102 protein-coding genes and 1 rRNA gene (1 of these 103 running past the window's edge) are annotated in these 115025 nt (G+C 72.2%); 69 read left to right on the top strand and 34 right to left on the bottom strand.

Going from position 1 to position 115025, the window contains the following annotated elements; genetic code table 11:
- The 10 genes from rrf to ACFY1H_RS37015 all read left to right on the top strand — a co-directional run.
- Positions 1 to 94, top strand: a 5S ribosomal RNA gene (gene rrf / locus ACFY1H_RS36970); the annotation flags it as partial.
- 199 nt (positions 95 to 293) lie between these two features.
- On the top strand, positions 294 to 3239 hold the full coding sequence (locus tag ACFY1H_RS36975) for a hypothetical protein (RefSeq protein ID WP_386954317.1): 2946 nt from the start codon (positions 294 to 296) through the stop codon (positions 3237 to 3239).
- On the top strand, positions 3232 to 4215 hold the full coding sequence (locus ACFY1H_RS36980; RefSeq protein WP_386954320.1) for an HAD-IIA family hydrolase: 984 nt from the start codon (positions 3232 to 3234) through the stop codon (positions 4213 to 4215). The genes ACFY1H_RS36975 and ACFY1H_RS36980 overlap by 8 nt, the downstream gene beginning before the upstream one ends.
- Before the next feature lie 16 nt (positions 4216 to 4231).
- Positions 4232 to 4438: a hypothetical protein gene (locus ACFY1H_RS36985; protein WP_386954323.1), complete on the top strand. Its 207-nt coding sequence runs from the start codon at positions 4232 to 4234 to the stop codon at positions 4436 to 4438.
- 5 nt (positions 4439 to 4443) lie between these two features.
- Positions 4444 to 5289 carry a TlyA family RNA methyltransferase gene (locus tag ACFY1H_RS36990; RefSeq protein ID WP_386954325.1) on the top strand — a complete coding sequence of 282 codons (846 nt, stop codon included), beginning with the start codon at positions 4444 to 4446 and terminating at the stop codon, positions 5287 to 5289.
- Positions 5286 to 6212: an NAD kinase gene (locus tag ACFY1H_RS36995; RefSeq protein WP_366588465.1), complete on the top strand. Its 927-nt coding sequence runs from the start codon at positions 5286 to 5288 to the stop codon at positions 6210 to 6212. Before ACFY1H_RS36990 ends, ACFY1H_RS36995 begins: the two co-directional genes overlap by 4 nt.
- A gap of 134 nt (positions 6213 to 6346) precedes the next feature.
- A complete protein-coding gene (recN, locus tag ACFY1H_RS37000) occupies positions 6347 to 8128 on the top strand; it encodes a DNA repair protein RecN (protein WP_366588467.1) in 1782 nt (593 codons plus the stop codon).
- Between the two features lie 9 nt (positions 8129 to 8137).
- A complete protein-coding gene (locus ACFY1H_RS37005; protein WP_366588469.1) occupies positions 8138 to 9283 on the top strand; it encodes a DUF1266 domain-containing protein in 1146 nt (381 codons plus the stop codon).
- A 96-nt stretch (positions 9284 to 9379) separates the two neighbouring features.
- On the top strand, positions 9380 to 10564 hold the full coding sequence (gene steA, locus ACFY1H_RS37010) for a putative cytokinetic ring protein SteA (RefSeq protein WP_366588472.1): 1185 nt from the start codon (positions 9380 to 9382) through the stop codon (positions 10562 to 10564).
- Positions 10561 to 11511: a copper transporter gene (locus ACFY1H_RS37015; RefSeq protein ID WP_366588474.1), complete on the top strand. Its 951-nt coding sequence runs from the start codon at positions 10561 to 10563 to the stop codon at positions 11509 to 11511. Before steA ends, ACFY1H_RS37015 begins: the two co-directional genes overlap by 4 nt.
- 71 nt (positions 11512 to 11582) lie before the next feature.
- Here ACFY1H_RS37015 and ACFY1H_RS37020 read toward each other — a convergent pair whose 3' ends face one another.
- From ACFY1H_RS37020 to ACFY1H_RS37030, 3 genes are all read right to left on the bottom strand, one after another.
- Positions 11583 to 13511, bottom strand: a complete 1929-nt coding sequence (locus ACFY1H_RS37020) for a glycosyl hydrolase family 18 protein (RefSeq protein WP_386954331.1) — start codon at positions 13509 to 13511, stop codon at positions 11583 to 11585.
- 212 nt (positions 13512 to 13723) lie between these two features.
- On the bottom strand, positions 13724 to 14998 hold the full coding sequence (locus ACFY1H_RS37025; protein ID WP_386954333.1) for an alginate lyase family protein: 1275 nt from the start codon (positions 14996 to 14998) through the stop codon (positions 13724 to 13726).
- Between the two features lie 122 nt (positions 14999 to 15120).
- Positions 15121 to 15738, bottom strand: a complete 618-nt coding sequence (locus ACFY1H_RS37030) for an LUD domain-containing protein (RefSeq protein ID WP_366588481.1) — start codon at positions 15736 to 15738, stop codon at positions 15121 to 15123.
- A 140-nt stretch (positions 15739 to 15878) separates the two neighbouring features.
- Between ACFY1H_RS37030 and sigJ the strand changes: the two genes are divergently transcribed.
- Positions 15879 to 16796: an RNA polymerase sigma factor SigJ gene (sigJ, locus tag ACFY1H_RS37035; protein ID WP_386954336.1), complete on the top strand. Its 918-nt coding sequence runs from the start codon at positions 15879 to 15881 to the stop codon at positions 16794 to 16796.
- A 23-nt stretch (positions 16797 to 16819) separates the two neighbouring features.
- Here sigJ and ACFY1H_RS37040 read toward each other — a convergent pair whose 3' ends face one another.
- Positions 16820 to 17578: a class I SAM-dependent DNA methyltransferase gene (locus ACFY1H_RS37040; RefSeq protein WP_386954339.1), complete on the bottom strand. Its 759-nt coding sequence runs from the start codon at positions 17576 to 17578 to the stop codon at positions 16820 to 16822.
- A gap of 225 nt (positions 17579 to 17803) precedes the next feature.
- Between ACFY1H_RS37040 and ACFY1H_RS37045 the strand changes: the two genes are divergently transcribed.
- Positions 17804 to 18958: an acyltransferase gene (locus tag ACFY1H_RS37045; protein ID WP_386954341.1), complete on the top strand. Its 1155-nt coding sequence runs from the start codon at positions 17804 to 17806 to the stop codon at positions 18956 to 18958.
- Between the two features lie 31 nt (positions 18959 to 18989).
- On the opposite strand, the gene aroA is transcribed toward ACFY1H_RS37045, so the two are convergent.
- A complete protein-coding gene (aroA, locus tag ACFY1H_RS37050; protein ID WP_386954344.1) occupies positions 18990 to 20288 on the bottom strand; it encodes a 3-phosphoshikimate 1-carboxyvinyltransferase in 1299 nt (432 codons plus the stop codon).
- Between the two features lie 96 nt (positions 20289 to 20384).
- Between aroA and ACFY1H_RS37055 the strand changes: the two genes are divergently transcribed.
- The 12 genes from ACFY1H_RS37055 to ACFY1H_RS37110 all read left to right on the top strand — a co-directional run bounded on the left by ACFY1H_RS37055 (position 20385) and on the right by ACFY1H_RS37110 (position 33932).
- Complete coding sequence (locus ACFY1H_RS37055; RefSeq protein WP_366588494.1) at positions 20385 to 22085, top strand: CTP synthase; 1701 nt, start codon at positions 20385 to 20387, stop codon at positions 22083 to 22085.
- A complete protein-coding gene (locus ACFY1H_RS37060; protein ID WP_366588496.1) occupies positions 22082 to 22723 on the top strand; it encodes an NUDIX hydrolase in 642 nt (213 codons plus the stop codon). Before ACFY1H_RS37055 ends, ACFY1H_RS37060 begins: the two co-directional genes overlap by 4 nt.
- A 99-nt stretch (positions 22724 to 22822) precedes the next feature.
- The gene (gene xerD / locus ACFY1H_RS37065) at positions 22823 to 23725 is read left to right on the top strand and encodes a site-specific tyrosine recombinase XerD (protein WP_366588564.1); all 903 of its coding nucleotides are present in this window, start codon (positions 22823 to 22825) and stop codon (positions 23723 to 23725) included.
- Between the two features lie 123 nt (positions 23726 to 23848).
- Positions 23849 to 24853 carry an AAA family ATPase gene (locus ACFY1H_RS37070; RefSeq protein WP_366588498.1) on the top strand — a complete coding sequence of 335 codons (1005 nt, stop codon included), beginning with the start codon at positions 23849 to 23851 and terminating at the stop codon, positions 24851 to 24853.
- Positions 24850 to 25251, top strand: a complete 402-nt coding sequence (locus tag ACFY1H_RS37075) for a cobyrinic acid a,c-diamide synthase (RefSeq protein WP_386954349.1) — start codon at positions 24850 to 24852, stop codon at positions 25249 to 25251. Before ACFY1H_RS37070 ends, ACFY1H_RS37075 begins: the two co-directional genes overlap by 4 nt.
- Positions 25251 to 26315, top strand: a complete 1065-nt coding sequence (locus tag ACFY1H_RS37080; RefSeq protein ID WP_386954352.1) for a segregation/condensation protein A — start codon at positions 25251 to 25253, stop codon at positions 26313 to 26315. The genes ACFY1H_RS37075 and ACFY1H_RS37080 overlap by 1 nt, the downstream gene beginning before the upstream one ends.
- 344 nt (positions 26316 to 26659) lie before the next feature.
- On the top strand, positions 26660 to 27418 hold the full coding sequence (gene scpB, locus ACFY1H_RS37085) for an SMC-Scp complex subunit ScpB (RefSeq protein ID WP_386954689.1): 759 nt from the start codon (positions 26660 to 26662) through the stop codon (positions 27416 to 27418).
- Positions 27408 to 28160, top strand: a complete 753-nt coding sequence (locus ACFY1H_RS37090) for a pseudouridine synthase (protein WP_220241922.1) — start codon at positions 27408 to 27410, stop codon at positions 28158 to 28160. Before scpB ends, ACFY1H_RS37090 begins: the two co-directional genes overlap by 11 nt.
- A gap of 846 nt (positions 28161 to 29006) precedes the next feature.
- A complete protein-coding gene (locus tag ACFY1H_RS37095) occupies positions 29007 to 30203 on the top strand; it encodes a CaiB/BaiF CoA transferase family protein (RefSeq protein WP_386954356.1) in 1197 nt (398 codons plus the stop codon).
- On the top strand, positions 30200 to 31012 hold the full coding sequence (locus ACFY1H_RS37100) for a cyclase family protein (RefSeq protein WP_220241920.1): 813 nt from the start codon (positions 30200 to 30202) through the stop codon (positions 31010 to 31012). Before ACFY1H_RS37095 ends, ACFY1H_RS37100 begins: the two co-directional genes overlap by 4 nt.
- Positions 31009 to 32436: an MmgE/PrpD family protein gene (locus ACFY1H_RS37105; RefSeq protein ID WP_366588507.1), complete on the top strand. Its 1428-nt coding sequence runs from the start codon at positions 31009 to 31011 to the stop codon at positions 32434 to 32436. Before ACFY1H_RS37100 ends, ACFY1H_RS37105 begins: the two co-directional genes overlap by 4 nt.
- Positions 32437 to 32462: 26 nt before the next feature.
- Positions 32463 to 33932 carry a dihydroorotase family protein gene (locus tag ACFY1H_RS37110; protein ID WP_220241918.1) on the top strand — a complete coding sequence of 490 codons (1470 nt, stop codon included), beginning with the start codon at positions 32463 to 32465 and terminating at the stop codon, positions 33930 to 33932.
- 62 nt (positions 33933 to 33994) lie between these two features.
- Here the strand turns inward: ACFY1H_RS37110 and ACFY1H_RS37115 are convergent, their stop codons facing one another.
- The 3 genes from ACFY1H_RS37115 to ACFY1H_RS37125 all read right to left on the bottom strand — a co-directional run bounded on the left by ACFY1H_RS37115 (position 33995) and on the right by ACFY1H_RS37125 (position 37205).
- Complete coding sequence (locus tag ACFY1H_RS37115; RefSeq protein ID WP_366588510.1) at positions 33995 to 34849, bottom strand: aldolase/citrate lyase family protein; 855 nt, start codon at positions 34847 to 34849, stop codon at positions 33995 to 33997.
- Positions 34850 to 34885: 36 nt separating this feature from the next.
- Entirely contained in the window at positions 34886 to 35653 is a 768-nt protein-coding gene (locus ACFY1H_RS37120) for an IclR family transcriptional regulator (RefSeq protein WP_220241916.1), read from the bottom strand.
- A 148-nt stretch (positions 35654 to 35801) separates the two neighbouring features.
- Entirely contained in the window at positions 35802 to 37205 is a 1404-nt protein-coding gene (locus tag ACFY1H_RS37125; protein WP_366588517.1) for an MmgE/PrpD family protein, read from the bottom strand.
- A gap of 335 nt (positions 37206 to 37540) precedes the next feature.
- Here ACFY1H_RS37125 and ACFY1H_RS37130 point away from each other — a divergent pair, with 335 nt between their 5' ends.
- From ACFY1H_RS37130 to ACFY1H_RS37205, 16 genes are all read left to right on the top strand, one after another.
- On the top strand, positions 37541 to 38779 hold the full coding sequence (locus ACFY1H_RS37130) for an ABC transporter substrate-binding protein (RefSeq protein WP_366588520.1): 1239 nt from the start codon (positions 37541 to 37543) through the stop codon (positions 38777 to 38779).
- Positions 38776 to 39810, top strand: coding sequence for a branched-chain amino acid ABC transporter permease (locus ACFY1H_RS37135; RefSeq protein WP_366588523.1), 1035 nt, complete (start codon positions 38776 to 38778; stop codon positions 39808 to 39810). The genes ACFY1H_RS37130 and ACFY1H_RS37135 overlap by 4 nt, the downstream gene beginning before the upstream one ends.
- On the top strand, positions 39807 to 40850 hold the full coding sequence (locus tag ACFY1H_RS37140; protein ID WP_366588525.1) for a branched-chain amino acid ABC transporter permease: 1044 nt from the start codon (positions 39807 to 39809) through the stop codon (positions 40848 to 40850). The genes ACFY1H_RS37135 and ACFY1H_RS37140 overlap by 4 nt, the downstream gene beginning before the upstream one ends.
- The gene (locus ACFY1H_RS37145; protein ID WP_366588527.1) at positions 40847 to 41578 is read left to right on the top strand and encodes an ABC transporter ATP-binding protein; all 732 of its coding nucleotides are present in this window, start codon (positions 40847 to 40849) and stop codon (positions 41576 to 41578) included. The genes ACFY1H_RS37140 and ACFY1H_RS37145 overlap by 4 nt, the downstream gene beginning before the upstream one ends.
- Positions 41571 to 42272: an ABC transporter ATP-binding protein gene (locus ACFY1H_RS37150; protein WP_360587066.1), complete on the top strand. Its 702-nt coding sequence runs from the start codon at positions 41571 to 41573 to the stop codon at positions 42270 to 42272. Before ACFY1H_RS37145 ends, ACFY1H_RS37150 begins: the two co-directional genes overlap by 8 nt.
- A gap of 17 nt (positions 42273 to 42289) precedes the next feature.
- Complete coding sequence (locus ACFY1H_RS37155; RefSeq protein WP_386954366.1) at positions 42290 to 43699, top strand: MmgE/PrpD family protein; 1410 nt, start codon at positions 42290 to 42292, stop codon at positions 43697 to 43699.
- 47 nt (positions 43700 to 43746) lie between these two features.
- Entirely contained in the window at positions 43747 to 44385 is a 639-nt protein-coding gene (locus ACFY1H_RS37160) for an aspartate/glutamate racemase family protein (protein WP_386954369.1), read from the top strand.
- The gene (locus ACFY1H_RS37165) at positions 44382 to 45773 is read left to right on the top strand and encodes an FAD-binding protein (RefSeq protein ID WP_386954371.1); all 1392 of its coding nucleotides are present in this window, start codon (positions 44382 to 44384) and stop codon (positions 45771 to 45773) included. Before ACFY1H_RS37160 ends, ACFY1H_RS37165 begins: the two co-directional genes overlap by 4 nt.
- Positions 45770 to 46300 (top strand): hypothetical protein, encoded by a 531-nt coding sequence (locus tag ACFY1H_RS37170; RefSeq protein ID WP_220241906.1) that lies wholly within the window; start codon positions 45770 to 45772, stop codon positions 46298 to 46300. Before ACFY1H_RS37165 ends, ACFY1H_RS37170 begins: the two co-directional genes overlap by 4 nt.
- On the top strand, positions 46297 to 46656 hold the full coding sequence (locus ACFY1H_RS37175) for an EthD domain-containing protein (protein ID WP_220241905.1): 360 nt from the start codon (positions 46297 to 46299) through the stop codon (positions 46654 to 46656). The genes ACFY1H_RS37170 and ACFY1H_RS37175 overlap by 4 nt, the downstream gene beginning before the upstream one ends.
- On the top strand, positions 46653 to 47393 hold the full coding sequence (locus tag ACFY1H_RS37180; RefSeq protein ID WP_386954375.1) for a hypothetical protein: 741 nt from the start codon (positions 46653 to 46655) through the stop codon (positions 47391 to 47393). Before ACFY1H_RS37175 ends, ACFY1H_RS37180 begins: the two co-directional genes overlap by 4 nt.
- Positions 47390 to 48373, top strand: a complete 984-nt coding sequence (locus ACFY1H_RS37185; RefSeq protein WP_386954378.1) for an LLM class flavin-dependent oxidoreductase — start codon at positions 47390 to 47392, stop codon at positions 48371 to 48373. The genes ACFY1H_RS37180 and ACFY1H_RS37185 overlap by 4 nt, the downstream gene beginning before the upstream one ends.
- 69 nt (positions 48374 to 48442) lie before the next feature.
- Positions 48443 to 49807 carry an MmgE/PrpD family protein gene (locus ACFY1H_RS37190; RefSeq protein WP_386954380.1) on the top strand — a complete coding sequence of 455 codons (1365 nt, stop codon included), beginning with the start codon at positions 48443 to 48445 and terminating at the stop codon, positions 49805 to 49807.
- Positions 49808 to 49848: 41 nt separating this feature from the next.
- A complete protein-coding gene (locus tag ACFY1H_RS37195) occupies positions 49849 to 50394 on the top strand; it encodes an MmgE/PrpD family protein (protein WP_386954383.1) in 546 nt (181 codons plus the stop codon).
- Entirely contained in the window at positions 50391 to 51212 is an 822-nt protein-coding gene (locus ACFY1H_RS37200; RefSeq protein WP_386954386.1) for an MmgE/PrpD family protein, read from the top strand. The genes ACFY1H_RS37195 and ACFY1H_RS37200 overlap by 4 nt, the downstream gene beginning before the upstream one ends.
- The gene (locus tag ACFY1H_RS37205) at positions 51202 to 52599 is read left to right on the top strand and encodes an MmgE/PrpD family protein (protein ID WP_366588540.1); all 1398 of its coding nucleotides are present in this window, start codon (positions 51202 to 51204) and stop codon (positions 52597 to 52599) included. Before ACFY1H_RS37200 ends, ACFY1H_RS37205 begins: the two co-directional genes overlap by 11 nt.
- Before the next feature lie 24 nt (positions 52600 to 52623).
- Here the strand turns inward: ACFY1H_RS37205 and ACFY1H_RS37210 are convergent, their stop codons facing one another.
- Both ACFY1H_RS37210 and ACFY1H_RS37215 read right to left on the bottom strand, forming a co-directional pair.
- Positions 52624 to 53814 carry a cation:proton antiporter gene (locus tag ACFY1H_RS37210; RefSeq protein ID WP_386954389.1) on the bottom strand — a complete coding sequence of 397 codons (1191 nt, stop codon included), beginning with the start codon at positions 53812 to 53814 and terminating at the stop codon, positions 52624 to 52626.
- Positions 53814 to 54296, bottom strand: coding sequence for a cation:proton antiporter regulatory subunit (locus tag ACFY1H_RS37215; RefSeq protein WP_364177619.1), 483 nt, complete (start codon positions 54294 to 54296; stop codon positions 53814 to 53816). Before ACFY1H_RS37215 ends, ACFY1H_RS37210 begins: the two co-directional genes overlap by 1 nt.
- A gap of 171 nt (positions 54297 to 54467) precedes the next feature.
- Here ACFY1H_RS37215 and ACFY1H_RS37220 point away from each other — a divergent pair, with 171 nt between their 5' ends.
- The gene (locus tag ACFY1H_RS37220) at positions 54468 to 55364 is read left to right on the top strand and encodes an alpha/beta fold hydrolase (RefSeq protein WP_386954393.1); all 897 of its coding nucleotides are present in this window, start codon (positions 54468 to 54470) and stop codon (positions 55362 to 55364) included.
- 45 nt (positions 55365 to 55409) lie between these two features.
- Here the strand turns inward: ACFY1H_RS37220 and ACFY1H_RS37225 are convergent, their stop codons facing one another.
- Complete coding sequence (locus ACFY1H_RS37225) at positions 55410 to 55778, bottom strand: DUF4267 domain-containing protein (protein WP_366588548.1); 369 nt, start codon at positions 55776 to 55778, stop codon at positions 55410 to 55412.
- A gap of 311 nt (positions 55779 to 56089) precedes the next feature.
- Here ACFY1H_RS37225 and cmk point away from each other — a divergent pair, with 311 nt between their 5' ends.
- The 7 genes from cmk to ACFY1H_RS37260 all read left to right on the top strand — a co-directional run bounded on the left by cmk (position 56090) and on the right by ACFY1H_RS37260 (position 67282).
- Positions 56090 to 56806: a (d)CMP kinase gene (gene cmk / locus ACFY1H_RS37230; RefSeq protein WP_366588569.1), complete on the top strand. Its 717-nt coding sequence runs from the start codon at positions 56090 to 56092 to the stop codon at positions 56804 to 56806.
- On the top strand, positions 56803 to 57462 hold the full coding sequence (locus ACFY1H_RS37235; protein WP_386954396.1) for a lysophospholipid acyltransferase family protein: 660 nt from the start codon (positions 56803 to 56805) through the stop codon (positions 57460 to 57462). The genes cmk and ACFY1H_RS37235 overlap by 4 nt, the downstream gene beginning before the upstream one ends.
- A 16-nt stretch (positions 57463 to 57478) precedes the next feature.
- Complete coding sequence (gene der, locus ACFY1H_RS37240) at positions 57479 to 58963, top strand: ribosome biogenesis GTPase Der (protein WP_366588553.1); 1485 nt, start codon at positions 57479 to 57481, stop codon at positions 58961 to 58963.
- Positions 58964 to 59347: 384 nt separating this feature from the next.
- Positions 59348 to 63211, top strand: a complete 3864-nt coding sequence (locus tag ACFY1H_RS37245) for a Pls/PosA family non-ribosomal peptide synthetase (RefSeq protein ID WP_386954693.1) — start codon at positions 59348 to 59350, stop codon at positions 63209 to 63211.
- 82 nt (positions 63212 to 63293) lie between these two features.
- Entirely contained in the window at positions 63294 to 64712 is a 1419-nt protein-coding gene (locus ACFY1H_RS37250) for a M1 family metallopeptidase (RefSeq protein ID WP_386954400.1), read from the top strand.
- A gap of 58 nt (positions 64713 to 64770) precedes the next feature.
- Complete coding sequence (locus tag ACFY1H_RS37255; RefSeq protein WP_386954403.1) at positions 64771 to 65646, top strand: peptidylprolyl isomerase; 876 nt, start codon at positions 64771 to 64773, stop codon at positions 65644 to 65646.
- 88 nt (positions 65647 to 65734) lie between these two features.
- Entirely contained in the window at positions 65735 to 67282 is a 1548-nt protein-coding gene (locus tag ACFY1H_RS37260) for a hypothetical protein (RefSeq protein ID WP_386954406.1), read from the top strand.
- 60 nt (positions 67283 to 67342) lie between these two features.
- Here ACFY1H_RS37260 and ACFY1H_RS37265 read toward each other — a convergent pair whose 3' ends face one another.
- The 5 genes from ACFY1H_RS37265 to ACFY1H_RS37285 form a co-directional block, all read right to left on the bottom strand.
- Positions 67343 to 69094: an FAD-dependent oxidoreductase gene (locus ACFY1H_RS37265; protein WP_386954409.1), complete on the bottom strand. Its 1752-nt coding sequence runs from the start codon at positions 69092 to 69094 to the stop codon at positions 67343 to 67345.
- 14 nt (positions 69095 to 69108) lie between these two features.
- Positions 69109 to 71034: a maleylacetate reductase and hydroxyquinol 1,2-dioxygenase domain-containing protein gene (locus ACFY1H_RS37270; RefSeq protein WP_386954412.1), complete on the bottom strand. Its 1926-nt coding sequence runs from the start codon at positions 71032 to 71034 to the stop codon at positions 69109 to 69111.
- 110 nt (positions 71035 to 71144) lie between these two features.
- Entirely contained in the window at positions 71145 to 72029 is an 885-nt protein-coding gene (locus ACFY1H_RS37275) for an AraC family transcriptional regulator (RefSeq protein WP_366583522.1), read from the bottom strand.
- Between the two features lie 454 nt (positions 72030 to 72483).
- Positions 72484 to 73308, bottom strand: a complete 825-nt coding sequence (locus ACFY1H_RS37280) for an NAD(P)-dependent oxidoreductase (protein ID WP_366583523.1) — start codon at positions 73306 to 73308, stop codon at positions 72484 to 72486.
- 43 nt (positions 73309 to 73351) lie between these two features.
- Positions 73352 to 74161, bottom strand: a complete 810-nt coding sequence (locus ACFY1H_RS37285) for an IclR family transcriptional regulator (RefSeq protein WP_220241887.1) — start codon at positions 74159 to 74161, stop codon at positions 73352 to 73354.
- 217 nt (positions 74162 to 74378) lie between these two features.
- Here ACFY1H_RS37285 and ACFY1H_RS37290 point away from each other — a divergent pair, with 217 nt between their 5' ends.
- From ACFY1H_RS37290 to ACFY1H_RS37315, 6 genes are all read left to right on the top strand, one after another.
- Entirely contained in the window at positions 74379 to 75320 is a 942-nt protein-coding gene (locus ACFY1H_RS37290) for a 5-dehydro-4-deoxyglucarate dehydratase (RefSeq protein ID WP_366583524.1), read from the top strand.
- Positions 75317 to 76573 carry a glucarate dehydratase family protein gene (locus ACFY1H_RS37295; RefSeq protein ID WP_386954416.1) on the top strand — a complete coding sequence of 419 codons (1257 nt, stop codon included), beginning with the start codon at positions 75317 to 75319 and terminating at the stop codon, positions 76571 to 76573. Before ACFY1H_RS37290 ends, ACFY1H_RS37295 begins: the two co-directional genes overlap by 4 nt.
- Before the next feature lie 4 nt (positions 76574 to 76577).
- Positions 76578 to 77726: a hypothetical protein gene (locus tag ACFY1H_RS37300; RefSeq protein ID WP_386954419.1), complete on the top strand. Its 1149-nt coding sequence runs from the start codon at positions 76578 to 76580 to the stop codon at positions 77724 to 77726.
- Positions 77727 to 77772: 46 nt separating this feature from the next.
- On the top strand, positions 77773 to 79227 hold the full coding sequence (locus tag ACFY1H_RS37305; protein ID WP_386954422.1) for an aldehyde dehydrogenase (NADP(+)): 1455 nt from the start codon (positions 77773 to 77775) through the stop codon (positions 79225 to 79227).
- A gap of 108 nt (positions 79228 to 79335) precedes the next feature.
- Positions 79336 to 81729, top strand: coding sequence for a polysaccharide lyase 8 family protein (locus tag ACFY1H_RS37310; protein ID WP_386954425.1), 2394 nt, complete (start codon positions 79336 to 79338; stop codon positions 81727 to 81729).
- Between the two features lie 146 nt (positions 81730 to 81875).
- The gene (locus ACFY1H_RS37315) at positions 81876 to 83351 is read left to right on the top strand and encodes a flavin-containing monooxygenase (protein ID WP_386954696.1); all 1476 of its coding nucleotides are present in this window, start codon (positions 81876 to 81878) and stop codon (positions 83349 to 83351) included.
- Positions 83352 to 83418: 67 nt separating this feature from the next.
- Here ACFY1H_RS37315 and rpmJ read toward each other — a convergent pair whose 3' ends face one another.
- From rpmJ to ACFY1H_RS37345, 6 genes are all read right to left on the bottom strand, one after another.
- Positions 83419 to 83541 carry a 50S ribosomal protein L36 gene (rpmJ, locus tag ACFY1H_RS37320; RefSeq protein WP_326836634.1) on the bottom strand — a complete coding sequence of 41 codons (123 nt, stop codon included), beginning with the start codon at positions 83539 to 83541 and terminating at the stop codon, positions 83419 to 83421.
- A gap of 60 nt (positions 83542 to 83601) precedes the next feature.
- The gene (locus ACFY1H_RS37325) at positions 83602 to 84771 is read right to left on the bottom strand and encodes a VWA domain-containing protein (protein WP_366583529.1); all 1170 of its coding nucleotides are present in this window, start codon (positions 84769 to 84771) and stop codon (positions 83602 to 83604) included.
- Complete coding sequence (locus tag ACFY1H_RS37330) at positions 84768 to 86948, bottom strand: DUF5682 family protein (protein ID WP_386954429.1); 2181 nt, start codon at positions 86946 to 86948, stop codon at positions 84768 to 84770. Before ACFY1H_RS37330 ends, ACFY1H_RS37325 begins: the two co-directional genes overlap by 4 nt.
- Positions 86945 to 88030 carry an AAA family ATPase gene (locus ACFY1H_RS37335; protein ID WP_386954432.1) on the bottom strand — a complete coding sequence of 362 codons (1086 nt, stop codon included), beginning with the start codon at positions 88028 to 88030 and terminating at the stop codon, positions 86945 to 86947. Before ACFY1H_RS37335 ends, ACFY1H_RS37330 begins: the two co-directional genes overlap by 4 nt.
- Positions 88027 to 89469 carry a DUF5691 domain-containing protein gene (locus tag ACFY1H_RS37340; RefSeq protein WP_366583532.1) on the bottom strand — a complete coding sequence of 481 codons (1443 nt, stop codon included), beginning with the start codon at positions 89467 to 89469 and terminating at the stop codon, positions 88027 to 88029. The genes ACFY1H_RS37335 and ACFY1H_RS37340 overlap by 4 nt, the downstream gene beginning before the upstream one ends.
- Positions 89470 to 89710: 241 nt before the next feature.
- Positions 89711 to 91051: an SWIM zinc finger family protein gene (locus ACFY1H_RS37345; RefSeq protein WP_386954436.1), complete on the bottom strand. Its 1341-nt coding sequence runs from the start codon at positions 91049 to 91051 to the stop codon at positions 89711 to 89713.
- A gap of 77 nt (positions 91052 to 91128) precedes the next feature.
- On the opposite strand from ACFY1H_RS37345, the gene ACFY1H_RS37350 reads away from it, so the two are divergent.
- On the top strand, positions 91129 to 91782 hold the full coding sequence (locus ACFY1H_RS37350) for a maleylpyruvate isomerase family mycothiol-dependent enzyme (RefSeq protein ID WP_366583534.1): 654 nt from the start codon (positions 91129 to 91131) through the stop codon (positions 91780 to 91782).
- 63 nt (positions 91783 to 91845) lie between these two features.
- Here ACFY1H_RS37350 and ACFY1H_RS37355 read toward each other — a convergent pair whose 3' ends face one another.
- Positions 91846 to 93000 (bottom strand): NAD-dependent epimerase/dehydratase family protein, encoded by a 1155-nt coding sequence (locus ACFY1H_RS37355; protein WP_366583535.1) that lies wholly within the window; start codon positions 92998 to 93000, stop codon positions 91846 to 91848.
- A 181-nt stretch (positions 93001 to 93181) separates the two neighbouring features.
- Between ACFY1H_RS37355 and ACFY1H_RS37360 the strand changes: the two genes are divergently transcribed.
- Positions 93182 to 93688, top strand: a complete 507-nt coding sequence (locus ACFY1H_RS37360) for a GtrA family protein (RefSeq protein WP_366583536.1) — start codon at positions 93182 to 93184, stop codon at positions 93686 to 93688.
- Here ACFY1H_RS37360 and ACFY1H_RS37365 read toward each other — a convergent pair.
- Both ACFY1H_RS37365 and ACFY1H_RS37370 read right to left on the bottom strand, forming a co-directional pair.
- Positions 93618 to 95792 carry a glycosyltransferase family 2 protein gene (locus ACFY1H_RS37365; protein WP_366583537.1) on the bottom strand — a complete coding sequence of 725 codons (2175 nt, stop codon included), beginning with the start codon at positions 95790 to 95792 and terminating at the stop codon, positions 93618 to 93620. The two genes, ACFY1H_RS37360 and ACFY1H_RS37365, sit on opposite strands and share 71 nt — an antisense overlap.
- A complete protein-coding gene (locus tag ACFY1H_RS37370) occupies positions 95789 to 96733 on the bottom strand; it encodes an NAD-dependent epimerase/dehydratase family protein (RefSeq protein ID WP_386954439.1) in 945 nt (314 codons plus the stop codon). The genes ACFY1H_RS37365 and ACFY1H_RS37370 overlap by 4 nt, the downstream gene beginning before the upstream one ends.
- Positions 96734 to 97001: 268 nt before the next feature.
- Between ACFY1H_RS37370 and ACFY1H_RS37375 the strand changes: the two genes are divergently transcribed.
- Genes ACFY1H_RS37375 through ACFY1H_RS37385 form a run of 3 tightly spaced genes read left to right on the top strand, consistent with a single transcriptional unit; the run spans position 97002 to position 99158 of the window.
- Positions 97002 to 97475, top strand: a complete 474-nt coding sequence (locus tag ACFY1H_RS37375) for a helix-turn-helix transcriptional regulator (protein ID WP_366583538.1) — start codon at positions 97002 to 97004, stop codon at positions 97473 to 97475.
- A gap of 2 nt (positions 97476 to 97477) precedes the next feature.
- Positions 97478 to 98062: a hypothetical protein gene (locus ACFY1H_RS37380; RefSeq protein ID WP_386954442.1), complete on the top strand. Its 585-nt coding sequence runs from the start codon at positions 97478 to 97480 to the stop codon at positions 98060 to 98062.
- 7 nt (positions 98063 to 98069) lie between these two features.
- Entirely contained in the window at positions 98070 to 99158 is a 1089-nt protein-coding gene (locus ACFY1H_RS37385; RefSeq protein WP_386954445.1) for a hypothetical protein, read from the top strand.
- Here ACFY1H_RS37385 and ACFY1H_RS37390 read toward each other — a convergent pair.
- The gene (locus tag ACFY1H_RS37390) at positions 99100 to 99621 is read right to left on the bottom strand and encodes a 2'-5' RNA ligase family protein (RefSeq protein WP_386954447.1); all 522 of its coding nucleotides are present in this window, start codon (positions 99619 to 99621) and stop codon (positions 99100 to 99102) included. The two genes, ACFY1H_RS37385 and ACFY1H_RS37390, sit on opposite strands and share 59 nt — an antisense overlap.
- A gap of 133 nt (positions 99622 to 99754) precedes the next feature.
- Here ACFY1H_RS37390 and ACFY1H_RS37395 point away from each other — a divergent pair, with 133 nt between their 5' ends.
- The gene (locus tag ACFY1H_RS37395; RefSeq protein WP_386954450.1) at positions 99755 to 99916 is read left to right on the top strand and encodes a hypothetical protein; all 162 of its coding nucleotides are present in this window, start codon (positions 99755 to 99757) and stop codon (positions 99914 to 99916) included.
- A gap of 29 nt (positions 99917 to 99945) precedes the next feature.
- Here ACFY1H_RS37395 and ACFY1H_RS37400 read toward each other — a convergent pair whose 3' ends face one another.
- Together ACFY1H_RS37400 and ACFY1H_RS37405 are read right to left on the bottom strand one after the other, a co-directional pair.
- Positions 99946 to 100362: a nucleoside deaminase gene (locus tag ACFY1H_RS37400; RefSeq protein ID WP_366583542.1), complete on the bottom strand. Its 417-nt coding sequence runs from the start codon at positions 100360 to 100362 to the stop codon at positions 99946 to 99948.
- On the bottom strand, positions 100359 to 101216 hold the full coding sequence (locus ACFY1H_RS37405) for an LLM class flavin-dependent oxidoreductase (RefSeq protein WP_386954453.1): 858 nt from the start codon (positions 101214 to 101216) through the stop codon (positions 100359 to 100361). Before ACFY1H_RS37405 ends, ACFY1H_RS37400 begins: the two co-directional genes overlap by 4 nt.
- Positions 101217 to 101310: 94 nt before the next feature.
- Between ACFY1H_RS37405 and ACFY1H_RS37410 the strand changes: the two genes are divergently transcribed.
- The 4 genes from ACFY1H_RS37410 to ACFY1H_RS37425 all read left to right on the top strand — a co-directional run bounded on the left by ACFY1H_RS37410 (position 101311) and on the right by ACFY1H_RS37425 (position 105119).
- Positions 101311 to 101760 carry an Lrp/AsnC family transcriptional regulator gene (locus ACFY1H_RS37410; RefSeq protein ID WP_366583544.1) on the top strand — a complete coding sequence of 150 codons (450 nt, stop codon included), beginning with the start codon at positions 101311 to 101313 and terminating at the stop codon, positions 101758 to 101760.
- A 94-nt stretch (positions 101761 to 101854) separates the two neighbouring features.
- A complete protein-coding gene (locus ACFY1H_RS37415) occupies positions 101855 to 102574 on the top strand; it encodes an SRPBCC domain-containing protein (protein ID WP_366583545.1) in 720 nt (239 codons plus the stop codon).
- A 92-nt stretch (positions 102575 to 102666) separates the two neighbouring features.
- On the top strand, positions 102667 to 104190 hold the full coding sequence (locus ACFY1H_RS37420) for a CehA/McbA family metallohydrolase (protein ID WP_366583546.1): 1524 nt from the start codon (positions 102667 to 102669) through the stop codon (positions 104188 to 104190).
- 95 nt (positions 104191 to 104285) lie between these two features.
- Entirely contained in the window at positions 104286 to 105119 is an 834-nt protein-coding gene (locus ACFY1H_RS37425) for a hypothetical protein (protein ID WP_366583547.1), read from the top strand.
- A 152-nt stretch (positions 105120 to 105271) separates the two neighbouring features.
- Here ACFY1H_RS37425 and ACFY1H_RS37430 read toward each other — a convergent pair whose 3' ends face one another.
- Together ACFY1H_RS37430 and ACFY1H_RS37435 are read right to left on the bottom strand one after the other, a co-directional pair.
- On the bottom strand, positions 105272 to 105874 hold the full coding sequence (locus ACFY1H_RS37430) for a hypothetical protein (protein ID WP_366583548.1): 603 nt from the start codon (positions 105872 to 105874) through the stop codon (positions 105272 to 105274).
- An 87-nt stretch (positions 105875 to 105961) separates the two neighbouring features.
- Positions 105962 to 106531, bottom strand: coding sequence for a TIGR03086 family metal-binding protein (locus ACFY1H_RS37435; RefSeq protein WP_386954459.1), 570 nt, complete (start codon positions 106529 to 106531; stop codon positions 105962 to 105964).
- A gap of 63 nt (positions 106532 to 106594) precedes the next feature.
- On the opposite strand from ACFY1H_RS37435, the gene ACFY1H_RS37440 reads away from it, so the two are divergent.
- Positions 106595 to 107338, top strand: a complete 744-nt coding sequence (locus ACFY1H_RS37440) for a helix-turn-helix domain-containing protein (protein ID WP_366583550.1) — start codon at positions 106595 to 106597, stop codon at positions 107336 to 107338.
- A 155-nt stretch (positions 107339 to 107493) separates the two neighbouring features.
- Here ACFY1H_RS37440 and ACFY1H_RS37445 read toward each other — a convergent pair whose 3' ends face one another.
- The 4 genes from ACFY1H_RS37445 to ACFY1H_RS37460 form a co-directional block, all read right to left on the bottom strand.
- A complete protein-coding gene (locus ACFY1H_RS37445) occupies positions 107494 to 108900 on the bottom strand; it encodes an MFS transporter (protein ID WP_386954463.1) in 1407 nt (468 codons plus the stop codon).
- An 80-nt stretch (positions 108901 to 108980) separates the two neighbouring features.
- Positions 108981 to 109781, bottom strand: a complete 801-nt coding sequence (locus ACFY1H_RS37450) for a trypsin-like serine peptidase (RefSeq protein WP_386954465.1) — start codon at positions 109779 to 109781, stop codon at positions 108981 to 108983.
- A 126-nt stretch (positions 109782 to 109907) separates the two neighbouring features.
- Positions 109908 to 110261, bottom strand: coding sequence for a hypothetical protein (locus ACFY1H_RS37455; protein WP_386954468.1), 354 nt, complete (start codon positions 110259 to 110261; stop codon positions 109908 to 109910).
- Between the two features lie 147 nt (positions 110262 to 110408).
- Positions 110409 to 111230 (bottom strand): alpha/beta fold hydrolase, encoded by an 822-nt coding sequence (locus ACFY1H_RS37460; RefSeq protein ID WP_386954472.1) that lies wholly within the window; start codon positions 111228 to 111230, stop codon positions 110409 to 110411.
- A gap of 109 nt (positions 111231 to 111339) precedes the next feature.
- Here ACFY1H_RS37460 and ACFY1H_RS37465 point away from each other — a divergent pair, with 109 nt between their 5' ends.
- The 4 genes from ACFY1H_RS37465 to ACFY1H_RS37480 all read left to right on the top strand — a co-directional run.
- The gene (locus tag ACFY1H_RS37465; RefSeq protein ID WP_366583554.1) at positions 111340 to 112020 is read left to right on the top strand and encodes a GntR family transcriptional regulator; all 681 of its coding nucleotides are present in this window, start codon (positions 111340 to 111342) and stop codon (positions 112018 to 112020) included.
- A gap of 77 nt (positions 112021 to 112097) precedes the next feature.
- Positions 112098 to 113516 (top strand): aldehyde dehydrogenase family protein, encoded by a 1419-nt coding sequence (locus ACFY1H_RS37470; protein ID WP_366583555.1) that lies wholly within the window; start codon positions 112098 to 112100, stop codon positions 113514 to 113516.
- 31 nt (positions 113517 to 113547) lie between these two features.
- Positions 113548 to 114633 carry a Zn-dependent alcohol dehydrogenase gene (locus ACFY1H_RS37475; RefSeq protein WP_386954475.1) on the top strand — a complete coding sequence of 362 codons (1086 nt, stop codon included), beginning with the start codon at positions 113548 to 113550 and terminating at the stop codon, positions 114631 to 114633.
- A protein-coding gene (locus ACFY1H_RS37480) for an acyl-CoA dehydrogenase family protein (RefSeq protein WP_386954478.1) crosses the window boundary here: on the top strand, positions 114633 to 115025 show its 5' end (the start). 759 nt of this gene lie beyond the right edge of the window; the window shows 393 of its 1152 coding nt (coding positions 1-393); its start codon is at positions 114633 to 114635; its stop codon lies beyond the right edge, outside the window. The genes ACFY1H_RS37475 and ACFY1H_RS37480 overlap by 1 nt, the downstream gene beginning before the upstream one ends.

Here is a 115025-nt window from a genome sequence, read left to right on the forward strand (position 1 = left end):
AACGCCCGGTCCCATTCCGAACCCGGAAGCTAAGCCTGGTAGCGCCGATGGTACTGCAACCGAAGGGTTGTGGGAGAGTAGGACGCCGCCGAACTAAAAGTAAGGGTTAGGCCCCGGTTGAGAACGCGAAAGCGGTTCTCCCGGGGCCTATCTCTATGTGGCGTGCTGTGTGGTGCCCGTGACGGAGCGCCATGCGCGCGCGGGGTGCTCCGTACGGCCCCGTAGGATGGTCAGTCGGCCCCCGTAGCGGGTGGCCCGTGAGAACACAAGATTTTTCTATGGCAGGAGGCCAGGTGTCCGAGTTCGGTCGACGTGACTCAGAGGATGATGGGTCCGGCCGGTCGGCTCGCCGCGACCAGGGCTCCCGCGGCAACCGGTCGGACGCGCCCCGGGGAGACCGGCGTGGCGCGCGGCAGGACCGTGGCGGGCGTGACGGCGGCTACCAGGGACGCCCCCGGCGGGACGACCGCGGTGCGCGCGGCGGTGGGTACCAGGGCCGGCCCTCGGGCGGCGACAGCTCCCGTGACCAGCGCAGCGGCGGCTACGCCGGCAACCGCGAGGGCGGCCCGCGCGGCGGTTCCGACGACCGCGGCTCGCGCGGCAGCTACGACAACCGCTCCGGCCGGCCGCAGGGCAAGTCGGCGTCCGGGCGTCGCTGGGAAGACCGCGGTTCGAGCGGCTCGACCGGTGGCTTCCGCAACGACAACCGCTCCGGCGGCGGCTTCCGCGATTCCCGTGGCGCCGGCGCTCCCCGCGACAACCGAGGCGGCTTCCGTGACGACCGGGGTTCCGGCGGATACCGCCCCAACCGCGATTCGGGCGGCGACGACCGCGGTTTCCGCGGCGACCGCGACAATCGCGGCGGCGGTTTCCGCAACGACCGCGACGACCGCAATTCCGGCGGTTTCCGCAAGGACCGCGGCGGCTCCGGCTTCCGTGACGACCGGGGCGGCTCTGGTTATCGGGGCGGCAGTTCGGGTGGCTCGCGCGACGACCGCGGTGGTTACCGCGGCGGCAGCGCTTCGGGCTCGCGTGATGACCGTGGCGGCTCGGGTTACCGGGGCGGCAGCTCCGGTGGGTCGCGTGACGACCGTGGCGGCTCGGGCTACCGCGGCAGCAGCTCCGGTGGGTCCCGCGACGATCGCGGTGGCTCCGGCTTCCGCAGTGGCGGTAGCACCGGTGGTTACCGCGGCGACCGCACTGGTGGCAGCTCGGGTGGGTACCGGAACGACCGCGGCAGCGGCGGCTCCGGCTTCCGCAGCGACCGCGGCGGCAGCAGCTCCGGTGGCTACCGGGGCGACCGCGATGATCGCGGCGGCTCGGGTGGTTACCGGGGTGACCGGGACAACCGCGGCACCTCGGGCGGTTACCGGGGCGACCGCGACGACCGCGGTCCGCGCACCAGTGGGTCGCGCGACGACCGCCGGCCGGGTGGCTTCCAGAAGGACCGTGACGACCGCGGCTTCCGCAGCGGTGGCTCGCGCGACGACCGTGGCGGCTCCGGCTTCCGCAAGGACCGTGACGACCGCGGCGGCTTCCGCAACGACCGCGGCTCCGGCGGCGGCTTCCGTAAGGACGACCGCGGCGGGTACCGGGGCGGCTCCGACCGCCGTGACGACCGGGGCGCTTCGCACGGCTCCGACCGCCGTGACAACGGGCCGCGTGACACCCGCGGCTCCTTCAACCGCGACGACCGCGGAGGCTTCCGCCGCGACTCGGGCGACTCGCGCGGCTTCGACCGAGCCGACACCCACAGCGCCGCCGACGACGACTTCGACATCACCGACGACGGTTTCGTCGCCGGCGACACCGCCGACCGCGACGACTTCTCGAAGCCCGGCGACACCGGCCGCGGCGAGCGCTCGGACGCGACGGCCGACGCCGGCGCGGACGACACCGCCGATCGCGAAGAGCCGGCTTCTCGCGACGCTGCAAGGTCGCAGACCGACTCGGCCGATCCCGACGGCGATCGGTCCACTCGCGACAACCGAGACGACGCCAACGGCGACCGCGACACCCGCGAGGACGCTTCGCGTGAAGACCGTGGCGACAGCGAGGGTAGCGAGCGGTCCGCTCGCGAAGAGCGCGACGGCGACAACTCGGGAGACGACCGCGACGAGCGGTCCTCTCGTGACATCCGCGCGGGCGACGACAGCCGCGATAATGGCGACGGCACCACGCCCGGCGACGGCGACGATGGCGACGAGCGGTCCTCTCGCGGCGACTCTTCCGACGACAGCCGAACCGGTGGCGACGGCGCCGCTGCCGACCGTGGCGAGCGGTCCTCTCGTGACGACCGCGGTGACCGTGGCCGCGACGAGCGTCCCCAGCGGGACCGTGACGACCGCGGTGACCGTGGCAGCGGCAGCGACCGGCCCCGTCGCGACTTCCGCGAAGGCCGGGACAGCAGGGACAGCCGAGACAATCGCCGCGACGACCGGCCCCGTCGGGACGACCGGGACGCGCGCGGTGGCCGCGACTCGCGGCCGCGGCGGGATGACCGTCCGGTGCGCGGCGGCACGCGGGCCGGCGCCGAGGCGCTGGACGACGCGGCGCTGGCGAGGGAGCTGCTCGAAGCGCCGGAGCTGCCGGAGGGTATCGAGTACTCCGATCTGGACGAAGAGGTGCGGCGTGAGCTGCGGACGTTGCCGAAGGGGCTGGCCGAGACCGTCGGCAAGCACCTGGTCGCGGCGGGCGGGCTGATCGACGTCGACCCGGAGGCGGCGCTGGAGCACGCGAAGTACGCGAAGCTGAAGGCCTCGCGCGTGCCGATCGTGCGGGAGGCGATGGGGCTGGCGGCCTACCACGCGGGCAACTGGCAGGAGGCCCTGTCGGAGCTGCGAGCCGTCCGCCGCATGACGCGCAGCGACGAGCACATCGCCATCATCGCCGACTCCGAGCGGGCCCTGGGCCGGCCGGAGCGGGCGCTGGACCTGGCGAAGGAGACCGACACGGCGAAGCTGTCGAAGGCGACGCAGGTCGAGCTCGCGATCGTCGCGGCCGGGGCGCGGCGGGACCTCGGGCAGGTGGACGCTTCGGTCGTCTCGCTGCAGGGGCCGGACCTGGTGCCGAGCAAGCGGGACCCGTGGAGTGCGCGTCTCTTCTACGCGTACGCCGACAACCTGGTGGCCGCCGGTCGCAAGGACGAGGCCGTGCGCTGGTTCCTCAACGCCGCCGAGGCCGACAACGAAGACGACACCGATGCCGCCGAGCGGGCCGCGGAGCTGTCGAATGAGTGACGCGCTCCTCGCGGGCTACGACGCGGTGCTGTTCGACCTGGACGGCACCGTGTACCACGGCTCGCAGGTGATCGAGGGCGCGCCGGAGGCGGTCGCGGCCGTGCGGGAGCACGGGGCGGCCGTCCGGTACGTCACGAACAACGCGTCCAAAGCGCCGGCCGATGTGGTGGCGCACCTCCGTGAGCTGGGTCTCGACGCGGCCGTCGACGAGGTGCACACGAGCGCCCAGGCCGCCGCCGCGGTGCTCGGCGAGCGCCTGCCCGCCGGTGCGCGCGTGCTGGTCGTGGGCACGGACTCGCTGGCCGCCCAGGTGGAAGCGGCCGGGCTGGGCACGACGCGGAAGAACGGCGACGTCCAAGCCGTCGTGCAGGGGCACTCGCCGGAGACCGGGTGGGCCGACCTCGCCGAGGCGGCGCTGGCCATCCGCGCGGGCGCGCTGTGGGTCGCGTGCAACGTCGACGCGACCCTGCCCACCGAGCGAGGCCTGTTGCCGGGCAACGGTTCCATGGTCGCCGCGCTGCGCACAGCCACCGACACCGAACCGGTCGTCGCGGGCAAGCCGCAGCCACTGCTGTTCGAGACGGCCGCGAAGTCGGCCGGCTCGAGCCGGCCGCTCGTCGTGGGCGACCGGCTCGACACGGACATCGCCGGAGCCGTCTCCGCGGGCATGGACGTGCTCGCCGTGCTCTCCGGCGTCGCGACGCCCGCCGGTCTCCTGACCGCGATCCCGGCGGAACGGCCGACGCACCTGGCCGCCGACTTGACCGCGCTCACGCAGCGCGCCGAGGACCTGAAGATCGGTCCCCGGCCGGGCTGGGAGATCGTGCCGGGCGACGTGCTGACCGTCCGCGGCAGCGGCGACGCCCTCGACCTGCTGCGCGCGCTGTGCCACGCGGCGTGGGCGAGCGGCGTGACCGAGGTCCGGGCCGAAGGCGACGCGGCCGAGGCGGCGCTGACCGGGCTGCGCCTGGCCTGACTGGTAGTTTGAGCTCGTGCACCCGAACGTCCCGCGGCCCGTCCCGGGCCCTCCGCCGGTACCCGGACCCGGCCCGCAGCAGATCGACCCCCGCGCGGGGATCGAGGAAGCCGTGGCGGGCCTCGACGACCTGAACTCGGTGCCGCTCTTCGAGCACGTCGACCGGTTCGAAGCCGTGCACACCGAGCTCACCGTGGCCCTGTCCAGCATCGACAGGGTCTGACCGGCGTGCCCAAACGGGCCCGCCTCGACGCGGAGCTGGTCCGCCGCGGCCTCGCCCGCTCGCGGGAACAGGCGTCGGCACTGATCACCGGCGGCAAGGTGTCCGTGCGCGGCATGGTCGCGTCCAAACCCGCCACCGGCGTCGAGTTCGACGCGCCCATCGTGGTGAAGGACGAGGACGACCCCGGCTGGGCTTCGCGCGGCGCGCACAAACTCCTGGGCGCGCTGGAGAAGTTCGGTCCCGAAGGCCTCACGGTCGAGGGCCGCCGCTGCCTCGACGCGGGCGCGTCCACCGGCGGGTTCACCGACGTGCTGCTCCGCAACGGCGCGGCCACCGTGATCGCCGCCGACGTGGGCCGCGGCCTGCTCGACTGGCGGCTGCGGACCGACGAACGCGTGGTCGTGCTCGACCGCACGAACGTGCGCAACCTGACACCGGAGACGCTCGGTGGCCAGGTCGACCTCGTCGTCGGCGACCTGTCCTTCATCTCACTCAAGCTCGTGCTGCCCGCGCTCGCCGAGTGCGCGCGCGAAGGCGCCGACCTCGTGCCCATGGTCAAGCCGCAGTTCGAGGTCGGCAAGGACCGCCTCGGCAGCGGCGGCGTGGTCCGCGACCCGGAGCTGCGCGTGCAGTCCGTTCTCGACGTCATCGCCGAAGCCGCGAAGCTGGGGCTCGCGCTGCGCGGAGTGGTCGCGAGCCCGCTGCCCGGCCCCTCCGGCAACGTCGAGTACTTCGTGTGGCTGCGCCGGGATCTTCGGCGTCAAGATCCGGGCGAGCCCGGGGCCGCCGATGGCACTGTGGACGGTGTCGAGCGGCTCGTGCGGGCCGCCGTCCAGGAAGGACCCCAGTGACCAGCGAACGTGAAGTGCTTCTCGTGGCGCACCCGGACCGGGACCACACGCGGGAGGCCGCACGCGAGGTGTCCGCGCGGTTCACGAAGGCCGGGATCCGGCTGCGCGTGACCGACGAAGACGTGCGTCAGCTCATCGACCCCGACGGCTGCATGGACATGCCCTGCACTGTCGTCGCGCCGCAGGACGACCCCGCGCGCGGGGCCGAGCTCGTGTTCGTGCTCGGCGGTGACGGCACGCTGCTGCGCGCGGCCGAGCTCGCGCGGCCCGCGGGAGTGCCGGTGCTGGGGGTGAACCTGGGCCGCGTCGGCTTCCTGGCCGAGGCCGACTCCGACGCGCTCGCCGACGCCGTGCAGCGCGTGGTCGACCGCGAGTACCAGGTCGAGGAGCGGATGACGATCGACGTCACCGTCACCCACGGCGGCGTCGAGCTCTACCGCACGTGGGCCCTCAACGAGGCCAGCGTCGAGAAGTTCTCGCGTGAACGCGTGCTCGACGCGCTGATCGAGGTCGACGGCCGCCCGGTCTCGTCCTTCGGCTGCGACGGCGTGCTGTGCGCGACACCGACCGGCTCCACCGCGTACGCCTTCTCCGCCGGCGGCCCGATCATGTGGCCCGACGTCGAGGCGCTGCTCGTGGTGCCCAGCAACGCCCACGCCCTGTTCTCGCGCCCGCTCGTGGTCTCACCCGACTCGGTGATCACCGTCGGCATCGACCCGGCGGGCCCGAGCGCCGTCCTGACCTGCGACGGCCTGCGCAGCTTCGACATGCCGCCGGGCTCGCGCGTGCGCGTCGTCTGCGGCCGCCGCCCGGTGCGGCTCGTGCGGCTGTGGGACGGCGTGTTCACCGACCGGCTGGTGCACAAGTTCGGCCTCCCGGTGCGCAGCTGGCGGGAACGGCGCACCGGCGGCCGCTCGGTCTGACCGGGTGTGGGTGCGCGAGGTGACCGGTGACACGCCCGGGCCCATCCGTCCGCACAGGTGTTCGACCAGGGAAAAGAACGTTTAGCACCGGTCGAGCGCACGGAAGGTCGGTGGGGGCGGCTACCGTAGGCGTCGTGCTGGCCGAGATGCGCATCCAGGGCCTCGGAGTCATCGAGGACGCCCTGCTGGAACTGCACCCGGGTTTCACCGTCGTGACCGGTGAGACGGGCGCCGGGAAGACCATGGTCGTGACCGGGCTGCACCTGCTCTCCGGTGGGCGGGCCGAAGCGTCCAAGGTCCGGAACGGAATGCTCAAGGCCTTCGTCGAGGGGCGCTTCACCCTCGACAAGGCCGACACCGCGAGCCGCATCGTCACCGATGCGGGCGCGGACATCGACGAGGACGGCAGCGTGATCGCACTGCGCTCGGTGACCGTCGACGGGCGGTCGAGAGCCCACCTGGGCGGCCGGTCCGTGCCGGTCGGCGTGCTGGCGGACCTGTCCGAGCAGGTGATCGCCGTGCACGGGCAGAACGACCAGCTGCGGCTGCTGCGCCCGAGCGAGCAGCGCGCGGTGATCGACCGGTTCGCGGGCCCCGCGGTCGGCGAGCCGCTCGCCGCCTACCGCGAGGTGCGTGAGGAGTGGCTGGCGGTCATCGGCGAGCTCACCGAGCGGTCCACCCGTTCGCGTGAGATGGCGCAGCAGGCCGACCTGCTCAAGCACGGTCTGACCGAGATCGACGCCGTCGCGCCCCAGCCGGGCGAGGACGTGGAGCTCACCGAGCAGATCAAGCGGCTGATGGCCGTCGACGAGCTGCGCGCTTCGGCGACCGAGGCGCACGTCGCGGTGTCGGGTTCGCAGGACGGCGACCCCGACGCGCCCGGTGCGCTCGGTCTCGTCGGCGAAGCCCTGCGGCGCCTGGCCTCGGCCGAGGACGCGGCGCTGCGGGAGCTCGTGCCGCGGCTGGAAGAAGCGTCGATGCTGCTCACCGACGTCGGCGCGGAGCTGGGCGGGTACATCGAGGGCCTCGACGCCGACCCGGCGCTGCTGGAGCAGGTGCTGGCGCGCCAGGCCGACCTCAAGCGGCTCACGCGCAAGTACGCGGCCGACGTCGACGGCGTGCTGGCCTGGGCCGACGACGCCCGCCGCCGGCTCGAGTCGATGGACACCTCCGAGGAGGCGCTCGCCGAGCTGGCCCGCCGCCGCGACGAGCTCGCCGTGAAACTGGGCGACCACGCCACCGCGGTGTCGGCGGCGCGCGGCAAGGCCGCGGCCGAGCTGGCGTCGGCGATCACCAAGGAGCTGTCCGGCCTCGCGATGGGGCAGGCGGAGCTGGAGATCACCGTCGAGCAGAAGCCGGCCGAGCACGGCGACCGCCAGGCGCTCGCGATCGACGGCCACGCGGTCCACGCGGGCTCCGACGGCATCGACGAGGTCGAGCTGCTCCTGCGCGCCCACAACGGCGCGCCGCCGCTGCCGGTGCACAAGGCGGCCTCCGGCGGTGAGCTCTCGCGCGTGATGCTGGCCATCGAGGTGGTCCTCGCCCACGCCGACACCGTGCAGACCCTGGTGTTCGACGAGGTCGACGCCGGCGTCGGCGGGCGCGCGGCGGTCGAGATCGGCCGCCGGCTGTCCCGGCTCGCGCGCACGCACCAGGTCCTCGTGGTGACGCACCTGCCGCAGGTCGCGGCCTTCGCCGACCAGCACCTCGTGGTGGACAAGGGCACGAGCGGCGGCGTCACGCGAAGCGGTGTGAAGACGCTGAAGCAGCCTGATCGCGTGAAGGAGCTGGCGCGCATGCTCGCCGGCATGGACGGCACGGAGACCGGCCGCGCCCACGCCGAGGAGCTGCTCGCCGTGGCGGAGAAGGACAAGGCCGCCGCCGAGCCGAAACGCAAGCGCGCCAAGAAGGGCTGACCACACTCCATGATCTGGGCCGCGGTGGCCGACGTCGAGGCGGAGCTCGCCCGCGCTCGGCGCGACGGCGATCTCGACCGGTTCCTCGGGCTGCTCGGCGACGAAGAGCTGTTCGTGCCGATGCTCCGGGAAGACGCGGAGAAGCTCGCCGGCGAGCAGGGCTGGTCGTCGGCCAAAGCCTGCTGCCGCGAGCGTTCGCTGCGGTTGTTCACGCGCGGCGCGCTGCCCGACCTCGGCGCCGACGTGGTGTTCCTCAGCGGTGATCTCGACTGGGCGCTGCACGGGGTCGACGCCGACGAGCAGGTGGTGTTCAACGCCGGCACTCTCGGCGAGTGGCGCGTACCCGGTTCGGCCGTGCTGCCGTGGCTCGACGCGAACCCGCACCGCGTCACGGCGGTCGAGCAGCAGGTCGAACGGCTCAACACCGCGCGCTACGGGCACTTCGACGGCCCGCTGGCCCACGCGCTCGCCTGCGGCGCGCACCAGGCCGTGCTCACGGCCGAACCGTGGAACGTGCTCGACGCCCGCTACCACGACTTCGTCGCCGAGGTCCGCGGCCTGCGCGACTGGTGGGGTGTCTCCGACGCGGCCGGCTGGCGCGCGGCGATGAACGACCTCGTCGGCCCCGGGTACACGCTCACGCCGGGCAACCTGGTTCTCGTGCTGCGCGCCCGCTACGGCGCGGGGCTCGACCCGTGGTCCTGGGCCGAGCTCGTGGTGCGCTGGTGCGCGGACAACGGCGCGCAGGACCAAGCGCCCGCCCTCACCGACGTCCTGCGCCGCGTCGTGCGGTACGAACAGCGCTTCCGAGCCGACGGGCTGCTGCCACCCTCCGGCGTCGTCGGCACCACGATCGGGTGGGACGTCGCCCGTGCGGTGGCGATGGCGCGCTGGGGTCTGGCGGTGGGTCACTGCGATCCGCTCACGGCCGAGCTGATGGTGCTCGAGGCGGGCGCGGTGGCGCGTCGCTACCACCAGTCATGGGCCGAGCTGTCGGCGAGCTACGTCATGGGCCGGGCCCTCGCCCTGGACGAGGAGGAGTTCGGCGAGGAGTACACCTCGGCCGTGCGAGTCCATCACCTGCTGCTTCAAGATCCCGCCAGTCCTTGGCTGAACCTCTCGTTCGCCCCGGCGGAACCCACCATCCAACCCTGAACGGACGCTCACGGCGACACGGCTCACCACAATGAGTCACGTCCCCTTCGGCGCGTCGGCGCTCGTCCCACCCACAAATTTGTCACCATCAGCCACATGAAGCTCACCGGTCTGCTCGCGCGAAACCACGAAGCCCTCCCCGGCATCACCGGCGTCGCGCGGGTCGACCGCCGCACCCGGGAGCTGCTGCGCCGCGTCAGCGCCGGCGACGTGGCGGTGCTCGACCAGCTCGACCTCGACCGCGCGACGGCCGACGCGCTGGTGGAGGCCGAGGTCGCCGCCGTGGTGAACGCTTCGCCGTCGATCTCCGGCCGGTTCCCGAACCTGGGCCCGGAGATCCTGCTGGCCGCGGGCATCCCGCTCGTCGACTCGGTCGGCGGCGAGCTGCTGCGCACGGTCAAGGACGGCACGAAGCTGCGCGTGCACGAAGGCGGCGTCTACATCGGGGAGCGGCAGATCGCCTCCGGCGACGAGCAGACGCCCGAGAGCGTCGCCGACCAGATGATCGAGGCCAAGGCCGGGATGTCGACGCAGCTGGAGGCGTTCTCGGCCAACACCATCGAGTTCCTCCGCCGGGAGCGCACGCTGATCCTCGACGGGGTCGGCGTGCCCGAGCTGCGGCTGCCGATGCGCGACCGCCACGTGCTGGTGGTCGCGGGTGGCAACGGCCACGCCGAGGACCTCAAGCGGCTCAAGAAGTACATCGGGGAGCACCGGCCGGTGCTCGTCGGCGTCGACGCGGGGGCCGACACGCTGCGCGCGCAGGGCCACACGCCCGACGTGATCGTGGGCGACCCGACCGGCATCGGCACCGCGACCCTGCGCAGCGGCGCCGAGGTCGTGGTGCCCGCGCAGCCCGACGGCCACGCGCCCGGTGTCGAGCGGATCCAGGACCTGGGCATCGGCGCGGTCACGTTCCCCGCGTCGGGCAACTCCGAGGACCTCGCGCTGCTCCTGGCCGACGCCCACGGCGCGAGCCTCGTGGTCACCGTCGGGTTCCAGGCCACGCTGCGGGAGTTCCTCGACCACGGCCGGTCGGGTTCGAACCCGTCGACGTTCCTCACCCGGCTCAAGCTGGGCACGAAGCTGGTCGACGGCAAGGCCGTCGCGACACTGCACCGCAGCCGGGTGTCCCTGGGCGCCGTCGCGCTGCTCGTCCTCGCCGCCGTCGTCGTGGTGGTCGCCGCGCTGCTGGTCTCCGACGTCGGCTCCGTCTACCTGGACTGGATCCAGCACACCTGGACCACGTTCACCACCTGGGTGAAGGGGCTCTTCACGTGATTTCCCTGCGGTACCACATCGTTTCCATCACCGCGTGCTTCCTCGCGCTGGCCGTCGGCGTGGTCCTGGGTTCCACCGCGCTCAACGGCTCGCTGCTCTCGGGCCTGTCGGACCAGAAGAAGGACCTCGGCACGCAGGTCTCCGACCTCGAGGCGCAGCGCAACGCGCTCAACGCGCGCCTGGCCGACTCCGACGCGTTCGCCGGGTCGATGGGCCCGAAGGTCGTGGCCGGCACGCTCGACAAGCGCACGGTGGTGCTCGTGACCACGGAGGACGCGCGCCCGGCCGACCGCGACGCGATCAAGCAGCTCGTGCAGCAGTCCGGCGCCTCGGTCACGGGGGAGCTTCAGCTCACCGACGCGTTCACCGACCCGGAGAAGGCCGACCAGTTGCGCGACGTCGTCACGCGCCTGCAGCCGGCCGGTTCGCACTTCCCGACCGCGGGTGACTCCGGCACGCTCGCCGGCGCGCTGCTCGGTTCGGTGCTGCTGCTGGACAAGTCCACGGCGAAGCCGCAGTCCACAGGGGACGAACTGGCCGCGGCGCTCGGTGGCCTCACCGACGGCGGTTTCGTGAAGCCCAGCCAGGGTGTGCAGCCGGCGCAGCTGGCGATCGTGCTCACCGGCGCGCAGCAGACGGGCGAGGGCGCGGGCGACCGCGCGGCCACGATCGCGCGGTTCGCGACGCAGCTCGACCGCTCCGGCGCGGGCACGGTGCTCGCCGGCGACCCGGGCTCGGCCGACGGCTCCGGCCCGATCGGCGTGGTGCGCGCCGACACCTCGGCGACTTCGATCCTGTCCACTGTGGACAACGTGGACTCCGCCGCCGGCCGCGTCGCGACGCTGCTGGCCCTGCGCGAGCAGCTCGACGGCGGCTCCGGCCGCTACGGCATCGGCGGCAACGCCCAGGCCCCCGCGCCGGGCGTCGGGTCGTCGGCCGGGAACTAGCACCACGCACGTCGGCGGCGGGCCGGGATCTCTTGGAGGGTGAGAGATCCGGACCCGCCGCCGATTTGCGCTCAGCAGGCGCCGCTGTCGGTCCACACGTTCTGGCTGCCGCCGGGGGTGTCGCCCTGCGTCCACCACTTCGCGGTCCACTTGTGCCCGTTGTAGGACACGGTGGCGCCGCCGCTGTAGGCCTGCGTGGCGCTCCACGCGGCCGGGCAGCTGCCACCCGGTGGCGTGGTGGTGCCGCCTTGCGAGCAGACCCCGTTGTCAGTCCACACGTTCTGGCTGCCGCCGGGGGTATCGCCTTGCGTCCACCACTTGGCCGTCCATTGGTGCCCGTTGTACGAGACGACCGCACCGCCCGTGTAGGCCTGCGTCGCACTCCACGCCGCCGCCGAGCACGAGCCGCCGCCCGGCGTGGTCGGAGTCGCGGTCGGAGTCGTGGGCGGAGTCGTCGGCGTAGTCGGCGTAGTCGGTGCGGTGGGGGTCGTCGGGGTAGTGGGCGTGGTCGGCGGCGTGGTGCCGCAGCCGGCCGTGGAGCTCGCCAGCCCGTTGACGACGTCGTGGAACAGCGTCGCGTTCGGGTCCAGGTCGTAGAGCGAGAACATCATCGCGCCGGCGAGGCCGGTGCAGTGGATGTAATCGGTGCGGGCCTTGATGGACTGCGCCGACGAGCCGCCGTAGAAGTTCGTGCCGTCGTAGAACCAGGCCGACTGCGTGGCCGGGTCGTAGAACGTGTCCGCCGGGTTGTCGACGATGCCGCTCAGTTCCTTGTACATCGCGATGCCGGGCACGTTGCCGCTCAACGTCTTCCCGGCCGAAGGCTCGGACGCCGACTGGTACAGCCCGTGGTTGGCGCCGGCGGGCACGCCCGTCCAGCCGCGGTAGTAGAACGGGATGCCGAGCGTGAGCTTGTTCGCCGGGAAGCCGCCGGGGATGCCGTAGGCCGGGGATCCCTGGGTGTAGGCCTTGATCACCGAGTCGGTCGTGTACTTCTCGGTGCCCGGCGGGATCGTGCCCGACGGGTCGTTCGGCGAACCGTAGAGCGGGTCCTGGAAGTTCGTCGGCCCCGTCGCGTCCCACGCACCGTGCATGTCGTAGGTCATCGCATCGGCGAAGTCCATGTACTGGCCGATTTTGTCGGTCTGCAGCTTCGCGATCTTGTCCTGCCCGCCCGGCAGCGCGGCGGACAGCGAGTAGTGCTTGCCGCCCAGTGCGTCGAGTTCCGTGCGGAACTCCTTCAGCAGCGCGGTGAAGTTGGCCGTGTCGTTCGCGCTGACGTGGTTGCCGAGGTGACCCGTGGTGGAGCCGGGGTACTCCCAGTCGATGTCGAAGCCGTCGAAGATGCCGGCCGCGGTGCCGGGGCCGCCGTAGCCGCCCTGCGAGGGCAGGTTGCCCTTGATGAACATGTCGATGCACGAGCTCACGAGCTTCTTGCGCGACGCGTCGGTGGCCGCGGCGTCGGAGAAGTACTTCGAGTAGGTCCAGCCGCCGAGCGAGAGCACCACCTTGAGGTTCGGGTGGCGCGCCTTGAGCTCCTGCAGCTGGTGGAAGTTGCCGACGATCGGCATGCCGAACGCGTCGGCCGTGCCGTCGACGCTGATGTCCGACCCGAAGGACTTCTGGTAGTCGGCGAAGGCGTCGCCCGCTCCGTCGCCGGCGTTCGGGTCGTTCTCGCCGGCGGGATCGGGGTCGCTCGCCTTCGTGGCCTCGAAGCAGGTGAGGTTCGTCGGATCGATGTTCTCGAAGTCGTAGATCAGGTAGTCGAGGTTGCCCGCGAGCGCGTCGACGTTCTTCGGGTAGTAGGCGTTCTGGTAGATGCTCCACTGGTCGTAGTAGGCGACGCGCAGCCCGCCCGAGGCGGCGGCCTGCCGGCTCGCCGCGGGTGCGACGGCCGCGCCTTCGGCAGGCGGGCCGGCCAGTGTCGTGAGCCCGCCGACGACCACGGCCGCCGCGGCGGCCGAGAGCCACGCGGCTCTTCTGGATACCTTGTGCTGCATGGGTTCTCCCTCGCGCAGGCGAACGGTCCTCCGCGCGCGGGGAGTGCGCGGAGGACCGACGCGACGTGTGGATCACTGCCTGAGCGGTACCGGCCCGTTCCAGAGAATGTGAACCAGTGCACAGGGAGAGTCAATACTTCGGACTAGACCAATTCCGGGCCGTGGGTACTATCGGGTGTTTCGTCCGGAAAAGCCCGCCGAAGGTCGGCCCGTCACTTGAGCGGCGGGTCAAGCGGGAAGCAGGTGACCCGCACCGGCCAGGTGTCGCCGCCTGCGGGCAGCGGCATCTGCTTGAGCGCCTTCGCCGCATCGGTGTCGTGGGCCTCCTCCGCGGCCGCGTGGAAGATGTCCGCGGCGATCGACTGGTCCAGCGGGGCGATCTGCGGGTACGGCCAGGACGAAACGCCGTTCAGCGCCGCCGGGATGAGCCGGTCGACGACCTTGCGCAGCGTCACGCCGTTGCTCGCGCGGTAGCCCCACACGTCGACGCCGACGGTGTGCCCGACCTCCGCCATCCGGCCCCACGCCGTGAGGTTGAAGTTCACGTAGTGCCACGAGATCGTGCGCGTGAGCTCGAGCGGCTGGTTGCCGTCGGCGTCGAACTGGACCGGGAACCGCTTGTGCAGCGCGTCGGTCACGATCTTGCGCGCCTCGGCGGTCTTGCCGAGGTAAGCGGCGATGGTGGCGTTCTGCATGTCGAGGAACGTGCCGTGGTTGTTGGTGGCGGCCAGTTCCAGCTTCGCCTGCGGGCTGGTCTGCATCCAGGCCAGGTACTGGCCGAGCCACGCGCGGATCGCCGAGCGGTCGTGGCCGGTCCAGCCGGGTGCGCCGGAGTCGAGCAGGGCGAACGCGTCGAGCAGCTGGCTGAACGACTGCGTGGAGTCGATGATCCCCGTGCCGCTGATCGTGTTCTTGCACGGCACGATCTGCGAGTAGGTCATGTTCGGGTTCATCCGCGTCGCCGGGTCGAGGAACCACGTGCGGACGTCGAGGGCGGCGCGCTGGGCGTACTTCGCGTCGCCGGTGTAGTACCAGGCGGTGCTGAGGTAGTAGATCGCGTCCCACGCCACCATGCGGTAGGTGTGGTCGGTGATCGCGTCGGCCTCGGGGTTGCGCTCGCCGTCGCGGTTCACGTACGGGCAGCCCTGCGGATTGTCGGGTGTCTTCGGCTGGCTGGCCCACTGGTAGGGCGCCTGGCTCTGGTAGTCGTGCTTGTCGCCGCTCGGCGGGGTGGTCGGCTTGTCCATGACCGACCACGGGCCGGCGGTCAGCGCCTCGTCGGCCTTGCCCAGCACCGTCTTGAGCGCGGCCTTCTGCGCCGGGGTGGCGTGTCCGCCGCGCAGCTCGGCGCGGATCTGCGCCAGCTTCTTGCCGTCCGTCACGATCGTGTGCGGCACCGGCTGCGCTGCCGCCGTGCCGCTCAGCGGGACCACCGCCAGGACCGCGGTGAGCACGGTCGCGCCGAGAACGCGTAACTGCCTTCGCACTGTTTCGCCCTTCGAACTCCCGGGGACGCCAGGGATCCCCACGGCAACCGGGCGGCGGTGCGGCTGTGGCGACGGGAATTCTGCTGGGCGCCCGGTGCCGGTGTCAATCGGGGACCGGCGCGTCAGAACCCGATGGCTTCGCGGAGCAACACGATGGTGCTGCGCCCCGGGAAGGGTTCCGCGTTGAGGACCAGCAGCCGGTTGACGGCGCTGGGCCAGCCGTAGGCGGCGAGGGCGCGTTCGCTTTCCAGCGGGAGGCAGTGGTCTTCGACGCGGCGCAGCGCGGTGTCCAGGTCGGGCACGATCTTCTGCGCGCCGACGATCCAGATCGCGCGGGCGGCGCCGCCGGAGGACGCGGGCAGCTGGCTGCCGCTGCCGGAGGCGATCACGAGCGAGCCGGTTTCGGTGACCGCGGCCGCGCTGCCCACGAGGAAGTCGGGGCTGGCGCGCAGCCGGCGGATGTCGTCGGCGTCGGCGGCGCGGTCCATGGCCAGGGTGCGGGGCTTGATCGCCTCGTACCGCCCGCTGGTGTTGAGGTCGTCGTCGATGCCGGACAAACGCAGCGTTTCGCTGGCCGCGGTGAGTACGCTGGCGCCCTCCGGGACCAGCTCGGCGACGCGGGTGCGGGCCGCGGCGACGTCGTCGAGGATCTCGACGGTGAAGCCGTGCGCGGTCAGCGCGGTGGCCGTGCGCTGCAGGCGCTGCGCGGAAGCGGGGGCGGTGAACAGCGAGGTGGTCATGGTGTCTCCTGCCGGCGGTCGAGGGTCTCACCAGCTCGACAACTCACGCCCCCGAAGTGTGAGGCGGGGTGGCGGCCTCACATTCGGGCGCGCTGTCGTGTCGTACTGCTGAGGACGAGACCGAGGGAGCCGCCGCCGCGATGTCCAACCCGACCACCCCGCCCGAGCCGGGCCTGAGCGCGATCATGAGCGAGCGCCGGCACCTGACCAACCTCGCCTACCGGCTGCTCGGCTCCCTGGCCGAAGCCGAGGACGCCGTGCAGGAGACCTACGCCCGCTGGTACGCGCTGTCGCGGGAGCAGCAGGACGCCGTCGAGTCTCCCGGCGCCTGGCTGACGACGGTCGCCAGCCGCATCTGCCTCAACCTGCTCGGCTCGGCGCGCTCCCGGCGGGAGACCTACGTCGGCGAGTGGATCCCCGAGCCGCTGCCCGGGCCCGCGGAGTGGCCCGGCCGGGCGGGCGGCGCCGACCCGGCCGACCACGTGACGCTGGACGAGTCGGTCGGCATGGCGTTCCTCGTCGTGCTCGAGTCGATGACCCCGGCCGAGCGCGTGGCGTTCATCCTGCACGACGTGTTCCGCTACACGTTCGGCGAAGTCGCCGAGATCGTCGGCCGCACGCCCGCGGCCTGCCGGCAGCTGGCGTCTTCGGCCCGCCGGCGCGTCCGCGCGGCGCAGGTGCCGGCGAGCCCGGCCGCCCGGCACGCGAGCGTCGTGCGGGACTTCAAGCAGGCGTGGGAAGCCAAGGACATCGCCGCCCTGATCGGCCTGCTCGACCCCGACGCCACGGCGACCGCCGACGGCGGCGGCCGCGCCCTGACCTTCCTGCACCCCATCGAAGGCGCCGAGCGGATCGCGCGGGCCTGGGCCGAGCTCGCCCACCGTGCCCTCGGCACCACCACGCTGGCGGAACGCACCGTCAACGGCCAGCCCGGCCTCGTGGCCCAGCGCGACGGGATCACGCAGACGGTGTACGCGTTCGACGTCGCGGACGGCCGGATCAAGCACATCTGGGTGATCCGCAACCCCGAGAAACTCCGGCCCTGGCTGACGGGCTGAAGCTCGGGTGAGCCGGGAGTGCTTCAGGCTTTTTCCCAGACCGACACGTGTTTGGTGCCGGCGGCCGTGAGCTCGGAACGATCCCAGTCCGCCCATCGGAACTTCGGCTTCATCCCGGCGATGCGCGCCATGAGGTCCAGCTCGGCCGGCCAGACGTACCGGAAGGGGATGCGGCGAAACCGCCCCGTTCCGTCCGGTGCCACGGTGAGGTGGTTCGACGTGAACTCCTGCGTCACGACGTCGTACTGGTCGAACCCCACGTAGCCGGCGCCTTCGCGGCCGGGGACCACCGCGAACGGGACGGTGTCCTGCCCGGGCGGCAGGCGCCGCAGATCCGGCAGGCCCACCTCGACGAGGAACAGCCCGCCCGGCCGCAGATGCGCGGCCGCGTTGCGGAAGACGTCGACCTGCCCGTCCTGGGTGGTCACGTTGCCGATCGTGTTGAACACCAGGTACGCCAGCGAGAACTCACCCGCCACCCGCGTCGACGTCATGTCGCCGATCGTGACGTCGACCGCGGCACCGCCCGGCTTGCCCGCGATCCGCGCCGCCATGGCCCGGCTCAGCTCGATTCCGCTCACCCGCACGCCGCGCGCGGCCAGCGGGGCGGCGATCCGCCCGGTCCCGACGGCGAATTCGAGCACGGGGCCGTCGGCCAGCTCCTCGAGGACATCCACCGCCGGCGTCACCACTTCGGGCGCGTTCGCGCCACCCGGCTCGTCGCACCCCGCGGCCACGCTTTCCGGAAACCAGCCGTCGGCCGGATCGTCTCGATCGCCCATGGTCGTCGGACGCTACGCGTGCGGTCGTCGACTCCGCACGCCCATTTCGGAGCGGTATGTACCACCGTGGTGCGGACGCGTTCCCGGTCCGTGGACGGACGTGATTTTCGCTACGCCCGTTTTCCTGCGGTAAAGCGGGTTCTCAGCCACTTCATGGCTGCTTCACAGGCAGTGCGGCAAATGTGGTCGCATGATCCACTCCGCACCCGGGGGCCCGGCCGCACGATGACCACGACCGAGATCGCACCCGCCCCCGTGGCGGCCCCGGCGCGGGCGGCCCACCTCCACCAGCTCGACCTGTACCGCGTGATCACCTTCGCCCTGGTGATCTTCATGCACGTGCTGGGGGCCACGACCTTCCCGCAGGACGTCGTGTCCGACGCGCTGGAGGCGCCGCTGCACCTCACGCGCGAGGCGTTCTTCGCGCTCACGACGTTCGTGCTCGTGTTCTCCTACCGCTCGCGCCCGCCGCGGCCGGTGGCGTTCTGGCGCCGGCGGGTGCCGCTGGTCGCGGTGCCGTACGTGGTCTGGTCGGTGCTGTACTGGGGCTATTCGCTGCTCACCGCCGAGCAGCCTGTCGGCTCCGTCGCCGCGGCCCTGCGCGCGCTCGGCATCGAGATCGCGAACGGCACGGCGTGGTACCACCTGTACTTCCTGCTCGTGACGCTGCAGGTGTACCTGCTGTTCCCGGTGCTGATGAAGCTGGTGCGGACGCTGGAGCGCCGGCCGTGGCTCGTGCTGGGGATCTCCGGTGCGGTGCAGATCGCGGTCACGTGTTTCCTGAGCTACCCGCCCGAAGGCGTGGAGTACTCGACCGTCAGCCGGTTCTTCACGACGCTGCTGCCGTACCAGTTCTACTCGGTGCTCGGCGCCGTCGCGGCCGTGCACTTCGAGGCCGTGCAGGCGTGGGTGCGGCGGCACCGGTGGTTCGTGGCCGGCGGGCTGGTGGTGACGCTCGCCGTGGCCGAGACGGGCTACTTCGTGAGTGTCCACAACGGACTGTGGCCGGAGCTGGCGAGCGACGCGTTCCGGCCCTACCTCGTGCCGTGGTGCGTCGCGGCCATCGCGGGCCTGTTCCTGGCGGGCACGCGCTGGGCGGAGGCGGGCCGGCCCGCCGGCCGTGTGGTGTCGTGGGCGGTGGACCGGTCGTTCGCGATCTTCCTCACGCACCCTCTCGCCCTGGCGCTGCTGAGCCCCTTGATCGCGTTCGTCGGCGACGGCGTGGGGGCGCCGTGGACGACCGTGGTCGTCTACCCGGCCACGGTCGCGCTGACGCTGCTGATCGTCGAACTGCTGCGGAGGCTGCCGTGGAGCAAGGCGCTGACGGGCCGGCCGCCCCTGGGGGTCAAGCGGGCGGCTGCTGCTGCCGCTCAGGCGTAGCGGCCGCCCGCTGGGGACAAGGCCACTCCGACTACTGGCCTGACCCGAGCATCCCGGTCCACGTCTCCACGAACGCCGGGAACGTTTTCCCGACCGTCGCGGGGTTTTCGACGCGGATGCCGGGCACGCGCAGGCCCAGCACGGCCGCGGCCATGACCAGGCGGTGGTCGTCGTAGGTGTGGAAGACGCCGCCGTGCAGCGGGGCCGGGGTGATGCGCAGGCCGTCGTCCGTTTCGGAGACGTCGCCGCCCAGTGCGGACAGCTCCGTGGCGAGCGCGGTGATGCGGTCGGTCTCGTGGCCGCGCAGGTGCGCGACGCCCCTGATCACCGACGGGCCGTCCGCGAAGCAGAGCAGCGCGGCGACCACCGGGGTCAGCTCGCCGACCTCGTGCAGGTCGAGCTCCACGCCCGGGATGTGCGAGCCGCCGGTGACGGCGAGGCCGCCGTCCTCGAGCCGGACCGACGCGCCGAGCGCCGGCAGGAAGGTGCGCAGCCAGTCGCCCGGCTGGGTCGTGGTGCTCGGCCAGCCCGCGACGCGCACGGTGCCGCCCGCGGCCACGGCGGCGGCCACGAAGGGCGCGGCCGTGGACAGGTCCGGCTCCACGACGTACTCGGGGCACGACAGCTTCGCCGGCGCGACGTGGAACTCCGCGCCTTCGCGCTCCACGGTGGCGCCGAAGCGGTGCAGCATGTCGAGCGTCATCGCGATGTGCGGCTCGCTCGGCGGCGCGTCGCCGACCAGGCGCACGGTCACGCCGCGATCGAACGCCGGGCCGGCCAGCAGCAGCGCGGAGAGGAACTGGCTCGAGGCCGACGAGTCGAGGTCGACCGTGCCGCCGCGGACGCCACCGTCGCCGTGGACGGTGAAGGGCGGGGCACCGCGGCCGTCGTCGTCGATGCGCACGCCGAGGCGGCGCAGCGCGGCCAGCAGCGGGCCGATCGGGCGGCGGCGGATGGCCTCGTCGCCGTCGAAGAGCACGGGGGAGTCGCCGAGCGCGGCGAGCGCCGGCGTGAAGCGGGCGACGGTGCCGGCGTTGCCGAGCGTGACCTCGACCGGCTCGCCGTGGCTGCTGCCGGTGGCGCCGAGCGGGTGGACGAGGAACCCGTCGGCGGTCTCCTCCGACCGGGCGCCCAGCGAGGCCAGCGCGCCGAGCATGAGCCGCGTGTCGCGCGAGTCGAGCGGCACGCGCACCCGCGTGGGCGCGCCCGCGAGCGCGGCCAGCACGTAGGCGCGGTTCGTGATCGACTTCGAGCCCGGGACGCGCACCCGCGCGTCGAGTGCCGCCGCCGCGACCGGCGCGGCCCAGTGGTTTTCGTGCGCATCCGTCACGCACCGAAGCCTAGCGTGGTGGTCAGCGTCATCGGCGCCGCGCCGGGAACGGGCGTGAACGAGCGGATCGGCGTGCGTGCGATATGCTGGCGGCCCGTGGGACATCAGTCGCGGGCTACCAAGTTTGTCTTTGTCACCGGAGGCGTCGCCTCCTCTCTCGGTAAGGGATTGACGGCCTCGAGCCTCGGCCAGCTCCTTACCGCACGCGGGCTTCGCGTCACGATGCAGAAGCTCGACCCCTATCTCAACGTCGACCCCGGGACGATGAACCCGTTCCAGCACGGTGAGGTGTTCGTCACCGACGACGGTGCGGAGACGGACCTCGACATCGGGCACTACGAGCGGTTCCTCGACCGGGACCTCGACGGCAAGGCCAACGTCACGACCGGCCAGGTCTACTCGGAGGTCATCGCCAAGGAACGCCGCGGCGAGTACCTCGGCGACACGGTCCAGGTCATCCCGCACATCACGGACGAGATCAAGTCGCGCATCACCGCCGCGGCCGGTCCGGACGAGCACGGGAACACCCCGGACGTGGTCATCACCGAGGTCGGCGGCACGGTCGGCGACATCGAGTCGCTGCCGTTCCTCGAGGCGTGCCGCCAGGTGCGCCACGACGTCGGGCGGGACCACTGCTTCTTCCTGCACGTGTCGCTCGTGCCCTACCTGGCGCCGTCGGGTGAGCTCAAGACCAAGCCGACCCAGCACTCCGTGGCCGCGCTGCGCAACATCGGCATCCAGCCCGACGCGCTGGTCTGCCGGGCCGACCGGGAGATCCCCGAGGACCTCAAGCGCAAGATCGGCCTGATGTGCGACGTCGACTCGGAGGCGGTCATCGCCTGCCCGGACGCGCGCTCGATCTACGACATCCCCAAGGTGCTGCACGGCGAGGCGCTCGACGCCTACGTGGTGCGCCGCCTGGGGCTGCCGTTCCGCGACGTCGACTGGACGGTGTGGGGCGACCTGCTCAACCGGGTGCACAACCCGAGCGAGACCGTGCGGATCGCCGTGGTGGGCAAGTACATCGACCTGCCCGACGCGTACCTGTCGGTCACCGAGGCCCTGCGCGCGGGCGGGTTCGCCCACCGCGCCAAGGTCGAGATCGTGTGGGTCGCCTCGGACGACGCGCAGACCGCGTCGGGCGCCGCTTCGGTGCTGTCCGATGTGGACGGCGTGCTGATCCCCGGCGGGTTCGGCATCCGCGGCATCGAGGGCAAGGTCGGCGCCATCGAGTACGCCCGCACGCGCGGCGTGCCGCTGCTCGGGCTGTGCCTGGGCCTGCAGTGCATGGTCATCGAGGGCGCGCGGCACCTGGCGGGCATCGAGGACGCGAACTCGGCGGAGTTCGACGAGAACACCACGCACCCGGTGATCTCCACGATGGCCGACCAGCGTGACGTGGTCGCGGGCGAGCGGGACATGGGCGGCACGATGCGCCTGGGCGCGTACCCGGCGAAGCTCAAGCCGGGCTCGCAGGTCGCGAAGGCGTACGGCAGCACCGAGGTCTCCGAGCGCCACCGCCACCGCTACGAGGTCAACAACACCTACCGCAAGCAGCTGTCGGACGCCGGGCTCGTCTTCTCCGGCACCTCGCCCGACGACCGCCTGGTCGAGTTCGTGGAGCTGCCGGCCGACGTGCACCCGTTCTTCGTCGGCACGCAGGCGCACCCGGAGCTCAAGAGCCGCCCGACGCGGCCGCACCCGCTCTTCAGCGCGTTCGTGAAGGCCGTGGTGGACCGCAAGGTCGCCGAGCGGCTGCCGGTGGAGCTCGCCGAGGCGCCCGTGGCGGCCCGGTGACCGAGCCCGGCACGCACGAGTTCACGGTCGCCGGCAGCGAGGTCGTCCACATCGGACGCGTCGTCGGCCTGCGGGTCGACGACGTGGTGATGCCCGGCGGCGGCACGGCGAAGCGCGAGGTCGTGGAGCACCTCGGTGCCGTCGCGATCCTGGCGCTCGACGGCAGTGGTGTCGATGCCGCGGTCACGATGGTCCACCAGTACCGGCACCCGCTCGGGCACCGGCTGTGGGAGCTGCCGGCAGGCCTGATCGACAAGCCGGGGGAGGACCCCGTCGACGCGGCGAAGCGCGAGCTCGTGGAGGAGGTCGGGCTGGCGGCGGACGAGTGGTCGACGCTCGTGGACGTGGCCGCCTCGCCCGGGTTCACCGACGAGGTCGTGCGCGTGTTCCTCGCACGCGGTCTGTCCGAAGTGGACCGCGAGGTGCTCGGCGAGGAGGAGGCCGACCTCGTGGTGAAGAAGTTCCCGCTCGCCGAAGCCGTCGCCATGGCGCTCTCGGGTGAGCTGGTGAACGGCGCGACCGTCTCGGGTGTGCTGGCCGCCCACGCGGTGCTCACCGGCGCGGCCAAGGCCCGTCCGGCCGACGCCCCGTGGCGCGACCGGCCCACCCGCTTCGCCCGGCGCCGAGCGGAAGGCTGATCTGCCCGTCCGTGCCCGCCGCGCGTCGGCGGGCACGGACGGCCCGGCGGCCTAGAGTGTGACCCCGTGACGGGCACGGGCAGGACGGCGGTGGGGGACGTGATCGCCGCGTACCTGGACCACCTCGTGGTCGAGCGCGGCACCGCCCGCAACACGCTCGACAGCTACGCCCGCGACCTGCGCCGCTACGCCGCGCACCTCGCCGCCGCGGACGTCACGCGGTTCCCGGACGTGACGCCGGCGCACGTCACGTCGTTCGGCGCGGCCCTGCGCGAAGGCGACGAGGAGCACCGGCCGCTCGCCGCGTCCTCGGCCGCGCGGGCGCTGGTCGCCGTGCGCGGGCTGCACAAGTTCGCCCACGCCGACGGCATCACCGAGCACGACCCCGCACGCGAGGTCCGCCCGCCGGCCGCGGCGAAGCGGCTGCCCAAGGCGCTGCCCGTGACCGACGTCCTCAAGCTGCTCGAGACCCCGCCGCCCGACGGCGAGCGCGCCTTGCGCGACCGGGCGCTGCTCGAACTGCTCTACTCCACCGGCGCCCGGATCTCCGAAGCCGTGGGGCTCGACGTGGACGACGTCGACGACACCGACCGCACCGTGCTGCTCGACGGCAAGGGCGGCAAACAGCGGCTCGTCCCGATCGGCCGCCCCGCGGTGGAGGCGCTGCACGCCTACCTCGTGCGGGCCCGCCCGGTGCTCGCGGCGCACGGGCGCGGCACGTCCGCGATGTTCCTCAACGTGCGCGGCAGCCGGCTTTCCCGGCAGAGCGCGTGGCAGGTCCTCAAGGACACGGCCGAACGCGCGGGCATCACCGCCGACGTCTCGCCCCACACCCTGCGCCACTCGTTCGCCACGCACCTTCTCGAAGGCGGCGCCGACGTGCGCGTGGTGCAGGAGCTGCTGGGCCACGCCTCGGTGACGACGACGCAGGTCTACACGCTCGTGACGGTCAATACGCTGCGCGAGGTGTACGCGACGGCGCACCCGCGCGCACTGGGCTGACCGGTCCTCAGGGCATCAGCCACCAGTGGTGACTTCGCGCGCCCGGCCCGGCGCGGCGCTTTGCCGGGGCTCCGACTCCCCGCATAGGCTGCCTCCGACGCCGAAACAAGGAGCTTTCCCGCCATGTCGACACCGAACCAGCCGGAGCGCCCGGCCGCGTCCGCCGGTTCGGCCGCGGCGAGCCTCTCCCAGGCGCACATCGCCACCCCCGCGAACCACGACGGCGACGAACCGTCCGACAGCCCGCGCCTGAGCCGCGCCGAGAGAGCCCGGGCGCGCGCGAAGGAGCGCGAAGAGAGCGGCATCGGCCCCACCGGCCGGCCGCTGCGCGAGATCCCCGAACCGGCGCCGCTGGACCACCACGGCCCGGCCAAGGTGCTCGCCATGTGCAACCAGAAGGGCGGCGTCGGCAAGACCACGTCGACCATCAACCTGGGTGCGGCGCTCGCCGAGTGCGGGCGTCGCGTGCTGCTCGTGGACTTCGACCCGCAGGGCGCCCTGTCGGTGGGTCTCGGCATCCAGCCGCACGAGCTGGACCAGACGGTCTACAACGTCATCATGGAGCGCTCCGTCGGCATCGAGGACGTGCTCCGCAAAACCCGCGTCGACGGCGTTGACCTGCTGCCGAGCAACATCGACCTGTCCGCGGCGGAGGTCCAGCTCGTCGCAGAGGTAGGGCGCGAACACACGTTGTTACGGGTCCTTCGTCCGGTCATGAACGACTACGACTATGTTCTTGTCGACTGCCAGCCCTCGCTCGGCCTGTTGACGGTGAACGCATTGACCGCCGCGGACGGTGTGATCATCCCCCTGGAGTGCGAGTTCTTCAGTCTGCGAGGCGTCGCGCTCCTGATCGACACGATCGAGAAGGTGCAGGAACGCCTCAACCCCAAACTGGACATCACGGGGATTCTCGCCACGATGTACGACCCGAGAACCCTGCACTCGAAGGAGGTCATGGCTCGCGTGGTGGAGGCATTCGGCGACATCGTGTTCGACACGGTGATCAACCGCACCGTGCGGTTCCCCGAGACGACAGTCGCGGGTGAGCCGATCACGACCTGGGCCCCCAAGTCGGCCGGCGCGGCAGCCTATCGCGCGCTGGCTCGCGAGGTGATCGCTCGGTGAGCAGGCGCGCTTCCCTGCCCGGAGCGTCGGAACTCTTCCGCCTCACCTCCAGTCCCGCCGGCCCGGCACTCGAGCGCCCGGCAGCGCCCGCCCCGGCCGAACCGCTCCCGAAGAAGAGCGCGGACGCCGACCAGCTCAGCCGCGCCGCTGCGCGAAGCGGCTCCGGCCGCACGAAGCACGACGCGAAGATCACCGTGTACGTCTCGGGCGACGAGCTGCTCGCGATGGAGCAGACCCGGCTGAACCTGCGGGCCAAGCACAACCTCGTGGTCGACCGCGGCCGCCTGGTGCGCGAGGCGGTGGCCGTGCTGATCGCGGACTTCGACCAGCGCGGTGAAGAGTCGGTGCTGGTCCAGCGATTGCAGGCGATGGAAGAAGAAGGCGGAACCGAGGGCTGATGGACGAACCGGCATCGGCCGAGCAGCCGGAGCCGGACGCCGCGGCCCCGGGTACCGAGACGCCGATCCAGCACGAGACTCCGCTCCCGGACGACACTTCGGGCCCGGCAGAGACTGAGGGCCCGGCCGAGACCGCGGCCCAGAGTGAGTCGGCGGGCGGGACTCCGCTCCCGGAAGACACGCCGGGTGCGGAGGAGAAGCCCGTCGAGCACGAGACCGTGCACGGCGGGACGATCCCGGCGGGCTACGCCGAGGAGCTCAGCACCTCGAAGTTCAAGGTGCGCCTCAAGAACTTCGAGGGGCCGTTCGACCTGCTGCTGCAGCTGATCTCGCAGCACCAGCTCGACGTCACCGAGGTCGCGCTGCACACGGTCACCGACGACTTCATCGCCTACACACGCGCGCTCGGGTCCGACTGGAACCTCGACGAGACCACGGAGTTCCTGGTCATCGCCGCGACCCTGCTGGACCTCAAGGCCGCGCGGCTGCTGCCGTCGGCCGAGGTGGAGAACGAGGATGACCTCGCACTCCTGGAAGCCCGCGACCTGCTCTTCGCGCGGGTGCTGCAGTACCGCGCGTACAAGCAGGTGGCGGCGCTGTTCGGCGAGCTTGAACAGGGCGCGCTGCGACGCTACCCGCGCTCGGTGGCGCTGGAGGAGCGCTACGTCGGGCTGCTGCCCGAGGTGATGCTCGGCGTGACCCCGCAGAAGTTCGCGGAGATCGCCGTCTCGGTCTTCAAGCCCAAGCCGCCGCCGACGGTGTCGCTGGCGCACCTGCACATGGGCCGCGTGTCCGTGCGCGAGCACGCGGCGCTGCTGCGGGTGAAGCTCGCGGAGGCGGGGCAGGCCACGTTCAAGGAGCTCGTGGAGGACTGCGAGCACACCGTGGAGATCGTCGCGCGGTTCCTCGCGCTGCTGGAGCTGTACCGCGAGTCGACGGTGCAGTTCGAACAGCTCGAGGCGCTCGCCGAGCTCCACGTGCGCTGGACCGGCGGCAGCGTCGCGGAGGCCTCGGTCGCCGCCGAACACGACCGCGCCGCGGCCGACGAAGAGGAGTACGGGTGAGCACCGAAGACGACCGCGCGCCGGCCGTGGAAGCGATCGACCTCGACGAGGTCGTGCCGACGGAGACCTCGGTGTCCGAGCCGCCCGAACACGGTGCCGCGCCGGAAGGTTCGCCGCGGGAGGAGAACTCCGCCGAGGCTTCGCCCGGCGAAGCGGCGGAAAGCGACAGCACCCCGCAGGCGGCCGAGGCGAGCGCGGTGGAGGCCGAGCCGGAGGCGACCGAAGATCAGGCGGAAACCGAGCCGGAACCGGAGGCCGCCGAGGCGACCGAGGTCCGGGCGGACGCCGACACCGAGGCGAGCGAGGCACACCCGGAGCCCGAGTCCACCGAGCCCAGCGCCGAGTTGGAAGCCGAGTCCGGCGAGCCCAGCGCCGAGTTGGAAGCCGAGTCCGGCGAGCCCAGCGCTGAGCCGGAAGCCGAGTCCGCCGAGCGGGAAACCGACTCTGCCACCGAGAGCCCCGAAGCCGAATCGGGCGAGGGCGAGCCGGTCGACCCGGCAGCCGGAGCCGAGCAGCCCGAGCCGGAGGAGGGTGTCGAGCCGGTCAGCGACCTGCCCGACGTGACGTCCGACGAGGCGCTGGAGGCCGCGCTCGAGGCGCTGCTGCTCGTGGTCGACTCGCCGGCGGGGGAGCAGATGCTGGCCGACACCGTGGATCAGCCGGTGGCGCGGGTCACCGTCGCGCTGCGGACGATGGCGCAGCGGCTCACCGAGCGGGGCAGCGGGATCGACCTGCGGCGCGTCGGTGAGGGGTGGCGGTTCTACACTAGGGACACGTACGCCCCGTTCGTGGAGAAGCTCCTGCTCGACGGCCAGCGGTCGAAGCTGACCCGGGCCGCGCTGGAGAGCCTCGCCGTGATCGCGTACCGGCAGCCGGTGACCAGGGCCAGGGTCGCCGCGGTGCGCGGGGTCAACGTCGACGGCGTGATCCGCACCCTGCTGGCCCGCGGCCTCATCGAAGAGATGGGCACCGACCCGGAGACGACGGGCACGCTGTACGTGACGACCGAGCTGTTCCTGGAGCGACTGGGGCTGTCGTCGCTGAACGACCTGCCCCCGATCGCTCCGCTGCTACCCGAAGTGGACACCATCGATGACATCTGACCAGCACCCCGACGGCGTCCGGCTGCAGAAGGTCCTCTCCCAGGCCGGCATCGCCTCGCGGCGCGCGGCCGAGGACCTGATCGTGGAGGGCCGGGTGGAGGTGGACGGCCAGATCGTCACCGAGCTGGGCCGCCGCGTCGACCCGGTCGAGGCCGTGATCCACGTCGACGGCACGCGCGTGAACCTGCGCGACGACCTCGTGTACCTCGCCTTCAACAAGCCCAAGGGCGTGCACTCGACGATGTCGGACGACCGCGGCCGCCCGTGCGTCGGCGACTACCTGCGCGGCCGCTGGGAGGAGACCCCCGGCGTCGTCCACGTGGGCCGGCTCGACGAGAACACCGAAGGCCTGCTGCTGCTCACCAACGACGGCGACCTCGGCCACCGGCTGATGCACCCGTCGTACAACGTGCTCAAGACCTACTTCGCGGAGGTCGAGGGTCTCGTGCCGCGCGGGCTCGGCAAGGAGCTGCGCGCGGGCTGGGAGCTGCCCGACGGCATCGTGAAGGTCGACCAGTTCCGCGTGAAGGACATGCACTCCGGCCGCAGCATGATCGAGCTCGTGATCCACGAGGGCCGCAAGCACATCGTGCGCCGGCTCATGGCCTCGACCGGCCACCCCGTGCGCAAGCTCGTGCGCACGGCGATCGGCGACGTGCAGCTGGGCGCCCAGCGCCCCGGCACGATCCGCAGGCTCAACCGCGGTGAGGTCGGCTCGCTGTACCGAAACGTGGACCTGTAAACACCGGCTTTCCACCCTGGCGACCTGATCGACGCCCCGGGTTCGCCGGCGGCGTCGAGCCGGTCGGGTCGAAGTTGCGGCGACCGGCCGCATCGGTGGATCGCCGTGGCCTAACGGCGGGCTGAACCGAGGTCGGCACGGACGAGGTCACGCCGCGGCTCGACAGCGGGCTTCGTTCAGGAGCCGCCCGTCCCCGCACCTGCCGCGGCACTCAAGCCCCGGACGGGGGAAGGGTGACTCCCGAGCCCGGCCCCGTCCCGCGAGTGCGGCACACCTTCCGATCGTTTCGCGCGACTCCGGCCGTCGCCGGCGACCAGACGCTGGAGCCCGATCATGTAGCCGGCCTCGCTGCGACACGCGCGAGGCTCGGCGTCGCGCTGCGATCGCCCCGTCATCAGCTCTGCCGGGAGCCATGATCCCGTTGTGAGACAAGGCCGCGCCGACGATTTCGTCCCGTTGGGACACCGGATCGCCGAGGCCCGCGCGGCCGTCCTTCTCCTTCCCTCGGGACACCGCCGGACCAGTACGGCTCCGTGGCGCGCCGGCCAGACGAGGCCGGCGCCGTCGAGCCGCCGCACCTCCCGGTCGCCGGCCGCGCAAGTGGTGGGCCTGCCGCTCGATCACCTACCGGCGCCGGGGTGCGCGCCCATCTCCGTTCCGGCAAGCGGAACGTGATCGACAGGGAAGTCATTGATCCGACCGCGGGTGATCACAGCGGTCTGGTCGGGCTTGCATGTGGGGATAGCCTCAATGTCCGCAGATTCGACTCGACCTCTTCAGGTGGACGCCCGTTCCGGCTACAGTCGTCGCCAGATGGAGTGTTTCTTCTGACGGAACGAGGTTCGAGTGGCTTCAGCGGCAGCTCTCGACGGACTACGCGTGCTCGACGTGTCGACGATCCTGGCGGGCCCGTTCTGCTGTCAGATCCTCGGTGACTTCGGTGCCGACGTGATCAAGATCGAGCACCCGCGCAACGGCGACAACATGCGCGGCCACGGCCGGAGCAAGAACGGCGTCCCGCTGTGGTGGAAGGAGATCAGCCGCAACAAGCGGACCGTCGCCCTCGACCTCAAGGACGAGCGCGGCGGCGAGGTGTTCCGTGCTCTGGCGAAGACGGCGGACGTCGTCGTCGAGAACTTCCGTCCGGGGACCCTCGAGCGGTGGGGCATCGGCCCCGACGCGCTGTTCGCCGAGAACCCCGGGCTGGTGCTCGTGCGGCTCACCGGCTTCGGCCAGACCGGTCCCTACGCAGGCCGGGCCGGCTTCGGCACGCTCGTCGAAGCCATGAGCGGCTTCGCTTCGCTGACCGGGCAGCCCGACGGCCCGCCGACTTTGCCGGCCTTCGGCCTGGCCGACAGCATCTGCGGGATCGCCGCTTCGTCGGCCGTGATGATGGCGCTCCGCCACCGCGACCGGACCGGCGAGGGACAGGTCGTCGACATGAGCCTGCTCGAGCCGATCATGGCAGCCGTCGGGCCCGGTCCGACGATCTACCAGCAGCTCGGCGAGGTCGAGCAGCGCCATGGCAACCGGTCGACCAACAACGCGCCGCGCAACACCTACCGGACCTCGGACGGCGGGTGGGTGGCCGTTTCCACCAGCGCCCAGCGGATCGCCGAACGGGTGCTGGAGCTGGTCGGCCATCCCGAGGTGATCAGCGAACCGTGGTTCGCCACCGGCGGCGGCCGGGCGGCGCACGTCGACCTGCTCGACGACTACGTCGGCAGCTGGATCGCGCAGCGCAGCCGTGACGAGGTCATCAGCGCCTTCACCGAGGCCGGTGCCGCCGTCGCCGCCGTCTACGACGCCCGCGACCTGGTCGAGGATCCCCACGTGCGGGAGACGCAGATGCTGCTGGAGGTCGACGACGCCGACTTCGGGCCGCTGCTGCAGCACAACGTGATGTGGCGGATGAGCGCTTCGCCGGGGGCGATCAGGTTCACCGGCCGCGGGCTGGGCGAGAACACCGACGAAGTCTTGACCGAGGCCGGCCTCGAGGCCGGCCGGATCGCCGAGCTCAAGGAGAGTGGGATCATCCGATGACCGATGCATTGCTCAGCGCGGTTCAGGGCGGGCTGGACGTGGTCGACCTGGGACGACAGCTGCGGGTCGGCATGCCCCAGTCCCCGAACCACCCCCAGTTCTGGCACACCCTGCCGCGCCGCCACGGCGACATGACGCGTGCCGACGGGGGCAGCGCCGCCAATGACATGATCACGATGGGCTGCCACGTGGGCACGCACATCGACGCGCTGGCGCACGTCTCGCACGACGGGCTCATGTTCGGCGGCGTCGACGCGATGCAGGCCGGGGTCGGTGGCAAGTACGACGCGCTCGGCGTTCACTCCATCGCGCCGATGATCCGCCGTGGTGTGCTCCTCGACATCGCGGGACTGCACGGAGTCGGCTGCCTCGACGGCGGCTACGAGATCACCGTCGGCGACCTGGAAGCGGCCGCCAAGAACGCGGACGGCGGTGTCGGTGAGGGAGACGTGGTGCTCATCCGCAGCGGCTGGGGCACGAAGTTCGCCGAGGGCGGCGCCTACGTGGGCGGGCCGTCCGGGGTCCCGGGGGTCGGCGAGGCCGGCGCTCAGTGGCTCGCCGAGCGGCGCATCCACGCCGCCGGCGCCGACACCATCGCGTTCGAGCGGCTCGCGCCCGGCGGTGGGCACGCGCTGCTGCCGGCACACCGTGTCCTGCTCGTCGAGAGCGGGATCTATCTCATCGAGGCGCTCGACCTCGAGGAGCTGGCCGGCCGCGGGTGGGCGGAGTTCACGCTCGTGCTGGTGCCGCTCAACATCTACGGCGCGACCGGGTCGCCGGTGCGCCCGCTGGCGGTGCGTACCGCGTGAGCGAGCAGACCCTGGCCCAGCAGCTCGGCGCCTTCGCGGCCGGCACGTCCTACGACGACCTCCCGGCCGAGGTCGTGGAGAGCGTGAAGATGCGGGTGCTCGACATCCTCGGCATCGCCGCCGCCGCCAGCACGCTCGAAACCAGCCGCTCCGCGCGGGAGTGGGCCGCCAGCCAGGGCGGGACGGGCGCCGCCTCGGCCGTCGGTGTGCCCGGCCGGCTGCCCGCCAACATGGCCGCCTTCGTCAACGGGGTCCTCGCTCACTCCCTCGACTATGACGACACCCATCTGCCGTCGGTCCTTCATCCGAGCGCCTCGGTCGTCCCTGCGGCACTGGCCGCCGCCGAGCGTGCCGGCGCGGACGGTCGTGAGCTCATCCGGGCGGTCGCGATCGGGATCGAGATCTGCGTCCGGCTCGGCATGGCCGGTTACGACCAGGCGAGCAACAACTCCGTCTTCTTCGAGCACGGCCAGCACGCCACGTCGATCTGCGGCGCGATGGGTGCCTCGGTCGCGGCGACGCTGCTCGCCGGTGGCGATGAGCAAGCCGTCGTCGATGCGCTCGGCGTCACGGCCTCGCTGGCCTCGGGCATCATCGAGGCCAACCGCACCGGCGGCACGGTCAAGCGGATCCACTGCGGGTGGGCGGCGCACGCGGCTGTCTCCGCGGCGGAGCTGGTCAAGCTCGGCCTGACCGGTCCGCCCACGGTGCTCGAGGGCCGGTTCGGCTTCTTCCAGGCCTGGCTGCACGGCATCTTCGACCCGGCGGCCATCGTCGACGGGCTGGGGACCGAGTGGTCGGTCCCGGGCATCTTCTTCAAGCCCTACCCGGCGAACCATTTCACGCACGCGGCCGTCGACGCCGCCGCGCAGCTGCGCGCGGACGGCGTACGGGTCGAGGACATCGTCTCGCTCCAGCTCGGCGTACCGGCGCAGAACCTGCGCACGGTGGGGGAGCCGATCGAGGTGAAGCGGACGCCGCAGACCGGCTACATGGCCCAGTTCAGCGGTCCCTACGCGGTCGTGCTCGGCCTGCTGGGCGGCTCCGGTCTCGGTGCCGGGCTCGACGACTACACCGACGAACTCGCGCAGGACCCCGAGCGAAGAGCGTTGATGGCGAAGGTGGACGTGACGGCCGACGAGCGGTGCACGGAGATCTTCCCGCACCAGTTCCCCGCGGTGCTCACGGCGCGGCTCAAGGACGGCCGCGAGGTGGTGGCCGAGGTGTTCACGAACCGCGGTGGCCCGCAGCGACCGCTCTCGTTCGAAGAGCTGGCCGCCAAGTTCCACGACAACGCCCGGCGGGTGCTGCCTCCCGATCGGGCCGACGAACTCGCGGCGGCCTGCCGCACGCTCGAGGACTGCACCGACCTCATGGAGCTGCTCGCTTCCCTGACGAAGGTCGACGACCCCGCTCGCACGTAGGACGAACAACCGAAGGATGAGGGAAAATGGCTGAATTCGACTTGGTGATCCGTAACGCCCAGGTGGTGCGCCCCGCGAGCGATGCCCCCGAGCGCCTCGACGTCGCCGTCAAGGACGGCAAGTTCGCCGCCTTCGAGCCGAGCATCGACTCCGAGCGCGCAGCCGAGACGGTCGACGCCGCCGGCAAGCACCTCTTCCCCGGTGTGGTGGACGTCCACCAGCACTGGGGCATCTACAACGAACTCGGCGAGGACACCAGCTCGGAGAGCCAGGCCTCGGCGCAGGGCGGTGTCACGACCGGCATCACCTACATCCGCACCGGTGCCTACTACATGAACCGGACCGGGCCGTACCGCGAAGTGTTCCCCGACGTGCTGGCAGCCGCCGAGGGCCGCTCCTTCATCGACTACGCGTTCCACGTGGCGCCGATCCTCAAGGAGCACATCGACGAGATCCCCGACCTGATCGGGGAGTTCGGGGTGCCCTCGTTCAAGATCTTCATGTTCTACGGCAGCCACGGGCTGCACGGCCGCTCGAGCGACCAGAGCTCGTTCCTCATGATCCCCGAGGACGAGTCCTACGACCTGGCCCACTTCGAGTTCGTGATGCGGGGCATCGAGAAGGCGCGTCGCGACCCCCGGTTCGCTGCCGACCGCGAGAACATCTCGCTGTCGCTGCACTGCGAGACGGCGGAGATCATGCGGGCCTACACCAAGCTGGTCGAGCAGGAGGGCAAGCTGACCGGCCTCGAGGCGTACAGCGCCTCGCGGCCGCCGCACTCGGAGGGCCTGGCGATCACCATCGCTTCCTACCTGGCCCACGAGACCGAGCTGCCCAAGATCAACCTGCTGCACCTGACCTCGCGCAAGGCGATCGAGGCCGCCATGATGATGCAGGAGACCTTCCCGCACATCGACTTCCGCCGCGAGGTGACGGTCGGCCACCTGCTCGCCGACTTCACGACCGCCAACCTCGGCGGCAAGGTCAACCCGCCGCTTCGCTCCCGCGAAGACGTCGAGTCGTTGTGGGAACACCTGCTGGCCGGCCACTTCTCGTGGGTCACCTCGGATCACGCGTGCTGCCGCGACGAGACCAAGTTCGGCGAGCCCCGCGAGGACGTTTTCGTGGCCAAATCCGGCTTCGGCGGCACCGAGTACCTGCTGGCGGGCATGGTCAGTGAAGGCCGCAAGCGTGGTCTGTCCTACCCGCGCATCGCCGAACTCGTCGCCAAGAGCCCGGCCGAGCGGTTCGGGCTGCGCGGCAAGGGTGATCTCGCCGTCGGGTACGACGCCGACTTCTGCCTGCTCGACGACACGGTCGACTACACCGTGCACGCGCAGGACTCGCTCTCCACGCAGGAGTACACCCCGTTCGAGGGCTTCGAGCTGACGGCCAAGGTGACCGACACCTGGGTCCGCGGCACCGAGGTCTTGCGTGCGGAGAAGATCGTCGGCACCCCGACGGGCCGGTTCGTGAAGCGCTCGGGTCAGGCCTGACGCACCGATATCCAAGATCTCCCAGGGGGACCGGTCGGCGCCGTCAGGCGCCGGCCGGTCCCTCAGTCATCCCGACGGCGTGCGAGCGTCTCCCGGGCCGATCTGATCACGGCTGCGTCGATCAACCGTCCCGCGGCATCCAGCGTCACTCCGCCCTGGGCCGCGGAGAACCGATCGAGGACGTCACGCGCCGCGGCCACCGCCTCGGCGGTGGGGGCCAGCACCTCGTGAATCACGGGGACCTGGGCGGGATGGATGGCGGTTCGTGAGCGGAAGCCGAGGTCGGCCAGCTCCCGGGTCGTTCGCCGGAAGGCGTCGAGGTCGCGAAAGTCGACCGACGTGGGCGCCACCGGTGCGGCGAGGCCCGCGGCGGCGCAGTGGAGCACGACCTGGAGTCTGAGCTGGGTGATCGCGTCAGCGGTCGCGGTGGTGCGGGCGATCCGGAGGGCGGCGAGCAGGTCCACCTCGCCCAGGCCGAGTGTCGTGAGGCGGGGATGGGCGGCGAGCTCGCCGAGGGCGAGCACCGAAGCCGCGTCCTCGACCAGCCCGACGACGGGCACCGGGGGCAGGTCCTGCTCGGCTTCGGCTCCGTCGAGCCGCGCGGCGAGCTCGCTCATGGACTTGGGGGAGCACTTGGCCAGCACGATGCCGTCGAGGCCAGGACGGACGACGGCTTCGAGATCATCGGCGAGCCGATCCGCGTCGACCCGGACCCAGGTCTGGGCGCCGGCCTCGGCTCCCGGGGCCTGGCGGTCCCGGCCCAGCCAGGCGGCGACCGCGCCGCGGGCCGCGCTCTTCTCGGCGACCGGCACCGCGTCCTCGAGGTCGAGGATGACGGCGTCGGCCGCCCCGGTCGAGGCCTTGGCGAACAGCGACGGGCGTGAGGCGGGAACGTAGAGGAACGAGCGGGGCAGCACGGTGTCTCCTGCTGGGCTGTCGGGTCGGGGGCTGGGTCAGCCGCGCAGACGCTGGGTGATGGCGTGCGACGCCTCGACCACAAGCGCCGCGTGCTCCTCGTGGTCCTCGATCGCGTAGCGGAAGGCCGGACCGGAGGAGCTGATGGAGCCCATCACGTTGCCGGCCGAGTCGAAGAACGGTGCGGCGATGGAGGCGGCGCCGGTGTTGCGCTCGTTGATGGACGTGGCATATCCGTGCTCGCGAACCCGGTCCAGGCCGTCGCGGTAGGCGTTCTCGTCCAGACCGGCGCGCCGCGCGCGCAGCTGGCGGACCGCCTCGTCGATGAGGGAGAGCGAGAGGAAGGCGAGGATCGCGCGACTCGAAGCACCGGAGTGCAGGGGGTAACGCGGCCCGATCTCGATGACCATCTTCACCTCCTCGGGAGATTCGAACTGGTCGAGGTAGATCCGCTCGTTGCCGACGAGCACCGAGAGAGTCGTGGTCTCCCGGGTGGTGTCTCGCAGCCGACGAAGGATCGGCGAGGCGATGCTGCGCACGTCGATCTGGCTCCACGCCCGCGCCGAGAGACCCAGCGCCGCCGGTCCGAGCACATAGGACGACCCACCGGGCGCCACCTTGGCCAGTGAGCGGGAAACCAGGGACTGCAGGATCCGGTGGACGACGGCCTTGCTGAGGGACAGGTCACGGGCGATCTGGGATACCCCGAGCGGACTGTCGGACCGCGCGAAGAGGAGGAGGACGTCGGCGACCCGGTCCGCGGCCTCGGTACCTCCCGGAGTCTCGACCGTCCGTTCGCGAACCACAGGATCCCCTTTTCTTCCGGACAAGTTCGGCCTCACGAAACGAGGCAAGGTCGGCGCGGATCACGTTCGCCCGTCAGATCCGCGGATCGCGCTCCCGGCGCGATACCCGAGGGGCCCGGGGGCCGGCCGGTGCGGCCGGTGCCGATTTTCACGACGGCCGTCGTACGTCGAGCGTGCGCAGCACGAGGCCGAACGGGATCGGGCCGTCCTGGCCGAGAGAGGCCACGGCAGCGAGCACTGCCCGCGCCCCGCTCTCACCGACGGCGTCGGTCAGCAGCGTCGCGGCCTTTTGACCGACCACCGGGTCGTCGACCGCGTCAGGCCCGTCACCGCGGGGGGCGCCGTCGCGTGACGCGGTGAGCTGGGTGCCGTCGGTGAACCGCACGGTGACCGTGGCCGGGCGCCCCGCCGGATACCCGGCGTCGAGGGTCCGGTCGTGTTCCACCCGCACCCGAGCCGCCAGATCCCGCACCGCGGTGACGCGGAGGGTGCCGGACTCGAACGCGTGGGTCCGCAGTGTGCCCAGGACCAGACCGGCGGCCACGCTCCACGGGATGCTGAACCGGGCGGCCATTTCACTGCGGGGCAGCACGTTGTCGAACGCGGCCGCCGCGGCGTAGGTGCGGACCGTGACCGCGGCGATCTCTTCGGGCCGGTAAGGACGGGTCGCGAGGTCCTCGACGGCGTCGTTGACGCCGTGCAGCAGGGCGCAGGTGGGGTGGCGCTTGAGGTACCCCTGGGTGATGGTCCAGTCGCCGGCGGCGACCAGTGCGATCAGCCGCTCGGAGAATCCGCCCTGGTCGGCCGCGACCCAGCGGGCGAAGTGGCGTTCCAGTGTTCCCGGCTGCGCCCGGAGGCCCGCCGCGGCCGCCTGGCCGTGGATGACCGCGGTCTGTGCCGCGCAGGCGAGGTAGAGGTTCTGGCTGGTCCAGCCGTCGAAGACCCCCGGCGCGTCGGGCACCGTGGTCAGCGCGGCACACGAGTCGATGGCCCCGGCAATGGTCTCCGCGTCGCCACCGCTGAGCACGTGGGCAACGCCGGCCGCGGCCCCGAGCGTCGCCCAGGTCCCGATGTCGTGGACCCCGGCCGGGGTCCCGCCCATCGCGAGGCCGATCCGCACGCCCGTCTCGTAGCCGGCCAGCACGGCCGACAGCGTCGCTGGGCCATCGGCGCCGCAGGCCTCGGCGGCAGCGAGAACGGCCGGCACCACGTGGGATGCCGGATGGCCGCGAGCGCGCCGGTGCCCGTCCTGGAGCTGCTCGCGCGCGACCGGCATCGCGTTGAGGAATGCCGCCTGGGCCGGTGGGAAACCCGTCCGGTGGCCCAGCACGCTGCTGGGGCCGGCACCGATCGCGTAGGTGGCCTGGAGAACCGCGATGTCGGGCCGGGCCAGACCGGCGGCCGCCGTGGCCACCACGTCGGCGACGAGCGCCCGTACCCGGTGCCGTACCGCGTCCGGGGCCGCGGGCTCGCGGATACTTGCCGCGAAGGTGCCCAGGCGCGCGGCGAGGCCGGCGCCGGCTGTCGGCACGGGCGGTGACGCGCTCTCCACGGGGATCTCCTCGATAGCCGGGGCACAGGACCGCGGGGGGCGCCGCGCACGGGACGCGCGCGGCCGGCCGCCACCGCCGGAAGCCAGTGTTACAACTGCGTTTCTGTAGACGGAACAAGTCTGGCTGCCGTCCCGTCGGGAGTCAATGCCCAGGCGAAACCTGCGCTCTGCCTGGAGTCCGGCTCTGCGGTCGCGAAGTGCACGTGACCTCAATCATCGATGTACCACTTGACGTGAGTACGACCACATGCCACAGTCAGCGCAACTTGATCGGGGTGTTCCGATTAGCGGAACGATCACAGCGCCACTCTTCATCAAGATCAGGAGTCATCAGGATGCGTACAAGATCCTTCGTGAAGCTGGTCGCCGCGGTCGGCTCCGGGGCCGTACTCCTCGCCGGCTGTGCGGGCGGCGGCAGCGGCGGTTCGAGCGGGGACGCCAAGGTCATCAAGATCGGCACCCTGCACCCCCTCTCGGGTGCCAACGCGGGCGACGGAACCCAGCTCGAGAACGGCGTGAAGCTCGGTATCAAGGCCATCAACGACGCCGGCGGCATCAAAGCGCTCGGTGGCGCCAAGCTCGAGCTGGACGGGGGTGACACCAAGGGCACGCCCGACACCGGCCAGAGCGAGGCCCAGCGCCTCGTCGGTGACGGCGTCGTCGCCCTGGTCGGCACCTACCAGAGCGCCGTGAGCGCCAATGTCGCGGCCGTCGCCGAGCGCAACAAGGTCCCCTTCGTCATGGACATCTCGGGCGACGACGCGATCCTCTCGCACGGCTACAAATACTCGTTCCGCATGCAGCCGCAGAACTCGCGGTTCGGCACGACCGCGGCCCAGTACGTCAAGGCCATCTCCGAGGCGGCGAATCGCCCGGTCACCAAGGTCGCCTACCTGCACGAGGCCACGGCGTTCGGCACCGGGGTCTACCAGGCGTTCAAGGCCGAGGCTCAGAAGAGCGGCCTCCAGATGGGTCCGGAGATCACCTATGACGCGGCCAGCGTCTCCGATCTGACCACCCAGATCGCCCAGGTCAAGGCGAGCGGCGCGAACGTCCTCGTCGTCTCGGGCTACTACCGCGACGGCGTCCTCGCCGCGAAGGCGATCCAGACGGTCAAGCCGGCCCTCGATGCCGTGGTCGGCGCAGCCGACGGTGCGTTCGACCAGCCGCAGTTCCCGACCGACGCCGGTTCGGCTTCCCAGGGGTACTTCGACGTGAACTACCACTTCGACGACAAGAGCGCCGACGCGAAGGCGTTCAGCGCCCTTTACAAGACGACCTACAAAGACGAGGCGCGCACCGGCGCGGCCCTCGCCTACGACTCGGTTCGTGTCATCGCGGCAGCGCTCGAGAAGGCCGGCTCGACCGACGCGTCGAAGGTTCGCGACGCGATCGCACAGACCAACCTGACGCCGCTGACTCTCTCCGACGGCCCGATCAAGTTCAGCGACAAGGGCGAGAACTCCACCTCGCTGCCCGTGCTGACCCAGGTCCAGAACGGTGCTCCGGTCGTGGTCTATCCGCAGTCCGCTGCGGTCAAGAGCCCCGTCTACCCCGCGAACCCGGGCCAGTGACCGGCCCGACGAACGCCGGAGGGGCGGTTCCGTCGAAGGACGGGACCGCCCTCCGGGGCGGTAGCCGCGCCACGTCGCGGCTGAGCCTGCGCCATTCGACGCCGCTGGTCGTGACGGGCGCCTTGCTGGTCGTTCTCTTCATCGCCGCGCTGCTGCGCTCGGGCAGCATGGGCATCACCGGCCAGGCGCTGCTCACCGGCATCATTTCCGGCGGTGTCTACAGCCTGCTCGCGATGGGCCTCACCCTCGTCTTCGGCGTGCTCGACATCGTCAACTTCGCGCACGGTGCCTTCCTCGCCGTTGGTCTCTACATCACTTACGAGGTGGCGCACCAGGCCGGGCTGAACCCCTACATCGCCCTCCCGGTCGCGATCCTCGGGCTCTTCGTGCTCGGCGTCCTGATCCAGCTCCTGCTCCTCAACCGCACGATGGGCGGCACGCTCGAGCGCCAGCTGCTGATCACCCTCGGCCTGTCGCTGCTGATCAGCAATGTCCTACTGCTGGTCTTCGGCGGCGACCCGCTGTCGGCGAACCTGAAGAGCGACCCCGGCGTGCACGTGTTCGGCGCCGTCGCCAACCTCTCCCGGGTCATCGCCCTCGGCGGCGCCCTGGTACTGGCCGTGCTGGTCTTCCTGCTGCTGGAGCGCACCTCGTTCGGCCGGGCGATCCGCGCTGTCGCCGCCAGCCGGCAGGGGGCGGGACTGGTCGGCATCGACGTGCGGCTCGTCTACGCGGTCACCTTCGGCCTGGGCACCGCCTGTGCCGGGGCGGCCGGCATGCTCATCGCGCCGTTCACCACGATCACCCCGACCGCCGGCGACCAGTTCAACATCCTCGCCTTCGTCGTCGTCGTGATGGGCGGGCTGGGCAACGTGATGGGCGCCGTCATCAGCGGTGTGATCGTCGGCCTGGTCGAGCAGCTGGGCGGTGTCGCGATCGCCGGTCAGAGCCCCCTGCTGGGCGTTTTCATCCTGTTCCTGCTCATCCTGCTGATCCGTCCGCAGGGCATCTTCGGAGCCACGTCATCATGACCGTCACCACCGAGACGCGACCGGGATCAGCGGCGATCCAGAATCGCCGCCAGTCGATCCAGCGGTCCCTGATCATCCTGGTCGTCATCACCGTGCTGGCCGCTTTCGCTCCCGCACTCCTGCCCGAGTCGAGCCAGACCATCGCGGTCCGGGTGCTGATCTTCGCGATCATGGCGATCGGCTGGAACCTGATGAGCGGCTACGGTGGCATGTTCAGCTTCGGGCACGCGGCGTTCTTCGGCATCGGCGCGTACACCGACGTCTACCTCCTGGAGCACTTCGGCTGGTCGCCGTGGATCTCGCTGGTCGTCGGAGCGATGCTGGCGGCACTCGTGGCCATCTGCATCGGCTACCTCGCCTTCCGCTACAAGCTGCGCAGTGCCTACTTCGCGCTCGCCACGTTCGCCTTCGCCGAGATGCTGCGGTTGCTCGCGACCAACACCAGCTGGGTCAACGGCACCACCGGGTTCCACGTCCCGCTGCTGCCCGACAACTCGTGGTCGATGCTGCAGTTCGCCGCCAATGCGCCGCAGTACTACTACATCGGCCTCGCGCTGGTCGTGATCTGCCTGCTGATCACGATGTTCTACCTCCGGTCGCGCACCGGCATCCACACGGTCGCCGTGCGCGACAACGAGGACGCGGCCGACGCGCTGGGCGTCAACGTCATGCGGGTCAAGCTGACCACGATGGCGCTCTCCGCGGCGATCACGTCCGTCGCCGGCATGTTCTACGCGCAGTACTTCATGTTCGTCGATCCCGACATCGCGTTCGGCCAGGCCCAGTCGGTCCAGGCCATCGCCCCGGCGGTCATCGGCGGCGTCGCCACCCTGTGGGGCCCGCTCGTCGGCGCACTGATCCTCGGCCCGCTCTCGGACCTGACGGCCGGCTGGCTGCGCAACCCGCCCGCTTTCCTGGAATTCCTCTCGGGCCGGGGCGGGCTGGACGTGGTGCTCTACTCGATCCTGCTGATCGTGATCGCCCTCGTCCTGCCCAAAGGCATCGTCGGATCGATCCGCGATTGGTGGAAGCGCCGATGAGCACCGCTCTCGAAGTACGCGACGTGAGCAAGTCCTTCCGTGGCGTCCATGCACTCAGCGAGGTCGAGATCGACGTCGCCGAAGGTTCGATCGTCGGCATCATCGGGCCGAACGGCGCGGGCAAGACGACGTTCTTCAACGTCATCGCCGGCGCACTGCGGCCGGACACCGGCCATGTGAAGCTCTTCGGCAAGGACGTGAGCGGGATGTCGCCGCACCGGATCTCGCGGCTCGGCATGGCGCGAACGTTCCAGCTGATGCGTCCGTTCGGCTCCATGACGGTCCGGGAGAACGTCGTCGCGGCAGCACTGTCGCGGGGCGGCAATCACCGCAGCGCCCATCACCACGCGCACGAGGTCATCGAAGCGACCGGCATGGCGGCCTGGGCGGACGCGGTGTCCGACTCGCTGCACACAGCTGCGCTGAAGCGGCTCGAGCTGGCCCGGGTGCTCGCCACCCGTCCGCGGCTGCTGCTGCTCGACGAGGTCCTGGCCGGCCTCGTGCCCGCCGAACGGGCGCCCGTCGTCGACCTGCTCGCCCGCCTGCGTGAGTCGGAGGGCCTGACGCTCGTGTTCGTCGAACACATCATGCAGGCCGTCATGCAGCTCTCCGACTCTGTCGTCGTCTTCGACCGCGGACGGGTGATCGCCTCGGGCGAGCCCGCGGAAGTGGTCGCGGACCCGACGGTCGTGGAGGCCTATCTCGGACAGGAGCTGCCTGGTGCTTGAGCTCGACAACATCGCTGCCGGCTACGGCAAGCTGCAGATCCTCCACGACATGAGCCTGCGGGTCAGGCCGGGGGAACTGGTCTCCGTCGTCGGCGCCAACGGTGCCGGCAAGACCACCACGCTCCGCGTGATCAGCGGACTGATCAGTGCGCTCTCCGGTGCGGTCACCTACGACGGCGAGCCGCTGACCGGGCTGCGGCCGCACCAGATCGTGCGGCGCGGGATCGTGCAGGTGTCCGAGGATCGCGACCTCTTCGGCCCCATGAGCGTCGAGGAGAACCTCGTCCTGGGCGCGTGGACGCGCCGCGGCGTGCGGATGGCGCAGGAGCTGGAGCGGATCTTCGAGCTGTTCCCGATCCTGGCCGAGCGCCGCAAGCAGGCGGCCCAGAGCATGAGCGGCGGCCAGCAGCAGATGCTCGCCATCGGCCGGGCCCTCATGGCGAAGCCGCGGCTGCTGATGCTCGACGAACCGTCGACCGGCCTCTCGCCGAAGCTGACCTGGGACGTGCTGAAGGCCGTCGCGGCCATCCGCGACACGGGTGTCTCGGTTCTCCTGATCGAGCAGAACGCCGCTCAGGCGCTCTCGATCTCCGACCGGGCCTACGTGCTCGAGAGCGGCACCATCGCGCTCGAAGGCCCGGGCAAGGAGCTGGCCGGCGACGAGCGGGTCAAGAAGGCCTACCTCGGCCTGTGAACGAAACGACGGAGAAGGTGGGGAAGACGGTTACCGTTGATCCCGGTACGGATCAAGCGAACGAAGTCGGGCTCGACCCGGATCAGCAGGCGGCGCTCGAGGCCCTCGACCGGCTCGCCGGCTGGGCCGGCGCGCTGAGGTGGGACGCCGTACCCGAGAACGTGCGAGAGCGGCTGCGTCTGGTCCTGCTCGACACCTTCGGAGTCACGGTCCTGGGTGCTCGGCTTCCCGAGCGCGCCGCACTCGTGGACGCCTGGGCGCCCTCACCCGGACCGGTACCGGTCTTCGGGACCGGGGTCGAGACCACGGTCGAGGCCGCGGCCTGGCTCAACGCCACGGCGCTGGTGAGCCTGGAGATGGACGAGGGCAACAAGTTCGCGGCCGGCCACCCCGCCGCGCACGGCTTCCCGGCGGTCCTGGCACTCGCCTGCGCGCTCGACACGGACGGTCCGGCCACCGCGACGGCCCTGCTCGTCGCCTACGAGGTCGCCGCGCGGTACGGCCGCGCCAGCCGCGGCGCGCCGGGTCTGCACCCGCACGGCAACTGGGGCGTCACCGGCGCAGCCGCGGGCTGCGCCAAGCTCCTCGGTCTCGACACCGCGGGGATCGCCGCCGCCGTCGACACCGCGAGCGGCATGCCGATCGCCGGGCCCTTCTCCGCGGCACTCGACGGCAACGCGGTGCGCAACGAGTGGATGGGCGCCAGCAACGTGGCCGGGCTCGCCGCCGCGCGACTGGCCAAGGCCGGGATCGCGCACGCCACCGGCATCGCCGCCCACAGCCTGGGCGGGTTGCTCGGCACGTTCGACCCGGTCGCCCTGGTCGAGCAGCTCGGCCTGCGCTGGGACATCGGGCTCGGCTACTTCAAACGGCACGCCTCGTGCGCCTTCACCCACCCCAGCGCGGATGCCACCCTCGTGTTGCGAGGACGACTGCACCAGGACGGGCTCGCCGGCAGCGACATCACCCGGGTGCGGGTCACGACGTACTCGATGGCGGCAGCGCTCGGCCGCACCCGATGGAGCAACCGGCTGGCCGCCATGTTCTCGATTCCCTACGTGGTGACGACCGCCCTGCTCGATGGCCGCGTCGCTCCCGACGGCTTCGACCGCTCGCGGGAGGACCGGTTCGCCGCACTGGCCGAGCGGGTCGAGGTCGTCTCGGGCACCGAGTTCGACGCCGGCCTGCCCGACGCCCGCGGCGCGGCCGTCGAGCTGACGCTGACCGACGGCCGGGTCCTGCGGCACGAGGTCGCCAACCCAGTCGGCGACGCCGCCCACGAGCCCTTCGACCACGAGCGGACTCTCGTGCTGCTGCGTGACCTGCTGGGCGATGAGGCGGCGCTCCAGCGGGCGGTCGACTGCGCCGCCGCACTGCCCGAGGCGAGGAGCGTGCGAGACGTCCTGCGCGTGCTCGCCACTCCGTGATCCTCACCTGCCGCACCCTGCCCGTCCTCGAGGAGGAGCCACCACCCATGCGGATCTTCGCGACCACACCCCTGCACGTCGGCGTCGAGGAACTGGCGCGGCGACAACAACGTTACGACGCCATCAGCCCGGCCGGCGTGATCGTCGAACTGCACGATCTGGCGCAGGGTGCGCCCGAGCAGCTCGACAACGCCGAGGACATCGCACGTTCGGACGACTACGTCCACCAGGCCCTCGCCGCCGCCCCCGCGGGGTACGACGTCCTGATGGCCGACTGCGTGCTCGACCCCGCGGTCGCCCGGCTGCAAGAGGAGACCGACCGTCCGGTGGTCGGCATCCTCAAGCTCAACCTGGCCCTCGCGGCCGCGCTCGCGGCGCCGATGGGCGCGGTGGTCCGCAACGAGGCCATCGCCGCCGAGATACGCCGGGTTGCGGCCGCTTACGGCTGGGAGCGGTGGCTCGGGCAGATCGAGATCCTCGACCTGCCCTTCGACTCGATCAGTGAAGGGCCGGGGTGGCAGCAGCGCCTCGACGAGGCGGCCGAGGTGCTGGCCGCGAAGGGGGCCCGCACGCTGCTCAACGGCTGCTCCGCCGTCGACGTCGATCCAGCGCACCCCTCGGCGGTGCCGGTGTTCGACCCCGTGCTGCGCGCCCTCGAACTGGTCGCGGCGGGAGCGGGCCGATGAGCGCACAGGGACCCGACCTCGTCGTCGCGGGTGCCGGTGGTGGGCTCATCGCTGCCCTTCGCGCCGCCCAGCTCGGCCTCGACGTCCTCGTGGTCGAGGTGAGCGAGCACTTCCTTCGCGGCAACAACACGTCGATGTGCACGGCGATGGTGCCGGGCGTGAACAGCCGCTGGCAGCGGGAGCAGGGGATCGAGGACTCGGTCGAGGTGTTCGCCGGCGACGTCGACCGCAAGACCAAGGGCACCGGCGACCAGCGGCTCGCCCGGGCGCTGGCCGCCGTCAGCGGCGAGCTCGTCGAGTGGCTGGCCGACGAGGCCGGCCTAGAGATCTCGCTGATGACCGACATGCACTACCCGGGGCATTCCGTGGACCGCTGCCACACCATCCCCGAGCGGCACGGCACCGTGCTCATCGACCACCTGGCCCGGCAGGCGCGGGCCCACCCGCGGATCGATTTCCTGGTGCCGGCCCGGCTCACCGACGTCGAGCTGGACGCCGAGGGCCGGGTCGCCGCGGTCGTGGTCACCGACCCGAACGCCGACGAGGAGCGCATCGAGACCCCGGCCGTCCTGCTCGCCACCAACGGTTACGGTGCCGATCACGAGCTGGTCGCCGAGCACATGCCGGAGATCGCCACGGCCACATACCACGGCAGCGAAACGTCGCGCGGCGATGCGCTCCGGATCGGCTCCCGGCTGGGCGCCGCGACCGGGTTCCTGGACGCCTATCAGGGCCACGGAGCGCTGGCGGCGAAGTCCTCGACGTTGCTGGGCTGGGCCACGATCATGCACGGCGCCGTCATGCTGGACACCACGGGCCGCCGCTTCGCCAAGGAGACCACCGGCTACTCCGAATTCGGCCCCTCCCTGGCGGCCCGGCCGGAGGCGACCGGCTGGGTCGTGTTCGACCGCCGGGTGCACGAACTGTGCATGCCGTTCACGGACTTCCGGCAGACCGTCGAGTCCGGCGCCGAAGTGTGGGCCGACGACGCGCGGGCGCTCGCCGTCGCGACGGGCCTGCCCGAAGATGCCGTCGCCGCCGAGCTCGACGAGTCCGCGCGGGCGGCGCGAGGCGAGATCCCCGACCGGTTCGGCCGCGACTACGAGGCACCGCTCGAGCCGCCGTACGCCGCGGTGAAGGTGGTGCCGGCTCTCTTCCACACCCAGGGCGGCCTGGTCGTGGACGGGTCGGCACGTGTCGTCGACGGCGACGACCGGCCCATTCCCGGCCTCTACGCCTCAGGTGGCGCGGCCGCCGGGATTTCGGGGCACGGCGCCTCGGGCTACCTGGCCGGCAACGGCCTCCTGCCCGCCTTCGGACTGGCCTACCTCGCCGCCACGGCCGTGGCGGCGGAACACCGCGCGGCGGGCTCGGACACCACGGCATGACCGACGAGGCGGCCGCCCGGTCCCGGGCACTGGACTTCGTGCGGCACGAGGCCGGATTCGCCCAGCTGGTCACCCACGGCGCGGGCGGCGCCCTGGTCGGACGGACCACCAGCGCGTTCCTGACCGACGACTGGGCCGTCGAACTGGTGCAGCGCCGGACCCACCGCAGAGTCGAGCAGCTCCGCCACGACGACCGGGTGCTGGCGATCTGGGGTGGCACGCCGGCCGACGACTCGGTCAACGACTCGCCGTGGACCTTCGACCTCGGCCTGACGATCCCGCGGGTGGTCTTCGTCCGCGGCGTCGCGCGGCCGCTGGACGCGAAGGCCACCTGGGAGGTCTACGACCGGCACACGACGCGGCTGCGAGCCGCGGGCCACACGAAGGCGCCGTTGCGGGACCGGGCCGACCTCGACGCCAACTTCGCCGGAGTGCGGATCGAACCACGCCGGGTCCGGCTCGAGGGCTTCGGGACGGGCGCGCAGGCGTTCAGCTGGACCATCACACCACGGAGGACGGACACGTGATCAAGGCGATCCTGGGGTACGACATCGTCGAGGGCGTGAGCGAGCAGGAGTACGAGCGCTGGCTTTTCGACGTGCACGCGCCCGACCTGCTCGCCAACCCGAACCTCGACCGGATCGTGTTCAACAAGGTGCTTCGTCCGGTGACGACGGCGTCGGGAGGGACCGCCGCGGTTCCGCCGAGCATGATGTTCTACCGGATCGCGGAGATGCACTTCGCGGACGAGGCGGCGTATCAGGCCTACCGCGACTGGTTCGCGGACAACCCGCTGCCCGCCGAGCGGGGACCGGGCGGTCGGACGGACTTCCGGTTCTACCTCATCACCGACAGCGTCACCGTGGACAGGAACCGGTCGTGACCCAGGCGGGCATCCTCACCCCACCGGCGCCAGGGCTCACCGGTGAGCTCGCGCGGGCCGCGCACGCGGTCTACGCGCTGGAGGCCGCGGCGCCGATCGCAGTCGGCGAGCTGCGCACGCTCTCCGCCGGAGCACCCGAGGGCGTGCTGGCGTCCTGGGCCGAGGAGATCGCGACGGCCGGCGGCTTCCCTCTGCTCGGCACCGGCCTCGTCGCGCCCGCCTATCCGGCCTTGCTGTGGAACGGAGCCCGGCTCGACGGTGCGCGCCCCGACCTCGACTGGGCTCCGCTGCTGGCCGCCCTGGCGGCCGCGGACGCGGCCTCGGCCGGCCTCGACCGCGTCGCGCGCGCGGTCGCCGCCGGCAGCTGCGTGCGCAGCCTCGCCGCGGGTCTCCTGACCGACGACTCTCCGGCGGCCGCCTTACCGACCCTGGCGACGCTCTGCGCCGCGACGGCGGCGGCATTCGCCGGACCTGCGGAGGGAGAGGGGCTGGAACGGGTTCTGGACCTGGCAGCCAGTCTCACCGTGCTCACTCCCGGCCCGGAGCGGCGCGCTTCCTCGCCCCTGTGGGCAGGGCACGGCGCAGCTTCGGGCTGGCTCGCCGCCACCCTCCCCGCCGAGGTGGCCACGCCGATGGCGGGCAGCGTCGCGCATACGTTGTCGGTGGCGGCCGGTCACGCGGTACCGGCAGCCGGCGTCACCGGCACGGTCGCGGACCTGCTGGAGTCGATCCGGTGAGCGGCGCAGAGCCGAGGCTCCTGCTGAACCTCGCCCGGCCGCACGGCGTGCTCGACCATCTCGCCGCGGCGAGAACCGCGCTGGGCGACGGCGTCGACGGTGTCGGGTTCGCGGACAGCCCACGGCTGTTCCCGGACCCGTTCCTGACGGCCGGACAGGTGCTGACCCGCACCACGGCCGCCTTGTCCGGGCCGTGCGTGATGGGGCTCGGGCTGCACCATCCGAGCGTGGTCGCCCAAGCCCTCGCGACGCTTGCGGGCCAGCACCCCGGCCGGACGTTGCTGGCGGTCGCACGGGGCGAGAGTTCACTGCGCAACGAGGGGCTCCCGATCCCGTCGCTCTCTTCCTATCGCGTCCTGCTGGAGCAGCTTCGCGCTCGACTCGACGAGCTGTCGGCCCAGCTGCCCGGCGGGTTCGGGCCGGTGCTCGGTGCCGCGTCGGGCCCACGGACCATCGAGCAGACCAGCGCGATCCTCGGTGGGGTACTGCTCGACGTGGGCGTCGAGCCTGCCGTGATCGAACGCGCCGTCGGTATCGCGCGGGCCCGGCGCCCTGACGTCCGCTGCTGGCTGTTCCTGCGCGCGGTGGTGACCGACACCGACGACGAAGCGGCAGCAGGCGCAGCCCCGATCTTGGGCTCCTGCGCGGCACGGATCACCAAGTCGCCCGACTGGTACGGCATCGCGCCGGAGCTCGTCGCCCGGGTCGCCGCGGTGGCCTCGGCCCACGACTACCGCCGCCACGGCACCTCGGAGTCGGCGGGCGCCCGCGACGCCGACCCGGAGATCGACTCGCTGATCCGTGACCGATTCGTGCTGACCGGCGACCCCGCGGCCCTCGCCGCCCGGCTGCGGCCCCTTGCCACTCTGGGCATCGAGGGGGTCGTCATCGCCGGTGCCACTGCGGGCGTCGAGCGCCGGTTGGCGCAGACGGCCGGCGCGCTGCGGGCCGGGCTGGCGACGGCCCAGCCGGCGAGCTGACGTGCGCCGGTGGGTCTCGTACCGGCACCGCGGACCGACCGCGAGCAACCCGAGTAAGAAGGAGCGAGGATGCAGACCTTGGACCTGGATGTAGATGCGCTCGGCGAGTTCGCCTCGACGCCCGTGGCAGCGATTCCCGCGCAGATCTGGGATTTCGGCCGGCTGTTGCTGCTGGACTCGCTGGGCGCCCTGCTCGGCGGACTGCGTTACCCGGCCGTGCACGGTCTCGGTGCCCTGCTCGGCGCCGAAGCCGCCGACGAGTCCGCCCCGTTCGGGCGGCTGACGACGCTCGGCGCGGCGGCCACCTGGCTCGACGCCGACTCGGGTGGGTCGTTCCACCCGGCCGGCGGCCGCATCCCGCCGGTACCGACCGCACACCCGGCGCCCCACGTGCTGCCGGCGCTGCTGCACGCACTGAGCCGCCAGGGTGTGGACGACGTGGCCGCCGTCCGCGCGTTCGTGCTGGGCTGCGAGGTGGGGCTGCGCTTCGGCGCCGGCACTTCACTGCGCCCCGGTCTGCACCCGCACGGTATCCACGGCCCCATCGGGGCCGCGGTCGCGGCGTCGGCGCTGACCGGCGCCGACGCGCCCACCACCGCCCGGGCCATCGAGCTGGCCGGCTCACTGCCACTCGCCGCCACGCTGGCCGTGCCGATGCAGGGCGGCACGGTGCGCAACGTCTGGACCGGGCTCGGCTCCTACTACGGCGCGCTCGCCGCCCGGCTGGCCGCCGCCGGCCACGAGGCCGACCCGGGGCTGCTCGCCACGCTCTACGGGGGCGTGGTCACCACCGACGCGGATGCCGAGGAGATCGGCGGCGGGCTCGGCCGACGCTGGCGGGTCGCGGACAGCTATCTCAAGCCCTACGCCTGCGCCCGCTGGGTCCACCCGGCACTGGACGCGCTGCGGGAGGCACTCGTGCGCGCCGGCTCGCCGAAGCCGGCCTCCATCACCGAGATCGTGATCGAGACGTTCGCCTTCGCCGCCTCACTCGACAGCCTCGGCAGCGAGTCCGACCTGCACGCACGGTTTTCGGTGCCGCGCTGCGCGGCGTCCGTCGTCGTCGACGGGCACCTGGACGCCGGCGGCTTCCTGCCCGGGCAGTTCGAGCGGCCCGACGTCGTGGACCTGGCCGCCAAGGTCCGGCTGGTCGAGGTGGCGGAGTACACCGGCGCTCTCCCGGCCGAGCGGCCGGCGCGGGTCACCGTCGTCACCGCGGACTCTTCGGGGACCGCGCAGGTGCGCAACGCGCGGGGCAACCCGAGCGATCCGCTCTCCGTCGACGAGATCGTGGCGAAGTTCCGTGGCAACGTCGGGCCGTTCCTTCCCGGCGACGTGCTCGACCCGGTGGTGCAGGCCCTGACGACCGCGGACCTGCTCCCGGACGGCAGGAGCCTGCAGGCCCTCGCCGACGCGATCGCCCACCGGCTCTGATCCGTCCCGGCCGTTTCCGATCGACCGAAGGAGATGTCGCGATGACACTGGATGCAGCGGCCGAGTGGGTCGGCGGGCTCCGCTACGAGGACCTTCCGGAGGAAGTCGTCGAGCAGGCCGTCCGCATCGTCTCGGACACCGTCGCAGCAGGCCTCGGCGCCGGCGCCGAGAATGAGGTGGCCGGTGCGGCGCAGGCAGCGCTGGCCATCGGAGGCCCTGGCGCCGCAACGGTGCTGGCGACCGGGGAGGGCACGACGTCCTATGCGGCCGCGCTGCTCAACGGCCAGGCGTTCGTCACCTACGAGCTCGACGAAGGCAACCAGTGGGCGACGAACCACCCCTCGGCGCATGTGCTGCCCGCGGTCCTCGCCACCGCCGAGGAGCTGGGCAGCAGCGGCCGGGAGTTCCTGGTGGCTTTCGTCGCTGCCTACGAGACGGCTGTGCGGGCCGGGCTTGCGCTGACGCTCCGAGCCCCGGTCCACCCCTTCGGCACCGCCATGGTCGTCGGAGCCGCCGCCGGCGTCGCCCGGCTGCGGGGTTCTCGGTCGCCGAGATCATCGAGACCGTTCGCGTGGCGGCGGCGATGACCCCCGCTTCGACGCAGCGGGCGGCCAACATGGGAGCCACCGTGCGCAATCTGCTGACCGGCGTGTCGTCGGCCGCGGGTGTGCTGGGCGCGCACGCCGCCCGCGGCGGCGTCACCGGTGAGACGCAGGCCTTGGAAACCGTCTACGGCCAGGTACTCGGCGAGCACTTCGAGCCCTCCGTGCTCGGCGATGGTCTCGGACAGCGGTGGCTGATCCTGGAGAACTACTTCAAGCTGCATGCCTGCAGCCGCTGGAACCACGCTCCCATCGAGGCCATGGGCAAGCTCGTGGCCCGCACCGGCGTGACGAGCGCCGACATCGAGCAGGTCACCGTGTTCACTTACGCCCCCGCGACGCGCCTCGACGAGACGGCCCCGGCGAACGGGTTCGCCGGCAAGCACTCCATTCCCTACAACGTGGCCGTGCAGGCCGTGCTCGGCCACAACGGGCTGGAGGCCTACCGGGGAGACGTCGTGGCGGATGACGAGGTTCGCGCCCTGGCCTCGCGGATCCGGGTCGTCGAAGACCCGGACTACACCCGGGTGCAGCCGGCCGTCCGCACCGCACGCGTGGAAGTGCTCACCACCGACGGGCGACGTCTGTCCGAAGTGGAGGATCGTGCCCCGGGCGGCTTCGACAACCCCTATCCAGAGGCGGTCATCGACGAGAAGTTCGACCAGCTGGTGACCCACGGCAGGTCGGCCGAACTCGTGCACCCGCTGCGAGAGTGGCTGGGTGCGCTCCCGGCCCACTCGAACCTCGGCGGCCTCGCCCGCCTGCTCCGGCCGACAGGAGGGACGGACTCCGATGGTGAGTGACGGGTCGACGAACGGCGGGCCGACCGAGGCGTCTGCGGACGTCGTCGGACAGCTGGCTCGGGCGGTGGCCACCACGAGCTGGGACACCGTTCCGGCGGCCGCGCAGGTCAGTGCGCTCGACCTCCTGCTCGACTCGGTCGCCGTCATGGCCGCCGGCTCCGCCCATCCGGACATGCGGGCGCTGCGCGGCTCCGTCGCGCCGGCCGCGGGACCGAGCACCGTGTTCGGGGAGAGCCGTGGCGCAGGCGTCCAGGACGCCGTGCTGCTGAACGGTGCCACGATCTCGGTGCTCCAGCGGCAGGACGGCTACTCGAGGATGAAGGGGCACCCCGCCATCCAGGTCGCCGCCGTCCTGCTGGGTCTCGGCGAGGAGCGACAGGTGGGAGCTCGGGAGTTCCTCAACGCGTTCGTCGGTGGTTACGAGCTGGCGGCTCGCATCGGGCTCGGCATCGGGGGCGTGCCCGGCCACCTCCACGACATCGGCAACTGGGTGACCGTCGGCGCCGCCGGAGCGGCGACCTCGCTGGTGAGCGGGGCCGATGACCGAGCGGTCGCGGCCGGCATCGACGGCGCCGCCTCGCTCGGTCTCCATTTCGACCGCTGGACCACCACGTCCGGCGCCACGCTCCACCATCTCTACCCCGCGACGGCCTGCACGACAGCGCTCAACGTGGCCCGCGGAGCCGCGGCCGGTCTGACGGCGCGGCCCGGGGCCTTGAGCTCGTTCTACGGGCCGTTCCTGGCCGAGGACTTCCACGCCGAGGCGATGCTCGACGGTGTCGCGGACGGGACCTGGGCGAGCTATGAGATCGTGAACGGCTACTTTAAACTCCACCCCTCGTGTGCGCACTTGCACGGCGTGAACGACGCGGTGTCCGCCCTGCTGGCGGAGGAGCGCTTCGGCGAGGACGACGTACGCCGGGTCGACGTGCGGATCTTCGACGAGGGCATGGCGATCGACTGCGCCGAGCCGAAGAACGACCTGGATGCCCGGTTCAGCGCTCGGGCGACGGTGGCCGCGGCCATCCGGTTCGGCGCGCTCGATGACGAAGGTTTGCTGGACCTCGGCACCCTCCGGCCACTGATGGACCGGATCAGCGTCTCGCACGACCCCGAGCTCGACGTGCACAAGCCCACCGGTCGGGCCGGCACAGTGCGCGTCGAGCTCGGCAACGGCCGTGTCGTCTCCCGCACGGTCATCCACCCGCGTGGTACGCCCGAAGTCCCGGTGACCGATGAGGAGCGGCTGGCCAAGGCAACGAGCCTTCTGAGCCGCGTCTACGGTGCCGCCGGGGCCGAGCGGGTCAGGGAAGAGATCTACGCACTGCCCCGCACCAAGTCCCTGCACGCGCTGACCGAGAGCCTGCGTACGACACAGACGCAGTAAGGCGTCATAGGTGCTGAGCGCGGCTCACGCGGGTGCTTCGCTGTGCTGGGTCCGGGGTTTCCGTTGCACAGCCTTGGCGATCGGCTCGACGATGCGGGCCGCGGTGGGGCCGAGGATGGCCATGAGGAGCACGTAGGCCGTGGCCAGTGCGGCGAGTTCGCCGTCGACCGCGCCCGCGGTGACGGCCAGGCCGGCGATGACGATGGAGAATTCGCCGCGCGCCACCAGTGCCGCGCCGGCGCGGGCGCGGCCCAGGCGGCCGATGCCCTGTCTTCGCGCGGCCCACCAGCCGGTGGCGACCTTCGTGAGCGTGGTCACCACGGCCAGCACCACGGCCCAGCCGAGCACCGGCGGGATCGACGCCGGGTCGGTGTTCAGGCCGAACACCACGAAGAACACCGCTGCGAACAGGTCGCGCAGGGGTTCGAGCAGGCGCGTGGCGTTGTGGGCGGTCGAGCCGGACACGGCGATGCCGAGCAGGAACGCACCGACGGCGGCCGAGACCTGCATCGCCGACGCCAGGCCGGCCACGAGCAGCGCGGCGCCGAGGATCTTGAGCAGGAACACCTCGCGGTCGTCGCTGTCCACGATGGCGGAGACGTAGCGGCCGAACTTCAGCGCGATCACCAGCACCACGGTGATCACCATGAGCGAGATGCCGACCGCTTCGAGGCCGCCGAGGAAGCTGACGCCGCCGAGGATCGCCGTGAGGATCGGCAGGTACAGGGCCATCACGAGGTCCTCGAACACCAGGATCGACAGCACCACCGGCGTTTCGCGGTTACCGAGGCGGCCGAGGTCGCCGAGCACCTTCGCGACGATGCCGGACGACGAGATGTAGGTGACGCCCGCCATCACGATCGCGCCGATCGGGCCCCAGCCCAGCAATAGCGCCACGGCCGCGCCGGGCACCGCGTTGAGCACGATGTCGAGCATGCCCGCCGTCCACGAGCGGCGCAGGCCCGTGAACAGCTCCGCCGCCGAGTACTCCAGGCCCAGCAGCAGGAGCAGCAGCACCACGCCGATCTCGCTGGCCAGGTGCGTGAAGTCGCCGATGTCGGTGAGCGGGATCAGGCCGCCGGAGCCGAAGCACAGGCCGCCGAGGAGGTAGAGCGGGATGGGGGAGAGCCCGATCCGGCCGGCGAGCCTGCCCAGCACGCCGAGCACGAAGAAGACCCCGCCGAGTTCGATCAGGGACAGCGCGGTGTGGTCCATCAGCCTTGCTTGAGGATCTTGGCGGCGGCGTCCAGACCTTCGGACGTCCCGACCGCGACCAGCAGGTCGCCGGCGGTGAAGGTGAAGTCGGGCGTCGGCGACGGGTGCACCTGGCCCGCGCGCGCCACCGCGACCACCGACACGCTCGTGCGCGTGCGCATCGCCGTGTCGCCGAGCGTGCGGCCGTCGAACGGCCCGTCCTCGGTGATCGGCAGCTGGCGGGTGTGGATGCCCGGCAGCTCGCGGTGTTCTTCGGTGAGCTGCGCGACGAGCTGCGGTGCGCCGAGCAGGTTGGCCAGCGCGCCGGCCTCGTCCGCGGTGAGCGGCAGCGAGGCGAGGCAGGCGTCGACGTCGTCGGCCTTGGACACGATCAGCTCGATCTTGCCGTCCCGCTGGGTCACGACGCCGATGCGCCGTCCCGCACGCGTGGCGAAGTCCTTCCGGACCCCGATTCCGGGCAGGGGAGTCACTTCCACGTTCACACCGGCCACGGTAACCCATTGTCCGATTCGCGAGGCTCGGGCGAGCTTCGGCAGACGAGTGGTCACGACCACCGCCGGCCGCGGCGTCCCGGTGAAATTCCCGCCCCGCACGAGGTCTGGAGCACCGCGGCCGGGCGCGCCTAGGGTTCCCCGTGGTGGGAGGAGGCCACGATGGCCGAGTTCGCACGCGGGCGCGTCACCGCGAACGGGATCACGTTCGAGTACCTCGAGGCGGGTGAGGGTCCGCTCGCGTTGTGCATGCACGGGTTCCCGGACACCCCGTTCACCTACCGGCACCTGCTGCCCGCGCTCGCCGCGGCCGGGTTCCACGCGGTCGCGCCGTTCGTGCGCGGGTTCGCGCCGACGGAACTGCCGCCGCTGCGCCACTTCGTGCACTCCAGCGTGATGGTCGCCGACCAGATCGCGCTGACCCGCGCGCTCGGCGGTGGCCCGGACGCGCTGCTGGTCGCGCACGACTGGGGCGCGGTCGGGGCGTGGGGCGCGCTCGGGCGGGCTCCCGAGCTGTGGGGCCGCGCGGTGATCCTCAACATCCCGCCGTTCGAGATCTTCGGCGAGAACCTGGGCACCTACGCGCAGATCAAGCGCAGCTTCTACTTCTGGTACTTCCAGATGCAGCGGGTGATCGAGGACCGGATCCGCCAGGACGACTTCGCGTTCATCCGCGACATCTGGGGCGACTGGTCGCCCGGCTACCCGGCCGACGAAGACCTGGGCTACCTGCGCGCCGCGCTCGCCGACCCCGACCACCTGCACGCCGCGCTGGGCTACTACTGGGGCCAGTTCGACCCGACGCGGTTCGGGACGCCCGAGTGGGTCGCCGAGCAGGCCGCCGCGTGGGGTGGCAGCGCGCCCCAGCCGCTGCTCTACCTGCACGGCACCACCGACGGCTGCCACGGCATGACCGCGGCCCAGGTCGAGCGGGTCAAGGAGTTCGGCGGGCCGGGCTCCGAGTCCGAGCTGATCGAGGGCGTCGGCCACTTCATGCTCGTCGAGCGGCCGAAGGAGCTCAACAACCGCATCAGCGGCTGGCTGGACCGCACCCGCTGACCGACTGCGCCACTCGCCGTGGCGCAGTCCCCGTAGCGCCGCCGGTCAGGAGAGCTCAAGCAGGAGCGTGGCGACGACCATGACGGCCGCCGTCGCGCCGTGGACGGAGAACGCGATCGCCCGGCTTCCCTTGTGGCGCAGGATGATCAGCATGTCGCCCACGGGGATGAACGCCTCGGCGAGCAGGATCCAGCCGAGGACGTGCGGGCCGCCCGCGAGCATCGCCACGCCCACCACCAGCCCGGACGCGATGTCGCGCACGCCCTTGATGTGGAAGAACGCCGTCGTGCCGGTCGGGATCGTGGCGAGGCCGAAGCCGGCGGCGGTCTTCTCCGGCGCCAGCAGGTAGCTCAATCCCACGTAGATGATGCCGATCGCGACGATTCCGGCGATGACGTAGGCGGTGACGATCACAGGATCCTCCAGGAATCTAGCGTTGCTAGGAACACTGCCAACGGTAACTTGGTGACGCTAGTTTGTCTAGCGTTGCTAGATCTGGTCGCCGGCGACCGAGCCTTCGCCGTGGGGGCGCCCGGCCGTGCCGTTGTCGCGCTTCGGTGGCTGACCGGCCCGCCGGGCGCGCCGCCGGGCGGGTTGCCGGACCCGGCCGAACAGCCCGGCAGAGCCGCCTCACCGGCCGTGCCGGGCGGCGGGCAGAATGAACGCCGATCACGCAGAGCACGACGAACGCGAGGAGAGTTTCGGTGACGGGAGCCCTACGTGGTGTGGTCGCGCTGGACGGCCCGTCGGGAACCGGCAAGACCACGGTCGCGCGCAAGCTCGCCGACCGGCTCGGCGCGGGCTACCTCGACACCGGCGCGATGTACCGGCTCGTGACGCTCGCCGTGCTGCGCGCGGGCACCGACCCGGCCGACACCGACGCCGTCGGTCACCTCGCCCACGACGTGCACTTCAGCATCGGCACCAGCCCCGAGCGCCCCGAGGTCCGCCTCGGCGACGAGGACGTGGCCGCCGACATCCGCGGGCCCGAGGTCACGCAGGCCGTGTCGGCCGTCTCCGCCGTGCCGCAGGTGCGCGAGCTGCTCGTGGCGCGCCAGCGCCGGATCATCGCCGACGTGCTGGCCGCCACCGGCGGCATCGTCGTGGAAGGCCGGGACATCGGCACGGTCGTGGCGCCCGAGTCGCCGCTCAAGGTCTACCTCACCGCGTCGGCCGACGTCCGTGCCGCGCGCCGCAGCGGGCAGGACAGCGCCGCCGGGCGCGAGACGAGCGTCGCGGCCGCCCGCCAGTCCGTCGAACGCCGTGACCGCCTCGACTCCACGCGCGCGACGTCGCCGCTGCGCGCGGCCGAGGACGCCGTGCCCGTCGACACCTCGGAGCTGTCCATCGACCAGGTGATCGTCGCGCTGTCCGAGCTGGCCTGCCGCCGCGGCCTGCTCGACGACTGCCCGGCCGGAGCCGGGGCCGAGGCGCGCGCATGACCGGTGGCGCTCTCCCCGAGGGTGCGAACGGCCTCCTGCACGACGCCGGGCGGGTGTTCGCCCGGTACCATCTGCGGTCGGCCTTCCGGATCCGCGTGCACGGGCGCGACCGGATGCCGGATGCCGGCCCGGTCGTGGTGATCGCCAACCACAGCTCCATGATCGAGCCGCAGCTGATCTTCGGAATGCTCCCGCGGCGTTCGGCGTTCCTGGTCAAGGCCGAGATGTTCAAGGGCGCGGCCGGGCGGTTCCTGCGGGCGATCGGCCAGATCCCCGTCAAGCGGGGCGAGATCGACCGCACCCCGCTGATGACGGCGGTCGGCGTGCTGAAGGCCGGCGGGGTCGTCGGCATCTTCCCCGAGGGCACCCGGGGCGCCGGCGACGTCGGCGTGGCCGAGAAGGGCGCGGCCTGGCTGGTCCGCGCCGCCGGGGCGGCCGTGCTGCCGGTCGCGACGCGGGGCACGCTGAAGCCCGCGGACGGGAAGCGGCGCTGGCGCCCGCGCGTGGACATCCTCGTGGGGGAGCCGTTCACGCCGAAGGTGGGCCCGGGCCGGACCGGCCTGGAAGAGGGCACCGAGGAGCTGCGCCTGCAGCTCGCGGGGCTCGTGAAGACTTTGGACGATTGGCGCGCCGAGAACCGAATCGGCTCGCCGTAGGTGAAGTGGGAACACGATGACAGGGTTTGACGGCGCCACTGACGCCGGGTTCGAAGGTGCCGGAGAGATCGACGGCACCTGGTCCGACGAGACCGAGTTCGCCGCGCTCGACGCGCAGATCGAGGCGGAGGGCGCCGCCGAGGAGGCGAACCTCGCGCAGCCGGTGCTGGCCGTCGTGGGCAGGCCCAACGTGGGCAAGTCCACGCTGGTCAACCGCATCCTCGGCCGGCGCGAGGCCGTGGTGCAGGACGTGCCGGGCGTGACGCGCGACCGCGTCGCCTACGACGCGTACTGGGGCGGCCGTCGGTTCACGCTCGTCGACACCGGCGGCTGGGAGCCCGACGCGACCGGCCTGCAGGCGTCGGTGGCGGCGCAGGCGGAGATCGCGATGCAGACGGCCGACGCCGTGCTGCTCGTGCTCGACGCGTCCGTGGGCGCCACGGCCACCGACGAGGCCGTGGCCCGCGTGCTGCGGCGCTCGAAGAAGCCGGTGCTGCTGGCCGCCAACAAGGTGGACGACGACCGGCTGCTCGCCGACACCGCGTCGCTGTGGCGGCTCGGCCTGGGCGAACCGCACCCGGTCAGCGCCCTGCACGGGCGCAGCTCGGGCGACCTGCTCGACGCGATCATCGAGGCCCTGCCCACCGCGCCGCGCGAAGCCGGCACCGTGAGCACCGGGCCGCGCCGCGTCGCGCTCGTCGGCAAGCCGAACGTGGGCAAGTCGAGCCTGCTCAACAAGCTCTCGGGCGAGCAGCGTTCGGTCGTCGACTCCGTGGCCGGCACCACCGTCGACCCGGTCGACTCGCTGGTCGACCTCGACGGCGAGATCTGGCGGTTCGTGGACACGGCCGGCCTGCGCAAGCGCGTGAACTCCGCCAACGGCGCCGAGTACTACGCCTCCCTGCGCACCAAGACGGCGATCGACGCGGCCGAGGTCGCGATCGTGATGCTCGACGCCGCCGAGCCGCTGTCCGAGCAGGACCTGCGGGTGCTCACGATGGTCGTCGAGGCGGGCCGCTCGCTCGTGCTCGCCTTCAACAAGTGGGACCTCGTGGACGAGGACCGCCGCCACGCGATGGTGCGCGAGCTCGACCGCGGCCTGGTCCGTGTGCCGTGGGCGGAGAAGGTGAACATCTCCGCGCTCACCGGCCGGTCCGTACGCAAGCTCGCGCCGGCGCTGCGGACGGCGCTGAAGTCGTGGGACCAGCGCGTGCCCACCGGCCAGCTCAACGGGTGGCTGTCGGACCTCATCGCGGCCACGCCGCCGCCGGTGCGCAGCGGCAAGCAGCCGAAGGTGCTCTTCGCCACGCAGGCCGGCATCCGCCCGCCGACGCTCGTTCTTTTCACCACCGGTTTCCTGGAAGCCGGTTACCGACGGTTCATCGAACGCAAGTTCCGCGAGCGCTTCGGTTTCGAGGGCAGCCCCGTGCGGGTGAACGTGCGCGTGCGCGAGAAGAAGGCGAAACCCAAGGTCGGCGGCAAGGCCGCCAAGACCCGCTGACCCGGTCGAACGCTGATCGGACACGGTCCGGACGCGCCGGGGAGAGGGCTTCCCCGGCGCGTTTTCGCGCTCTGTCACCGACTGCGGAACCGGTGACGTCCGACACTCGACCGTGACCCTTGCGCTATCTGACGTTCACCTCCGCGTATTGTGGACGGTCTGCACCGGGCGCCTCATTCGGAGAGCCAGCCCGAATGACGCTCGCGGAAGGTGAGTGATGGGCTTGCGCGCCCAGGGGATGACTTTGTACGGCCTTTTTCCGAAACCCATGGTCACGTTGCGTGACGGGGTGGTCCGGTGACTCTCACCGCCGACCACGCCCGCACCGCCGACCTCATCCCGGTCACCGACGACGCGAGCGCCGCTCTCACGTGCGTTGCCGAGGTGACCCACGCTCCCTCCGAGGCGCCGGTCGCCGACCGCGCCCTGTTCTGGTCCGGCCTCGGCGCCAGCGAGCGCACGCTGCTCCAGATCCTCACGGAGACGGCGGAGCAGCACCCCAACGCCGCCGCGATCGACGACGGCAGCACCACCCTGACCTACCGCCGGCTGCTCGAGGAGATCGAGACCTTCGGCCGCGAGCTGCGCGCCCACGGCGTCGGGCTCGGCGACCGCGTCGGCGTCCGCGTCTCCTCCGGCACGGCCGAGCTCTACGTCGCGATCCTCGCCACCCTGTCCGTCGGCGCCGCCTACGTGCCGGTCGACGCGGACGATCCCGAAGAGCGCGCCGAGCTCGTGTTCGGCGAAGCCGGCGTGGCCGCGATCATCACCGACGGCACCATCACCGTCGCCGGTACCCCGGGCGGCCGCGACGGGCGCCCCGGCCCGGCCGACGACGCGTGGATCATCTTCACCTCCGGGTCCACCGGCAAGCCCAAGGGCGTCGCCGTCACGCACGCCTCCGCCGCGGCCTTCGTGGACGCCGAGGCCCAGCTGTTCCTCACCGAGGAGCCCATCGGGCCCGGCGACCGCGTGCTCGCGGGCCTGAGCGTCGCGTTCGACGCCTCCTGCGAGGAGATGTGGCTCGCGTGGCGCCACGGCGCCTGCCTGGTGCCCGCGCCGCGCGCGCTGGTGCGCACCGGCGTCGACCTCGGCCCGTGGCTGGTCGCGCAGCGCATCACCGTCGTCTCCACCGTGCCGACGCTGGCCGCGCTGTGGCCGGCCGACGCGCTCGAGGACGTGCGCCTGCTCATCTTCGGCGGCGAAGCGTGCCCGCCGGAGCTGGCCGAGCGCGTGGCCGTGGAAGGCCGCGAAGTCTGGAACACCTACGGCCCCACCGAAGCCACCGTCGTCGCCTGCGCCGCGCAGATGACCGGCGAAGGTCCCGTGCGCATCGGCCTGCCGCTGGCGGGCTGGCAGCTGGCCGTGGTCAACGAGGCGGGCGACCCGGTCGCCATGGGCGAGACCGGTGAGCTCGTGATCGGCGGCGTCGGTCTCGCGCGCTACCTCGACGCGGAGAAGGACGCGGAGAAGTTCGCGCCCCTGCCGTCGCTGGGGTGGCAGCGCGCCTACCGCAGCGGTGACATGGTCCGCGCCGAGCACGAGGGCCTGCTGTTCCTCGGCCGGCTCGACGAGCAGGTGAAGCTCGGCGGCCGCCGCATCGAGCTGGGCGAGGTCGACGCCGCGCTGCAGTCGCTGCCCGGCGTGCAGGGCGCGGCCGCGGCGGTCCGCCGCACGAAGGCCGGCAACCAGGTCCTCGTCGGGTACGTCGTGCCGAGTGCCGGGGCCACCTTCGACTCGGACGACGCCGCCACCCGCCTGCGCGAGCAGCTTCCGGCCGCGCTGGTCCCGCTGCTCGCGGTGATCGACGACCTGCCCACGCGCACCTCGGGCAAGGTCGACCGCGCCGCGCTGCCGTGGCCGCTGTCCACTGTGGACGCCGGAGCCGCGGGCCTGTCCGCCACCGAGGCGTGGCTGGCCGAAGGCTGGTCGGAGATCCTCGGCGTGTCCGTGACGGACCCCAAGGCCGACTTCTTCACCCACGGCGGCGGCAGCCTCACGGCCGCGCAGCTCATCGCGCGCATCCGCACCCGCCACCCCGAGGTGTCGGTCAACGACATCTACCAGCACCCCAAGCTCGGGTCGCTGGCCACGATGCTCGACACGCTCAGCGGCCAGGAGACCGAGCGCCGCGACATCGCGCCGACGCCGCGTCGCGCGGGCGTGATCCAGACGCTGCTGATGCTCCCGCTCATGGGCCTGGTCGGCCTGCGCTGGACGACGCTCGCGGCGGCGGCCTCGAACGTGCTTTCTCTGCTCGGGGTCGCCTGGGCGCCGACGCTGAACTGGGCGTGGGTCGTGCTGGCGTGGCTGGTGCTGTTCAGCCCGGCCGGCCGCATCGCGATCGCCGCGGGCGGTGCGCGGGTGCTGTTGTCGGGTGTGCGGCCGGGCAGCTACCCGCGGGGCGGCAGCGTGCACCTGCGCCTGTGGACGGCCGAGAAGCTCGCGGAGTTCAGCGGCGCGGACAGCGTCGCCGGTGCTTCGTGGATGACCACGTACGCCAAGGCGCTCGGTGCCCGGGTCGCCAAGGACGTGGACCTGCACTCGCCGCCGCCGGTCACCGGCTTCCTCAAGCTCGGCCGCGGCGTCGCCGTGGAGCCCGAGGTGGACCTGACCGGGCACTGGGTCGATGGCGACCTCGTGCACATCGGCAAGATCCGGATCGGCGCGGAGGCCCGCATCGGTTCGCGCAGCACCCTGTTCCCGGGTGCCCGCATCGGCAAGGGCGCGGAGATCGCCGCCGGGTCGACCGTGCGCGGCGCCGTGCCCGCCGGGCAGCGCTGGGCGGGTTCGCCCGCGGCCCACTCGGGCAAGGACGCCAAGGACGCGCTGAAGTGGCCGGCCAGCCGCCCGCCGCGGTCGCGGTTCTGGGCGACGGTGTACGGCCTGACGTCGGTCGTGCTCGGCTTCCTGCCGGGCATCGCGGCGCTGCCGGGCGTGGCCGTGCTGGGCGCCGCGCTCTGGGGCGCGCCGACGCTGGGCGCCGCCGCGATGCAGGCCCTGATCTTCACCTCGGTCGCCACCGTCGCCTACTTCCTCACCTACGCGCTGCTGGTGCTGGCCGGCGTGCGGCTGCTGGGCGTCGGCATGGTCGAGGGTTACCACCCCGTCCACGGCCGCGTGGCGTGGCAGGTGTGGGCGACCGAGCGCCTCATGGGCATGGCCCGCGAAGGCCTGTTCCCCTTGTACGCCAGCCTGTTCACGCCGGTGTGGCTGCGGCTGCTCGGCGCGAAGGTCGGCCGCAACGTCGAGGCGTCGACCGTGCTCGCGCTGCCGAAGATGACCAAGGTCGACAGCGGCGCGTTCCTCGCCGACGACACGATGGTCGCGACCTACGAGCTGGGTCACGGCTGGCTGCACGTCGCCCCGGCGCGCATCGGCAAGCAGGCGTTCCTGGGCAACTCCGGCATGACCGCGCCGGGCCGTTCGGTGCCGAAGCGCGGTCTCGTGGGCGTGCTGTCCTCGACGCCGCTGAAGGCCAAGAAAGGCTCGTCCTACCTCGGCATGCCGCCGCTGCCGGTCCGCCGGGCGGTCGGCGACGCCGACACCAGCCGCACCTACACCCCGGCGCTGCACCTCAAGGCCGCGCGGGCGTTCGTCGAGCTGCTCCGGATCGTGCCGGTGATGTGCGGGGTCGCCCTCACCGTGGGCGTCGCGTTCTCGCTGCTGGCGATCGCTTCGCTGTGGGGCTTCGGCATCGCCGCGCTGCTGGCCGGGCCGGTGCTGCTGGCCGCCGGCGTCGTCGCCGCGCTCACCGCCACCGTGGTGAAGTGGCTGCTGGTCGGGAAGTTCCGCGCGATCGAGCACCCGTTGTGGAGTTCCTTCGTGTGGCGCAACGAGCTGGCCGACACCTTCGTCGAGACGCTCGCGGTGCCGTGGCTGATCGGCTCGGTCGGCGGCACGCCGCTGCTCACCGCGTGGCTGCGCACCATGGGCGTGAAGATCGGGCGCGGCGTGTGGCTGGAGACGTACTGGCTGCCGGAGTCGGACCTCGTCCGCCTCGGCGACGGCGCGACGATCAACCGCGGCTGCGTGGTGCAGACGCACCTGTTCCACGACCGGATCATGAGCATGTCGCGGGTGGAGCTCGACGAGGGCGCCACGCTCGGCCCGCACGGCATCGTGCTGCCGGGCGCGAGCATCGGCGCGCGCACCACCGTGGGCCCGGGTTCGCTCGTCACGCGCGGCGACGCGGTGCCGGCGGACACGCGCTGGCTCGGCAACCCGATCTCGACCTGGCGTCGGTGAGCCTCGGACCGTTGCGGCGCGCCAAGATCCGCGCGATCCTGCTGGAACAAGACCACCTCACGGAAAGCGGGGTTCTGCTCGGGTGACCTCGAAGGCTGCCGCGCCGGCGCCCGGCGCGGAAACCTCCGCAGATTCGTACCTCCCCGGTCACGGCAACGGCGGCTACCTCGTCCGCCACTACGACCTGGACCTCGACTACCGCGTCGGGCCCAACCGGCTCAGCGGTACCGCGGTGCTCACCTGCGTGGCGACACAGGCACTGTCGCGGCTGACACTCGACCTCGGCGAGTTCCGCGTCTCGCGGGCGCTCGTCGACGGCCGGCCGGCGAAGTTCGTCCGGCGCGGGCTGAAGCTCCAGGTGAAGCCCGACAGGTCGATGGCGGCCGGCACGGAGTTCCGGGTCGAAGTCCGCTACGTCGGCAACCCGCGGCCGGTGCCGAGCCGTTGGGGCGACATCGGGTGGGACGAACTCACCGACGGCGCGCTCGTCGCGAGCCAGCCGATCGGCGCTCCGTCGTGGTTCCCGTGCAACGACCACCCGGCCGACAAGGCGACCTACCGCGTCACGGTCACGACCTCGTCGTCGTACCTGGTCGCGGTGACGGGGAACCTCGTGTCGCGCTACCAGTCGGCGAGCACCGCGACCTGGGTGTTCGAGCGGCCGGAGCCGACGGCGACGTACCTGATGAGCGTGCAGATCGGGCGCTACGACGACGTCGAGCTCGTGGCCGGTCCGGGCGCGGGCTGGTTCTCGCACCCCGAGGCGCGGTCGTTCCGGATGCGGCTGGGCTTCGGCCGGGGCAACGGCGTGGAGTCCGTGGTGGCGACCGTGCCGCAGCGGGCCGCGGTGCCGCCGCGGCTGCTCCGGGCGTTCTCGCGCGACTTCGGCCGCCAGGGCCGGATGATGGACGTGCTGCAGCGATTGTTCGGGCCCTACCCGTTCGGCGAGTACGTGGTGGTCGTGACCGACGACGCGCTGGACGACCCGATCGAGGCGCAGGGGATGTCCATCTTCGGCGCCAACCACGTCGACGGCCGGCGCACCTACGAGCGCCTGGTCGTGCACGAGCTCGCCCACCAGTGGTTCGGCAACAGCCTCACCGTCGCCGACTGGCGCCACATCTGGCTCAACGAGGGCTTCGCGACCTACGCCGAGTGGCTGTGGTCGGAGGAGTCCGGCGGCCAGTCGGCCGACTCGCTGGCCCGGATGTGGCACGCGCGCATGAAGGCCAAACCGGCCGACGTCCGCATCAGCGACCCGGGTGTGGCGCGGATGTTCGACGAGCGCGTGTACAAACGCGGCGCGCTCACGCTCCACGCCCTGCGCGGCGAGATCGGCAACCCGGCGTTCTTCGCGCTCGTCAAGGCGTGGACCTCGGAACACCGCCACGGCACGGTGAGCACCGAGGAGTTCATCGCGTCCGCCGAGGCCTACGCGGCTCGCTCGCTGCGGCCGTTCTTCACGGCCTGGCTGGAGACACCCGCGCTGCCGGAGCTGTGACCGGTTCCCCGGCGCGAGCCGGGGCGGGCAGAATGGCGGCCTGACGAAGGGGGCGTCCATGACGTGGCCGCAGCAGCCCGGTCCGCCACGCCGAAGCGGGGCCGGCGCGTGGGTGGCGTTCGCCGCGGTGGTGGTGGTCGTGGTCGCCTTCGGGGTGACCGCGTTCGTCGCCCCGGGGTTCCTCCGCCCGACGCGCACGGTGTCGGGCGTGGGGCAGGTCGTGCCGGGCGCCTCCGTGGCGGCTCCGCCGTCCTCGGACACCGCTCCGCCGCCTGCGGGCGACGGGCCGCCGGTCTCCATCCCGGCCGCGCGCACGGCGGAACCGCACCGCCCGCAGCCGCTGGCCGACCCGTCGAGCTGCAGTTACCCGGCCGACCCGAACGGGCCCGCCGCCAAGCCCGCGACGCCGCCCGCCGACGGGCCGGAACCCGCGAGCGGCACCGTCGCCGCGACCTTGGCCACGACGGCCGGGGACATCGGGCTGACACTGGACCCCGCGCTCGCGCCGTGCACGGTGGCGAGTTTCGTGACCCTGGCCAAGGAAGGCTTCTACACGGGGACCAGCTGCCACCGGCTCGGCACGACCGATCTGCAGATGCTGCAGTGCGGCGATCCGGCGGGCGACGGTACGGGCGGGCCCGGGTACACCGTGCCCGACGAGTTCTTCCCGCAGCTGACCTACGGACGCGGTCTGGTCGCGCTGGCCAACACGGGCCAGCCGACGTCCGGCGGCAGCCAGTTCTTCCTGATGTTCGGCGACACCCCGATCCCGCCGACGTACACGGTGTTCGGCACCGTGTCCGACGCCGGCCTCAGTGTGCTGGACAAGGTCGCGCGCGGTGGGGTGGACACGTCGTCGGCGGGTGCGTACGGCGACGGCACGGGCCGGCCGCGGATCCCGGTCACCTTCACGGCGGTGACGGTCCAGGGCTGAGGGGCCCGGGGATGGGCACCCGGCGTCACCCCGGCCGTCACGCGGACGGCGGCTGTGGCCCCGCTCGGTGGGACGGCAGGCTCTCCCGATGGCTTCCGTCAGGCGGCAACGGCATCTGAACCAGGCGCTCATGGGCATCCCGCGAAGGGCGGAGTCGTCGGACCGGGCCACGCTGACGCGGACGTTCGTGGCGGCCGGGTCGTTCTCGGCGATGCTGCACTCGACCGACCACCAGGTGCTCTACGGCCGCCGCGGCGCGGGCAAGACGCACGCGTTGCTGTACTTGAGTGATCTCGTGGACCGCACCGGCGACGTCGCGGTCTACGTCGACCTGCGCACGCTCGGCAGTGCCGGCGGGTTGCACTCGGACGGCGGAACGTCGGCGGCCGTCCGGGGGACGCAGCTGCTCGTGGACACGATCGAGGCGGTGCACGAGGAACTGCTGGCCGTCGCCGTGGAACGCGAGCTGGGGAACCCGGACACGCTGCTGCCTTCGCTCGACGCGCTGGCCGAGGCGGCCACGGCGCTCGAGGTGGTGGGGGAGGTGGAGCGCGAGACGCGGGCGAGCGCGTCGGAGGAGGCTTCGCTCGGGGTCGAGCTCGGCCTGCCGCCCGCGGCGCGGATTTCCTTGGGACACAAGCGTTCCGCCGGCAGGGAGAGCCGGCTGCGGCGCACCGGTACCGAGCGCCACCACGTGGTGTTCGGCCCGTTGGGGCGTGCGTTGCGGGCGGTGGTGCGGGCGCTGGAGGGCCGGCGGCTGTGGCTGCTGCTCGACGAGTGGAGCGCGCTTCCCTTGCAGCTGCAGCCGTTGCTGGCCGACCTGCTGCGCCGCACGTTCCTGCCGACGGCCGGCGTCACCGTGAAGATCGCGGCCATCGAACGGCGGTCGCGGTTCCGGGAACGGCTCGCGGACGGCGACCACCTGGGCATCGAGGTCGGCGCCGACGCCGCGTCGGCCGTGAGCCTGGACGACATCATGATCCTCGACGACGCCCGCACCCGGGCGCTCGAGTTCTTCGCGCAGCTGTTCCACAACCACGCCGCCGTCCGGCTGGTCACCACGCTCCCGGCGCCGCCGCCCGACGCGGAGGCGTTCGTCGCGGAAACCTTCCGGGGCACGGCGTTCGGCGAGCTGGTGCGGGCGGCCGAAGGCGTGCCGCGCGACGCGATCAACATCGCGGCCCTGTCGGCCCAGTACGCCCACGACCAGCCCATCGGCCTGCGCGACGTCCGCCTCGCCGCCCACGACTGGTACCTGCGCGACAAGCACAGCGCCATCAGTGCCGACGAGACCGCCACGACGTTGCTGCGCCTGCTGGTCGACGAGGTCGTCGGCCGCCGGCGCTCGCGCACCTTCCTGCTCGACCGCTCACCGGGTCCGCGCCACGCCGTGATCGCCGACCTCTACGACGCGCGGCTGCTGCACGTCCTGCGCCGCGGGCTCGCCGACCCGCACCGGCCCGGCACGCTGTACGACGGCTTCGCCATCGACTACGGCTGTTACGTGGCTTTGCTGCTGGGCAAGGACGCGGCCCGCCGGCCGCACGCACGGGGTTCGTGGCTGGCGCTGCCGAAGGGCGTGCCGCCCGACGGGTTCAATCTCGCCCACGAAGCCGTGGACCTCGAGGCCCTGTGACGCGCTCCGCCCGCGGAGCCACCGAAGTGACCCCGCGGGCGGAGGGAGAGCACAGCGCGCTCAGGCGCGGGACAGCACCGTCTTCAACGCGGCCAGCAATGCCGTCGTCGCTTCGGGTTCCGCGGCGCCGGTGGTGTGGCGCCAGGCCACGTAGCCGTCCGGGCGGACCAGCAGCGCGCCGGCCTCGTCGATCTCGCTCGCCCGGGTCCAGTCGCCGTAGGAGTCGCGGGCGCCGTCGGCGCCGATGGTCACCACGCGCAGGTCCAGGCCGAGCTCGGCGGCCGCCTTCTCGGCGGCCACGCGCCAGGCCTCGCCCGACAGGCCCGTGACGACGCTCCAGCGGCCGCCGCCCACGAGGTCCAAAGTGGACACCCGGCGCCCGTGCGAGCCGACGAGCCACACGTGCGGGATCTTCGCGCCCGGCGTGGTCGTGGCCTGGTGGAACAGCTCCGGGTCGCGGCCGGAGACCGGGGCGGCCCCGTCCGGGATCACGGCGGTCGAGGCATAACGCTGGTCCAGCTCCACGCCGTGGGCGTTGAACTCGTAGTGCTTGAGCTCGATGGCCTTCTCCAGCTGGCGGCGCTTGCGTGCCCCGTCCTCGGTCGGCGCCTCGCACGCGGCAAGACCGGCGGCGATGGCGTCGGCGTCGGTGTCGCCGGTGATGCCGAGCGTCTCGAAGATCGGGCCGAACTGGTCGCGGGACAGGTTCGCGCGGTCCACGATCTGCTTGCCCACCGGCGCGCGCTCGGCCGAGTAGGTCTCCAGCAGCTCTTCGCCCGCCTCGCCGCGCACGACCATCGCGAGCTTCCACGCGAGGTTGTACGAGTCCTGGATGGACGTGTTCGAGCCGAGGCCGTTGGACGGCGGGTGCCGGTGCACGGCGTCGCCGGCGCAGAACACGCGGCCGCTGGAGTACTGCGTGGCGTAGCTGTGGTTGACCGTCCACAGTGACGTCGAGGTGATCTCGACCTCCAGCTCCGGGTCGCCGATGAGGTCGCGCACGATCCGTGTCGCCTCTTCCGCGTCGACCTCGGGCGGTGCCTGCGCGATGTCGTAGCCCCACACGAGCAGCCACTTGTTCCACGGCCGCACCATGCGGACCAGGCCCATGCCGATGCCGCCCAGGTGCGCGCCGGGCCGCATGACCCAGTAGAGCACGCTCGGCCGGTGCGCCACGTACTTGCCGAGGTCGGCGGTGAAGGTGATGTTCATGCTGCCGGCCTTGCCCGTCTCGCCTGCGATCGGCAGCCCGGCCTGCTCGGCGACGCGGCTGCGCGCGCCGTCGGCGCCGACGAGGTAGCGCGCCCGCAGCGTGAACTCGTCGCCGCGGACGCGGTCGAGGAAGCGGGCCGTGACGCCGTCGGCGTCCTGGGTGAAGTCGAGGAACTCCGTGTCCAGGCGCAGTTTCGCGCCGCGCTCGGCGGCGTTGGTCGCAAGGATCGGCTCCAGGTAGGTCTGGGGCAGGTCGATCATGTGGCACGGGCTCGCGGCGCCGTACTCGGTCGCCGACCGGTCGCCGGTGCCCCAGCTCGCGATCCGGCCGATCTCGTTGCCGGCCAGCGACGTGCACAGCACGGTGTCGCCCATCAGCTCCGGCGGCGTGCCCTGCGCCAGGGCCTGCTCCTCGATGCCGAGATCGCGCAGGACCTCCATGGCGCGCTGGTTGGTGATGTGGGCGCGCGGCGTGTTCGCCGTCCAGCCGTACTTGGTGGCCAGCACCGTGCGCACGCCGTAGGTGGCGAGCAGCAGGGCCGCGGTACCCCCGGCCGGCCCGCTGCCGACCACGATGACGTCGGTGTCGTATTCGCTCATGGCAGGAGTCCTCGTCAGTGCGCGGGGGCGGGGGAGATGCGGAACGTGAAGTCGAGGCGGCGCCAGCCGTTCGCGGGCTCGCGGCCGTCGGGTGCGGCACCGGACTGCTCGGCGAAGTCGACGATCAGCCCGTCCTTGACGCCGAACACGGTGTCGGAGTCGAGGTAGTCGCCGCCCCGGACGAACAGCTGGGTCACGAGCGTGCGGAAGCCCGGCTTGGCGATCATGAAGTGCACGTGCGGCGCGCGGAACGGGTGGCGCTCGACCGCGTCGAGCATGTGCCCGACCGGGCCGTCGGCCGGGATCGGGTAGGCCGAGGGCACGATGGTCCAGAACTTGAGCCGGCCGTCGGCGTCAGTGCGGAAGCGCGCGCGCAGGACCGGACCGTCGATGTCGGGGAGCTGGACGTCGTAGAAGCCGTCCTCGTTGGACTGCCAGACGTCGACGATGGCGTCGGCGATCGGGGCGCCGTGGGTGTCGGTGACGGTGACGTCCGTCCACAGGGGAGTGCCGGGTAGTCCGTCGGCGAGGTCGGCGCCTTGGGCGGTTTCGGGTGGGCCTTGGACGTAGAACGGTCCGAGGACGGCGGAGGGGGTGGTGTCGGGTGTGCGGGAGTTGGTGAGGACGTCGACGACGCTGGAGACGCCGAGGGTGTCGGACAGGAGGATGAATTCCTGGCGTTTGTCGTCGGAGATCTGGCCGGTGCGGGTGAGGAACCCGATGGCGTGTTCCCATTCCTCCTGGGTGAGGTCGGTGCGGACCACGTAGGAGTGCAGGGTGCGCACGAGTTCTTGGAGGAGTTCGCGCAGGCGGGGGTCGGGGGTGGCGGCGAAGCTGTTGACGACTTCGGTGGTGAGGCTGCGCAGGTCGGGTTTGGTGCCTGCGGCGGGGGTGGGGCGGGTGCCGGTCCAGGCGTGGTGCAGGAGGTCTTCGATGCCGTCGCGGGTGACTTCGCGGGGGTTGGGGTAGGGCTTGGCGGTGGCGATTTCTGCGGCGGTGGTGATGTCGTTCTCGGTGAACCCGAGCTCGGCCAGCGAGTGCGGGACGGGTAGGGCGGCGATGAGGTCGTAGACGCCGGTGGCGGCGTCGGGTGCGCCGAGGGCCTCGGCGATGCGGCGCATGGCGTCGGGGGCGCCGGTGGTGTTGTAGGCCATGGCGTAGGGCAGGACGACGGTGTGGGTTTCGGAGTGGGGCAGGTTGAAGCTGCCGCCGAGGGTGTGGCAGAGCTTGTGGTGCAGGGCCATGCCGACGGAGCCGAGGCAGGTGCCGGCGAGCCAGGCGGCGCGCAGGGCTTTGCCGCGGGCGTCCGCATCGGAGGGATCGGCGGCGATGCGGGGGAGGGCGGTGGCGAGCAGGCGGATCGCTTCGAGGGCGAACTGGTCGACGATCGGGTTGGCGTCGGGTGAGTAGAGGGCCTCGACGGCGTGGGCCATGGCGTTGACGCCGCTGGTGAGTGACACCTGGACCGGCAGTTTCAGGGTGAGGTCGACGTCGTAGACGACGACCTCAGGCAGCACCTTGGGTGAGGTCTGGGTGGTTTTGCGCCCGTCGGCGGTCTCGCCGAGCACCGGGGTCATCTCGGAGCCGGCGTAGGTGGTGGGCACGATGATCTGCGGCAGGTCCGTGCGCAACGCGATCGCCTTGGCCAGACCGGTCGTCGAGCCGCCGCCGATGGCGAGGACGCAGTCGACGTCGTTCTCGGTCACGACCTTGAGCGCGCGCTCGGTCACGTCCACGGGGGTGTGCATCGCGGCCTCGTCGAAGCGGGCGGCGAGCAGCGGGCCGAGCGAGTCGGCGACGCGGTCCGCAGGCCCCGCCAGCGGCGGGCTGCCCAGCAGCAGGACGCGGGTGGCGCCGAGGCGGCGCACCTCGTCGGGCAGCGAGGCGAGGGTGCCGCTGCCGAAGACGACCCGGGCCGGGTTCGCGGTGTAGCTGAACATCGTTGGTCCTTCCACGCGGGTGCCTCGAGTATCCGGATGTCGCCGCCCGGTTTCCTGCACGTTCCTGCCGCACAGGCAGCACGAAACGCGCGCGTCACCCGGAGGGGTGCTTATCCCTCGCGCCGCAGGGCGGCCGGAGTGGTACCGAGCTGCGTGCGCAGCACCCGCGTGAGGTGCTCCTGGTGTGAGAAGCCGCAGCCCGCCGCGATGTCGGCGATCGGGTCGCTGGACGTGCGCAGCAGCAGCCGGGCCTGCTCGACGCGCAGCTTCAGCAGGTACTGGTGCGGGGGCAGGCCGGTGCGGGCCTTGAAGCGGCGGGCGAACCGGCTCACGCTCAGCCCGGTCACGGCCGCGAGCTCCGGCAGCCCCAGGGGTTCCGCGAGCCGCTCGGTCATCAGGTCGCGCACGCGGCCGAACTGCCGGTCCGACAACGCGGCGGGCGCCGCCGGGGCCGGTTCGGCGGCGGTGCCCCCGGCCCGGTGGCGGCGGGCGAGGTGCGTGGCCACGAGGGCGCACAGCTGGTCGGCGTACGTGCGGGCGCTCGGCTCCCAGTCGCGGACCACGCCGTCGAGCGAGAGCAGGAGCTGCTCCAGCAGCGGGTCGACGGTGCCGAGCTCCTCCGAGAGCCGGATCGGCGTGTCGGTGCCCGCGGCCTCCTGCACGGCCGAGTCGGCGACGTACACGTGCAGCGTGTCGAGCTCCCCGCCCAGCTCCACGGACAGGTCCGCGTGCGAGGGCTGCAGGAACAGCCCACCGGCCGGCACGCGCCGGCTCTGCTCGCGGGGCGTACCGACCCGCCGGCGGACCGTCACGGGCCCGGCGAGGTGCAGGATCAGCTGGTGGGTCGGCGCGGCCCCGAACAGGCCGCGGTGGGGCCGCTCGTGCTGCTTCGACAGGTAGAGGTGCTCCCAGCCGAGACCGGCGCTGGTGCGTTCGGGCCGGATCCAGGGCAGCGCGAGGATGCCGTTGGTGTCGGCGGCCGAAAGCTCACCCACCCGCGCCCTCCTTGTCACGCCGTCTCCGAACACCACGAGTGTAGGCGCCCGCGCGGCTCCGCCGGACGCGTGAAGGCCCGCCGGGCAGGTCGGCGGGCCTTCACGGGCGGCTCGGGCTCTCGGACCGGTCGCGACACCCCGGTTCGGGGATGCGCGGGAGGTCCGTATCCGGGCGGTGCGCGGGCCGCTGGGGCCGCGGAGGTCGGCTGCCGAGCGGGCCTGACGTGGGTGGCTTGTGCAGGTTCAGTCGGTGACGCCGGGGCTCATGCCGACGCCCGCCGGCCGCGCCCGAAAGCGCGCACGTCCACGACCACGCTGCGTTCGGCCTGGCCCTCGCCACCGCGTCTGCTTCCGCGACCCGGCCGGTCCGTGGCGGAGCGGTTCGTACTTCCCGAACAGCACCGGCCTCCCCGGCCGAACGCTCGGCTGGGACAGCCCAGCCGAGCGAGCCGGCTCAGAGCGGGTTGAACTGCCCGAGCGGTGCGGTGCAGAACGGGCCGCCCACGAACTCGGCGGCAGCGCCCGTCGGGGCGGGCTTGCCGGCGAGCTGGTCGGCGTAGGTCTCGGCGTTGTCGAGGGACTTGTAGCCCAGCGCTTCGGCCTCGGCGAGCGAGTAGACGCGGCGGGTGTTGTCCGAGACGCCCCAGACCAGGCGGTAGCCGGGAGAGGGTGCGCTGAGGCAGGCCTCGAACAGGCGCGCGCCGTCGTCGGGGGAGAGCCAGGTGGTCAGGCCGCGCGGGCCGAGCGGCAGCGGTGTCTCGAAGCACGAGCCGATGCGGATCACGATCACGTCCATCGCGAACCGCGACGCGTACAGGCTGCCCAGCGACTCGATGGCCGCCTTGCTCACGCCGTAGTAGGTGTCGGGGCGCGGGCTCGAGTCCGCAGGCAGCCCGGCGGTACCGGCGTCGGCGTTGCGGCGGAAGCCCACGGCGTGGTTGCTCGACGCGAGGATCACCCGCTTGATCCCGGCTTCGCGGGCGGCTTCGAGCACGGTGTGGGTGCCGTTGATGTTGACGTCGAGCGTGGCTTCCCACGTGTTCTCGCGGCTGTGGCCGCCGAGGTGGATCAGGGCGTCGGCACCGGCGCAGGCCGCCGCCATCGCCTCGCGGTCGGTGACCGAGCCGGTCACGATCTCGACGGCCTCACCGGTCTCGGCCGGGGCCTGCTCGGCCAGGTCGAGCAGCCGCAGCACCCGGCCGGGCTTGCGCAGCCGCGGGCGCATCAGGGTGCCGACGATGCCTGCCGATCCGGTGATCAGCACGCGCTGGTCTGCCATGGGGTTCCTCTCGAAACGCTTCGCAACAGGGGAATGGCGGCGGTCAGCGGATGCCGGCCCGGCGCAGCTGCTGCCCGAGCTCGGCGGTCGTCTCGGCCAGGAGTTCGCCGACGCGCTGCACGTCGGCGTCGGTGACCTGGCCGACCGGCATCGAGCAGCTCATCGCGTCGGTGCCGGGGATGCGGTAGGGGATCACGGCGGCGACGCAGCGGACGCCGAGCGTGCCTTCCTCGATCTCGGCGGCGTAGCCGACTTCACGGGTGCGCGCGAGGTCGGCGTGGAGCTGCTCGCGAGTGGTGATGGTGTGCGGGGTGAGCGGCGGGAGCTTCGCCGGCATCAGCTCTTCGATCTCGTCGTGCGTCAGCTCGGCGAGCAGCGCCTTGCCCAGCGCCGTGGCGTGGGTGGGCAGCGTGCGGCCGACGCGCGAGACGAGGTGCGTCGAGTGCTGCGACTCGCGGGTCTCGAGGTACACGACCTCGGTGCCGTTGCGGCGCGCGAAGTGCGCGGTGAACCCGGTCTTCTCGCGGATGCGCTCCAGCGCCTCGGTGGCGAACGGGACGATCGCGTCGCGGTCGAGGTAGGCGGTGCCGCAGATCAGCGCGCGCACGCCGAGGCGGTAGCGCGCGGTGTTCGCGTCGGCTTCGAGCCAGCCGGCTTCCAGCAGCGTGCGCAGCAGGCCGTGGAGGCTGGAGCGCGGGAAGCCGGTGCGCGCGTGCAGGTCCGAGAGCGACAGCCACACGTCGTTGGCCGCGAACGTCTCGATGAGGTCGATGGCGCGCCGCGCGGACTTCACGCCCGCGCTCTCCGCACCGGGCGTCGCGATCCGCTCCGCGGTGGCCGGCTTCTGCGCCATGTGCGTCCTCCAACCGGGCCGTTGACTTGTGACTCCGGCCATATTAGCGTCCCGAACAGCATTCTTATGGATGAACATAATCAGCATAACAGACTCCATTCAAGAATGTGAACACCGGGGCGGTCTCGAGCGATCAGACGGCGGCGGTGGGATCGTCGAACCCGTGACCGGGCACGCCACCCGGACGCCCCGACGAGGACGGAAAGAGCAGAAACTGATGGCACAGCCCAAGATCGAGCTGGACGGCCTGCTGGCGTTCCCGCTGACGCCGTTCACCGAGGACCTCGAGGTGAACCTCGACGGGTTCGCGGAGAACGTGGAGAGCCACGTGGCCGCCGGCGCGGGGGCGTTGTTCGTCGCCTGCGGCACGGGCGAGTTCTCCTCGCTGTCGCCCGACGAGGTCGCGGCGCTGCTGGCGCGGGCGCGCGAAGTCGTGGCCGGGCGCGTGCCGGTGTGGGTCGGGGCGGGTGGCGGTGCGGCCGCCGCGCGCGCGGGCGTGGCCGCGGCGCAGGCCGGTGGCGCCGACGGGGTGCTGCTGCTGCCGCCGTACCTGGTGTCCGGGCCGCAGGCGGGGCTGGTCGATTTCGTGCGGTTCGCCGTGGGCGGCACGTCGGTGCCGGTGATCGTGTACCACCGCAGCACCGGGGTGTTCACGGCGCCGTCGGCGGCGCGGCTGCTCGACATCCCGTCGATCGTCGGGCTCAAGGACGGGTACGGCGACGCGGAGGTGATGACGCGCATCGTCACCACCATCCGGTCGCTGGGCACGCAGCGGTCCGCGGATTTCCTGTTCTTCAACGGGTTGCCGACGGCGGAGGTCTCCGCGAAGGCGTACGCGGCGATCGGCGTGGCGCGGTATTCCTCGGCGGTGCACTGCTTCGCGCCGGAGATCGCGCACCGCTTCCACCGTGCGCTGGCCGAGGGCGACACCGAGGTGATGGACACGTTGCTGGCCGGGTTCTACCTGCCGCTGGTGGCGTTGCGCGACGAGACGCCGGGCTTCGCGGTGTCGCTGGTCAAGGCCGCGGCGCGGTTGCGCGGGGACAAGGTCGGCACGGTCCGGCCGCCGCTGGTGGAGCCGACGACCGAGCAGATCGACCGGCTCGGCGGGATCGTCGAGCGCGGGTTCGAGGTGCTCAAGGGGATCGAGGGCCGATGAAGATCCGGGATGTGGTGCTCACGCCCGTCGCGTTCGCGGATCCGCCGCTGCTGAACGTGATGGGGGTGCACGAGCCGTTCGCGTTGCGCAGCGTCGTGCAGGTGGTGTGCGACGACGGGGTCGTCGGCCTGGGCGAGTCCTACGGCGACGCGGCGTTTCTGGGTGAGGTGCGCAAGGTCGTGCCGGAGCTGGCCGGGCACGACGTGTTCGACCTGCCGGGGTTGAAGCAGATCGTGACGCGCGTACTGGCCGGGACGGTGCTGACGGACGAGCACGGGCTGATCGGCGGGTTCTCCATCCGCAAGACGATCGCCAGTGTGTATTCGCTGTTCGAGGTCGCGTGTCTGGACGCGCAGGGGCAGGTGCTGGGGCGTCCGGTGGTCGATCTGCTGGGCGGCAAGGCTCGCGACGCCGTGGATTTCTCCGCGTACCTCTTCTACAAGTACGGCGCGCACGTCGGGGCCGAGGCGGATTCCTGGGGCGAGGTGGTCACGCCGGAAACGCTCGTCGGCGAAGCGCAGCGGATGGTCGAGCAGTACGGATTCCGCTCGATCAAGCTCAAGGGCGGCGTGTTCGAGCCGGACCAGGAGATCGAGGGCATCCGCGCGTTGGCCGAGGCGTTTCCCGGGCACCCGTTGCGGATCGACCCGAACGCCGCGTGGACCGTCGAAACGGGCATCCGCGTGGCCCGGGAGCTCGACGGCGTGCTGGAGTACCTCGAAGACCCGACGCCGGGCATCGAGGGCATGGCCCGCGTCGCCGCCGAGGCGAGCATGCCGTTGGCCACCAACATGTGCGTGGTCAACTTCGGCGACATCGAGCCCGCGTTCCGCGCCCGCGCGATCGGGGTTCTCCTGTCGGACCACCACTTCTGGGGCGGGATGCGCGACACCCAGGCGCTGTCGGTCCTGTGCGAGACCTTCGGGGTCGGGCTGTCGATGCACTCCAACAGCCACCTCGGCATCAGCCTGGCCGCGATGGTCCACGTGGCCGCGGCGACGCCGCACCTGACTTACGCGTGTGACACGCACTGGCCGTGGAAGACCACCGACGTGATCGTGCCCGGGGTACTGGATTTCATCGAGGGCGCGGTGGCGGTGCCGGACAAGCCGGGGCTGGGCATCGAGCTGGATCAGGACGCGCTGGCCCGCGCGCACGAGGACTACGTCCGATGTGGACTGACGAAACGGGACGACGTGACCTACATGCGCTCCTACGTACCGGACTTCGCCCCCAACACGGCCCGGTGGTGATCCCGTGAAGGTGACCGGATACGCCTACTCCTGGGACGTCCTCGGCGATCCCGGCTTCGTGGAGCGCGTGCAGGACCTGGAGGTGGACGAGGTCGCCGTGGCGCTGACCTACCACAGCGCCCGGGCCGCCACGCCGTACTCCGCCGAGCGCACCTCGGTGATCGCGCGCACGGCGGCGAGCTACCGGCCCGTGCGCGACGAAGCGTGGCAGGGCCGGGAACTGCGTCCGTCCACTCCGGACTGGGTCGCGCCGCCCGACAGCGGCGGTGACGCCGTGCGCCTGCTCAACGCCGCCGGGATTCCCGCTGCCGCCTGGATCGTGCTCACGCACAACTCGCAGCTGGGCACGGCTTTTCCGCAGTACACCGTGCAGAACTGCTTCGGCGAGTCCTATCCGTGGGCGCTGTGCCCGGCTCAGCCCGCCGTGCGCGAGTACGCCGCGACACTGACGGCCGAGGCCGTGGCGGGCCTGGAGCTCTCGTCGGTGATCCTGGAGGCGTGCGGCCCGCTCGGCGCGGTGCACCAGCACCAGCACGAGAAGACCGACGGCGTGTGGGCGCCGGCGGTGGCGCGGCTGCTGTCGATCTGCTGCTGCACCGCGTGCGGCGAGGGCTGGACCGGTCTCGACGCCGCCGAGGTGCGCGCGACACTGCGCACGGAGGTCCGCCGGCTGCTCGACACGGCCGACCTCACCGTGACCGCGGACCGGCTGCCGGCCGCGCTCAAGGACACCGTGCTCGCCGGACGTCAGCGCGCCACCGACGCGTTGCGCGCCGCGGTGCTCGCCGAGCTGGCGCCGGGCACGCGGATCGTGCTGCACGGCGCGCTCGACCCGTGGGTCACCGGCGCGCTGCCGGGCCTCACGCCGACCGCGGCCGGCGACGCCGCCGTGGTCGTGCTGCAGAACTGGGCGCCGGGCCAGGGCAGCGTCGACGCCGTGGCCGCGGCCCGCCGGGCGCTGCCCGAGAACGTCGCGGTGGGCAGCTACATCACCGCCGTCGCCGCGAGCCCCGTGCCCGACATCGACGCGTACGTGACCGAGCTCGGCAAGGCCGGCGCGGCCGAGCTGCACCTCTACCATCTGGGCTTGGCGGGTCCCGGCCGGTGGCCGGACCTGCACGCGGCCACGGCGGCCGCACACAGCCTGCCCTGAAACCGTGCCCGACCCTGAGCGATCCACCGAGGAGACACGTTCCACCATGAGCCGAGAAACCTCCGCACCGGAGCTCGAGCGCACCCTCGCCGCCGCGGCCGCGGCCGCCCGCCCGTTCGCGGCGAGCACGCCCGCCGAGCGCGCCGGCTGGCTCGAAGCCGCCGCCGACGCTCTTGACGCCGAAGCCGAGGAGCTGATCGCCCTCGCCCACACCGAGACCCACCTGCCCGCCGCGCCGCGCCTGAAGGGCGAGCTCGCCCGCACCACGTTCCAGCTGCGCCTGTTCGGTCAGGTCCTGCGCGACGGCGCGTTCCTCGGGGCCACCGTCGACCACGCCGACGCCGAATGGCCCATGGGCCCGCGCCCCGACATCCGCCGGGTGCTCGTGCCGATCGGCCCGACGCTGGTGTTCGCGGCCAGCAACTTCCCGTTCGCGTTCAGCGTCGCGGGTGGCGACACGGCGTCCGCGCTGGCCGCGGGCTGCCCGGTGATCCTCAAGGCGCACCCGGGCCACGAGGAGCTGTCCACGCGCACGGGCGAGATCGTCGTCGGCGCGCTTGCCGCCGCCGGGGCGCCCGCGGGCGTGTTCGCCGTGATCCACGGGTTCGAGCAGGGCGTGACCGCGCTCAAGGACCCGCGCGTCCAGGCCGCCTCGTTCACCGGCTCCGTGCCGGGTGGGCGCGCGCTGTTCGACATCGCCGTCTCGCGGCCCACGCCGATCCCGTTCTACGGCGAGCTCGGCAGCGTGAACCCGGTCGTCGTCACGCCGGGCGCGGTCGCCCAGCGCGGCGAGGCCGTGGCGAAGGCGTACGCGGGGTCGTTCAGCCTCGGGGCCGGCCAGTTCTGCACGAAGCCGGGCCTGCTGTTCCTGCCGGAGGGCCACGGTCTCGACGACGTGCTGCGCGAAGCCGTCGGCGCCGTCGCGGGCCAGCCGATGCTCAACGAGCGCATCGCGCAGGGCTTCGCGCACAAGCTCTCCGAGCTGCGCCAGGCGCCGGGCGTGACCACGGTGGTCGACGGCACGCACCAGGGCGAGTCGTTCACCCCGAGCCTGCTCTCGACCACGGCCAAGGAGTTCCTGGCCGGCGGCGAAGCGGTGCGCGAGGAGCACTTCGGTCCCGCGTCGCTCATCGTCACCTACAGCGACGCCGACGAGCTCATCGGCGTGCTCGACACGCTGGAGCCGGGCCTGACCGCGACGGTGCAGGGCGAGGCCGACGAGGCCGACTACGTCCGCCCGCTGCTGCCCGCGCTGACCCGCCTGGCCGGGCGGCTGCTGTGGAACGACTGGCCCACCGGCGTCACGGTGAGCTGGGCGCAGCAGCACGGCGGCCCGTACCCGGCCACCACCGCGCCCACCAGCACGTCGGTCGGCACCGCCGCCATCGAGCGGTTCCTGCGCCCGGTCGCGTGGCAGGGCTTCCCCGACGCGCTGCTGCCCGAGCCGCTGCAGGAGGACAACCCGTGGCAGCTGCCGCGGCGCACGGACGGAGCGCGCTGACCGGTTTTCCCGCCTGAGTTTTCCGCGGCGTCACCACAACTGAATTCCCCTTCGAGGTCCCCGAAAATCCCGCAAGCCAAGGACGTCTTGATCCTGGGAGGCATTGTCATGCCCGTAAACCGGAGAACTGCCCTGCGCGGCGGCGCCGTCGCGGCCGCCTCGGTGGCCCTGACCGCCGCCGCGCACCCCGCTCTTGCCGCGGGCGCCGTCGCGGCGGGTTCCGTGCCCGCCGCGAACGGTGCGGCCACGGATCCGCTGAAAGCGATCGTGGCCGGCTACCGCGAGCTGCAGACCGGGATCAACCGGCCGTCACCGGAGCGCACGGCCGCGCTGCAGAACCTCGGCCGCGTCGCGAAGGCCTACAACGACACGATGACCGTCACCGGCGGTCCACTGTGGCCCGACCTGCCGCTCGGACCGGGCAGCGACTACACCACGTCGATGTACGCGCGGCTGCGCGCCATCGCCGTCGACTGGGGTACGCCGGGCGGCACGCTCTCGGGCGACCCGCAGGTGCTCGACCGCATCAAGAAGGCGCTCGAGCTGATCTACGCCAGCCAGTACAACCCGCAGGTCGGCGAGATCGGCAACTGGTACACCTACGAAATCGGCGTGCCGTACTACGTACTGCACACCCTCGTCACGGTCGCCGACGAGCTGACGGCCGACGAGCTCGCGCGCTACGTCAGCCCGATCAAGCGGTTCGTGGGCAACCCCAACGTGCGGGCCAACAGCCCGGGCACGGTCGAGACCGGCGCCAACCGCGCCGACAAGGCCCTGATCTCCATCGTCTCCGGCGCGCTCATCGGCGACACCGCGTGGATCAAGACGGGCATCGACGCACTCACCGACGTCGCCGGCGGCGGCGCGGCGAGCCTCGTGGCCAAGCTGGACAAGGCCGGCAGTGACGGCTTCCACGTGGACGGCTCGTTCATCCAGCACGACACCATCCCGTACCCCGGGCACTACGGCATCGTGCTGCTGACCGCGCTCTCCGGCGCGATCCACGTGACCGAGGGCACCGAGTACGCGCTGCCCGAGGACCTCAAGCAGAAGATCTACGCGCTCGTGCCCGACACCTTCGCCCCGTTCGTCTACGCGGGCGCGCTGATGGAGCCGGTGCGCGGGCGGATGCTCTCGCGCCAGGGCGAGACCGGCCACGACATCGGGCACCAGCTCACCGTCGCCACGCTCGTGCTGGCGCGCGCGGCCACCGGTGCGGCCAAAGCCGAGCTGTCGGGCCTCGCGGCGAAGTGGATCTCCGAAGGCACCTACGCGCCGTTCCTGGAGATCCCCGACCCGGAGCGGTTCGCGCCCGGCCCGGACCTCGTGGCGACGCCGGGCATCGAGTTCGCGCAGGAGATGCTCGCGACCCACGTGCGGCCGACGCCGATCACGGCGACGCACCGGATCTTCGGCCAGCAGGACCGGATGCTGCACGTGACCGAGGGCTGGTCGAGCTCGCTCGCGGTGGGGTCCACCCGGATCTCGCGCTACGAGTCGATCAACGGCATGAACCAGCACGGCTGGTACGTCGGCGACGGCGTGCTCTACCTGTTCCTGCCGAACGCCAAGGGCCACTACTCCGACGCCTACTGGCCGACCGTCGACCCGCTGCTGCTGCCGGGCGCCACCACCAAAGCCGGACCGACGGGCGCGCTGCAGTCCACGCCGATGTCGACGAAGGCCCACGTCGGCGGCGTGCGCTGGGACGCGCGCCACGGCGCGTACGCGATGGACTTCGTGTCGCTCGACGGCACGCTCACCGCGAAGAAGTCGTGGTTCTTCACCCCGGCGGGCGTCGTCTGCCTCGGCGCGGGAATCACCGACACGTCGGGGCAGCAGGTGCGGACCACCATCGAGAACCGCAGCCTGGGGGAGAACGGCCGGGGCACGCTGCTGGCCGACGCACGGCTCGTGTCGTCCGCGCCGGGGCGCACGACGTCGCTGCGCAACCCGCGCTGGTTGCACCTCGACGGTGCCGCCGGGAACGTCGCCGGCTACGTGCTGCTCGACAAGGCCGAGGTGACCGCGCTGCGCGAGGACCGCACCGGTGCGTGGCGCGACATCGACACGGGCGCGAACACCAAGGGCACAACCGATCCGTACACGCGGCGTTACCAGAAGCTGGTGATCGAGCACGGAGTGAAGCCGTCGGACGCGAAGTACGCGTACGCGGTGTTGCCCGCGGCTTCGGTGGTGAGCACCGTCGCTTCGGTGCTGGCATGGCGAGTGCGGGCGAACACAGCCGCCGTTCAGGCGATTCGGCTGTGGGACAACACACTCCTCGCGAACTTCTACAAGGCGGATACTGTAGATGAGGTGACTGTCTCAGGTCCGGCTTCGGTGGCCCTGGGACGCAGCGGCTCGGGCTGGCAGCTCGCCGTCTCGGATCCGACGCAGTCGCAGGACAGCGTGAGGGTGACGGTGCGGCGCCAGACCGTGGAGGTCCCGTTGAAGGGCACCTTCGGCGCGACCCAGGTGGTGCACCTGCCGCGCTGACCCCAGGTTTCCCTGCCGGGCCGGTGATTCCCCGCCCGGCCCGGCAGGGCCCCACTTCCGAATCTCGTTCTGCCCGTGCCCCGCGGAAAAGCGCATTCCGACGGTACGATCTCGGGAACACACTCGAGCCGGGGAGAGTGATCACGATCGCCACGCACGTCGACGTCCTCGTGGTGGGTGCGGGGTTGTCCGGGATCGGGGCGGCGTGCCGCCTCCAGCTTCGGACCCCCGGCAAGACGTACGCGATCCTGGAGGCCCGCGACTCGATCGGCGGGACCTGGGACCTCTTCCGCTACCCGGGCATCCGGTCCGACTCGGACATGTTCACGCTCGGTTACCCGTTCCGGCCGTGGAAGGACCCGAAGGCCATCGCCGACGGGCCCTCGATCCTCGGCTACATCCGCGCCACGGCCGAGGCCTACGGCGTCGAGCGCCACATCCGCTTCGGGCACCGCGTGGTGTCCGCTTCGTGGTCCTCGGCCGAGGCCCGCTGGACGGTGGAGGCCGAGCACGACGGCTCGACGGTCACGTACACGTGCTCGTTCCTGTACCTGTGCAGCGGCTACTACAGCTACGACAGCGGCCACGTCGTCGACTTCCCCGGTCGCGAGGACTTCGCCGGCGAGATCGTGCACCCGCAGCACTGGCCCGCGGACCTGGACTACGCGGGCAAGAACGTGGTGGTGATCGGCAGCGGCGCCACCGCCGTGACGCTGGTGCCGGCGATGGCGCCCGAAGCGGCTTCGGTGACCATGCTGCAGCGCTCGCCGAGCTACGTCGTCGCGCGCCCCGGAGCCGACGCGCTCGCCGACCGCCTGCGGGCCGTACTGCCGGAGAACCTGGCGCACCGGCTGGTGCGCGGCAAGAACGTGGTGATGGGCACGCTGTTCTTCCAGCTCATGCGCCGCCTGCCCGAGCGCGCGGCCGCGGTCTTGCGCGACGGCGTCGCGAAGCAGCTGCCGCCGTCCATCCCCGTCGACCCGCACTTCGTGCCCGACTACAACCCGTGGGACCAGCGCCTGTGCCTGGTGCCCGACGCCGACCTGTTCCGCGCGCTGCGCAGCGGCAAGGCAGACGTGGTCACCGACCACATCAGCCGCTTCACCCCGGACGGCATCCGGCTTGAGTCCGGCCGCGAGCTGCCCGCCGACATCATCGTCACCGCGACCGGCCTGCGGATGGTCGCGTTCGGGCAGGTCGCGCTGACCGTCGACGGCCGCGAAATCAACCCGGGCGAGCAACTCGTCTACAAGGGCATGATGTTCGGCGGCATCCCCAACCTGGCGTGGTGCGTGGGCTACACCAACAACTCGTGGACGCTGCGCGCCGACCTGGCCTCGCAGTACGTCTGCCGGCTGATCTCGCACATGGACCGCCACGGCTACGTCGCGTGCGCCCCGGACCCGGGCCGCGCCCCGACCACGGGCCTGCGCCCGGTCGTCGACCTGATGTCGGGCTACATCAAACGGGCCACTCCGGCCCTGCCGAAACAGGGCGGGCGCCGCCCGTGGGTGATGCGCCAGAACTACCTGCTGGACCTGGCCGACATGCGCCTCAACCGGCTCGACGACGGCGTCATGGCCTTCCGCCGGGCGGACGAACGCATCCCGGCGCCGGCCTGAGGCCGCGGCCGAGCACAAAAAAGGGGCGCCACCCACCTGAGGTGGATGGCGCCCGACGCTGTGCAGCTCAGCCCTGGCGAGCCTTGTTCCGCGGGTTGTCACGGTTGATCACGAGGACCTTGCCGTGCCTGCGGATGACCTGCGCCCCCTGCTGGCGAGCCAGCGACCTGACCGACGCGCGAACCTTCATGGCTACCCGTCCTCTCTTCGAAGTCTCGTTCTGTCTTCTTCAACCAGATGACCGGTCGGTTTAATCCCCGCTCGCGGTGGCGGCGCTCACCCAGCGGCCGAGGTCCTCGCGGCGCAGGGCCGCGGCCATCAGCTCCGGGAACAGGTCCGGGGTGCACGCGAAGGCCGGCACGCCGAGCTCGGCCAGGGCGGCGGCGTTCTCGTGGTCGTAGAACGGCGCGCCGGAGTCCGAGAGTGCCAGCAGGGTCACGACCTGCACGCCCGAGCCGACCAGCTCGCCGACGCGGCGCAGCAGCTCGTCGCGTACGCCGCCCTCGTAGAGGTCGCTGATGAGCACCAGCAGCGTCTGCTCGGGACGCTCGACGAGGCCCTGGCAGTAGGTGATGGCGCGGTTGATGTCGGTGCCGCCGCCGAGCTGGGTGCCGAAGAGGAGCTCCACGGGGTCGTCGAGGTGCTCGGTGAGGTCCACCACGGCCGTGTCGAACGCGACGAACTTCGTGCTCAGCGCCCGCATCGAGGCGAGTACGGCGCCGAACAGGCCCGAGTAGACCACCGACTCCGCCATCGACCCCGACTGGTCCACGGCCAGGATCACCTCGCGCTGCACGCTGTGCTGCCGCCGGCCGAAGCCGACCAGCCGCTCGGGCACGATGGTCTTCAGCTCGGGGGAGTAGTGCTTCAGGTTCGTGCGCACGGTGCGGGCCCAGTCGATGTCCGCGGCGCGCGGGCGCTGCGTGTGGGCGGCCCGGTCGAGCGCGCCCCGGATCGCCGCGCGGGTGGGCTCGGCCAGCCGTTCCTCGAGCTCGGCCACGACCGTGCGCACGACCGAGCGCGCCGTCTCCTTCGTCTCCTCGGGCAGCACGCCGTTGAGCGACAGCAGCGTGCCGACCAGGTGCACGTCGGGCTCGACCGCGCTCAGCAGTTCGGGCTCCATGAGCATGCGGGTGAGCCCGAGGCGGTCGACGGCGTCGCGCTGCATCACCTGCACGACCGAACCCGGGAAGTACCGCCGGATGTCGCCGAGCCAGCGGGCGACGCGCGGCGCCGAGGAGTTCAGGGTCGCGCCGCGGCGGTCGCCCGAGCGGACGGACTCCTCGCGTCGGTCGTAGAGGGCCGCGAGCACGGCGTCGAGGCCACTGTCCTCTTCGGACAGTGAGCGGCCGGTGCCGTCCGCGCCGCCGCCGAGCACGAGGCGCCAGCGGCGCAGGCGGTCGGGGTCCGGGGTGGTCATGACGCCGCTCCGAGAAGGGTCGCGAGCACGGGCAGGGCACTGCGGGCACGGATCTCGTCCAGCTCGTCGGCGACGGAGCGGGCCGCGGGGGCGCCGCCGGAGAGGCCGGCCGCGCGTTCGCCGATGGCGCGTTTCTCCGGGCCGGCGAAGGCGCCGAAAGTGCGGCGCAGCAAGGGAAGCACTTCGGTGAACACGTCGGACGGGATGGTGCCCAGCCAGGTGTCGACGACTCGCAGCATGCGCTCGTCGTGGACCAGCAGGAGCGCGCCGCCCGCGAAGAAGCCCTCGACGTACGCCGCACCCGCGGCCGGCTCGACACCCGGGGTGAGCGCGCGGCCCAGGCGCAGCTCGACTTCCGCGCTGTCGAACAGGTCGGCGTCGTGCAGCAGCCGCACGACGCGCCCGGCCAGCAGCGGCGGCAGGGAGTCGCGGCCGGCGAGCTTGCGCAGGGCGGTGAGCCAGCGGTCGCGCGCCGCGTCGCCGAGGAGCGTGGTGGCTTCGTGGACGTTGTCGACCAGGTCGCAGAACTTCCGGGCCGCGTCGTCGTCGATGCCGTGAACGGCCGGCGGCAGCCCGGCGCACACGCGGGTGAGCAGGCGGTCCGCGACCTCCCGCAGCTGCGCGGTGTCCGTGCCGCGGACGTCGCCGTAGCGGGTGGAGCGGGCCAGCGGCGGCAGCGAGGTCATCAGGTCGGCGACGTCGGTGTCGGCCGCCGCGCGGGCGTCGAGCGCGGTCAGCACCTCCGGCAGCGCGTCGCCGAGGCCGCCCAACAGGCAGCCCTCGACAGCCGTGGTGATGTCGGCGAGCGGCGGCTTGCCGGCCATGGCCTCGCGTACGCGCGCCGAGGCCGCCGAGGCGACCGTGGTGCCGTGGACGGCGGCGGCGACCAAGTCGACCTCGAAGCCCGGCTCCCAGCACAGCGTCCACGTCTCGCGGAAGGTGCCCTTGCTGCGCGTCGCCGAGATTTCCGGGCTGCCCCAAGGGATGTCGAGCAGGCGCAGCCGGTGCAGCAGCCGTGAGCGGTCGAGGCCGCCGGGCGTGCGCAGGTCGAGGTCGAGCTCGCGCGCGGTCGGCTCGCGCTTGAGCCGCAGCCGGCGCGCGGTCGCGATCAGGTCGGCGGCGAGCGGAGCCTGCGGCACGGTTTCGGGGACTTCGCCGAGGCGTTCGCCGACGACGAGCTTGCGCGTGACGAGGTCGGCCTGCACGTCGTCGCCCGAGCACAGCACCGAGCGCGTGGCGGCGTCGACTTCCGCCAGCCCCGCCGAGGACCGGCCGCGCAGCGCGGCCAGCGTTTCGGCCAGCCGCACCGCCTCGATCACGTGCGCCGTCGAGACCGGCAGGTCCTCCTCGCGCAGCACCCCGGCGACGGCGGTGAGCCAGCGGGCGGTGACGTCGTCGGCCGTGGTGAACAGGTGGTGGTACCAGCCGGGCGAGCGCACGCCCGCGCCGTAGCCGCTCGCCGTGGCGAGCCGGCCGTGGGTCCACGGCACCCACGTGCAGACGACCTTGCGCTTGGGCAGTCCTTTGAGGACGGTCTGGTCACGGCTCGCCGGAGGCAGCGGATCGGCCAGCGCCGGCACGTGCCACGCACCGCACACCACGGCGATGCGCTCGAAGCCTTCCTTGCGTGTCTTGCGCAGCACGCCGCGCATGTACGCCTCGCGGCGCTGCTCGTGGAGGTCCGGCGGGCGATCGTCCTCACGCAGCGCGGTCATCGCCTCCGCGATCACCTCGAACGGCGACTCCCCGCCGCGCCGCGATTCCACGACGTCGTCCCACCAGCGCTCGGGGTCGTCGTACCCGCCCGCGGCGGCCAGCTCGGCGAGCGGGTCGCCGCGCGGCACGCGGTCCTCGTCGCCGAGCGCGAACTGGTGCGCGGCCGGCAGGTCGCAGAACCGCACCGGCACCCCGGCTTCCGCGGCGTAGCGCAGGGCCTGCCACTCGGGGCTGAACACCGCGAACGGCCAGAACGCCGCGCGCGACACGTCGTCGGCCGCGTATGCGAGCAGCGCGACGGGCGGCCGCATGTCCTCGTCGGCCGCCAGGTCCACGAGCTGGTCGGCTTCGGGCGGGCCCTCGATGAGCACCACGTCGGGCTCCAGCTCGGCGAGCCTCGCGGCCACCGCCCGAGCCGAACCCGGCCCGTGGTGCCGGATCCCGAGCAGGTGCGTGGTCATCCGCTGATCTCCTGCCCCGCGCGGTAGAAGTCGGCCCAGCCGTCGCGTTCGCGGACCACGGTCTCGAGGTACTCGATCCAGATCGCGCGGTCGGCGACCGGGTCCTTCACCACGGCGCCGTGGATGCCGGCCGCGACGTCCTGCGCCCGCAGCACGCCGTCGCCGAAGTGGGCGGCGAGCGCGAGGCCACCGGTGAGGACGCTGATCGCCTCGGCCGTCGACAACGTGCCCGACGGGGTCTTGACCGCCGTGCGCCCGTCTTCGGTGCGGCCGGCGCGCAGCTCGCGGAACACCGTGACGACGCGGCGGATCTCGGTCAGCTCGGCCGCTTCGGCCGGCAGCGCGAGCGAGGCGCCCAGCTGCGCGACCCGGCGGCTGACGATCTCCACTTCGGCCTCGGCGGTGTCCGGCAGGGGCAGCACGACGGTGTTGAACCGGCGGCGCAACGCGCTCGACAGCTCGTTCACGCCTTTGTCGCGGTTGTTCGCGGTGGCCACGAGCGTGAAGCCGGGGCGCGCCTGCACCTCGGTGCCCAGCTCGGGCACGGGGAGGGTTTTCTCCGACAGGACGGTGATCAGCGAGTCCTGCACGTCGGCCGGGATGCGGGTGAGCTCCTCGAGCCGGGCCACCTTGCCGTCGCGCATCGCGCGCAGGATGGGGCTTTCCACCAGCGCCTGCTCGCTCGGGCCCTCGGCGATCAGGCGGGCGTAGTTCCAGCCGTAGCGGATCTGCTCCTCGGCCGTGCCCGCCGTGCCCTGCACGAGCAGCGTGGAGTCGCCGCTGATGGCGGCGGCGAGGTGCTCCGACACCCAGGTCTTGGCCGTGCCCGGCACGCCGAGCAGCAGCAGCGCGCGGTCGGTGGCGAGCGTCGCGACGGCGACCTCGATCAGCCGGCGCGGGCCGACGTACTTCGGGCTGATCTCGGTGCCGTCGGGCAGCGTGCCACCCAGCAGGTACGTGACCACGGCCCACGGCGACAGCAGCCACGACGGCGGCTTCGTGCGGTCGTCGGCCGCGGCCAGCGCGGCCAGTTCACCGGCGTACTCCTGCTCGGCGTGGGGCCGGAGGACTGCGGACGTCATGAGAGCTCCTCGTGCATTTCGCGGCGGAAAGTCAGCGTTTCGGCCACGGCCCGCCGCCACGGGGCGGCTTCGCCGGGCTGGGGGATCAGGGACAGCCGGTGGCGCAGGCACGCCGGCGGCACGGCCTTGGCGATGAGCGCGGCGGCGTGGGCCACGAGCCGGTGGTCCTGCTGCGCGGCGACCCAGTCGAGCAGCACCCGGCCCAGCTCCTCGGGCCACGGTTGCGGCAGGTCGAGGATCAGCCTCGTGAGCGCTTCGACCTGCAGGCCGCGCGCCAGCTTCGCGACGGTGGCGGCCTGCTTCTCCGGCGCCAGCACCCCGACGAGCGCCGCCGTGGCCCGGCCGCCCGGCTCGGCTTCGACGAGCGCCTGTGCCCACGCTTCGTCGCGTTGCCGGATCGCCGCCGTGGCCCAGCTTTCGCGCACCACGGCGAGCGGGCAACCTTCGACGAGCATGCCCACGAGGTCGCCCGGCGTGCCGAACTCCGCCCAGAACTCCAGGGGAGTGGCGGCGATGATCGCGCGCAGCCGCGCGGTGTCCTGCCCGGGCCCGTGGGGCACGCGGACGCCGTCGCGCACCAGCGAGTCGTCCGGCCCCGGCAGCGTGACCTGCAGGACGTCGGCCCGCAGCGACCGGCTGCGCACGGTGACGCACTCCCGCAGCCGCGCCGCCATCCGCTTGCCGAGCCCGGTGCCGGGCAGCCCGCCGAGCAGCCGCACGGCGGTGTCGCGCACCGCCGCCGCGCGGTCGGCGAGGGCCGCGTCGAGGAACGGCTCGTCTTCCTGCGTGAGGTGGCGGCCCAGCAAGGCGAGGAACACCACGCGCAGGTCGGCGGGCTCCGTGCGCCACGTCGCGGTGAGCGCCGCGCGCGCCGCCGCGGGATCCTGCGCGAGCGCTCGTTCGAACCACGCCTGGCGCCGCGCGGGAGTGCCGAACTGCCACGCGTCGTCGCTGTCGTCCTCGACCTCGGCGACCAGGAACGCCCAGTCGGTGTTGCGCGCACCCAGCCACGCCCCGACCGGCCCCGCCACCTCCGCGAGCGGCGCCCGCAACGACACCCGCGCCCGCGCCGCGTCCGCCAGCGCCGGCACCAGCTCCGGGGCCACCCGGAACCCCCGTTCGGCCGCCGTCTGCAGCCACTCCTCGAGCAGCTCGGGCCGGTTCGCGTGCAGCAACCGCGCCAGCCGCTCCCGCGCGAGCGGCGGCACGAACCTCCGGCCGTCGGGCTTGGCCGGCTCTTCGCGGTGCGCGTTCGCCACGGGCAACCGGCCCGCCCGGCGGTAGTTGGTGAGCAGCGCCGCCGTGACGAGCACGGCGTCGGCCTGGTCCCCGGCCTTGCCCGCAACCTCCCGCACCTCGTCCGGCAACCCACTCACGTCCAGCCCCCGGCGGCGCGTGCCGAGCAGAGCCGTGCCGACCAGGTCTTCCCACGCCTTCATCGGCCCATCACCGCCTCGGCCTTCCCGCCGTTCCCCGAAGCCAGCCGACGCACGCGCCACCGCGCGGCCGCGGGGTGGGTGATCGATCGCGCCGGGAACGGCGCGCGGGCGTTCGGGCGAAGTCTTGGCGTGGCCGGGTTCGTGAGGCGACAAGGCCGCGTCCCCGGCACCGGGCGTCGGCGTCGTGTGGGCAGGTTTTCGCGTGGTGCCAAGGGTTTCGGGGTCTCCCTGAGGTTCGGGGTCACAGGCGCACCACGCCGTTCGGGTGCCAGCAGGTGAGGGGGCGCAGGCCGGCCGGGGTGAGTTCGGCCGCGAGGGTCACCGGGTGTTCCGCGGCGAGGGCGAGCAGGGGCCACGGGTCGACGCCCGGCAGCAGTGGCAGGGCGGCACCGTCCACATCGGACAGGGCCCAGCCGCCGGCGTGGCGGGCGGGGGTGAGGTCGGACAGCAGCACGGGCCAGCGGTCGAGCCACGGGTCGACGGCGAGGGCGTCGGCGAACGAGGCCAGGGCGTCCGCGACGGTGTCGCCGCGGGGGACCGGGGTGGGGACAGCTTGGGTGCGGTCGGCGACCAGCGCGCGCAGCGGCAGGGCGCCCGGGTGGAAGGCGAGCTCGCCGGGGACGACGTAGCCGGGCGGCAGGGAGCTGTCCAGCGGACGGCCGGGCGGGGCGAAGGACAGGACCAACGCGACGCGCCCCGAGTGCCGGCCGCGCAGCCAGGTGCGGCGGGTGCGGAGGTTGTCCTGTTCGTCGTCGACCGCGCCGGTCACGAGCCACTGGTCGGCGACGCGTTCGCCCGACTCCAGCACCTGCGCGGTGCCCGCCGAGAACCCCAGGCGGGTGCGCACGGTTTCGGCCAGCGGCGCGGGCAGCTCGTCCAGGCGAAGGGCCGCGCCGGCCAGCACGTACAGCAGCGACAGCTCGGCCAGCAGGTCACCCGGCCAGTCGCGGCCGCGGCCGACGAGCCCGGCCGCGCGACGCAGACCGCCCGCCAAACCCGGGGCCTGGGCGTCGATCATGCGTGCGGCGACCGCGCGCAGCTGCTCGGCGCCGCCGCCGGAACCCGAGCCATCCGCGAAACCACTGCTCTCGAAGGTCGCGAGACCGGCCCCGACGCGATCGGCCAGCCAGCCACGCAACTCGGCCGCGCCCGCGGTCACGCGCGCGAGCCGCTCCTGCGCGCGTTTCGCCGCGGCTTCCAGGTCCTTCGGCGCGTCCGGCTTGCGTTCGGCGCGCGATGCCCGCGCCTCACGCTCCGCGAGCCACGTGGCGACGTCGGGCTCCTCGGCGGCGAAAGGCACCTGCTCGGCCGACCACAGCAGCAGCAACCCCAATGCGTGCTTGCACGGGAATTTCCGCGACGGGCACGTGCACTTGAACGCCGGCCCCGCCAGCTCGACCACCGTGCGGTACGGCTTCGCGCCACTGCCCTTGCACGAACCCCACACCGCCCGCGCCGAAGCGCCGGCGCCCGACCACTTCGCCGGCACCGCGAGCCCGCGCCCGGCCTTGGCCGACGCCGGGTCCGGCGCGAGCCCGGCGACCTGCTCGGGACTCCAGCGCGCTGCCACCTGTTCGGCCACGTTTCCCTTGCCGCTCCGTGTTTCCGACCCCCGTGAGGGGCTGACCGGAGAAGCATCTCATCCGCGACCGACAAAATGTGCTGCCGATACGATCCGGCCCCACGATCCCACCTGTCGACGCCGTCGCCGACGCCCACCGGCGCCTCGCCGCAGCGCTCACCGACCTCACGGACGTTGCCGTGCGAGAATCCTCGCGATTGCCCGGCTGGACCCGCGGCCACGTACTGGCTCACCTCGCCGACGCTGCGCGCGCCCGCGCGCGAGTCGTCGAATTCGCACTGCGCGGTGAAGCCGTCGCGATGTGGGCGGCGGGGGAGCGGGACGCGATCATCGAGGCCACCGCCTGCCGGAGCGCCGACGAGCACCGCACCGCTGTTGACGCGCACGCAAAAACACTCGAACGCGTGTGGGAGCGCGTCGAGGACTGGCCAGCCTTCATTCCGGCGGTGTACACGCGCTGGCGCGAAGTCTGGATCCACCTTGTGGACCTGGACATCGGCGTCGGTCCGGACGACTGGGACGTGGATTTCGCTTGCCACGCCGTTGATCTGCTGAGGACACGGATCCCGGCCGGCACGAGCATGACGGCCACCGATGTTCCGCAGCGCTGGGGTGAGGGTGACGGGGTCGCCGGAGCCATCCGCGACCTGGCGGCCTGGCTCGCCGGCCGCGGTGACGGCGAGCGCCTCACCGGACCGTTGCCCCCGCTCGGCCCCTGGCCCGCCTACTGACGAAAAACGCCGGACCGCGCAACGGCGATCCGGCGTTTCAGCGTGCCAACGCGGCGAACGGGGTCAGGACTTGACCGCACCCCGCCAGCGCACGGTCGGGCGCATGCGCTCGTCGTTCACGCGGTGCTTGTTCGAACCGACGATGTCGAACAACGACTCGATCAGCGTGTCGGACAGCAGGTGCGGCTGCAGACCCAGCTCCACGAGCCCGGTGTGCTTCACGTTGTAGTAGTGCTCGGCCTGCTCCACGCGCGGGTTGTCCAGGTTCTCGATCTGGACCGGGCCGGGGAAGGTGTTCGCCACGATCTCCGCGATCTGGGCGACCGAGTAGCTCTCGGTCATCTGGTTGAACACGCGGAATTCCCCGCGGTCGGCCGGGTTCTCCACGGCGAGCCGGATGCACTCCACGGTGTCGCGGATGTCGAGCAGGCCGCGGGTCTGGCCGCCCTTGCCGTAGACGGTCAGCGGCTGGCCCAGCACCGCCTGGATCACGAAGCGGTTCAGCACGGTGCCGAACACCGCGTCGTAGTCGAACCGGGTCGCCAGGCGCGGGTCGAGCGCGGTCTGCGGCGTCTGCTGGCCGTACACCACACCCTGGTTGAGGTCGGTCGCGCGCAGGTCCCAGATGCGGCACGCGAACTCGATGTTGTGGGAGTCGTGCACCTTCGACAGGTGGTAGAAGGAGCCCGGCTTCTTCGGGTAGAGCATGCGGTCCTTGCGGCCGTTGTGCTCGACCTCGAGCCAGCCTTCTTCGATGTCGATGTTGGGCGTGCCGTACTCGCCCATCGTGCCGAGCTTCACCAGGTGGATGTCCGGGTTGATCTCGGCGATCGCGTAGAGCACGTTCAGGTTGCCGACGACGTTGTTCTGCTGCGTGTAGACGGCGTGCTCGCGGTCGATCATCGAGTACGGCGCGGACCGCTGCTCGGCGAAGTGGACGATCGAGTCGGGAGCGAAGTCGCGCACGGCCGAGTAGGTGAACTCGGCGTCGCACAGGTCGCCCTCGAACAGAGCGATCTTCTTGCCCGACACCTCTTCCCACGCCGCGATGCGCGTGGGCAGGTCTTCGATGGGGACGAGACTCTCGGCTTCGAGCTCCACGTCGTACTTGCGGCGGGCGTAGTTGTCCAGAACGGCCACTTCGTGGCCTTTGTCCGACAAGTGCAATGCCGTGGGCCAGCCGAGGTAGCCGTCACCGCCGAGAACCAGCACTCGCATTGAAGAGCCTTTCCGTATCGTTTACGCGACAAGCACGCTGATTCCTCTTTGTACATGACGCCTTGAACACGTCCGAACCTATCGACCAGGTGCTGATGATCACCTGGCAGACAGCTGTGAATCTACTGTGCGTCGGGGGGCCGGACGGCAGGCCGATCGGCCCGAGGGGAGACTGGGGGACATGACGACGGTAACCAACCCGGTGGAGCCTCGCACAACGGAGGATTCACCCCGGCCCCTGCGTCGCCTCGCCGGTAGGTTCTTCCGCGCGGCCACCAGTTCGGTCGCGGCGACTTTGCTCAGCCAGGCGGCGTTGCTCACGGTGCTCGCCATCGGCGGGGCTCCGTGGCTGGCCAGCGCGTTCGCGTTCGCCGCGGGCGCGGTGCTGAACTTCTTCCTCACCCGCCGCTGGGTCTGGGGCCGGCGCGGCCGGCCGGAGGTCGGGCGCGAGCTGCTGCCCTACGTCGTCGTCATCTCGATCGGCGGGCTCGCCTCCGTCGGGCTCACCACGCTCACCGGTCACCTGCTCGCGCCGCTGAACCTGCCGCACGCGTGGTGGGTCATCTTGATCGACGGTGCGTACGTGCTCAGCTACGCTCTGGTTTTCGTGGTGAAGTTCACGATGCTCGACCGCTTCGTGTTCGCCCGCGGCGCAGCACGTACCCCCGCCACCACGTCCCCGTCATGACCCGCGCGTAGTTCGCGCCGTAGACGACGCTGCCGCCCTTCTTGCTCTTGCCGGCCTTGCGCAGCCGCATGCTCATGGGCCGTTCGAGCACCCGGGCACCGCGCGCGGTGACTCCCAGCAGCAGTTCCGAAGACTGGTACTGCGGCTCGTTGAGCGGGACCGCGCACGCGAGCTCCGCGCGCATCGACCGGAACCCGAAGGACGTGTCGGTGATCTTCCGCCACGTCAGCGCCGAAGCCAGCCACGCGAACACGCGCACGCCGAGCCAGCGCATGCGGCTGTCGGCCTCTTCGTGGCCCAGCCGCCGCGATCCCGTGACGAAGTCGGCGGTGTCGTCGAGCAGTGGTGCGACCAGTTCCGCCATTTCGCTGTTGTCGTACTGGCCGTCGCCGTCGGTCGTCACGACGTAGCGCGCGCCGCGTTCGGCCGCGAGGTGGTAACCGAGGCGCAAAGCCGCGCCCTGGCCCCGGTTCGTCGGCGCGACGCACACGTACGCGCCGTGGTCCTCCGCGATGGCGGCCGTGTCGTCGCTGCCGCCGTCGACGACCACGAGCACGTCGACCGGCAGGCCGAGGCATTCGTCGGGCATCTTCTCCAGCACCTGGCCGATTCCGCCGGCCTCGTTGTACGCGGCGATCACCACCGTCAGCTCCGACAGCTTCGCGCCCGGGTGCCGGTCGTCGAAGTCCGCGACCGCGCCCACGTCCACGGCGTCCGGGTACGCGGCGAGGCGCCGACGGCTCGCGGCCGTGAGTGTGGTGAAGCCCAGTGCGCCCGCGACGGGCAGCAGCACGAGCGCGGGCAGCTGATACCGCCACGAGAACTCGAACACCGCCGACGCGAACAGCAGGAAAAGCCCGGTGCCGGCGGCGAAAAGCGCACCGCTGCGGGCCTTGTCCCGCGGTTTCTTGCGGCGCAGCAAGGTGAGCAGCCCCAGCAGTGCGAAGAACCCGAGCACCGCGCCGGGCACGAACCCGCCGTTGATCTGGTAGTCGCGCAGGAACGTGGCGATCGGCTCGTTCACGCTCGGATCCACGCCGTCGTACTGCTGCGTGTAGAAAGCGGTCACCGGGGGATCGGACCAGTACGGATAGGTCTGCTGGAACTGCCAGCGGTCCACCGGCACGTCGTTGATCGCGGTGGCGCGGGTGAACCGGAAGCTCTTGGAGAAGTCGCTGAGGATCGCCTTCGCGACGTCCCACCACTGCGCCTTGAGCACCTGCACCGAGAATTCGTGCGCCAGCGCCGTCTTGTCCGCACCGGGCGGCAGCGGGCCGGGCCACGCGGGGTCGAGGTCGGCGTGCGTGTAGTTGTCGACGAGGCGGGTGGAGACGTCCTCGGTCGGGCAGAACACCTTCAGCGTCGGGTCGAGGTCGAGCTTCGCGCAGTCCGCGACGGCGGCCGTGCGCCCGTAGAGCATGCTGCCGGACGGACCGCTCAAGCCCCACTTTCCGGTCTGCGCCTTGACTTCCGCCGCGTACGGCACGAGCACGACGAGGATCGCGAGCAGCCCGACGCCGGCGTTGCGCCAGCCGCGCCACGACCGCCACGCGCTGCCCGCGCTCAGCACGTACAGCAGGAACGGCGCCGCGAGCACGACGCCGATCAGCCGCACCACCACGGCGAAGCCGATGACCAGACCGGCCAGGGCGATCCGCCGCCAGTTCGGCTTCCCCTTCGCCAGCAGCAGCCACAGCAGACCCAGCAGCAACGCCTCGAAGACGACCTCGGACATGATGTTCTGCTCGATCTGCAGCTGGTAGGCGTCCAGCAGCAGTGGCGCCGTCGCCAGCGCGCCGACCCAGCGGCGCGCGCCCAGGCGCAGCGCGAGCCGGTAGATCCCCACCGCGATCGCCAGCCCGCCCAGGTGCTGCAGCGCGGCGACGAACGACAGCCCGCCGATCGCGAGCAACGGCCGCAGCACCAGGTCGTAGCCGATCGGATTCAGCTGATCGGCCCGCAGCGCGTGCAGGTTGTCGAGGTAGCGGAAGGTGTCGATGTAGATGATCGCCGGCCGGTACGCGACCCAGGTCAGCACCCGCAGCGTCGTGCCGAGGACGAGCAGGACGAGCAGGAAGGCGTGGCGGCGGAGGAACAAGCTCACGGGGTCGCTTTCAGGTCCAGTTCCGAGAAGTACTTCCAGGCGGTGGCGAGGCCGTCGGCGAGCGAGATCGCCGGGGTGAAGCCGATGGTCCCGGCGCTGGCGGACACGTCGACGACGACCGCTGGCATCTCGCCCTTGGGCGCGGCCACGTGCTCGACGGGCAGCTCGGCACCCGTCACGTCGCGCACGGTCTGCACCATCTCCAGCACCGACACGGAGTGGCCGGCGCCGACGATCGCCCGGCCGCTGTAGCCGCTTTCCAGCGCCAGCGCGATGGCGCGCACCACGTCGTCCACGTGCACGAGGTCGCGGCGCTGCTCGCCCGTGCCGTACACGCGCACGCCCTCGCCCGCCATCGCGGCGCGCATCATGCGCGGCACGAAGCTGTCCTTGTGCGACATGCCGGGGCCGTAGACGTTGGTGAACCGCAGGGCGCACGTCGTCATGCCGTACGCGCCGGAGTAGCCCGACAGCAGCATCTCGCACGCGGCTTTCGTGGCCCCGTACGGAGTGAGCGGCCGGGTGGGCAGGTCCACGGTGATGGTCGATGTGCCGACGTCGCCGATCACCGCGTTGGTGGAGGCGAGCACGAAGGTCTGCACCCCGCGTTCGCGCGCGAGCTCCAGCAGCCCGTGGGTCACGGCGACGTTCTCGGTGAACGTGTCGTCGGGCAGCTCCACCGACTTCAGCACCGACGTGAGCGCCGCGAGGTGGACGATGGCGCCCGTACCCGCGGTGACGGCGGCCTCGCGAGTCTCCGCGTCGCGCAGGTCGCCGGTGACCACGCGCACGCCCGCGTCTTCGGTGACGTACGGGACCCGGTCCACGACGGTGACGGGGTAGCCGCGATCACGCAGCTCGCGTACGGCCGCGCGGCCGATGAAGCCGCTGCCACCGGTGACGACGACGGGTGTCCTTTCAGGACCGTTCTCCAGCACCATGGCGCACAACCTACCTCCGCAGCCTGTGAGCCAGGACAGCGGACGAGCGCCGCGGCGCCGGTCGATCGCCGTTCGGTCCCGGATGTCCGGTAGGTCCGCCCGCCCCCGGCGCCCGCGTGTGGCCACCCCCAGTGACCACACGCGGGCGCCCGTTTCGTTTTCGCGACATCCCTTGGCGGGGAGTGTATCGTTCACGGGACGGTTGATGTCAAGTTTTCGTGACAGCTATGCTTCACGTCGTCACGAGCGGAGGACGGTTGGGGGACTGATGACCGGGACGCCGGACACCGGGGACGCGGCGAGCGGTCCCGGCGAGGACACCAGCTTCGCCGAACGGCTCGCGCACTTGATCTCGACGGTGCACCCGCCGGACCGCAAGCCCTACTCCTACCGGGAGATCGCGCAGGGCGTCGCCGAGCTCACCGGGGTGAGCATGTCGGCCACCCACGTGCAGCAGCTCGCGGTCGGGGCGCGGCGCGACCCGAAACGCTCGCACATCCAGGCGCTCGCGCGCTTCTTCGGCGTGCCCGTCACCTACTTCTTCGACGACGACGTGGCCGAGCGCGTCGACGGGCAGATCGCCGACGTCGTCGCCTGGCGCGACACCGGCGCCCGCGACCTCGCGCAGCGCGCGATGCGGCTCTCCGAACGCGACCGCGACACCGTGTCGGCGCTGGTGGACCAGCTGAACAGCTACGACGCCGGGCGCGAGCGCACCCGCCGCGGGCGCAAGCCCGAGTAGCTATGCTGATCATCGCCGGGGCGCCGCGGTGCACCCGGCTGGTCCAGCCGCCGAGCGCACCGGGAGGGGTCATCGACCCGAGCCTGAGAGCGCGCGCCCGCACCGGAGTGCGCGAGCTGCTGCGCGACGTGCCGCCGCCGCGCCCCTGGTCGATGAACGCGTGGGTCGACCGGCTGGAACGGCACCGTGGCCGTGACATCGACCTGGTGGCGGTGGAGTACGAGCCGGGCCGGCCGTCGGGCGCCTGGCAGCGGCGCGCGGACTACGACCTCGTCGCCTACACCGCCGGCACGTCACCGTTGCACCAGGACCACATCATCGCCCACGAGCTCGCGCACCTGCTGTGCGAGCACCGCGGGTCCTGCGTGATGTCCGACGCGGAGGCCGCCGCGCTCGCACCCGACCTCAGTGCCCACACGCTGTCGCACCTGCTCACGCGCGTGACCACGGACGTCGACGAGTACGAGGCCGAGCTCATCGCGGTGCTGCTGATGAGCGCGGCGACGGCCGAGGCCGAACCGCTCAAGCCCGGTGCGTCCGGGCGCTCCGCCGATCGCGCGCGGCGGCTCGCGTCGCTGCTCGGGTAGCGGCCGGATGATCGACGCGCTGTTCTTCGGGGTCGGGCTGGTCGCCGTGGCCGTCGGCGCCTGGCGCGCCGTGCGGGCGCGGCGCACCGGCGCGGGTGCCGGGCTGGCGACGAGCCTGATCGCGCTCGGTCTCGCGTTGTTCTTGCTGGCCGACAGCGCGCAGGCGATCGAGAGCCGGATCTACCCGAGCCTCGGGCGGCTGCTGTCGAACCTCGCGACGATGGTGGCCGCGTACGGCATCGAGGTCACCGTCGCCGAGATCGGCGGTGTGGCGGAGAAACGGCGCCGCGGCCGCCTCGCCGCTCTCGTGGTCGCGCTGGTCGTGCTGGTGGTCTCGTTCTTCTCGACCCGCGGCCTGCCGGTGGGCATCGGCCTGTTCGACGAGCTGTACCGGACCAATCCGACGCTGGTCGCCTACGTCGTGGTCTACACGCTCTACCTCGGGTTCGCGGTGGTGGACATCGCGATCGTGTCGGCGGGCGCGGTCCGCGCGGGCGCCGGCGCGCTGCGGGCCGGCCTCGGGCTGATGCTCGTGGCGTGCGTGTTCGCGCTGGCCTACCTCGCGGGCAAGATCGTGGACCTCGTCGCCGACGTGAGCGCCGAGCACCCGGTCGCCGTGGTCTGCCGCGGCGCGTTCTCGACGGTCGACTGCGCGCTGGCCGTGGGTTTCCCGGCGATCTCGGTGCTGCTGATCGTGGTCGGCCTGACCGTGCCCGCGCTGCCCGCGGCCGGGCGCGCGGTGCGCGACGCGCGGACGCGGGCCGAGCTGCGCCCGCTGCGCGAGCACCTCGCCGGGCGCTTCCCCGATGTCGTGCGCCTGGGTCGCGCGGGCGCGACCGGGCGCGAGCGGCTGCTGACGGTGCTGAGCGAGGTCAACGACGGGCTGCTGCTCGCCGGCATCCCGCCGTCGGCTCCGCCCGAGGCGGCGGCCGAGCTGCTGCGGGCCGGCGGTGGCGACGCCGTGGCGGACGAGCTGGTGCCCGAGGGCGACCGGCAGGGCGACACCGCGTTCGCGGCCGACGTCGCGCGGCTGCGGGCTATCGCGCGGGCGTTGCGAGCGGAGCGGTCAGCCGGAGCTGCCAGCCCTGTTCGGTGAGCACGACCAGGTGCAGCGCCTCGGCTCGCGCCGTCAGCGGCAGGAGCTGCTCCACGCGCCGCGCCACCTCGGAGTTCTGCTCGTCGCTGCCGCCCATCGCGACCGTGACGTGGGCCGGCGGGTGCGGGCCGAAGCGGCCGCCGTACGGCCGGACGCCGGGCCAGCGGTCGCACGCGGCGTCGGCGAGCGGCTGCAGCGCCGGGGCCGGCGCGGCGACGAACCCGGGGGCGACCACGAGGTCGGCCAGCGCGACGTCGACCGCTTCGTGGGCGGCGGCCAGCGCGGTCACGGCGGCGTCGGCCTCGTCCGTGAGCTCGGTGGCGGGCAGGAACGGGTAGAGCGCCGTGACGTGCGGGGGCAGGCCGGGCCGCACGAGCGCGGGACTGACCGCGACGGCGGCTTCGAGCAGGCCGGCCGCGGCCGGGAACTCGACGACGAGGGCACTGGTTCCGGGAGCGGGCACGAGGTGATCTTCCCGCATCCGCGCCGTGGCGAGGAATTGAGGCTCACCTACGTTCTCGGGTGTACCCGAATGGGAACCCTAAGTCTTTCCCAAGTTTTCCGCTGCATTGTGGACCGGGCCCTACACTCGGTGAATGAAGATCGTCCTATGGACCGCATTGTGCGGATTGTGCGCCCTCGCCGGCCACGTGCTCCTGGACGTCGTGGCTGTTTCCCTGCTCCTGGCCTGTGTTCCCGTGCGCCGGGAAGTCGGCCGGGGAGCCGAAGAAAGAGAATTGATCACCACTCGCGGCTGATATTCGCCGGTTCGTCGTGCAATTGCAATTCAGTGGTAATAACCGGCCACGGGCACGCGGGCTTCGTCGAACAAAGCGGGACCCTGCAGTTCGAAACTCGCGCCGGGTGCCGGTGGTTTGAGGGTGGCCAGCTGCTGCGTGGACAACGCGAAGACCACGCGGCCGAGTCCCGATCGTTCGATGGCGCCGGTGCACATCCCGCACGGCTGGCAGCTCGTGTACATCGTCGTCAGCGCGGCCGTCTCGGGGCTGAGCTCGCGCGCGGCCCAGCGCGCGAGCTTCAGCTCGGGGTGCGCCGTGACGTCCTGGTCGGTGAGCGACGTGTTCCACTCCTCGACGAGCACCTTCCCCTCGGCGCTGGCGAGCAGCGAGCCGAACGGCGGGTTCCCGCTGGCCCGCGCCGTGGCGGCGAGCTCGATCGCACGGCGGAGCAGGGCCTCGGTCATCGTGGTCCCCTTTCGAGGGAGTGCTGCTTCCAGGCGTCCGCGACGGCCGCGAGTGCCTGCCAGGCCGCCGAGGGCCGCCGGGTCTCTTCAGGGTCGCCCGAGAACGGGTCGAACACCACGTCTTCGGCGCCGAGGCGCCGAAGTTCCTCCAGATCGCCCACGATCTGCTCCAGCGTGCCCTCGCCCGCGAGCCGGTCGGCGGGTGGCGCGTCGGTGAGCCGCAGGACGATCCGCGGCGCGAAGCCGGGCACGGGTTTGTCCTCGGCGGCGGCGTGGTCCCGCAGCCGGCCGAGCGCGTCGCGCACCCAGGGCAACCGGAAGCGCAGCGGATGCCACGCGTCGCCGAAGCGCACCGAACGGCGCAGCGCCGCGTCGCTGCCGCCGCCGATCCACAGCGGGACCCGGCCCGCGCGGTAGTCGTCCTCGTCGGCCCACGCGCTGCGGATGGTCGCCAGGTGCGCGTCGGTCAGCGCGCCGCGGCGTTCGAACGGCACGCCGAGCGCCGCGTACTCCTCTCGCGCCCAGCCGACGCCCACGCCGAGCACGAACCGGCCGCCGCTGAGGTCGGCGAGGTTCGCGGCCATGCGCGCCGTGAGCAGCGGATGCCGGTAGGGGAGGATCAGCACGGTGGTGCCCAGCCGCACGTCCGTCGTCGCGCCCGCCAGCCACGACAGCGTGGTGAACGGCTCGTAGAACGGCGCGGGGTACTGCGCCGCCACGTCGGGGGTGATGGCGACGTGGTCGGACACCATCAGCAGGTCGTAGCCGAGCCCCTCGCTCGTCTGCGCCCACGCGCGCAGCACACCGGGGTCGGCGCCGGGGCCGAAGTTCGGGATGTTCACACCGAGTCGCACGCCGCCAACGCTATCGACGCGGACCCGGGCCGGTGAAGGGATTCCGTCCGGGATATCGGCCCGATGGCCGTGGATCTGCCGGTAGATTGCGGGAATGGCCGAGACTCTCGACGACACCGACTGGGCGATCCTCACCGAGCTGCAGCAGGACGGCCGGCTCGCGCTCACCGAGCTGGGCAAGCGCGTGAGCCTCAGCGCGTCGGCGGCCACCGAGCGCGTGCGCCGGCTCGAGGCGCTCGGCGTGATCACCGGCTACCGCGCCGAGGTCGACCTGACCAAGGTCGGGTTCGGCGTGCTGGCCGTGGTGCGGCTGAAGTTCCCCGGCAACCGCCACGAGGCGCTGCACCGGCTGCTGGCCGAACGCGCCGAGCTGCTCGAATGCCTGCGCACCACCGGCGACGACTGCTACACGCTCAAGGTCGCCGCCACGTCCATGGCGCACCTCGAGCAGCTCATGGGGGAGCTGGCGCGGTTCGGCAGCACGACGACGAACGTCGTCTACAGCCAGACGCTGCCGTACCGGGGGCCACGCAAACCCGCCTGAAATTCTTCCGCGCCGATTTGTCGAAGCGCGCCCGCCTCCTTCGACGCATCCGTGACGGGGCGCACCTGGCGTCCCTCGGAGCGGAGGAGCCGACATGGGCACGGAGATCGACGTCCGGTGGGAAGGCGTGCTGGCGGGGACGCCGGAGCAGGTGTGGGACGCGTTCACCGCGCGCACCGGCGGCTGGCTGTGGGAGATCGCGTACGAGCCGCGCCGCGGCGGTGCCGAGCGTGGCCTGACGCCGACCGGCGGCACCGTCGTCGAGTGGGACCCGGCGCGGCGGTTCGTGACGCGCGCGGACTCGGCCGACGGGTGGTTCAACCAGCTCGACTACGACCTCGAGCCGCGAGAAGCCGGCACGCTGCTGCGCTACCGGCACCGTTCGGTCCTCGGCGAGGACCACGACGTGCAGCTCGACTCGTGCCTGCACCACACGAAGTTCTACTACCACTCGCTCACCGAGTACGTCCGCCACTTCGCGGGCCGCGACGCGACGTACGTGTCGGCCGGAGCGCCGGAGTCCTCGGCCGACGGCGGGTTCACGGCGGTGTGCGACGCGCTCGGCGTGGGCGACGCGGCCGTCGGCGACCGGGTCGTGGCCGCGGGACCGGCGCCGATCGAAGGCGTCGTCGACTACCGCACCGACCGCTTCCTCGGCATCCGCACTCCCGGCGCGCTCTACCGCGTCTACGGCCGCGACGCGTGGGGCTGGCCGGTCGCCGTCGCGGCGCACGTCTTCGACGGCCCGGCGGAGAGCGAAGTGGCCTGGACCACTTGGCTGGCCGGGGTTTTCCCCGCGGGAACAGGTGAGTAGCCCGGGTCGCCGAGTGTTCACCCGCGCGTCGTTGATGGCGGCGCTCGCCCTCGCCTAGCGTCGGGCCGTCTTCGACCTATGCGGAGGAACGCATGTCCACTGGGGATCTCAGCCGGCGTAACTTGTTGCGCGTGAGTGGTGTCGTGGCGGCCGGAGCGGCGATGGGCATGCTGCCCGGCGTCGCGTTCGCGGCTCCCGCGCCGGGCACGGCGCAGCAGACCAAGACGGTCACGGGCACGTTCAAGCCCGACGTGCCGGACTGGTACTACCTGCCCGTCGACGTGCCCCGCGGGGTCAAGCAGATCGATGTCGTGTACTCCTACGACCGGCCGTCCGTGCCCGCCGGCGTGCGCGGAAACGCCTGTGACATCGGCATGTTCGGCCCCGAGGGCCACGACCTCGGCAACGCCCGCGGCTTCCGCGGCTGGTCCGGCGGGTTCCGCGACCGCTTCTCGATCAGCGCTTCCGAGGCCACCCCCGGGTACGTCGCCGGTCCGATCAAGCAGGGCCGCTGGCACGTGATCCTCGGCCCGTACACGGTGGCGCCGCAGGGCATGAACTACCGGGTGGACATCACTCTGACGTTCGGCGCGGACGACAAGCCGTTCAAACCGAACCCCGCGCCGGAGACGGCGCCGGCCCGCCAGCGCGGCAAGTCCTGGTACCGCGGCGACTGCCACCTGCACACCGTGCACTCCGACGGCAAGCGCACGCCGGACCAGCTCGTCGCCGACTCCCGCGCGGCCGGGCTGGACTTCATCGTCTCCACCGATCACAACACCAAGAGCTCGCAGCTGATCTGGGGCGACTACGCCACCGACGACCTGCTGATCCTCAACGGCGAAGAGGTCACCACGCGCTCGGGGCACTGGCCCGCGATCGGCCTGCCCGCCGGTACCTGGATCGACTGGCGCTACCGCGCGTCCGACGCCGCGGACTTCCGGCACTTCACCGACCAGGTGCATCGCGCGGGCGGCCTGGTCACCGCCGCGCACCCGTTCGCGAACTGCTTCGGCTGCACGTACGAGTTCGCCTACGAGATCGCCGACCTCGTCGAGGTCTGGAACGGCCCGTGGACCCAGGACGACGAGGCCAGCGTCACGCACTGGGACGGCCTGCTGCGCGGCGGCCGCTGGATCCCGGCGATCGGCGACTCCGACGCGCACAACCCGGACCAGGTCGTGGCCCTGCCGCACACCGTGGTGAAGGCCAACAGCCTCCGCCGCGCCGACCTGCTGGCCGGCCTCAAGGCGGGCCAGTCGTGGCTGGCCGAGTCGAAGGACGTGAACCTCGAGTTCGGCGTGTCCGGCGGCGGGCGCAGCGCGGGCATCGGCGAGCGGCTCACGGCCGGCACCGGCACCGCGGTCACGGTGAGCGCGACGGTGACCGGTGCGCCGGGCACCACCGTCACGTTCCTCGACCAGCTCGGCCCCGAGCACGTCGAGACGGTGCCCGCCGGCGGTACCGCCACCGTGACGTGGACCACCTACCCGCGCTACAGCCGGTGGGTGCGCGTGGAGGTGCGGCGTCCGTCGGGCGGCCCGAACACCACCACGCCGAACGCGATGGTCGCTATGTCCAACCCGATCTTCCTGGGCGCCGCCGACGGCAAGTGATCCCGGCCCGTCCTCCTTCACCCACACACGGGCCCTACCGGTCGTCCGGGCAGAATTGTCCGAACAGGTCTTGTGAGAAGGGTGGGGGAGGACGGGTGCGCGGGTGCGGGGTCAAAGCGGCGATCGCTGCGGTCGTCGTGGTCCTCGTGGCCGTGGTCGTCGTGGTGGTGGTGCTGTCGCGGGGCAGCGACGTCTCGACACCCGGGTGCACGGTCACGTTGCCGAAGGAGCCGGGTCAGCAGGACGCGACGCAGTACACGCTGCAGCCCGACCAGATGAGCAACGCGGCGACGATCGCCGCGGTCGCCTCGAAGGAGGGGCTGCCGTCGCACGCCGTCACGGTCGCGCTGGCCACGGCGTTGCAGGAGTCGAAGCTGCGCAACCTCAGCGGCGGTGACCGCGACTCGGTCGGCCTGTTCCAGCAACGGCCGAGCCAGGGCTGGGGCACGCCGGCGCAGCTGCAGGACCCGGTCTACGCGGCCACGGCGTTCTACACGAAGCTCGCCAAGCTCTCGGGCTGGGAGTCGATGCCCATCACCGAGGCGGCGCAGGCGGTGCAGCGCTCCGCCGCACCCGACGCCTACGCCCAGTGGGAACCCGTCGCGCGCGCCGCGGCGAGCGCGTTGACCGGCCAGATCCCGGCCGCGCTGACCTGCCGCAACATCACCGTCGGCCCGGCCACCGCCGACCTCGTGAAGACCGCCGACGCCGAACTGGGCACGGCCCGCCTCAGCGGCGCCCACCCGGCCGCGCAGGGCTGGGCGATCAGCACCTGGCTGGTCGCCCGCGCCGCCACGGTGGGCGTCGACAAGGTCACCTTCGCCGGCCAGACCTGGACGGCCGAGTCGGGCGCGTGGACGGCCGACCCGGCCGTCGGGCCCAACCTGACGCTGCATCAGGTGCCGGCTGCGCCACCGAGTTCGCGCTGAGCGTCCACTTCGGACTTTCAGCCCGCGAGCCCGTCGACCAGCTCCGCGGAACGCCGCCACAGCCGCGCCACTGCGGCGCTCGGCCTGCTCGGCGGCCGCGGTCTTCGGCAGCTCGTCGAGCTGTTCACCAACGACGCCTCGCCTCTCCCGAGTCAGCGCCCGCCACGGCGGTCGTTGATGGTGACCTGGTGCGGCGCGGCGGTCCCGCAGTCGTCCTGGTGATACAGGGCAAGCGTGTCAATATCGGTGGTGATCGCCGCGTTCGCGCCAAGGCAGTCGGGATCCAATTCGATCGTCACGGTGGTGCCCCGCCCGTGGGATGCGGTGAATGACTCGGGCGATCCGACCGGGCGCAGGCCGGAGAGCTCCTGGCTCAGGCCACTCCCGGCCCGCCACACTTCGACGACCGTCCGTCGGCTCACGACTGCGGCGGCCGCGAGTGTCCATCGGTCCGGGCCCAGCAGCGATTCGAAGTAACCGCGTTCCGGCACGCGGCAGCGCTCGGCCGGGCAGAGCTGGTCGTCGGTGATCGAGAAGGTGAGGTCACCGAGAATCTCGACTCGGACCACAGGGCTGCGCGGGTCAGCCAGATGCGTTGCGGGATGGACGGCGTGGCCGATGACGCCAATGAGGACGTCGGTCGGCAGCTTCGGGTCGTCGAGAGTGACACCGAAGTACATCCCCGGCCAGTGGCGAACAGACTCGTCGAACTCGATCAGCTTGATGTCCGCAGTGCTGTATTCGCGTTGTGGCACAACACAATTCTACGTCGTCCGCCCATCGCGCGGGTCTTCTCGGGCGTCCACGCCGGGCCGGCTGCGGTCACCTCACCGGCCGGGAGACTACGTCCAGGCGGGATCGCGGCCGGTCAGGCCGAGGATGCGGTCCAAGGTGGGTGCGTCGGCCGGTACCTCGACCTCCGGTCCGTACATGCCCATCGCCCGCCCCTGCTCCACGCCGGCGAGCACCGTGTCGTGCAGGTGCGCCAGCAGGTCGGCGGGCAGGTCCAGCCGCTGCCCGGTCGCGGCGGCCAGGTCCCAGCCGTGCACGGCCAGCTCGCCGACGATCATGTTGCCCATGACGGGCGCGGGCAGCGTGTGCGGTGTGCCCATGGTCGTCTCGCCCTGCCAGGCGCTCGGCGGCGCCCACGACGACGTGAGGTCGTCCAGCAGGGCGAGCAGGCGACCGCGCCAGTCGCCGGCCGTCAGGTCCACATCGGACTCGGCCGCCGCCGGCTGCGGAACGGACTCCTTGCGGCCGGCGCCGGCGAGCGACGGACCCCAGAACAGGAGGTGGTTGACCAGCGCCCGCACGTCGTACTCCGTGCACGGAGTCTTGTTGGCGAGCTGGTCGTCGGTGATGGTGCCGGCGAGGGCGGCCATGGCCCCGGCCGCGTCGGATACGTGTGACATGGGGGCGACGCTAGGCGGTGCGGGCCGGGGGGTATTGGACAAAGGCGACGTACACTCTGCCGGGTGGGGCGGGATGTTCGTGAGCTGCGGAGTGCGTGGACCAGGTATCAGAGCCACGCGTTCCACGACCCGTCGCCGGCGCTCGCGCCCTGGGTGGAGCGGTACTGGGAGGCGCGCTGGGACTACGCCGAGCCCTACCGGCAGAAGATCGTGCCTTACCCGAACGTGCACCTGTCGTTCGGCGGCGGCCGCGCGGACGTCAACGGCGTGTGCAGCGGCTACCGGATCAAGGTCCTCGGGGGCCGCGACCACGTCTTCGGCGTCGCGTTCCGGCCGGGCTGCTTCCGCTCGTTCCTCGGCGCCTCCGTTTCGACGATCACCGACCGCGTCGTCCCGGCGGCCGAGGTTTTCGGCCCCGACCTGCCCACGACGCTCGACGTGCCGACCGTGGACGCGTTCCTGCTGAAACACCTGCCGGACGACGACCCCCGGGTGCGCCAGGCGGTGGCCGCGGTCGAGCTGATCGCCGAGGACACGGCCGTGACGAGGGTCGAACGCCTCGCCGACGAGCTGGGGCTGAGCGTGCGGGGGCTGCAACGGCTGTTCGCGGAGTACGTCGGCATCGGGCCCAAGTGGGTGATCCGCCGCTACCGCCTGCACGAGGTGACCGCGCGCATGGCTGCGGACGGGGCGATCGACTGGGCCGCGCTGGCGGCGGACCTCGGCTACGCCGACCAGGGCCACTTCATCCGCGACTTCAAGAGCATGTTCGGCGAGCCGCCGACCTGGTACGCGCAGCGGTACTAGTCCGCCTCCCGCGATTCGCGAACTGCCGTTCCCCGCCGGGGCCGACGCGTTCCAGCCGGTGGGCCAGCACGCCCGCGCCGCCGATGAACAGGTCGATGCCGCGGCCGGAGCTGCGAGGTCGAGCGGGGCGGTGAGGAGCTTGAGCGCGCTCCAGGTCAAGTTCGCGTGGCGAGCGTGGGTTCCGGCGCGCTCTCGGGCACGTGGTCCGTGCGCCGCCGGGTGGCGATCGCGACGCCGGCCAACGACGTGGCGAGGCCGGTGCCGACGATGAGCAGCCAGCCGCGGCGGAAGGCCGCGAGGTCCTGCGCGCCGGCGTAGATCGCGACGAGCACGGCCGTGCCGAGCACCGTGCCGATCTGACGGCTGGTGTTGATCATCGACGATCCCGCGCCCCAGCGGGCGGCGGGCAGGACGGTGGCGACGATGCCGGAGACGCTCGGCATGGTGAGGCCCACGCCGACGCCCGTGAGCAGCTGCCCGGGCAGCATCGCTGACAGGTACGCCGGCTCGGGCCCCATCCGCAGCAGCCACACCGTCACGCCTAGCGCGAGGGCCAGGCCGCCGGCCGCGATCACCGGCCCGGGGCCGGTGCGGTGCGCGAGCCGACCGGCGAGCTGAGACATCGGCACGACCACGAGCGGGCCGGGCGCCAGCGAGAGGCCCGCCACGAGGATCGAGTCGTGCCACTGCGAGGTCAGGAACAGCACGTTGCCGAACAGCATCGCGCCGAAGCCCGCCGAGAACACGGCGACCGCGAGGCACGCCAGCCACAGCGTCGGCACGCGCAGCGCCGGCAGGTCGAGCACCGGCACGGCGTGGCGCGCCGAGCGCCACGGGACCCACGCGAGCGCCACCGCGGCGACGGCGAACGCGATGAGCACCGTCGGCGAGCCCCAGCCGCGGTCGGGCGCCTCGACCAGCGCGTACGCGAGCGCCCCGACACCCACGAGCAGGCCGAGCGCGCCGAGGAGGTCGGGCACGCCGGTGGTGCCGTCGCGCGTCTCGCGCAGCACCCGCGGCCCGAACCCGAGCGTGAGCAGGCAGATCGGCAGGTTCACCAGGAACACCCAGCGCCACGACGCTTCCACCAGCAGACCACCGACGGGCGGGCCGAGCGCCGCCGCCACCGCGCCGATCGACGCCCACACCCCGACCGCCATCGACCGCCGGTGCGGCGGGAACGCAGTGAGCAGCAGCGCCAGCGCGGTCGGCATCACCAGCGCCGCACCCACCGCCTGCAGCGCGCGGAACGAGACCAGCAGCTCGATCGACGTCGCCGCCGCGCACGCGGCGGAGGCCAGTGTGAACACCGCGACGCCCAGCAGGAACAGCCGACGGCGGCCGTAGCGGTCGGCCAGCCGGCCCGCCGGGGCGAGGAAGGCGGCGAAGAGCACGGTGTAGCCGTTGAGCACCCACGACGTCGTCGCGAGATCGGCGCCGGTGAAGGCCGTGCGGATCGCCGGGAACGCGACCGTGACGATGAACAGGTCGAGGCTCGCGAGGAAGGTCGCGGCCGAGACCACGAGGAGGACCGCGCCGGGACGGACCGGGGCTGGGGACATGAACGGGGCTCCCGTCGACTCGGTTGGCAAAAGCAACCTAGCTGGCGGAAGTCCGTCCCTACAAGAGACTGTGCTGGTTGTTACCTGCCGGAACCAGCCGTGACGGAGCCGTAGAGCCGCTGCATGTCGCCGTCGAAGTAGGCGCTGTAGGACACGTCCGGGGCGTCGCCGCCCTGCTCGTAGCCGCCGATCACGCCGACCACCGTGCCGAGCCCGGTCGCCGGGTCGGCCGCCGTGACCCACGGGCCGCCGCTGGTGCCGTCGGAGAAGCCGGGGCACTCCACGCGCTGCTGGTAGGTGTCGGACTGGGTCGTGGTGTTGGCGCAGACGACCGGGGCGTCGGCCGTGTCCGGGTAGCCGGTGAGCGTGATCGGGTTCGTGAAGCCCCGGTCCACCCCCAGCCGGTTCGCCCCGGTCAGGCTTTCCAGCGACGCGGCGGTGCCGGGCCGGGTGACGGTGAGGAACGCGAAGTCGAGGTCCTGGTCGGCCGAGGCGGTCCAGCCCGCCGGCACGGCCGCGGCGGTCACCGTCCAGCTGCCGTACGGGGCGACGCCGTCGTGGTAGCCGGGCTCGAACGTGAGGCCCTCGGTGCCGCCGCCGAGGCAGTGCGCGGCGGTGAGCACGAGGTCGCCGGCCGGGCTGTGCACCACGCTGGCGGAGCAGAAGTGCTTGCCCCCGGAGAACAACGCGCCGACCGCGTCGGTGGCCGCGGTCGTGGGTGCCGGTGCGGGTGACGAGGGCACGGCCGCGCTTGCGACCGGGTCGCCGCCGAGCAGCCCGTCGGAGTCCGCGACCGACGTGGACATCGCCGCGCCGCCCGTCAGCACCAGCACCGCGGCGGCCGCCACCGCCAGCGTCGCCCGGGAAACGTTGATCACCACTCGTCCAGGTCAGCACGCTTTCGGGCGCAAAGCACGCTGAGTGCCCGGATGCACAGCAACCTCACAGTGGTGCCGAACGGCGGCACCGGTCCGGGGGATCCCGGCGGCGGGATCCCCGGGCTCGGCTCAGAAACGCGTGACCAGCAGGGTCACGCGCGCTTCGCCCCCGCAGTCGACCAGGACCGGCCCGACGCCCGAACCGAGCCCGTCCGACACCCGGGCCGTGGCCCGGTAGTGCGCCGGGTGCGGGTCGACGACGCGGATGTCGACGAGCGCCGGGTGGTCCGGCAGCCCGCCCAGCACGGACTTCAGCCCGGTGCCGCGCCCGCAGTCGCCGGTGATCGACACTTCCTGGCCCCGCGCGGTGGCCGGGTTCGGGCTCACGTGCACGGTGGCCCGCGCGCCCTCCGGCGGCTGGTCGCCGCTCGCCGACGCGGTGGTGATCCCGATCGTGCCCGCCGCCGCCAGCGTCACCGCCACGGCCGCCACCAGCACCGCTTTCCGGTTCCCACGGTGTTCTCCCTCCTCGGGTGTCCACTTCGGACACCTGCCGCACGGCCCCACGGCGTGGGACTCATCCGGGCAAGACGCTCGCGGTGGCGGCGGAGGTTCTCCGGGTGATCCGGATCACGCGAGATCGTCGAGGAACGCGGTGAGCACCGCCTCGTACGCGTCGGGAGTTTCGTCCTGCGGGGTGTGGCCGGCGCCGGGCAGCACCTGGACTTCACCGCGCCACAGCCGGGGCGAGGTAATGGTGCGCAGGTACTCGAGGTTCACCAGCTGCTCGAGCGCACCGTGCAGGATCGCCACCGGCACGCGGGCGCCGGCGACGATCGCGCGCTCGTCGGCGTTCTCGGCGCTCTGCAGGCTGCGGCCGAGCCCCGCGCGCGCCTCGGGGTCGGTGGCGAGGATGTGCGCGACCGCCGCGTCGAGCGGCAGCGGCGAGCCGAGCGCGAGCTGGGCGCGGGCGTACTCCGCCGCGTCCTCTCGGGACACTTCGCCGGTGAACCCCGTGGCCACGGCCGGGTTCGGCAGGAACGCCGTGGCGAGGTCCGCCGGCGAGGAGACCGGCGGCGTGCCGTGCACGACGATCCCGCGCACGCCGGGCAGCCGCGTCGAGGCCGAGAGCGCGATGTGCCCGCCGAGGCTCCAGCCGACGAGCACGGCGTCGCCGGCGCCCGCCGCCGCGGCGAAGTCCGCGACCACCCGTGCATAACCGGGGATCGAGTAGGTGGCCGGGTCTTTCGCGCGCGCGGACTCGCCGTGGCCCGGCAGGTCGAGCGCGAGCACGCGGAACCGCCGCCCGAAGGGGCCGTCGAGCACGTGAGCCCACGCCGCCGAGGACGAGGAGTTGCCGTGCACGAACACCACGGCGGGGCCGGAACCGGGGCTGGTGCGGTAGGCGATCCGCTGCCCGGCCGCGTCGAGGTTTTCCAAGCGGGATTCCATGCGGCGAACGCTAGGCCGGGCGGCGCCCGCGCGGTAGCGGCCGCACGGCGGATCGTCCGGCGCTACGATGGCGTGAATCGTCGCCGGAGCCCCGCAGGGTGGTCGTTTCGTGGCAGAAGCCGGACAGACGCGGCAGCCGGGGGAGCGGCTGAGCCCGCGGGTGGCCAAGCAGGTCCGCGACCTCATCATGAGCGGCGCCGTGCGCGGCGGCGAACGGCTGCGCACCGAGCACCTCGCCGAACAGCTCGGCGTGAGCGCGACTCCGGTGCGCGAGGCACTGATGTCGCTGACCGGCGAGGGCATGGTCGACTTCCGGCCCGGCCGCGGCTTCAGCGTGGTTCCGGTGACCCGCCAGGACGTGACCGACCTCTACGACACACAGGCCTACCTCTCCGGCGAGCTCGCGGCCCGCGCCGCGGGGCGGCTCACCGCCGCGGATCTCGCCGGTCTGGCCGACCTGCAGGACGAGCTGGAACGCGCCGTGTCCGCCGGGGATCTCGACGCCACCGAACGCGCCGACTTCGAGCTGCACCGCCGCGTGAACCACGCAGCGGCCGCGCCGAAGCTCACCTGGATGTTGTCGCTGACGCTGCGGTACGTGCCGTTCACCGCCTATGCCGACATCCCCGGCTGGCCGCTCGCCGCGCGCGACGGCCACGAACCGATCCTCGCCGCGCTGCGCGAAGGGGCGACCGCGCCGGCGCGCACCGCGATGAGCGCGCACATCCGCCTCGCCGGCGATCTGCTCGTCGACTTCCTCGCGGCGCAGGGCGTGCTCGCGGGCGAGTGACGAATCCGCACTGGGCAGGGCGCGCGAGTTTTCTATAGAATCCGCCGCGAAGGCGGTTCCCGGTCGAAGGAGACTCGGTGCAAGAGCGCAACGTGCTGTACATCGGCGGCGAGTGGGTCCCGGCGGCGGGCGCCGCCACGATCGCCGTCGAGAACCCGGCCACCGAACAGGTGCAGGCGCAGATCCCGGAAGGCTCGGCCGACGACGTCGACCGCGCGGTGCGGGCCGCGCGCGAGGCCTTCCCGGCCTGGTCGGCCACCACCCGCGCCGAACGCGCGGAGCTGCTGCGCAAGCTGCACGAAGGACTCGCCAAGCGCGCCGAGGAGATCGGCGAGACGATCGCGCGCGACGTCGGCACGCCGCTGCGCATCGCCACGCGCATCCAGGCCGCGCTGCCGCAGACCGACGTGCAGACGTATGTGGACCTGCTGGGCGAAGACGCGCCGGAGGAGAAGGTCGGCAACTCGCTGATCGTGCGCGAGGCCGCCGGGGTCGTCGCGGCGATCACGCCGTGGAACTACCCGCTGCACCAGATCACGTGCAAGATCGCGCCCGCGCTGGCCGCCGGCTGCACCGTGGTGGTCAAGCCCAGCGAGGTCGCGCCGCTGAGCGCCTACCAGCTGTTCGACGCGATCCACGAGGCCGGTTTCCCCGCCGGTGTGGTCAACCTGGTCACCGGGTACGGCCCGGTGGTCGGCGAGGCGCTCGCGACGCACCCGGAGGTCGACGTCGTGTCGTTCACCGGGTCCGTGCGCGCCGGCACGCGCGTGGCCGAGGTCGCCGCGCGCTCGGTCAAGCGCGTGACCCTGGAGCTGGGCGGCAAGTCCGCCAACGTGATCCTCGACGACGCCGACCTCGCCACCGCCGTGAAGGTGGGCGTCTCCAACGCTTTCCTCAACGCCGGCCAGACCTGCACCGCGTGGACGCGCATGCTCGTGCCGCGCGAGAAGCACGAGGAAGCCGTTGCGCTGGCGAAGAAGTTCGCCGAGGGCTTCACACCCGGCGACCCGCTGGACGCGAAGACGAAACTCGGCCCGCTGGTGTCGGCGGCCCAGCGCGAACGCGTGCGGGAGTTCATCGCCAAGGGCGTCTCCGAAGGCGCGACGCTGGTGACCGGCGGCGCCGAAACCCCCGAGGGGCTCGACACCGGCTACTTCGTGCGCCCGACCGTGTTCGCGGGTGTGGACCCGGACTCGACGATCGCGCAGGAGGAGATCTTCGGCCCGGTGCTGTCGATCATCCCGTTCGACGACGAGGAAGACGCGCTGCGGATCGCCAACAACTCGAAGTACGGCCTGCACGGAGCCGTCTGGTCGGGCGACCAGGACCGCGCGCTGGCGTTCGCGCGCCGCGTGCGCACGGGCCAGATCGACGTGAACGGCGGCGCCTACAACCCGCTGGCGCCCTTCGGCGGCTACAAGTCCTCGGGCGTGGGCCGCGAGATGGGCCGCCCGGCGCTCGACGAGTTCACCGAGATCAAGTCCATCCAGCTCTGAGCCACTCGAGCGCGACGAAGGAGAAGACACCGTGGTCAAAGCCGTGGTCGTGCGCGAGCCGGGTGCCGTGCCCGAGGTCCGCGACATCGTGCTGCCGCCCGTCGGCCCGGCCGACGTGCGGGTGCGGATCGCCGCCGCCGGCGTCTGCCACTCCGACCTGTCGATGGTCGACGGCACGCTGAAACCCCAGTACCCGTTCGTGCCCGGCCACGAGGCTTCGGGCATCGTCGCCGAGGCCGGCGCGGAGGTCACGCACGTCAGGCCCGGCGACCGGGTCGTGCTCAACTGGGCCGCGGCGTGCCGTGAGTGCTGGTTCTGCCAGGCCGGAGAACCGTGGCTGTGCTCCACGATCGAAGGCATCACGACCTTGCCCCGCGGCGAGGTGGACGGCGAGCCGCTCAACGTCGTGCTCGGCGTCGGTGGGTTCGCCGAGGAGACGGTGCTGCCCGGCAAGTCCGTGGTGCCGCTGCCCGACGGCGTGCCGCTCGACCTGGCGGCGCTGATGGGCTGCGCCGTGCTCACGGGCGTCGGCGCCGTGCGCAACACCGCGAAGGTCCGCAGTGGACAGTCGGTGCTCGTGGTCGGCCTCGGCGGCATCGGGCTCTGCGCGGTGCTGGGCGCGAAGCTGGCCGGCGCGTCGCCGATCATCGCCGTGGACGTCTCGCCGGAGAAGGAAAAGCTCGCCCGCGCAGCCGGGGCGACGCACTTCCTGCTGAGCGAGGAAAAGCTCGCCAAGCAGGTGCGCGGCCTCACCGAGGGCCGCGGCGCCGACCACGCCTTCGAGTGCGTGGGCGCGGCCGCGACGATCCGCACGGCGTGGAGCTCGGTGCGCCGCGGCGGCCACTGCACGGTGGTCGGCGTCGGGCGGCGTGACCAGGAGGTGGTCTTCAACCCGCTGGAGATCTTCCACTTCGCGCGCACGCTCACCAGCACCGTCTACGGCGCGTCCGACCCGGACCGCGACATCCCGGTGCTCGCCGAAGAGGTGCGCTCCGGCGAGCTGAACCTGGAAAGCCTGGTGACGCACCGGATTTCCCTCGACGAGGTGCCCGAGGCGTTCGACCGCATGCGCGCGGGCCAGGGCGCCCGGTCGCTGATCCGGATCGCGGAGGTCTGATGGGAGAGCTCGACACCGAGGAACAGGCCATTGTGGACACCGTGGCCGAGTTCGTCGACCGCGACGTGCGCCCCGTCGCGCGCGATCTGGAGCACTCGGACACCTACCCCGAGGCGCTGATCGAGCGCATGAAGGAGCTCGGCGTCTTCGGCCTGGCCATCCCGGAGCCCTACGGCGAGGTCAAGGTGTCCACGCCGTGCTACGCGCTCGTCACCGCGGAGCTGGCGCGCGGCTGGATGAGCCTGGCGGGTGCGATGGGCGGGCACACCGTCGTCGCGAAGCTGCTGCTCATGTACGGCACGGAAGAGCAGAAGCAGAAGTACCTGCCGCGCATGGCGACCGGCGAGCTGCGGGCCGCGATGGCGCTCACCGAACCGGGCGGCGGCTCCGAC

This window comes from Amycolatopsis sp. NPDC001319 (assembly GCF_042896185.1).
GTDB lineage: Bacteria > Actinomycetota > Actinomycetes > Mycobacteriales > Pseudonocardiaceae > Amycolatopsis.

Coding starts and splice junctions, on each gene's coding strand:
- ACFY1H_RS36980 (WP_386954320.1), top strand. CDS start 3,232: ATGAGTGACGCGCTCCTCGCGGGCTACGACGCGGTGCTGTTCGACCTG.
- ACFY1H_RS37005 (WP_366588469.1), top strand. CDS start 8,138: ATGATCTGGGCCGCGGTGGCCGACGTCGAGGCGGAGCTCGCCCGCGCT.
- steA (WP_366588472.1), top strand. CDS start 9,380: ATGAAGCTCACCGGTCTGCTCGCGCGAAACCACGAAGCCCTCCCCGGC.
- ACFY1H_RS37020 (WP_386954331.1), bottom strand. CDS start 13,511: ATGCAGCACAAGGTATCCAGAAGAGCCGCGTGGCTCTCGGCCGCCGCG.
- ACFY1H_RS37030 (WP_366588481.1), bottom strand. CDS start 15,738: ATGACCACCTCGCTGTTCACCGCCCCCGCTTCCGCGCAGCGCCTGCAG.
- sigJ (WP_386954336.1), top strand. CDS start 15,879: ATGTCCAACCCGACCACCCCGCCCGAGCCGGGCCTGAGCGCGATCATG.
- ACFY1H_RS37040 (WP_386954339.1), bottom strand. CDS start 17,578: ATGGGCGATCGAGACGATCCGGCCGACGGCTGGTTTCCGGAAAGCGTG.
- ACFY1H_RS37045 (WP_386954341.1), top strand. CDS start 17,804: ATGACCACGACCGAGATCGCACCCGCCCCCGTGGCGGCCCCGGCGCGG.
- ACFY1H_RS37070 (WP_366588498.1), top strand. CDS start 23,849: ATGTCGACACCGAACCAGCCGGAGCGCCCGGCCGCGTCCGCCGGTTCG.
- ACFY1H_RS37080 (WP_386954352.1), top strand. CDS start 25,251: ATGGACGAACCGGCATCGGCCGAGCAGCCGGAGCCGGACGCCGCGGCC.
- ACFY1H_RS37090 (WP_220241922.1), top strand. CDS start 27,408: ATGACATCTGACCAGCACCCCGACGGCGTCCGGCTGCAGAAGGTCCTC.
- ACFY1H_RS37100 (WP_220241920.1), top strand. CDS start 30,200: ATGACCGATGCATTGCTCAGCGCGGTTCAGGGCGGGCTGGACGTGGTC.
- ACFY1H_RS37110 (WP_220241918.1), top strand. CDS start 32,463: ATGGCTGAATTCGACTTGGTGATCCGTAACGCCCAGGTGGTGCGCCCC.
- ACFY1H_RS37130 (WP_366588520.1), top strand. CDS start 37,541: ATGCGTACAAGATCCTTCGTGAAGCTGGTCGCCGCGGTCGGCTCCGGG.
- ACFY1H_RS37140 (WP_366588525.1), top strand. CDS start 39,807: ATGACCGTCACCACCGAGACGCGACCGGGATCAGCGGCGATCCAGAAT.
- ACFY1H_RS37145 (WP_366588527.1), top strand. CDS start 40,847: ATGAGCACCGCTCTCGAAGTACGCGACGTGAGCAAGTCCTTCCGTGGC.
- ACFY1H_RS37160 (WP_386954369.1), top strand. CDS start 43,747: ATGCGGATCTTCGCGACCACACCCCTGCACGTCGGCGTCGAGGAACTG.
- ACFY1H_RS37165 (WP_386954371.1), top strand. CDS start 44,382: ATGAGCGCACAGGGACCCGACCTCGTCGTCGCGGGTGCCGGTGGTGGG.
- ACFY1H_RS37170 (WP_220241906.1), top strand. CDS start 45,770: ATGACCGACGAGGCGGCCGCCCGGTCCCGGGCACTGGACTTCGTGCGG.
- ACFY1H_RS37190 (WP_386954380.1), top strand. CDS start 48,443: ATGCAGACCTTGGACCTGGATGTAGATGCGCTCGGCGAGTTCGCCTCG.
- ACFY1H_RS37195 (WP_386954383.1), top strand. CDS start 49,849: ATGACACTGGATGCAGCGGCCGAGTGGGTCGGCGGGCTCCGCTACGAG.
- ACFY1H_RS37200 (WP_386954386.1), top strand. CDS start 50,391: ATGACCCCCGCTTCGACGCAGCGGGCGGCCAACATGGGAGCCACCGTG.
- ACFY1H_RS37205 (WP_366588540.1), top strand. CDS start 51,202: ATGGTGAGTGACGGGTCGACGAACGGCGGGCCGACCGAGGCGTCTGCG.
- ACFY1H_RS37210 (WP_386954389.1), bottom strand. CDS start 53,814: ATGGACCACACCGCGCTGTCCCTGATCGAACTCGGCGGGGTCTTCTTC.
- ACFY1H_RS37220 (WP_386954393.1), top strand. CDS start 54,468: ATGGCCGAGTTCGCACGCGGGCGCGTCACCGCGAACGGGATCACGTTC.
- ACFY1H_RS37235 (WP_386954396.1), top strand. CDS start 56,803: ATGACCGGTGGCGCTCTCCCCGAGGGTGCGAACGGCCTCCTGCACGAC.
- der (WP_366588553.1), top strand. CDS start 57,479: ATGACAGGGTTTGACGGCGCCACTGACGCCGGGTTCGAAGGTGCCGGA.
- ACFY1H_RS37255 (WP_386954403.1), top strand. CDS start 64,771: ATGACGTGGCCGCAGCAGCCCGGTCCGCCACGCCGAAGCGGGGCCGGC.
- ACFY1H_RS37260 (WP_386954406.1), top strand. CDS start 65,735: ATGGCTTCCGTCAGGCGGCAACGGCATCTGAACCAGGCGCTCATGGGC.
- ACFY1H_RS37265 (WP_386954409.1), bottom strand. CDS start 69,094: ATGAGCGAATACGACACCGACGTCATCGTGGTCGGCAGCGGGCCGGCC.
- ACFY1H_RS37270 (WP_386954412.1), bottom strand. CDS start 71,034: ATGTTCAGCTACACCGCGAACCCGGCCCGGGTCGTCTTCGGCAGCGGC.
- ACFY1H_RS37280 (WP_366583523.1), bottom strand. CDS start 73,308: ATGGCAGACCAGCGCGTGCTGATCACCGGATCGGCAGGCATCGTCGGC.
- ACFY1H_RS37285 (WP_220241887.1), bottom strand. CDS start 74,161: ATGGCGCAGAAGCCGGCCACCGCGGAGCGGATCGCGACGCCCGGTGCG.
- ACFY1H_RS37290 (WP_366583524.1), top strand. CDS start 74,379: ATGGCACAGCCCAAGATCGAGCTGGACGGCCTGCTGGCGTTCCCGCTG.
- ACFY1H_RS37295 (WP_386954416.1), top strand. CDS start 75,317: ATGAAGATCCGGGATGTGGTGCTCACGCCCGTCGCGTTCGCGGATCCG.
- ACFY1H_RS37305 (WP_386954422.1), top strand. CDS start 77,773: ATGAGCCGAGAAACCTCCGCACCGGAGCTCGAGCGCACCCTCGCCGCC.
- ACFY1H_RS37310 (WP_386954425.1), top strand. CDS start 79,336: ATGCCCGTAAACCGGAGAACTGCCCTGCGCGGCGGCGCCGTCGCGGCC.
- rpmJ (WP_326836634.1), bottom strand. CDS start 83,541: ATGAAGGTTCGCGCGTCGGTCAGGTCGCTGGCTCGCCAGCAGGGGGCG.
- ACFY1H_RS37325 (WP_366583529.1), bottom strand. CDS start 84,771: ATGACCACCCCGGACCCCGACCGCCTGCGCCGCTGGCGCCTCGTGCTC.
- ACFY1H_RS37330 (WP_386954429.1), bottom strand. CDS start 86,948: ATGACCACGCACCTGCTCGGGATCCGGCACCACGGGCCGGGTTCGGCT.
- ACFY1H_RS37335 (WP_386954432.1), bottom strand. CDS start 88,030: ATGACGTCCGCAGTCCTCCGGCCCCACGCCGAGCAGGAGTACGCCGGT.
- ACFY1H_RS37340 (WP_366583532.1), bottom strand. CDS start 89,469: ATGAAGGCGTGGGAAGACCTGGTCGGCACGGCTCTGCTCGGCACGCGC.
- ACFY1H_RS37355 (WP_366583535.1), bottom strand. CDS start 93,000: ATGCGAGTGCTGGTTCTCGGCGGTGACGGCTACCTCGGCTGGCCCACG.
- ACFY1H_RS37360 (WP_366583536.1), top strand. CDS start 93,182: ATGACGACGGTAACCAACCCGGTGGAGCCTCGCACAACGGAGGATTCA.
- ACFY1H_RS37370 (WP_386954439.1), bottom strand. CDS start 96,733: ATGGTGCTGGAGAACGGTCCTGAAAGGACACCCGTCGTCGTCACCGGT.
- ACFY1H_RS37375 (WP_366583538.1), top strand. CDS start 97,002: ATGACCGGGACGCCGGACACCGGGGACGCGGCGAGCGGTCCCGGCGAG.
- ACFY1H_RS37380 (WP_386954442.1), top strand. CDS start 97,478: ATGCTGATCATCGCCGGGGCGCCGCGGTGCACCCGGCTGGTCCAGCCG.
- ACFY1H_RS37385 (WP_386954445.1), top strand. CDS start 98,070: ATGATCGACGCGCTGTTCTTCGGGGTCGGGCTGGTCGCCGTGGCCGTC.
- ACFY1H_RS37395 (WP_386954450.1), top strand. CDS start 99,755: ATGAAGATCGTCCTATGGACCGCATTGTGCGGATTGTGCGCCCTCGCC.
- ACFY1H_RS37400 (WP_366583542.1), bottom strand. CDS start 100,362: ATGACCGAGGCCCTGCTCCGCCGTGCGATCGAGCTCGCCGCCACGGCG.
- ACFY1H_RS37410 (WP_366583544.1), top strand. CDS start 101,311: ATGGCCGAGACTCTCGACGACACCGACTGGGCGATCCTCACCGAGCTG.
- ACFY1H_RS37415 (WP_366583545.1), top strand. CDS start 101,855: ATGGGCACGGAGATCGACGTCCGGTGGGAAGGCGTGCTGGCGGGGACG.
- ACFY1H_RS37420 (WP_366583546.1), top strand. CDS start 102,667: ATGTCCACTGGGGATCTCAGCCGGCGTAACTTGTTGCGCGTGAGTGGT.
- ACFY1H_RS37435 (WP_386954459.1), bottom strand. CDS start 106,531: ATGTCACACGTATCCGACGCGGCCGGGGCCATGGCCGCCCTCGCCGGC.
- ACFY1H_RS37445 (WP_386954463.1), bottom strand. CDS start 108,900: ATGTCCCCAGCCCCGGTCCGTCCCGGCGCGGTCCTCCTCGTGGTCTCG.
- ACFY1H_RS37460 (WP_386954472.1), bottom strand. CDS start 111,230: ATGGAATCCCGCTTGGAAAACCTCGACGCGGCCGGGCAGCGGATCGCC.